General features: G+C 70.8%; 104 protein-coding genes and 1 riboswitch (2 of these 105 running past the window's edge). Of the genes, 64 read left to right on the forward strand and 40 right to left on the reverse strand.

Annotation, left to right across the window (positions count from 1 at the left end):
- Nucleotides 1-209 carry the 5' portion of a fluoride efflux transporter CrcB gene (crcB, locus tag AC4NN1_RS11570; protein WP_491955396.1) on the reverse strand. 175 nt of this gene lie to the left of the window's left edge, so the window shows 209 of its 384 coding nt (coding positions 1-209); its start codon is at nucleotides 207-209; its stop codon lies off the left edge, out of view.
- On the reverse strand, nucleotides 206-616 hold the full coding sequence (locus AC4NN1_RS11575; protein WP_491955528.1) for a fluoride efflux transporter FluC: 411 nt from the start codon (nucleotides 614-616) through the stop codon (nucleotides 206-208). Before AC4NN1_RS11575 ends, crcB begins: the two co-directional genes overlap by 4 nt.
- Before the next feature lie 225 nt (nucleotides 617-841).
- Between AC4NN1_RS11575 and AC4NN1_RS11580 the strand changes: the two genes are divergently transcribed.
- The 6 genes from AC4NN1_RS11580 (at nucleotide 842) to AC4NN1_RS11605 (ending at nucleotide 7,683) form a co-directional block, all read left to right on the forward strand.
- Nucleotides 842-2,617 (forward strand): ABC transporter ATP-binding protein, encoded by a 1,776-nt coding sequence (locus AC4NN1_RS11580; protein WP_018187511.1) that lies wholly within the window; start codon nucleotides 842-844, stop codon nucleotides 2,615-2,617.
- Complete coding sequence (locus AC4NN1_RS11585) at nucleotides 2,614-3,510, forward strand: glycoside hydrolase family protein (RefSeq protein ID WP_491955397.1); 897 nt, start codon at nucleotides 2,614-2,616, stop codon at nucleotides 3,508-3,510. The genes AC4NN1_RS11580 and AC4NN1_RS11585 overlap by 4 nt, the downstream gene beginning before the upstream one ends.
- A gap of 234 nt (nucleotides 3,511-3,744) precedes the next feature.
- Nucleotides 3,745-5,031, forward strand: a complete 1,287-nt coding sequence (locus AC4NN1_RS11590; RefSeq protein WP_491955398.1) for an ABC transporter substrate-binding protein — start codon at nucleotides 3,745-3,747, stop codon at nucleotides 5,029-5,031.
- Nucleotides 5,032-5,099: 68 nt separating this feature from the next.
- A complete protein-coding gene (locus AC4NN1_RS11595) occupies nucleotides 5,100-6,092 on the forward strand; it encodes a carbohydrate ABC transporter permease (protein ID WP_491955399.1) in 993 nt (330 codons plus the stop codon).
- The gene (locus AC4NN1_RS11600; RefSeq protein WP_491955400.1) at nucleotides 6,089-7,024 is read left to right on the forward strand and encodes a carbohydrate ABC transporter permease; all 936 of its coding nucleotides are present in this window, start codon (nucleotides 6,089-6,091) and stop codon (nucleotides 7,022-7,024) included. Before AC4NN1_RS11595 ends, AC4NN1_RS11600 begins: the two co-directional genes overlap by 4 nt.
- Before the next feature lie 2 nt (nucleotides 7,025-7,026).
- Entirely contained in the window at nucleotides 7,027-7,683 is a 657-nt protein-coding gene (locus AC4NN1_RS11605) for a hypothetical protein (protein WP_491955401.1), read from the forward strand.
- A 1-nt stretch (nucleotide 7,684) separates the two neighbouring features.
- Here AC4NN1_RS11605 and AC4NN1_RS11610 read toward each other — a convergent pair whose 3' ends face one another.
- The 5 genes from AC4NN1_RS11610 to AC4NN1_RS11630 are packed head-to-tail and all read right to left on the reverse strand — an operon-like array spanning nucleotide 7,685 to nucleotide 15,556.
- The gene (locus AC4NN1_RS11610) at nucleotides 7,685-9,373 is read right to left on the reverse strand and encodes a hypothetical protein (RefSeq protein ID WP_491955402.1); all 1,689 of its coding nucleotides are present in this window, start codon (nucleotides 9,371-9,373) and stop codon (nucleotides 7,685-7,687) included.
- Nucleotides 9,373-12,432 (reverse strand): alpha-mannosidase, encoded by a 3,060-nt coding sequence (locus AC4NN1_RS11615; protein WP_491955403.1) that lies wholly within the window; start codon nucleotides 12,430-12,432, stop codon nucleotides 9,373-9,375. The genes AC4NN1_RS11610 and AC4NN1_RS11615 overlap by 1 nt, the downstream gene beginning before the upstream one ends.
- Entirely contained in the window at nucleotides 12,432-13,325 is an 894-nt protein-coding gene (locus AC4NN1_RS11620) for a carbohydrate ABC transporter permease (protein WP_018187503.1), read from the reverse strand. Before AC4NN1_RS11620 ends, AC4NN1_RS11615 begins: the two co-directional genes overlap by 1 nt.
- Nucleotides 13,319-14,269 carry a carbohydrate ABC transporter permease gene (locus AC4NN1_RS11625; RefSeq protein WP_020098548.1) on the reverse strand — a complete coding sequence of 317 codons (951 nt, stop codon included), beginning with the start codon at nucleotides 14,267-14,269 and terminating at the stop codon, nucleotides 13,319-13,321. Before AC4NN1_RS11625 ends, AC4NN1_RS11620 begins: the two co-directional genes overlap by 7 nt.
- A 21-nt stretch (nucleotides 14,270-14,290) precedes the next feature.
- On the reverse strand, nucleotides 14,291-15,556 hold the full coding sequence (locus tag AC4NN1_RS11630; RefSeq protein WP_491955404.1) for an ABC transporter substrate-binding protein: 1,266 nt from the start codon (nucleotides 15,554-15,556) through the stop codon (nucleotides 14,291-14,293).
- A gap of 408 nt (nucleotides 15,557-15,964) precedes the next feature.
- Between AC4NN1_RS11630 and AC4NN1_RS11635 the strand changes: the two genes are divergently transcribed.
- The 8 genes from AC4NN1_RS11635 (at nucleotide 15,965) to AC4NN1_RS11670 (ending at nucleotide 24,389) form a co-directional block, all read left to right on the forward strand.
- The gene (locus AC4NN1_RS11635; protein WP_491955529.1) at nucleotides 15,965-17,092 is read left to right on the forward strand and encodes a Gfo/Idh/MocA family protein; all 1,128 of its coding nucleotides are present in this window, start codon (nucleotides 15,965-15,967) and stop codon (nucleotides 17,090-17,092) included.
- A 3-nt stretch (nucleotides 17,093-17,095) separates the two neighbouring features.
- On the forward strand, nucleotides 17,096-18,298 hold the full coding sequence (locus tag AC4NN1_RS11640; protein WP_116227568.1) for a dihydrodipicolinate synthase family protein: 1,203 nt from the start codon (nucleotides 17,096-17,098) through the stop codon (nucleotides 18,296-18,298).
- Nucleotides 18,295-19,167: a sugar phosphate isomerase/epimerase family protein gene (locus tag AC4NN1_RS11645; RefSeq protein ID WP_363455097.1), complete on the forward strand. Its 873-nt coding sequence runs from the start codon at nucleotides 18,295-18,297 to the stop codon at nucleotides 19,165-19,167. Before AC4NN1_RS11640 ends, AC4NN1_RS11645 begins: the two co-directional genes overlap by 4 nt.
- Nucleotides 19,168-19,212: 45 nt before the next feature.
- Nucleotides 19,213-20,256 carry a LacI family DNA-binding transcriptional regulator gene (locus AC4NN1_RS11650; RefSeq protein ID WP_491955405.1) on the forward strand — a complete coding sequence of 348 codons (1,044 nt, stop codon included), beginning with the start codon at nucleotides 19,213-19,215 and terminating at the stop codon, nucleotides 20,254-20,256.
- Nucleotides 20,253-21,359: a glycerate kinase gene (locus AC4NN1_RS11655; RefSeq protein ID WP_491955406.1), complete on the forward strand. Its 1,107-nt coding sequence runs from the start codon at nucleotides 20,253-20,255 to the stop codon at nucleotides 21,357-21,359. The genes AC4NN1_RS11650 and AC4NN1_RS11655 overlap by 4 nt, the downstream gene beginning before the upstream one ends.
- Nucleotides 21,360-21,371: 12 nt before the next feature.
- Nucleotides 21,372-23,261 (forward strand): DUF2264 domain-containing protein, encoded by a 1,890-nt coding sequence (locus tag AC4NN1_RS11660; protein ID WP_491955407.1) that lies wholly within the window; start codon nucleotides 21,372-21,374, stop codon nucleotides 23,259-23,261.
- A gap of 175 nt (nucleotides 23,262-23,436) precedes the next feature.
- The gene (locus AC4NN1_RS11665) at nucleotides 23,437-23,847 is read left to right on the forward strand and encodes a DUF4383 domain-containing protein (protein ID WP_491955408.1); all 411 of its coding nucleotides are present in this window, start codon (nucleotides 23,437-23,439) and stop codon (nucleotides 23,845-23,847) included.
- Nucleotides 23,847-24,389: a hypothetical protein gene (locus AC4NN1_RS11670; RefSeq protein WP_491955409.1), complete on the forward strand. Its 543-nt coding sequence runs from the start codon at nucleotides 23,847-23,849 to the stop codon at nucleotides 24,387-24,389. The genes AC4NN1_RS11665 and AC4NN1_RS11670 overlap by 1 nt, the downstream gene beginning before the upstream one ends.
- 156 nt (nucleotides 24,390-24,545) lie before the next feature.
- Here AC4NN1_RS11670 and araA read toward each other — a convergent pair whose 3' ends face one another.
- Genes araA through AC4NN1_RS11690 form a run of 4 tightly spaced genes read right to left on the reverse strand, consistent with a single transcriptional unit; the run spans nucleotide 24,546 to nucleotide 29,447 of the window.
- Nucleotides 24,546-26,048, reverse strand: a complete 1,503-nt coding sequence (gene araA, locus AC4NN1_RS11675; RefSeq protein WP_491955410.1) for an L-arabinose isomerase — start codon at nucleotides 26,046-26,048, stop codon at nucleotides 24,546-24,548.
- Nucleotides 26,045-27,703 carry a xylulokinase gene (locus tag AC4NN1_RS11680; protein ID WP_491955411.1) on the reverse strand — a complete coding sequence of 553 codons (1,659 nt, stop codon included), beginning with the start codon at nucleotides 27,701-27,703 and terminating at the stop codon, nucleotides 26,045-26,047. The genes araA and AC4NN1_RS11680 overlap by 4 nt, the downstream gene beginning before the upstream one ends.
- Complete coding sequence (locus tag AC4NN1_RS11685) at nucleotides 27,700-28,410, reverse strand: L-ribulose-5-phosphate 4-epimerase (protein WP_018187490.1); 711 nt, start codon at nucleotides 28,408-28,410, stop codon at nucleotides 27,700-27,702. Before AC4NN1_RS11685 ends, AC4NN1_RS11680 begins: the two co-directional genes overlap by 4 nt.
- 44 nt (nucleotides 28,411-28,454) lie before the next feature.
- Nucleotides 28,455-29,447 carry a substrate-binding domain-containing protein gene (locus tag AC4NN1_RS11690; RefSeq protein WP_491955412.1) on the reverse strand — a complete coding sequence of 331 codons (993 nt, stop codon included), beginning with the start codon at nucleotides 29,445-29,447 and terminating at the stop codon, nucleotides 28,455-28,457.
- A gap of 127 nt (nucleotides 29,448-29,574) precedes the next feature.
- Between AC4NN1_RS11690 and AC4NN1_RS11695 the strand changes: the two genes are divergently transcribed.
- From AC4NN1_RS11695 to AC4NN1_RS11705, 3 genes are read left to right on the forward strand one after another with little or no spacing between them, the layout of a single operon-like run.
- The gene (locus tag AC4NN1_RS11695; RefSeq protein ID WP_491955413.1) at nucleotides 29,575-31,365 is read left to right on the forward strand and encodes an alpha/beta fold hydrolase; all 1,791 of its coding nucleotides are present in this window, start codon (nucleotides 29,575-29,577) and stop codon (nucleotides 31,363-31,365) included.
- A gap of 35 nt (nucleotides 31,366-31,400) precedes the next feature.
- Nucleotides 31,401-33,383 carry a M13 family metallopeptidase gene (locus tag AC4NN1_RS11700; protein WP_491955414.1) on the forward strand — a complete coding sequence of 661 codons (1,983 nt, stop codon included), beginning with the start codon at nucleotides 31,401-31,403 and terminating at the stop codon, nucleotides 33,381-33,383.
- On the forward strand, nucleotides 33,380-33,904 hold the full coding sequence (locus AC4NN1_RS11705) for a 2'-5' RNA ligase family protein (RefSeq protein ID WP_491955415.1): 525 nt from the start codon (nucleotides 33,380-33,382) through the stop codon (nucleotides 33,902-33,904). Before AC4NN1_RS11700 ends, AC4NN1_RS11705 begins: the two co-directional genes overlap by 4 nt.
- 321 nt (nucleotides 33,905-34,225) lie before the next feature.
- Here AC4NN1_RS11705 and purU read toward each other — a convergent pair whose 3' ends face one another.
- The 3 genes from purU to AC4NN1_RS11720 all read right to left on the reverse strand — a co-directional run bounded on the left by purU (nucleotide 34,226) and on the right by AC4NN1_RS11720 (nucleotide 38,430).
- A complete protein-coding gene (gene purU / locus AC4NN1_RS11710) occupies nucleotides 34,226-35,104 on the reverse strand; it encodes a formyltetrahydrofolate deformylase (protein WP_491955416.1) in 879 nt (292 codons plus the stop codon).
- A gap of 56 nt (nucleotides 35,105-35,160) precedes the next feature.
- Nucleotides 35,161-36,645 carry a peptide MFS transporter gene (locus AC4NN1_RS11715; protein WP_491955417.1) on the reverse strand — a complete coding sequence of 495 codons (1,485 nt, stop codon included), beginning with the start codon at nucleotides 36,643-36,645 and terminating at the stop codon, nucleotides 35,161-35,163.
- Between the two features lie 66 nt (nucleotides 36,646-36,711).
- Nucleotides 36,712-38,430 carry a long-chain-fatty-acid--CoA ligase gene (locus AC4NN1_RS11720; protein ID WP_491955418.1) on the reverse strand — a complete coding sequence of 573 codons (1,719 nt, stop codon included), beginning with the start codon at nucleotides 38,428-38,430 and terminating at the stop codon, nucleotides 36,712-36,714.
- 107 nt (nucleotides 38,431-38,537) lie between these two features.
- On the opposite strand from AC4NN1_RS11720, the gene AC4NN1_RS11725 reads away from it, so the two are divergent.
- Together AC4NN1_RS11725 and AC4NN1_RS11730 are read left to right on the forward strand one after the other, a co-directional pair.
- Entirely contained in the window at nucleotides 38,538-39,431 is an 894-nt protein-coding gene (locus AC4NN1_RS11725; protein ID WP_491955419.1) for a WcbI family polysaccharide biosynthesis putative acetyltransferase, read from the forward strand.
- An 18-nt stretch (nucleotides 39,432-39,449) separates the two neighbouring features.
- Entirely contained in the window at nucleotides 39,450-40,145 is a 696-nt protein-coding gene (locus AC4NN1_RS11730; RefSeq protein ID WP_491955420.1) for a GNAT family N-acetyltransferase, read from the forward strand.
- Between the two features lie 10 nt (nucleotides 40,146-40,155).
- On the opposite strand, the gene AC4NN1_RS11735 is transcribed toward AC4NN1_RS11730, so the two are convergent.
- On the reverse strand, nucleotides 40,156-41,337 hold the full coding sequence (locus tag AC4NN1_RS11735) for a cobalamin-independent methionine synthase II family protein (protein ID WP_491955421.1): 1,182 nt from the start codon (nucleotides 41,335-41,337) through the stop codon (nucleotides 40,156-40,158).
- Nucleotides 41,338-41,402: 65 nt separating this feature from the next.
- On the opposite strand from AC4NN1_RS11735, the gene menC reads away from it, so the two are divergent.
- Nucleotides 41,403-42,536 (forward strand): o-succinylbenzoate synthase, encoded by a 1,134-nt coding sequence (gene menC / locus AC4NN1_RS11740; RefSeq protein ID WP_491955422.1) that lies wholly within the window; start codon nucleotides 41,403-41,405, stop codon nucleotides 42,534-42,536.
- 3 nt (nucleotides 42,537-42,539) lie between these two features.
- Here menC and AC4NN1_RS11745 read toward each other — a convergent pair whose 3' ends face one another.
- Nucleotides 42,540-43,148: an acyl-CoA-like ligand-binding transcription factor gene (locus AC4NN1_RS11745; RefSeq protein WP_020098570.1), complete on the reverse strand. Its 609-nt coding sequence runs from the start codon at nucleotides 43,146-43,148 to the stop codon at nucleotides 42,540-42,542.
- Nucleotides 43,149-43,216: 68 nt separating this feature from the next.
- Between AC4NN1_RS11745 and AC4NN1_RS11750 the strand changes: the two genes are divergently transcribed.
- Entirely contained in the window at nucleotides 43,217-43,975 is a 759-nt protein-coding gene (locus AC4NN1_RS11750; protein ID WP_018187477.1) for an SDR family NAD(P)-dependent oxidoreductase, read from the forward strand.
- A 19-nt stretch (nucleotides 43,976-43,994) separates the two neighbouring features.
- Here AC4NN1_RS11750 and AC4NN1_RS11755 read toward each other — a convergent pair whose 3' ends face one another.
- The 5 genes from AC4NN1_RS11755 to AC4NN1_RS11775 form a co-directional block, all read right to left on the reverse strand.
- A complete protein-coding gene (locus AC4NN1_RS11755) occupies nucleotides 43,995-44,264 on the reverse strand; it encodes a hypothetical protein (protein ID WP_116227553.1) in 270 nt (89 codons plus the stop codon).
- Between the two features lie 115 nt (nucleotides 44,265-44,379).
- Nucleotides 44,380-45,780 (reverse strand): MFS transporter, encoded by a 1,401-nt coding sequence (locus tag AC4NN1_RS11760; protein WP_491955423.1) that lies wholly within the window; start codon nucleotides 45,778-45,780, stop codon nucleotides 44,380-44,382.
- 91 nt (nucleotides 45,781-45,871) lie between these two features.
- Entirely contained in the window at nucleotides 45,872-46,672 is an 801-nt protein-coding gene (locus AC4NN1_RS11765; RefSeq protein ID WP_018187474.1) for an SDR family oxidoreductase, read from the reverse strand.
- An 82-nt stretch (nucleotides 46,673-46,754) separates the two neighbouring features.
- Nucleotides 46,755-47,246: a hypothetical protein gene (locus tag AC4NN1_RS11770; RefSeq protein WP_311858037.1), complete on the reverse strand. Its 492-nt coding sequence runs from the start codon at nucleotides 47,244-47,246 to the stop codon at nucleotides 46,755-46,757.
- Nucleotides 47,243-48,685 (reverse strand): SPFH domain-containing protein, encoded by a 1,443-nt coding sequence (locus AC4NN1_RS11775; protein WP_491955424.1) that lies wholly within the window; start codon nucleotides 48,683-48,685, stop codon nucleotides 47,243-47,245. The genes AC4NN1_RS11770 and AC4NN1_RS11775 overlap by 4 nt, the downstream gene beginning before the upstream one ends.
- A 117-nt stretch (nucleotides 48,686-48,802) precedes the next feature.
- Here AC4NN1_RS11775 and AC4NN1_RS11780 point away from each other — a divergent pair, with 117 nt between their 5' ends.
- Nucleotides 48,803-49,192, forward strand: a complete 390-nt coding sequence (locus AC4NN1_RS11780; RefSeq protein WP_040570577.1) for a DUF4870 domain-containing protein — start codon at nucleotides 48,803-48,805, stop codon at nucleotides 49,190-49,192.
- A 103-nt stretch (nucleotides 49,193-49,295) separates the two neighbouring features.
- Nucleotides 49,296-50,684: a glycine--tRNA ligase gene (locus AC4NN1_RS11785; protein WP_018187470.1), complete on the forward strand. Its 1,389-nt coding sequence runs from the start codon at nucleotides 49,296-49,298 to the stop codon at nucleotides 50,682-50,684.
- A gap of 36 nt (nucleotides 50,685-50,720) precedes the next feature.
- Here AC4NN1_RS11785 and AC4NN1_RS11790 read toward each other — a convergent pair whose 3' ends face one another.
- The gene (locus AC4NN1_RS11790; RefSeq protein WP_018187469.1) at nucleotides 50,721-51,296 is read right to left on the reverse strand and encodes an HhH-GPD-type base excision DNA repair protein; all 576 of its coding nucleotides are present in this window, start codon (nucleotides 51,294-51,296) and stop codon (nucleotides 50,721-50,723) included.
- Between the two features lie 50 nt (nucleotides 51,297-51,346).
- On the opposite strand from AC4NN1_RS11790, the gene AC4NN1_RS11795 reads away from it, so the two are divergent.
- From AC4NN1_RS11795 to AC4NN1_RS11830, 8 genes are all read left to right on the forward strand, one after another.
- Nucleotides 51,347-52,768, forward strand: a complete 1,422-nt coding sequence (locus AC4NN1_RS11795) for a protoporphyrinogen/coproporphyrinogen oxidase (protein ID WP_491955425.1) — start codon at nucleotides 51,347-51,349, stop codon at nucleotides 52,766-52,768.
- A gap of 88 nt (nucleotides 52,769-52,856) precedes the next feature.
- The gene (locus tag AC4NN1_RS11800; RefSeq protein WP_020098576.1) at nucleotides 52,857-53,270 is read left to right on the forward strand and encodes a hypothetical protein; all 414 of its coding nucleotides are present in this window, start codon (nucleotides 52,857-52,859) and stop codon (nucleotides 53,268-53,270) included.
- Nucleotides 53,267-53,677: a phage holin family protein gene (locus AC4NN1_RS11805; protein ID WP_116227542.1), complete on the forward strand. Its 411-nt coding sequence runs from the start codon at nucleotides 53,267-53,269 to the stop codon at nucleotides 53,675-53,677. Before AC4NN1_RS11800 ends, AC4NN1_RS11805 begins: the two co-directional genes overlap by 4 nt.
- Entirely contained in the window at nucleotides 53,667-53,933 is a 267-nt protein-coding gene (locus AC4NN1_RS11810) for a hypothetical protein (protein ID WP_018187465.1), read from the forward strand. The genes AC4NN1_RS11805 and AC4NN1_RS11810 overlap by 11 nt, the downstream gene beginning before the upstream one ends.
- A 169-nt stretch (nucleotides 53,934-54,102) precedes the next feature.
- Nucleotides 54,103-54,930, forward strand: coding sequence for a uroporphyrinogen-III synthase (locus AC4NN1_RS11815; protein ID WP_018187464.1), 828 nt, complete (start codon nucleotides 54,103-54,105; stop codon nucleotides 54,928-54,930).
- A 71-nt stretch (nucleotides 54,931-55,001) separates the two neighbouring features.
- Nucleotides 55,002-55,478 (forward strand): hypothetical protein, encoded by a 477-nt coding sequence (locus AC4NN1_RS11820; protein WP_491955426.1) that lies wholly within the window; start codon nucleotides 55,002-55,004, stop codon nucleotides 55,476-55,478.
- Nucleotides 55,479-55,559: 81 nt separating this feature from the next.
- The gene (locus tag AC4NN1_RS11825) at nucleotides 55,560-56,621 is read left to right on the forward strand and encodes an enoyl-CoA hydratase/isomerase family protein (protein ID WP_311858021.1); all 1,062 of its coding nucleotides are present in this window, start codon (nucleotides 55,560-55,562) and stop codon (nucleotides 56,619-56,621) included.
- A 1-nt stretch (nucleotide 56,622) separates the two neighbouring features.
- Nucleotides 56,623-57,555, forward strand: a complete 933-nt coding sequence (locus AC4NN1_RS11830) for a J domain-containing protein (RefSeq protein WP_020098580.1) — start codon at nucleotides 56,623-56,625, stop codon at nucleotides 57,553-57,555.
- A gap of 3 nt (nucleotides 57,556-57,558) precedes the next feature.
- On the opposite strand, the gene AC4NN1_RS11835 is transcribed toward AC4NN1_RS11830, so the two are convergent.
- On the reverse strand, nucleotides 57,559-58,953 hold the full coding sequence (locus AC4NN1_RS11835; protein ID WP_491955427.1) for a D-alanyl-D-alanine carboxypeptidase family protein: 1,395 nt from the start codon (nucleotides 58,951-58,953) through the stop codon (nucleotides 57,559-57,561).
- Nucleotides 58,954-58,992: 39 nt separating this feature from the next.
- Nucleotides 58,993-59,102, forward strand: a riboswitch (TPP riboswitch).
- On the opposite strand from AC4NN1_RS11835, the gene AC4NN1_RS11840 reads away from it, so the two are divergent.
- The 3 genes from AC4NN1_RS11840 (at nucleotide 59,097) to AC4NN1_RS11850 (ending at nucleotide 61,986) form a co-directional block, all read left to right on the forward strand.
- Nucleotides 59,097-59,735 (forward strand): ECF transporter S component, encoded by a 639-nt coding sequence (locus AC4NN1_RS11840; protein WP_491955428.1) that lies wholly within the window; start codon nucleotides 59,097-59,099, stop codon nucleotides 59,733-59,735. Its footprint overlaps the riboswitch before it by 6 nt.
- Nucleotides 59,736-59,809: 74 nt before the next feature.
- On the forward strand, nucleotides 59,810-61,195 hold the full coding sequence (locus AC4NN1_RS11845) for an ABC transporter ATP-binding protein (RefSeq protein ID WP_491955429.1): 1,386 nt from the start codon (nucleotides 59,810-59,812) through the stop codon (nucleotides 61,193-61,195).
- On the forward strand, nucleotides 61,192-61,986 hold the full coding sequence (locus AC4NN1_RS11850) for an energy-coupling factor transporter transmembrane component T family protein (protein ID WP_018187457.1): 795 nt from the start codon (nucleotides 61,192-61,194) through the stop codon (nucleotides 61,984-61,986). The genes AC4NN1_RS11845 and AC4NN1_RS11850 overlap by 4 nt, the downstream gene beginning before the upstream one ends.
- 31 nt (nucleotides 61,987-62,017) lie before the next feature.
- Here AC4NN1_RS11850 and AC4NN1_RS11855 read toward each other — a convergent pair whose 3' ends face one another.
- A complete protein-coding gene (locus AC4NN1_RS11855) occupies nucleotides 62,018-62,521 on the reverse strand; it encodes a GNAT family N-acetyltransferase (protein WP_491955430.1) in 504 nt (167 codons plus the stop codon).
- Nucleotides 62,522-62,643: 122 nt separating this feature from the next.
- Between AC4NN1_RS11855 and AC4NN1_RS11860 the strand changes: the two genes are divergently transcribed.
- Entirely contained in the window at nucleotides 62,644-62,985 is a 342-nt protein-coding gene (locus AC4NN1_RS11860; protein ID WP_311868039.1) for a hypothetical protein, read from the forward strand.
- A 4-nt stretch (nucleotides 62,986-62,989) separates the two neighbouring features.
- On the opposite strand, the gene AC4NN1_RS11865 is transcribed toward AC4NN1_RS11860, so the two are convergent.
- Nucleotides 62,990-63,715, reverse strand: coding sequence for a phosphotransferase (locus AC4NN1_RS11865; RefSeq protein ID WP_491955431.1), 726 nt, complete (start codon nucleotides 63,713-63,715; stop codon nucleotides 62,990-62,992).
- Nucleotides 63,716-63,846: 131 nt separating this feature from the next.
- On the opposite strand from AC4NN1_RS11865, the gene AC4NN1_RS11870 reads away from it, so the two are divergent.
- The 3 genes from AC4NN1_RS11870 to AC4NN1_RS11880 are packed head-to-tail and all read left to right on the forward strand — an operon-like array spanning nucleotide 63,847 to nucleotide 66,236.
- Entirely contained in the window at nucleotides 63,847-64,608 is a 762-nt protein-coding gene (locus AC4NN1_RS11870) for an SDR family NAD(P)-dependent oxidoreductase (RefSeq protein WP_491955432.1), read from the forward strand.
- A gap of 11 nt (nucleotides 64,609-64,619) precedes the next feature.
- Nucleotides 64,620-65,390, forward strand: a complete 771-nt coding sequence (locus AC4NN1_RS11875) for an enoyl-CoA hydratase/isomerase family protein (protein ID WP_491955433.1) — start codon at nucleotides 64,620-64,622, stop codon at nucleotides 65,388-65,390.
- Nucleotides 65,391-65,405: 15 nt separating this feature from the next.
- Nucleotides 65,406-66,236 (forward strand): SDR family oxidoreductase, encoded by an 831-nt coding sequence (locus AC4NN1_RS11880; protein WP_491955434.1) that lies wholly within the window; start codon nucleotides 65,406-65,408, stop codon nucleotides 66,234-66,236.
- A 129-nt stretch (nucleotides 66,237-66,365) separates the two neighbouring features.
- On the opposite strand, the gene AC4NN1_RS11885 is transcribed toward AC4NN1_RS11880, so the two are convergent.
- Nucleotides 66,366-67,214 carry a Cof-type HAD-IIB family hydrolase gene (locus AC4NN1_RS11885; RefSeq protein WP_491955435.1) on the reverse strand — a complete coding sequence of 283 codons (849 nt, stop codon included), beginning with the start codon at nucleotides 67,212-67,214 and terminating at the stop codon, nucleotides 66,366-66,368.
- A gap of 46 nt (nucleotides 67,215-67,260) precedes the next feature.
- Nucleotides 67,261-67,728, reverse strand: coding sequence for a GNAT family N-acetyltransferase (locus tag AC4NN1_RS11890; RefSeq protein ID WP_311857999.1), 468 nt, complete (start codon nucleotides 67,726-67,728; stop codon nucleotides 67,261-67,263).
- Nucleotides 67,729-67,784: 56 nt separating this feature from the next.
- Between AC4NN1_RS11890 and mmuM the strand changes: the two genes are divergently transcribed.
- Nucleotides 67,785-68,708 (forward strand): homocysteine S-methyltransferase, encoded by a 924-nt coding sequence (gene mmuM, locus AC4NN1_RS11895; protein ID WP_491955436.1) that lies wholly within the window; start codon nucleotides 67,785-67,787, stop codon nucleotides 68,706-68,708.
- A gap of 1 nt (nucleotide 68,709) precedes the next feature.
- Here the strand turns inward: mmuM and AC4NN1_RS11900 are convergent, their stop codons facing one another.
- The 3 genes from AC4NN1_RS11900 to AC4NN1_RS11910 all read right to left on the reverse strand — a co-directional run bounded on the left by AC4NN1_RS11900 (nucleotide 68,710) and on the right by AC4NN1_RS11910 (nucleotide 73,195).
- Nucleotides 68,710-70,128 (reverse strand): glycoside hydrolase family 1 protein, encoded by a 1,419-nt coding sequence (locus AC4NN1_RS11900; RefSeq protein ID WP_018187447.1) that lies wholly within the window; start codon nucleotides 70,126-70,128, stop codon nucleotides 68,710-68,712.
- A gap of 94 nt (nucleotides 70,129-70,222) precedes the next feature.
- Nucleotides 70,223-72,082 carry a beta-glucoside-specific PTS transporter subunit IIABC gene (locus tag AC4NN1_RS11905; protein WP_491955437.1) on the reverse strand — a complete coding sequence of 620 codons (1,860 nt, stop codon included), beginning with the start codon at nucleotides 72,080-72,082 and terminating at the stop codon, nucleotides 70,223-70,225.
- Nucleotides 72,083-72,301: 219 nt separating this feature from the next.
- On the reverse strand, nucleotides 72,302-73,195 hold the full coding sequence (locus tag AC4NN1_RS11910; protein ID WP_491955438.1) for a PRD domain-containing protein: 894 nt from the start codon (nucleotides 73,193-73,195) through the stop codon (nucleotides 72,302-72,304).
- A 90-nt stretch (nucleotides 73,196-73,285) separates the two neighbouring features.
- On the opposite strand from AC4NN1_RS11910, the gene rlmN reads away from it, so the two are divergent.
- On the forward strand, nucleotides 73,286-74,509 hold the full coding sequence (gene rlmN, locus AC4NN1_RS11915; protein ID WP_491955530.1) for a dual-specificity RNA methyltransferase RlmN: 1,224 nt from the start codon (nucleotides 73,286-73,288) through the stop codon (nucleotides 74,507-74,509).
- 41 nt (nucleotides 74,510-74,550) lie between these two features.
- Here the strand turns inward: rlmN and AC4NN1_RS11920 are convergent, their stop codons facing one another.
- Genes AC4NN1_RS11920 through AC4NN1_RS11930 form a run of 3 tightly spaced genes read right to left on the reverse strand, consistent with a single transcriptional unit; the run spans nucleotide 74,551 to nucleotide 77,401 of the window.
- Nucleotides 74,551-75,312, reverse strand: a complete 762-nt coding sequence (locus AC4NN1_RS11920; protein ID WP_491955439.1) for an ABC transporter ATP-binding protein — start codon at nucleotides 75,310-75,312, stop codon at nucleotides 74,551-74,553.
- Entirely contained in the window at nucleotides 75,309-76,385 is a 1,077-nt protein-coding gene (locus tag AC4NN1_RS11925; RefSeq protein WP_018187442.1) for a FecCD family ABC transporter permease, read from the reverse strand. Before AC4NN1_RS11925 ends, AC4NN1_RS11920 begins: the two co-directional genes overlap by 4 nt.
- Nucleotides 76,358-77,401, reverse strand: coding sequence for an ABC transporter substrate-binding protein (locus AC4NN1_RS11930; protein ID WP_491955440.1), 1,044 nt, complete (start codon nucleotides 77,399-77,401; stop codon nucleotides 76,358-76,360). The genes AC4NN1_RS11925 and AC4NN1_RS11930 overlap by 28 nt, the downstream gene beginning before the upstream one ends.
- A 170-nt stretch (nucleotides 77,402-77,571) precedes the next feature.
- Here AC4NN1_RS11930 and AC4NN1_RS11935 point away from each other — a divergent pair, with 170 nt between their 5' ends.
- Both AC4NN1_RS11935 and AC4NN1_RS11940 read left to right on the forward strand, forming a co-directional pair.
- On the forward strand, nucleotides 77,572-78,585 hold the full coding sequence (locus AC4NN1_RS11935) for an aldo/keto reductase family protein (protein WP_020098599.1): 1,014 nt from the start codon (nucleotides 77,572-77,574) through the stop codon (nucleotides 78,583-78,585).
- A gap of 16 nt (nucleotides 78,586-78,601) precedes the next feature.
- Nucleotides 78,602-79,078, forward strand: a complete 477-nt coding sequence (locus AC4NN1_RS11940) for an NUDIX hydrolase (protein WP_491955441.1) — start codon at nucleotides 78,602-78,604, stop codon at nucleotides 79,076-79,078.
- Between the two features lies 1 nt (nucleotide 79,079).
- Here AC4NN1_RS11940 and AC4NN1_RS11945 read toward each other — a convergent pair whose 3' ends face one another.
- The gene (locus AC4NN1_RS11945; protein WP_491955442.1) at nucleotides 79,080-79,613 is read right to left on the reverse strand and encodes a ribonuclease H family protein; all 534 of its coding nucleotides are present in this window, start codon (nucleotides 79,611-79,613) and stop codon (nucleotides 79,080-79,082) included.
- 49 nt (nucleotides 79,614-79,662) lie between these two features.
- A complete protein-coding gene (locus tag AC4NN1_RS11950; RefSeq protein WP_018187437.1) occupies nucleotides 79,663-80,640 on the reverse strand; it encodes a zinc-binding dehydrogenase in 978 nt (325 codons plus the stop codon).
- Nucleotides 80,641-80,706: 66 nt separating this feature from the next.
- Between AC4NN1_RS11950 and AC4NN1_RS11955 the strand changes: the two genes are divergently transcribed.
- The 13 genes from AC4NN1_RS11955 to AC4NN1_RS12015 all read left to right on the forward strand — a co-directional run bounded on the left by AC4NN1_RS11955 (nucleotide 80,707) and on the right by AC4NN1_RS12015 (nucleotide 95,814).
- Nucleotides 80,707-81,315, forward strand: a complete 609-nt coding sequence (locus AC4NN1_RS11955) for a TetR/AcrR family transcriptional regulator (protein ID WP_018187436.1) — start codon at nucleotides 80,707-80,709, stop codon at nucleotides 81,313-81,315.
- Nucleotides 81,316-81,372: 57 nt separating this feature from the next.
- Complete coding sequence (locus AC4NN1_RS11960) at nucleotides 81,373-82,044, forward strand: GntR family transcriptional regulator (protein WP_491955443.1); 672 nt, start codon at nucleotides 81,373-81,375, stop codon at nucleotides 82,042-82,044.
- The gene (locus AC4NN1_RS11965) at nucleotides 82,041-83,567 is read left to right on the forward strand and encodes an MmgE/PrpD family protein (protein WP_491955444.1); all 1,527 of its coding nucleotides are present in this window, start codon (nucleotides 82,041-82,043) and stop codon (nucleotides 83,565-83,567) included. The genes AC4NN1_RS11960 and AC4NN1_RS11965 overlap by 4 nt, the downstream gene beginning before the upstream one ends.
- Nucleotides 83,568-83,727: 160 nt before the next feature.
- Entirely contained in the window at nucleotides 83,728-84,627 is a 900-nt protein-coding gene (gene prpB, locus AC4NN1_RS11970) for a methylisocitrate lyase (protein WP_116227516.1), read from the forward strand.
- Nucleotides 84,628-84,649: 22 nt separating this feature from the next.
- Nucleotides 84,650-85,840 (forward strand): bifunctional 2-methylcitrate synthase/citrate synthase, encoded by a 1,191-nt coding sequence (locus tag AC4NN1_RS11975; protein WP_491955445.1) that lies wholly within the window; start codon nucleotides 84,650-84,652, stop codon nucleotides 85,838-85,840.
- Nucleotides 85,841-85,939: 99 nt separating this feature from the next.
- A complete protein-coding gene (locus tag AC4NN1_RS11980; RefSeq protein ID WP_491955446.1) occupies nucleotides 85,940-87,772 on the forward strand; it encodes a hypothetical protein in 1,833 nt (610 codons plus the stop codon).
- A gap of 105 nt (nucleotides 87,773-87,877) precedes the next feature.
- Nucleotides 87,878-89,719 (forward strand): hypothetical protein, encoded by a 1,842-nt coding sequence (locus AC4NN1_RS11985; RefSeq protein ID WP_491955447.1) that lies wholly within the window; start codon nucleotides 87,878-87,880, stop codon nucleotides 89,717-89,719.
- 91 nt (nucleotides 89,720-89,810) lie between these two features.
- Nucleotides 89,811-91,007 (forward strand): thiolase family protein, encoded by a 1,197-nt coding sequence (locus AC4NN1_RS11990; protein ID WP_491955448.1) that lies wholly within the window; start codon nucleotides 89,811-89,813, stop codon nucleotides 91,005-91,007.
- 29 nt (nucleotides 91,008-91,036) lie between these two features.
- Entirely contained in the window at nucleotides 91,037-91,813 is a 777-nt protein-coding gene (locus AC4NN1_RS11995; RefSeq protein WP_336124813.1) for an enoyl-CoA hydratase-related protein, read from the forward strand.
- Nucleotides 91,810-92,214, forward strand: coding sequence for a RidA family protein (locus tag AC4NN1_RS12000; protein ID WP_311857955.1), 405 nt, complete (start codon nucleotides 91,810-91,812; stop codon nucleotides 92,212-92,214). Before AC4NN1_RS11995 ends, AC4NN1_RS12000 begins: the two co-directional genes overlap by 4 nt.
- A gap of 78 nt (nucleotides 92,215-92,292) precedes the next feature.
- On the forward strand, nucleotides 92,293-93,069 hold the full coding sequence (locus AC4NN1_RS12005) for an electron transfer flavoprotein subunit beta/FixA family protein (RefSeq protein ID WP_336124810.1): 777 nt from the start codon (nucleotides 92,293-92,295) through the stop codon (nucleotides 93,067-93,069).
- An 18-nt stretch (nucleotides 93,070-93,087) separates the two neighbouring features.
- The gene (locus AC4NN1_RS12010) at nucleotides 93,088-94,077 is read left to right on the forward strand and encodes an electron transfer flavoprotein subunit alpha/FixB family protein (protein ID WP_491955449.1); all 990 of its coding nucleotides are present in this window, start codon (nucleotides 93,088-93,090) and stop codon (nucleotides 94,075-94,077) included.
- A gap of 6 nt (nucleotides 94,078-94,083) precedes the next feature.
- Nucleotides 94,084-95,814 carry a cytochrome b/b6 domain-containing protein gene (locus tag AC4NN1_RS12015; protein WP_491955450.1) on the forward strand — a complete coding sequence of 577 codons (1,731 nt, stop codon included), beginning with the start codon at nucleotides 94,084-94,086 and terminating at the stop codon, nucleotides 95,812-95,814.
- Nucleotides 95,815-96,033: 219 nt separating this feature from the next.
- Here the strand turns inward: AC4NN1_RS12015 and AC4NN1_RS12020 are convergent, their stop codons facing one another.
- The gene (locus tag AC4NN1_RS12020; protein ID WP_018187424.1) at nucleotides 96,034-96,543 is read right to left on the reverse strand and encodes a GNAT family N-acetyltransferase; all 510 of its coding nucleotides are present in this window, start codon (nucleotides 96,541-96,543) and stop codon (nucleotides 96,034-96,036) included.
- Nucleotides 96,544-96,675: 132 nt separating this feature from the next.
- Between AC4NN1_RS12020 and AC4NN1_RS12025 the strand changes: the two genes are divergently transcribed.
- Both AC4NN1_RS12025 and AC4NN1_RS12030 read left to right on the forward strand, forming a co-directional pair.
- Nucleotides 96,676-97,236: an acyl-CoA thioesterase gene (locus AC4NN1_RS12025; RefSeq protein ID WP_028497530.1), complete on the forward strand. Its 561-nt coding sequence runs from the start codon at nucleotides 96,676-96,678 to the stop codon at nucleotides 97,234-97,236.
- 57 nt (nucleotides 97,237-97,293) lie between these two features.
- Nucleotides 97,294-101,016 (forward strand): bifunctional proline dehydrogenase/L-glutamate gamma-semialdehyde dehydrogenase, encoded by a 3,723-nt coding sequence (locus AC4NN1_RS12030; protein WP_491955451.1) that lies wholly within the window; start codon nucleotides 97,294-97,296, stop codon nucleotides 101,014-101,016.
- A 189-nt stretch (nucleotides 101,017-101,205) separates the two neighbouring features.
- Here the strand turns inward: AC4NN1_RS12030 and AC4NN1_RS12035 are convergent, their stop codons facing one another.
- Nucleotides 101,206-101,955, reverse strand: coding sequence for a hypothetical protein (locus tag AC4NN1_RS12035; RefSeq protein WP_491955452.1), 750 nt, complete (start codon nucleotides 101,953-101,955; stop codon nucleotides 101,206-101,208).
- A gap of 166 nt (nucleotides 101,956-102,121) precedes the next feature.
- Between AC4NN1_RS12035 and ddaH the strand changes: the two genes are divergently transcribed.
- The 5 genes from ddaH to AC4NN1_RS12060 are packed head-to-tail and all read left to right on the forward strand — an operon-like array spanning nucleotide 102,122 to nucleotide 107,701.
- Complete coding sequence (gene ddaH / locus AC4NN1_RS12040; RefSeq protein ID WP_491955453.1) at nucleotides 102,122-102,985, forward strand: dimethylargininase; 864 nt, start codon at nucleotides 102,122-102,124, stop codon at nucleotides 102,983-102,985.
- Nucleotides 102,982-104,199, forward strand: a complete 1,218-nt coding sequence (gene rocD, locus AC4NN1_RS12045; protein ID WP_018187419.1) for an ornithine--oxo-acid transaminase — start codon at nucleotides 102,982-102,984, stop codon at nucleotides 104,197-104,199. Before ddaH ends, rocD begins: the two co-directional genes overlap by 4 nt.
- A gap of 48 nt (nucleotides 104,200-104,247) precedes the next feature.
- Complete coding sequence (locus AC4NN1_RS12050) at nucleotides 104,248-105,933, forward strand: circularly permuted type 2 ATP-grasp protein (protein ID WP_018187418.1); 1,686 nt, start codon at nucleotides 104,248-104,250, stop codon at nucleotides 105,931-105,933.
- On the forward strand, nucleotides 105,927-106,859 hold the full coding sequence (locus AC4NN1_RS12055; RefSeq protein WP_018187417.1) for an alpha-E domain-containing protein: 933 nt from the start codon (nucleotides 105,927-105,929) through the stop codon (nucleotides 106,857-106,859). The genes AC4NN1_RS12050 and AC4NN1_RS12055 overlap by 7 nt, the downstream gene beginning before the upstream one ends.
- On the forward strand, nucleotides 106,856-107,701 hold the full coding sequence (locus AC4NN1_RS12060) for a transglutaminase family protein (RefSeq protein ID WP_018187416.1): 846 nt from the start codon (nucleotides 106,856-106,858) through the stop codon (nucleotides 107,699-107,701). The genes AC4NN1_RS12055 and AC4NN1_RS12060 overlap by 4 nt, the downstream gene beginning before the upstream one ends.
- Nucleotides 107,702-107,722: 21 nt before the next feature.
- On the opposite strand, the gene AC4NN1_RS12065 is transcribed toward AC4NN1_RS12060, so the two are convergent.
- Entirely contained in the window at nucleotides 107,723-107,860 is a 138-nt protein-coding gene (locus tag AC4NN1_RS12065; protein ID WP_018187415.1) for a hypothetical protein, read from the reverse strand.
- A 363-nt stretch (nucleotides 107,861-108,223) separates the two neighbouring features.
- Here AC4NN1_RS12065 and AC4NN1_RS12070 point away from each other — a divergent pair, with 363 nt between their 5' ends.
- Entirely contained in the window at nucleotides 108,224-109,504 is a 1,281-nt protein-coding gene (locus tag AC4NN1_RS12070; RefSeq protein WP_020098620.1) for a sensor histidine kinase, read from the forward strand.
- Nucleotides 109,501-110,166, forward strand: a complete 666-nt coding sequence (locus AC4NN1_RS12075) for a response regulator transcription factor (protein WP_020098621.1) — start codon at nucleotides 109,501-109,503, stop codon at nucleotides 110,164-110,166. Before AC4NN1_RS12070 ends, AC4NN1_RS12075 begins: the two co-directional genes overlap by 4 nt.
- Nucleotides 110,167-110,189: 23 nt before the next feature.
- Here the strand turns inward: AC4NN1_RS12075 and AC4NN1_RS12080 are convergent, their stop codons facing one another.
- Both AC4NN1_RS12080 and AC4NN1_RS12085 read right to left on the reverse strand, forming a co-directional pair.
- Nucleotides 110,190-111,557: an MFS transporter gene (locus AC4NN1_RS12080; protein ID WP_311859859.1), complete on the reverse strand. Its 1,368-nt coding sequence runs from the start codon at nucleotides 111,555-111,557 to the stop codon at nucleotides 110,190-110,192.
- Nucleotides 111,554-111,643: the 3' end of a MarR family winged helix-turn-helix transcriptional regulator gene (locus tag AC4NN1_RS12085; RefSeq protein WP_018187384.1), read on the reverse strand. 372 nt of this gene lie beyond the right edge of the window; 90 of the gene's 462 nt are visible here — the last part of the coding sequence; the start codon falls outside the window, past its right edge; it ends in the stop codon at nucleotides 111,554-111,556. The genes AC4NN1_RS12080 and AC4NN1_RS12085 overlap by 4 nt, the downstream gene beginning before the upstream one ends.

Genomic DNA, 111,643 nt, shown 5'->3' on the forward strand with positions numbered 1-111,643 from the left:
ATCACGAGTCGCCACGCGTCGTCGAGGCTGCCGCCGGTGGCGAGCTGCGTGACGAACCCCAGGATGAACGAGCCCGACACGTTGATGAGGAGCGTGCCGAGCGGGAACGCGCCCCTCACACGCGCTTTGATGGCACCGTCGACGATGAGGCGGAGCGCCGCACCCACGCCCCCCGCGAGCGAGAGCGCCACGAAGAGAAGGGGCGTCATCGGGCAGCCTGCTTCCGGCGGCGTGCGGCAGCGAGGGCGATGCCCGCCACCGTCGCCAGCGCCCCGACCGCGACGGTGGTGAGCGCGTATCCGATGCCGGCCGCAGCGTGGCCGTCCGTCAACAGCAGCCCGGTGTCGACGGCGAGGGCGCTGTACGTTGTGAATCCGCCCGCGAAGCCGGTGCCGAGCAGCAACCGCAACGACCGGCGCCGGCCGACGTCGGGTCCTCGGCGGGAGAGGCCCTCGAGCAGCGCACCGAGGAAGAGGGCGCCGACGATGTTGATGGCGAAGATCGCCACCGGGATGCCGCCCATCGCCGGGATCGCGAGCGAGAGCGCTTCGCGGGCTGCCGTTCCCGCCGTCCCGCCGGCGAGCACGAGCAGGATCGACCGCCCCGCGAGATGCACGGGGCGTTGCTCGTGCTCGGGTGCTGGCGTGGTCATCGGGTCCCGGTGTCGAGGGAAGGCGGGCGGTTCCACGATAGACCCGCGGGTTCGGGCGCCCCGGCTGGGCTTGCGGGGACCCGACGTGTCGCGGATGCCGGGGCTCGGCGGCATCCCGCGTCCCCGGAACGCGCGTGGACCGGTCGCAGGGGCTTCCGGCCCGGCATCGGTCGCGCCTACGATGGGACCATGACGCGGAAAACGCTTTCCCATCTGGAAGGTCTCATCGACGGCGACCGCCCCGCGCGGTCGGTGCTGCGTCTGCTCGCCCGGCGGCCGGGACGGATGACCGTCGCCGTCCTTGCGTTCGCGGCGAAGGAGATCCCGCTCTGGTTCCTGCCGGTCGTCACGGCCGCGGTCATCGACGTCGTCGCCGGCCGCGGCGACGTGTCGCAGGTCATGTGGTGGTTCGTGCTGGCCGCCGTCCTCCTGCTGCAGAACTACCCGAACCACATCCTCTACACGCGCAGCTTCATGACGGTCGTCCGCGACACCGGCGCTGACCTGCGCAACGCCCTCGCCGAGCGGCTGCAGAGCCTGTCGATCGGCTACCACACGCGCATCAGCTCGTCGATCGTGCAGACCAAGGTCGTCCGCGACGTCGAGAACGTCGAGCTGATGCTGCAGCAGGTCACGCACCCGCTCCTGTCCGCGACGATGGTCATGATCGGCGCCATCACGATGACCGCGATCGCCGTCCCCGCGTTCCTGCCGGTCTACGCGCTCGCCGTCCCGATCGCGATCGGCATCCGCTACGGCATGCGGCGACGTTCGCACGATCGCAACGCGCACTTCCGCCGCGAGGTCGAGACGCTCTCGGCCCGCGTCGGCGAGATGGCGTCCCTGATCCCCGTCACCCGGGCGCACGGCCTCGAGCAGACCGCCGTGACCCGGGTCGCGACCGGGGCCGACGGCGTCCGACGCGCCGGGCTGCACCTCGACATGCTCAACGGCCACGTCGCGTCCGTGTCGTGGGTCGCGATGCAGCTGCTCGGGGTGGGATGCCTCGTCCTCGCCGCGACCTTCTCGCTCACCGGCATCCTGCCCATCACCCCCGGTGAGGTGGTGCTGCTGTCGACGTACTTCACGCTGCTCACGCAAGGGTTGACGCAGCTGCTCATGCTCATCCCGGTCGGAGCGCGCGGACTCGAGTCGGTGCGCTCCATCGCCGAGGTGCTGCAGGACCCCGACCTCGAGCAGAACGCCGGCAAGCGCACCGTCGACGCCGTCACGGGCGACCTGACCCTCCATCGCGCGTCCCACCGGTACGCCGGCGCCGCCGAGGATGCGCTGCATGCCATCGACCTGCACGTCCCCGCCGGCGCGACCGTCGCCTTCGTCGGGTCGTCGGGGTCGGGCAAGTCCACGATGCTCAACCTCATCCTCGGGTTCCTCCGTCCGACGGGAGGGCGCATCCTCCTCGACGGCGACGACATGCAGGACCTCGACCTGCGCACCGTCCGCCGATTCGTGTCGGTCGTTCCGCAGGAGTCCGTCCTCTTCGAGGGGACCATCCGCGAGAACATCGCCTACGGTCTCGGCGACGTCGACGACGCTCGGATTGAGCGGGCCCTGCGCGATGCGAACGCGTGGGGGTTCGTGCAGGACCAGCCGCAGGGGTGGGACACCGTGGTCGGCGAACGCGGCGCGCGCCTGTCGGGCGGCCAGCGGCAGCGGCTCGCGATCGCCCGCGCTCTCATCCGCGACCCGAGGATCCTCCTGCTGGATGAGGCGACCAGCGCCCTCGACCCCGAGTCCGAGGAGCTCGTGAAGGATGCCCTCGGTCGCCTCATGACGGGGCGCACGACCCTTGTCGTCGCGCACCGGCTCTCGACCGTCCGGCAAGCCGACGTCATCGTCGTCCTCGAGCGCGGCGAGATCGTCGAGCGCGGCTCGCACGACGAACTGCTCGAGCGCGGCGGCCGCTACGCGCAGCTCCATCTCGCGCAGGCGGGTCTCGCATGATCGAGGTCTACCGCGATCCCGTCTACGACGGCGCGACCGATCCGCTCGTCGTGATCGCCGGCCCCGGCGACTGGTGGATGTTCTACACGCAGCGGCGCGCGACCCATCCCGAACCGGGTCCGGGCGTCGCCTGGGTGCACGGGAGTCGCATCGGCGTCGCCCGCTCGACCGACGGCATCCGCTGGTCGTACGCGGGGACGCTCGAGCCGACCGCCGACGGGCTGCAGCTGGATGCCGCCGGCCCGCCCGCGCGCACGGATCGCACCCACTGGGCGCCCGAGGTCGTGTTCGACGGGCAGATCTGGCGGATGTACCTGACCGAGATCGACGGGGTCCCCGACCGGTGGCCGGGGTACGCGCGTCACATCGTGGAGTACCGGTCGGCGGACCTGTCCGAGTGGCATCGGATCGGCGGGCTCGCTCTCGACAGCGACCGCGTGATCGACGCGGGTGTCGCTCGCACCCCCGACGGGCGCTGGCGCCTCTGGTGCAAAGACGAGGCCGCCGAGTCGGTCACCAAGGTGGCCGTCTCGGACGACCTGACCACCTGGAAATCCGAGGGCACCGCGATCGGCGGACGGCCCCACGAGGGTCCGACGGTGTTCGAGCTCGGCGGATCCTGGTGGATGATCGTCGATGAGTGGCGCGGCATGGGCGTGTACCGCTCGGACGATGCGATCTCGTGGCGGCGGCAGGGTGGAGCGGATGCCGTCATCCTCGGCGCCGGCACGGTGCCCAGCCCGGGGTTCGGCCATCACGGGGCGCCCGTGCGCGACGGGGAGCGCGTCTGGTTCTACTTCTTCACGCACACGGGCGTGCCCGATGAGCGGCGCTGCGCCGTGCTCCGCGCGCGCCTCGAGGTGCGCGGCGACGAGCTCGTCGTGGTGCGCTGACTCGCGGCCTGGCCGGTCCGCTCGAGATGCGAGTTTGGGCCATAGGGTGGTTGGGACCGGTCACAGGTGGCGCCGTAAAAACGTTTCAATCTTCTTGAAAAACGTTTCAATTGGCGCTACTCTCGGGGCAAGCGCTTTCCTGTGGGCATCGATCCACGGCACCGAAGGAAGTCGCAATCACGGACCATGACGTCCACCAGCACTCGCAACACGGACGTTCGAGAGAGGACAAAGATGTTCAGCAAACGCGCACTCGCCGCCGTCGCACTCGCGACGGGGTCAGTCATCGCCCTTGCCGGCTGCGCCGGCTCGCCGGAGCCCGCCGGCACCTACGACCCCGACGAGAAGGTCTCGCTCGACCTCGCGTTCTGGGGCAACGACGTGCGCGCCGATCTCTACAACAAGGCGATCGACGCGTTCAACGAGAAGTACCCCAACATCAAGGTGAGCACGAGCTTCCTCGCGTTCCCCGAGTTCTGGGAGAAGCGGCAGACCGAGGCAGCGGGCAAGAACCTCCCCGACGTCATGCAGTTCGACTACTCGTACCTGCGGCAGTACTCCGAGAACGGGCTCCTCCTCGACCTCGACCCGTACCTCGGCGGCATCATCGAGACCGACCCGCTCCCGCAGAACATCCTCGACATCGGTGTCGTCAACGACACCACGTACGGCATCGCGACCTCCACGAACGCCTGGGGCCTGTTCACCAACCCGGTCCTGCTCGAGAAGGCCGGTGTCGACGAGTTCCCCGGCGGGTCATGGGATGACTACACCGCCTGGATGAAGGAGATCACCGACGCCGGCGGCGGCGAGTACTGGGGCGGCGGCGACTACACCGGCCGCATCCAGAACTTCGAACTGGCGCTGCGCGCCGAGGGCGGCAACCTGTTCACCGAGGACGGCAAGCCCGGCTTCGACGAGGCGCGTCTGAAGGCGTTCTGGGAAGAGGGCCAGTCGATCCGCGACGGCATCGGCATCCCGCAGCAGACCGTTGAAGAAGCCGCACCGCTCGGTGGCTTCGACACGGCGAAGACCGCCAGCGAGCTCACGTGGGACAACTTCGGTGCCGGCTACCTCGGCAACCTCGGCGAGGGCTACACCGAGCTGGGCCTCGTCGGCCCGCCGGTGACCAAGGAAGGGGCCAAGGACCTCTACCTGAAGCCCTCCATGCTGCACTCGATCGCGGCGAACACCGACCACCCCGAAGCTGCGGCGACGCTCGTGAACTTCCTCGTCAACTCGCCTGAGGCCGGCGAGATCTTCGGCACCAACCGCGGTCTGCCCGCGTCGGAGACCGCTCTGGCGGCCGCCGACCTCGACCCGCTGAGCCAGCAGGTCAAAGCGTACGAGGAGTCCATCGCCGACCGTCTCGGCGACGCGCCTCCCGTTCCGATCGTCGGCTATGGCACCCTCGAGGAGAAGTTCCGTCAGCTCGGCGTCGAACTGAACTTCGGGACCATGACCGTGGACGAGGCCGTCTCGCAGTTCTTCACCGAGATGGACGTCGCCCTCAACTCGTGACCGATCGCGGGGTCCGGATGCCGCGGCATCCGGACCCCGCACCGTCCCCCCGACATCAGGAGCCACCCGTGAGCACCACCGCGACGAGAGTCATCGTCACCGGCGAGAAGCGGCGTCGCGCACTCGCGAACAAACGCCGGCCCGAGAACCTCAGCCGTCCCACCCAGCGCTCGCGCGCCCGCAAGGAGACGCTCGCCGGCTACGGATTCCTCATCCCATGGCTGGTCGGCTTCTTCGGGCTGACGATCATCCCGATGGGGTACTCGCTGTACCTGTCGTTCACGCGGTACAACATCTTCACGCCGCCGCGCTGGATCGGGTTCGACAACTACGTCCGCCTGTTCACGAACGACCCGCAGTTCATCCAGTCGGCGCAGATCACTCTCGTCTACGTGTTCGTCGGGACGCCGATCACCCTGATCGCCGCCCTCCTCGTCGCGATGCTGCTCAACTACCGCGACAAGGGCGCCGGCTTCTTCCGCTCCGCGTTCTACGCCCCGTCGCTCATCGGCGGCTCGGTGTCGGTCGCGATCGTCTGGCGCGCGATGTTCGGCTCGGAGGGTCCCGTCGACTCGTCCCTGTCGGCCCTCGGCATCGACCTCGGCGGCTGGATCGGAAACCCGAGCCTCGTCCTGCCCGCCATGATCATCCTGTCGATCTGGCAGTTCGGCGCGACGATGGTCATCTTCCTCGCCGGGCTCAAGCAGGTGCCGAAGGAGCTCTACGAAGCGGCCGAGATGGACGGCGCCGGCGCGTGGCACCGATTCCGTGCGGTCACCCTGCCGATGCTCTCGCCGGTCATCTTCTTCAACCTGCTGCTCGGCCTCATCGGAGCGTTCCAGGTGTTCGCCTCGGCCTACATCATCTCGAACGGCTCCGGCGGCCCCGCCGGCATGACCAACTTCGTCACGATCTACCTTTACAAGCGGGGCTTCACGGACGGCCAGATGGGCTACGCCGCCGCCATTGCCTGGATCCTGCTGATCGTCGTCGCGATCATCGCCTTCATCCTCTTCCGCACTCAACGTTCTTGGGTGCACTACGCCGGAGACAACCGATGAGCACCTCCAACGTCGCCACGACCTCGGGCGCGGCATCCACCCCGGTCTTCGCCGCGCAGCAGACGATCGCCGCTCCGCCGCCGCGTCGCCGCGTGAAGCGCAAGACCTGGCAGACGGTCATCTGGCTGGTCGTCCTGATCGCGCTGACCGCCCTCGTCCTGTACCCGCTCGTGTGGCTGGGCATCTCGACGCTGAAGCCGAACTCCGAGTTCGGTCAGAACCCGGGGCTCATCCCGCAGCAGCCCACCTTCGACAACTATCTGAAGGTCTTCGACGGCATCGCCGGCGTCCCGCTGTGGCAGTTCTTCGGCAACTCGCTGATCCTCGCGGTCCTCGCCGTGGTCGGTACGGTGCTCTCGAGCGCCCTGGCCGCCTACGCGTTCGCCCGTATCCAGTTCAAGGGACTCGGCATCCTGTTTGCCGCGATGATCGGCACGCTCCTGCTGCCGTTCCACGTCGTGATCATCCCGCAGTACATCCTGTTCAACAATCTGGGCCTGGTCGACACGTTCTGGCCGCTCGTGCTGCCGAAGTTCCTCGCGACCGAGGCGTTCTTCGTCTTCCTCCTCGTGCAGTTCATGCGTCAGATGCCGCGCGACATGGATGAGGCGGCCCGCATCGACGGCGCCGGACACGTCCGGATCTTCTGGGCGATCATCCTTCCGCTCGTGAAGCCGGCGCTGATCACGTGCGCGATCTTCGCCTTCATCTGGTCGTGGAACGACTTCCTCGGGCCCCTGCTGTACCTGACGAGCCCGGAGAACTACCCTCTCCCGATCGCGCTGCGCCTCTACAACGACCAGTCGTCGACGAGCGACTTCGGCGCGACGGTCACGGCCTCGTTCCTCGCGCTCGTGCCGGTGCTGCTGTTCTTCCTCGTGTTCCAGCGCTTCCTCGTGGACGGCGTCGCGACGCAGGGCCTCAAGGGCTGACGATGGCCACGATGCGAGCGGATCGGCGGGCGGCGCGTGCTGCGGTGCGCGCCGACCGTTCCGGCAGCGGCCCGGTCCTCGACGAGCGTGTCCCAGGCCGCTTCCCCGGTGCCGCCGCGAAGTTCGCGCTCTTCGGCGAGGTCCTCCTGGTGGGCCTCCTCGTCGTGCTCGTCGGCGCGCTGGTCGTGACCCTGCCGATCGCGCTGGCGGCCGGCATCCGTCACCTGGCCCGCTACATCGCGGCGGAGGACTCGCGGCTCGGTCTGTTCTGGCGCGACGTCCGTGCCGGGATCGCCGGCGGCAGCGTCGTCGGGCTCATCGCCGCGGTGATCGCCGTCGTGCTGGCCATCGACATCGACCTCGCACGGTCGGGGTTCCTGCCCGGGGGCGGCGTCATCGAGGCCGTCGGATGGACGGGCCTCGCCGTCCTCACCGTCGGGCTGCTGATCGCAGCCGGCGCGTGGGATCCGCGGACCGGCTGGCGAGCGGCCGTCCGCAGCGTTCCGGCGACCGTCCGCAGCGACCTGCGCGGGCTCGCGTTCTATGTCGCGGCGGTCGCGCTCGTCGTCATCCTGACGTGGATGCTGCCGCCCCTGCTGCCCGCCGCGCTCGGCTGCGCGGTGCTCGCCGTCGTGGCGGTCCCCGAGCGCCGACGCTGAGTCAGCGCACGCGACGGACGGTGAACGTCGCCCGCCCGGGTGTCGTCCCGGTCACGTAGAGCCGCGGACCACCCAGGGCGTCGGTGCCGCCCAGGTAGTCGTAGTCCTCACCGGGAAGGTACGCGGCCGGTGCGGACGAGCCCGTCCCGGGGCCGATCTCGAGGATGTCGTCGCCGACGGCGTACCGCGCGGTCCCGTCGGTGAGCACGGCCGTGCCGTCGGCCCGCACGTCGACACCCTCGAACGCGCCGCCCGCGCGGAAGGCGAACTCGAGGCTCCACGCACAGATCGGCCCCTCGGTCTCGATCGTCAGCTGAACGCCGTCCTCGACGGGCACGACGTCGATGCGGGTGCGGAGCGGGACCTCGTCGCGCGGTCGCTCGTCGAACGACATCGCAGCCGAGAAGCGACCTTCGTCGACGACGCGGTAGTCGCCGCCCGGGCGGCGGAGCGTGGTGTCCAGCGGCCCGAAGTACGCGGCGGAGAGCCGTTCCTCGAGCACGATGCGGTCGTCCTCGGCGGTCATCTCATCGGCGCGGAACGGGCCGAGACCGAAGAAGTGCCGCGAGAGCCGGACCGAGTCGAGAACTGAGTCGCCGGCGAACAGGCGCAGGAACGTCGGGTTGCTCGCGAGGCCCGAGCGGATGCGGCGGGCGACGGTGTAGTCCGACCCGCCGAAGACGACCAGGGAACGGTCGGGCGTGCGGTCGACGACGAGCCCCGAGACCGGCCACACGAGTCGCGCCCGGTCAGCCGGCGCCGTGCCCGCGGGCAGCGGCTCGCGCAGCGCCGGGTGCAGGATCATGTCGGCGAGGGCCGTCTGCGGATCGATGACGGGTGCGGATGCCGCGACCCGCGCCGCCCACGCGAAGTCACCCCGCCCCGTCTCGAGGGCGAGGCGGCGGTAGTGCAGGGCGAACGGCGCGAGGGGGAACCGGGTCTCGCGCTGGTCCTGCCTGCGGGAGTTCACGGTCTCGACGGAGCCGTCGGGGTGGATGAGTCCCAGGGTCGCCTCGAGGTTCCGTGCCACGACGTCGTGGAGCTCGGGCAGGCCGAGGACGTCGCCGATGACCAGGAGCGAGGGGTTCGAGACGTAGACCGCGTAGTTCGCGCTGCGCTCGGAGTACAGGCCGTCGGCGTCGATGTCGATGCCCTCGGCGAGCCATTCGCGCGCCCGCGCCTCGAGCCGCGGGTCGGGGCGGTGTCGATGCAGCCGGGTGAGCGCGGCGCTCAGCTCCCAGCGATGGTTCGGCGTGTGCACGCCACCCGCGAGCAGCGCCGGGGCGGCGCGATCGGCGATGCCTCCCAGCACCTCGGCGACCCGGTCGAGCCGCGCGTCGCCCGAGCGGCGCGCGAGCTCGAGGATGTCGCCGACGTCGTTGATCGTGAATCCGGTGTCGGGCGGCGACTCGACGTTGTCGCCGCCGAGGAAGAGCCCCGTCGGCGACTGCAGGTCGTGCAGGAGCCCCGCGTACCTCTCGGCGAGGGCGACCGCCGCCGGGTCGCCGGCGAATGCGGACCCCGGCTCGAGGAAGACCGCGACCAGCAGCTTCGCGCGTCGCATCGACTCGCGGTGCGGTCCGAGCGGGGCGAGCGACACGTCGGTCGACGCCTGCAGGAGCGCGGTGGCCTCGGCATCCGCCGCGGCGATCACCTCGGCGACGAAGGTGTCGGTATCGGGGTCGATCATCATGACTGCTCCGGTTCGTGCAGCGCGATGCGCAGGGTGACGACCTCGAACGCGCGCAAGTCGAGCGCGACGGTGCGGTCGTCGGTCCGCCGCGCGGCGTCGGCGCGGCCGCGCCCGGCGGTCTCGACGAGGTCGCAGACCTCGAGCGATGAGGAGGGGACGTCGAGGTGCAGCGTGCCGCCGGTGCGGGCGCCGCGCTGCTCGAAGATGCGGACGATGAGGTCGCCGCTGCCGTCCGCCGCCAGCTTGATCGCCGAGACGACGATGCCGTCGGTCGAGCTCGACGCGAGCGGCGCGATCGGCTCCCCGCCGATGACCTCGCGCAGCGGCGAGCCGACGATCGCGCCCCAGCGGGCGGCATCCGTCGTCGTCTCAGCCGGCGCGAAGAGCGACGTGAACTCGTGCACGCCCTGATCCGCGTCGGGGTCGGGGAACGTCGGCGCGCGCAGCAGCGACTGCCGCACGGTCGTGACCGTCCCGTCCTCGTCGCTCGTGCGCGTCGCATCGTGGCCGTACATGCCGTCGTTGACGATCGCCGCACCAGTGCCCGGCTCGCCGACGTGCACCCAGCGGTGCGCGCAGACCTCGTAGCGCGCGGCGTCCCACGACGTGTTCGTGTGCAGCGGGCGACGCACGTGACCGAACTGCGTCTCGTAGGCCGCGTCCTGCGCGTGCACCGCGACGGGGAAGGCGAGCTTGAGCAGACGGTGCCGCTCGTGCCAGTCGACGCGGGTGCGGATGCGGACGCCGCCGCCCTCGGGGTGGATGTCGACCCACTGCTCGGCGGTGCCGTTCGGCAGCGGATGCACGACGTGCACGACGCCGTCGACCAGCTCGGCCGTGCCGCCGTCGACGTCGGTCGTGGCGAGGCGGTACGAGGCGTCGAGCTCCCACGCGTCCCACTTCGACGGCGCGTCGATGTGCAGCTGCAGCAGGCCGCCGCGGTGGCCGGCCGGGATCAGGTCGCGTCCAGTGGCGAGGTCGACGACGCTCCGGAGGGTGCCGTCGGGTCCGACGCGCACGTCGATCAGGTCGGAGTGCAGGCGGAACCCGCCGTCGACGCTCTCGGCCGCGACCGGCACCGGCGCCGGCGCAGGTCCCGCGCCGCCCGCGGCGATCGCGGCGACGGATGCCGTGCCCGGGTTGAGCGCCAGGGGCTGCGAACCCTCGCCGACGAGGGCGGCGACGGCATCCGCGATGATCCGCTCGAGCCGGTCGGTCGTCTCGGCGTGCGAGCGCTCCGCCTCGCGGTGCACCCACGCGATCGCGCTGCCGGGGAGGATGTCGTGGAACTGCAGCAGCAGCACCTCGCGCCAGAGCTCGTCGAGTTCGGCGGCAGGGTACGGGATGCCGCGGCGTACCGTGGCCGCGGCGCTCCAGTGCTCCGCCTCGACGAGCAGGGCCTCGTTGCGACGGTTGCCGCGCTTGGTGCGCATCTGCGACGTGAAGATGCCGCGGTGGAACTGCAGGTACATCTCGCCGGACCAGACCGGCGGGTCCGTCGGTTCGGCGGCCGCCTCGAGGAAGAACTCTCGCGGCGTGCCGAAGGCGACCGTGGGGGAGCCCTCGAGGTCGGCCTGCAGGCGGGCGTCGGCCATCATCTCGCGTGTCGGTCCGCCGCCGCCGTCGCCGAAGCCGAACGGCATGAGCGAGCGCGTGCTGGCCGCGTGGTCGGCGAAGTTGCGGACACTGCGGGCGAGCTCGGTCGGCCGCATGTCGCCGCTGTAGGTGTTGTTCGGCGGGAAGTGCGTGAAGATCCGCGACCCGTCGAGCCCCTCCCAGACGAAGGAGTGGTGCGGCATCGTGTCGACGTCGTTCCAGCACATCTTCTGCGTGAAGAACCACTCCAGTCCCGCGCCGCGCAGCAGCTGGGGGAGTCCGGCGGGGAACCCGAACGAGTCGGGCAGCCACCCGACGTCGCTGCGCGCTCCGAAGTGCTCCTCGAAGAAGCGCGTGCCCGCCAGTAGCTGGCGGGCCAGCGATTCGCCCGAGGGCATGTTGACGTCGGATTCGACCCACATGTTGCCGACGGGGAGGAAACGTCCCTCGGCGACGCGTTCCTTGATCCGCGCGAAGAGCTCGGGATCGCTGCGGCGCACCCACTCGAAGTGCTGCGCCGACGAGCTGACGAAGACGGCATCGGGATCGGCTTCCATGAGATCGAGCACGTTCGCGTACGTGCGCGTGACCTTCCGCACCGTCTCGCGGCTCGGCCACAGCCACGCAGAGTCGATGTGGGCGTGCCCCGTCGCGGTGATGCGGTGAGCGGATGCCGCGGCCGGTGCCGCGAGGAGGGGAGCGAGGATGCCGCGGGCCGCCGCCGCACCCTCGGCGGGCGCGTCGGGGTCGATCGCGTACAGCGCGCGCTCGAGTCCGTCGAGGATGCGCGCGCGACGCGGATCGGAGTCGACCAGCTCGCGGGCGAGGCCGACGAGCACGATGACCTCGCGGCGGAGGCGCTCGACGGTCTCGTCGACGAGGCGCAGCTCCATCCGTCCGAGGCGGTAGAGGGGCTCGGCGCCGGCCGTGGCCGGGTCGCCGAGCGGAGTGGGCGAGAAGGCGAGGGGGCTCTTGAAGTCGTCGCCCCCCGACAGGTCGGGATTCGCGGCGGCCTCGACCGTGAACGACACGCGCTCACCGGGGCCGTTCGACACGGGGACGTGATGGTTCCGCGGCTCGAGGCCCTTCACCACGACGCCCTCCGGCGTCCGCACGAGTCCCTCGCACTGGAAGCCGGGTTTGGCCTGCGAGAAGCCGAGGTCGAGCGACAACTCGATGCGCCCGTCGCGCTGGGCCCAAGACCGCGGCACCTCGCCCTCGACGGTGAACCACGTCGTGCCCCAGGCGCGGCCCCAGCGGTGACCGCCCTCGACGGGGGCGAACGCGGCATCCTGCCGCATCCGCTCCACCGACACCGGTTCGCCCGGCAGGTCGCCCCTGTCGGGGACCTGCCAGGCGGACACGTGGAGCGGAGCTCGGTCGGCGACGACGGCCCGGTCGAGGTACTCCCCGACGAAGCGGTCGACGCGTTCCAGGACGAGGTGGTCCCGTGAATGCATCAGTCCTTGAGTCCTGCGTTGATGTTCGACGAGGTCACGTACTTCTGGAACACGAGGTACAGCGCGACCAGGGGGATCATCGACAGCACGGATGCCGCCAGCAGGATCGTCCACTCGATGTTCTCGGCGCCGACCAGGGCCCGCAGCGCGATCTGCAGGGTGAACTGCTCGGGGTCGCCGAGGATGATGAGCGGGAAGATGTAGTCGTTCCAGCGCCACTGGAAGGACATGATCGCCAGCGTGAGCGCGATGGGCCGGGCCAGCGGCAGCATGATCCGGAAGAAGATGCCGTACTCGCTCGCACCGTCGATGCGCGCGGCCTGCATGAGCTCATCCGGGATCGTGATGAAGAACTGGCGGAACATGAAGACGCCGGTCGGGGTGACGATCGAGGGGATGATCACACCGGCGAGCTGGTTGTAGAGCCCGAGGTCGCGGATGACGACGAACATGGGGTTGAGGATGACCTCGCCCGGCAGCATCGTCATCGAGAGGATGAAGAGCCCCAGGACGCTCAGCCATGGGTTCTTGTACTTCGCGAGCGCATAGCCCGTCGTCGCGCAGAGGAAGACCGTCAGGACGGTCGACACCGTCGCCACGATCGCCGTGTTCAGGAAGTAACGGGCGAAGTCGATGCGCTCGAGCGCCGCCTCGTAGCCGCCGAGCGTCCACTCCTTGGGGAAGAACGACAGCGGGTAGCTGAACAGCTCGCTGCCCGGCTTGAACGACGAGAGCAGGAACCACGCGAGCGGGAACAGCATGAGCAGCGCCAGGACCCACAGCATGGTGGTCGGCACGACGGCGCGGCGACGGAGGTTCTTCGACCGGCGGCGACGCTCGAAGCTCTCGCGCTTCTTCTCGTCGGGGACGGTGATGGCGTAGGTGGTCACCATGAGTTGTTGCTCCTCCGGCTGATGCGCAGCTGGATGATCGCGATGACCATGAGGATCACCAGGAGGACCATCGACGCCGCGCTGGCGTAGCCGATCTCGGACTGCTTGAAGCCGGTCTCGTAGATGTACTGGACGATCAGTCGGTTCTGCGTTCCGGGACCGCCGCCGTTGAGCGACTGGACCAGTGCGAACTCCTTCATGTGCCCGAGCGTGGACAGCAGGATCACCAGGACGGACGTCGGGGCGATGGAGGGCAGCGTGATGCTGCGGAAGCGCTGCCAGCCGTTGGCGCCGTCAAGCTCGGCCGCCTCGTAGTACGACTTCGGGACGTTGTTGAGGGCGGCGACGAACAGCAGCATGTTGAAGGCCGCACCGGCCCACGAGGATGCCAGGATCACGACGAGCAGCGAGAGGTCCGCGTTCGAGGACCACGGCACACGTTCGCCGCCCAGCATGCTGATCACGAAGTTGACGAAGCCGAAGCTCTCGCCGAACATCCAGCGCCAGATGACACCGGTCACGATCGGCGAGACGAGCCACGGGAGGAAGAAGATGATGCGCGCAGCGGTCTTGCCGCGGGCGTGCGCGGCGTTGATCGCGACGGCCATGCCGAGCGAGAGCGCGTAGCTGAGGGGCACCGAGAGCAGTGCGAAGACGAACGTGCGGCCGAGGGCCGAGTAGAAGCTCGGGTCGCTGAGGAGCTTGCTGTAGTTGTCGAGTCCGACGAACTCGGCGTCGCCCCAGCCGCGGAAGTCCGTCAGCGAGTACGACAGTCCGAGGACGCCCGGCCACAGGAAGAACAGGGCGAACAGGGCGGCCGTGACGACGGTGAACAGGAACGGCGCCATCCGGTACCGGCCGAAGGCGCGCTTGCGGCGGGGGGAGGGCGCGCCGGGCGCCCCCGCCGTGGGGGCGGAGGCGTCCGGCGTGATGGTTGCAGTCATGCGTGTGCGGTTCCCTGCGGGTTACTTCATCTGTTCGGTGGAGACCGTGTCGATGTTCTTCACGGTCTGCTCGAGCGACTGCTCGCCGTTGAGGTACTTGATCGTCTCGTCCTTCAGCGGCTCGCTGTCGATGGCGAGGCCGGTGTAGCTGTTCTTCAGGCCGTCGACGGTCTGGCGCGCAGCGATCTCGGGGGACTCGGCGATCTCGCCGTTGTAGAGGTCGAACGCGTACGCGTCGTCCTTGTAGGTGATGTCGACGCCGTCGATCGCGGGCAGGCAGCCCGAGATCTCGCAGTACTCCTTGTAGTTCTCCGGCTGGTACATCCACTTCACGAAGTCGAGGGTCTCCTTCTCGACGCCCGTGCCGTCGTAGGCGACGATCCAGGAAGCGGCACCGTAGTTGGTGGAGCGGACCGGCTGCTGCGGCAGCGGCACCGAGACCCAGTCGAAGTCCTTGATGTTGGCCTGGAAGTCGGCGATCTGCCAGACGCCCGACATGTAGCCGGCCACGCGGCCGCTCTTGAAGGTCGCGCTGGGGTCGTCACCGGCGGCCCACACGGCCTTCGGCATGAACCCGTCGTCGTTCAGCTTCTTGAAGTACTCGAGCGCCTTCTCGCCCTCGGCGTCGAGCGCCCAGGTGCCGTCGGACTGCTCGGTGACACCCTGGCTGCCGAACTCGAACATGAAGGCGCGGAGGCGGTGGGCGGAGCTGTCCATGACGGCGCCGAACTCGGCATCCGTTTTGTCGACGACCTCGGTGGCCTTCTGGACGTACTCGTCCCAGGTCCACTTCTGGTCGAGCGAGGTCGGGTACTCGACGCCCGCTTCGTCCCAGAGCGTCTTGTTGAGGAACATGCCGACACCGGTCAGGGTCGTCGGAAGGGCCTTCACTTTGCCGTCCTCGGGGTCCTCGACGCGAAGAGCCGGGAGCACCTTGGCGTCCTCGGCGATGTCGGTGAGGTCGAGCATGCGGTCGGTCCACGCCGGGTCGGCGTCGGGCGCTGCCGCGAGGGCGGGGAGGTCGTTGGCCTGCGAGGCGGTGCGGAGGCGGGTGCGGAGGTCGTCGCTCGGAACCTCGACGACCTTGACCTTGACGCCGGTCTCCTTCTCGTACTTCTTGGCGAGCGTGGCGTAGCCGCCACCCTGGGCGGCGTCACCGGACTGGACGAACTCGAGGGTGACGTCGTCGCTCCCGCCGCCCCCCGAAGACGAGCAGCCGGCGAGCACGAGGGCGCCCACAGCCGCGGCGATGATGGTGGCGGATCGGATGGTGCGGGAACTCTTCACTGCTTCTCCTTCGCGTGCGCTCTTCGGTGAGCGCGAGGTGAGTCATGAGCGGGTATGTCGGCATTTGTCGGCATGTCATGACAAGGGGTGCTCATAAGGTAACCGGGGACGCTCGGGACGGCAAGCGCTTACCTGTGTCGGATATGTAACGTCTTTGCGACAAGCGCCACTTCCATGATCACCCGGGCTTCGACGTTCGCGCGACCGACGCGGCTGTTGCGCAATCGGATCGCCGATGTCACACTGAGTGGAAAGCGCTTACCCATTCGCCTCCGTGGCGTTCGGGGCAGCCCCGACGCCGCACGCAGAGAAGCAGACAAGGACCTCACCGTGTCAGAGACGACCATCACCGCACCCGCCCCGGCGGCTGCTCCCGCCGCCCCCGCCGTCCGCGAGATCGGCATCATCATGAACGGCGTCTCGGGCCGTATGGGCTACCGCCAGCACCTCGTGCGCTCCATCCTCGCGATCCGCGAGCAGGGCGGCATCGAGCTGCCCGACGGGTCGAAGGTCACCGTCAAGCCGCTCCTCGTCGGCCGCAGCGAGGCGAAGCTCGCCGAGCTCGCCGCGAAGCACGGCATCGAGGACTACACGACCGATCTGGATGCCGCTCTGGCAGACCCGCGCTGGGAGATCTACGCGGACTTCCTCGTCACGAAGGCGCGTGCCACCGCCCTTCGAAAGGCCATCGCCGCCGGCAAGACGATCTACACCGAGAAGCCGACCGCCGAGTCGCTCGAAGAGGCGCTCGAGCTCGCGAAGCTCGCCGCCGAGGCCGGCGTCAAGACCGGTGTCGTCCACGACAAGCTGTACCTCCCCGGCCTCCAGAAGCTCAAGCGCCTCATCGACTCGGGCTTCTTCGGCCGCATCCTGTCGGTGCGCGGCGAGTTCGGTTACTGGGTCTTCGAAGGCGACTGGCAGCCCGCGCAGCGCCCCTCCTGGAACTACCGCGCCGAAGACGGCGGCGGCATCATCGTCGACATGTTCCCGCACTGGAACTACGTGCTCGAGAACCTCTTCGGCGGCGTCAACACGGTCTACGCGCAGGCGGCCGTCCACATCGCCGACCGCTGGGACGAGAAGGGCGAGCACTACACCGCGACCGCCGAGGACGCCGCCTACGGCGTGTTCGAGCTCGAGGGCGGCGTCGTCGCCCAGATCAACTCCTCCTGGACGGTCCGCGTGAACCGCGACGAGCTCGTCGAGTTCCACGTCGACGGCACGCACGGCTCGGCCGTCGTCGGCCTGTTCGGCGCGAAGATCCAGCCGCGCAACGCCACGCCCAAGCCGGTGTGGAACCCCGACCTCGAGGACACCCACGACTACGACGCCGACTGGCAGATCATCCCCGTCAACGACGTCTTCATGAACGGCTTCCGTCAGCAGTGGGAGGAGTTCCTCGTCTCGTACGTCGAGGGAACCGACTACGAGTTCGACCTCCTCGCCGGTGCGCGCGGTGTGCAGCTCGCCGAGGCCGGGCTCCGCTCCAGCCGCGAGGGTCGCAAGATCGAGCTCGACGCGCTCTCGCTGGACTGATCGATGACCGACCTCACCCTGCTCTCGGGGGACGGCGCACTCCGTCGCGTCCCCCTCGTCGACACCTCCGGGTACACGCGCCCCGACGGACCGCTCCGCAGCCGTGTCGCGTACGCGGCGGCGCACGTCGTGCCGAAGACGCACGCCGACAACACCCCGGGCCAGCCGGCCGACATCGACTGGGATGCGACCCTCGACTTCCGTCGCAACGTGTACTCGTGGGGTCTCGGCGTCGCCGACGCCATGGACACCGCGCAGCGGAACATGGGACTGGATGCCGCGGCCACCCGCGAGCTGATCTCGCGCTCCGCCGAGGTCGCCCGTGAAGAGGGTGGTTCCGTCGCCGTCGGCGTGAACACCGATCACATCGATGAGGAGCGGATCACGCTCGACGAGGTCGTCTCGGCCTACCTCGAGCAGCTCCACTTCACCGAGGAGCAGGGTGCGGGTCCGGTCCTCATGGCCTCCCGTCACCTGGCACGGGTCGCCGAGAGCGCGGCGGACTACCGCCGCGTCTACGACGCCGTGCTGTCGCGGGCCACGGCACCGGTCGTGCTGCACTGGCTCGGCACCGCCTTCGACCCGCAGCTCGCGGGGTACTTCGGGGCGACCGACTGGCAGACGGCATCCGCCGTGCTGCTCGAGGTCATCGAGGCGAACGTCGACAAGGTGGCGGGCGTCAAGATGAGCCTGCTCGACGCGGCCTCCGAGGTCTCGGTGCGCGAGCGCCTGCCCGAGTCGGTGCGCATGTTCACGGGCGACGACTTCAACTACGTCGGCCTCATCGGCGGTGCGGACGTGCCCGACGCCCCGCAGCCGACGCGGGACCCGGCATCCGCTCGTCAGCACTCCGACGCGCTGCTCGGTGCCTTCGCCGCCCTGACGCCGGTCGCCTCCGCGGCGATCCAGGCGCTCGACGCGGGCGACCCGGCGCGCTACCTCGAGGTGCTCGCCCCGACCGAGGCGCTGTCGCGCCAGGTGTTCGCCGCGCCGACGTTCTATTACAAGACGGGCGTCGCCTTCCTCGCCTGGCTCAACGGACACCAGCCCGCGTTCCAGATGGTCGGCGGTCTGCACTCCGCGCGCAGCCTTCCGCACCTGTCGCGGATCGTCGAGCTCGCGAACGACGCGAAGGCGTTCGAACGTCCCGAGCTCGCCGCGGAGCGGTGGAACGGGATGCTGCGACTGAACGGCCTCGACGCGTGAGCGCCGTCGACCCGCGCCTGTCGATCAACCAGGGCACCATCAAGTACGCCGACCTCGCCACCGCGCTCCGCGTGACCGTCGAGGCCGGTGTGCAGTCCATCGGGCTCTGGCGCGAACCGGTGCAGGAGGTCGGTCTCGCGACGGCCGCTTCCATGCTGACCGACTCGGGCCTCCGGTTCTCGACGCACTGCCGGTCGGGCTTCTTCACGATGCCCGAAGGCCCCGCGCGACGCGCGTCGATCGACGACAACCTCGTCGCCATCGACGAGGCGGCGACGCTCGCCGCCGCCGGCGCGCCGGGGTCGACCGCCGTGCTCGTGCTGGTCGCCGGCGGGCTGCCCGAAGGGTCCCGCGATCTGATCGGCGCCCGCGAGCGGGTGCGCGATGCGATCGGCGAGCTCGCTCCGCACGCGAAGGCGGCGGGAGTGACACTGGCCATCGAGCCGCTGCATCCGATGTACGCGACCGACCGCTGCGTCGTCTCGACCCTCGGTCAGGCGCTCGACATCGCGGCGGACTTCGATGCGGATGTCGTCGGTGCGGCCGTCGACACCTTCCACATCTTCTGGGACCCCGCGGTGCTCGACTCGATCGCGCGCGCCGGCCGGGAGGGTCGCATCGCGACGTACCAGGTGTGCGATTGGAAGACCCCGCTCCCCGCCGACGTCCTCCTCGGTCGTCACTACCCGGGCGACGGCGTCATCGACCTGGCCGGACTGACGAGCGCGGTCGAGGCGACGGGGTACGACCGCGACATCGAGGTCGAGATCTTCAACGCCGACATCTGGGCGACCGACCCGCTCGAGGTGGTGCGCCGGACCGCGGCGGGGTTCGCGGCATCCGTCTCGCCTTCTCTCGCCGGTCGATGACGCGCGTCCCGTGCTGCCTGAACCGCCGCCCGTAGACTGCGCACCATGACCGACCGCACCCTGCGTCGAGTCGCGCCGTCCGGCGCGGTCACGCTCGACGACGTCGCCCGCGCGGCGGGCGTTTCGCTCGCCACCGCCTCGCGCGCCCTCAACGGCTCGACCCGCAAGGTCGCCGACTCCTACCGGGAGCGGGTCGAAGAGGCCGCCGCGCGGCTCGGATACAGCGCGAACCTGTCGGCCCAGGCGACCGCGCGGGGAACGTCGGCGATCATCGCCTTGCTCGTGGCCGACATCGCCGACCCCTACTTCGGGCTCATCGCCTCAGGCGTCGCCCGCGGTGCCGATGAGGCCGGGCTCGTCGTGACGGTGGCGATCACGGAGCGCGATCCGGAGCGGGAGGTCAGGCTCGTCCGGGCCCTGCGCGGACAACGCCCGCGCGGGCTGATCCTCGCGGCGTCGCGGACCACGGCGGGACCGTCGGCCGAACTGACGCGCGAGCTGGAGCTCCTGAGCGGGATGGGCGGTCAGGTCGTCGCCCTCGGCAAGGGCGCCGGCGATGTGCGCTCCCTCGTCCTCGACAACCGCAGCGGCGCCGAAGCCCTCGGTCGAGCACTCGTCGAGCGGGGATACCGCCAGGCCGTCGTGCTCGCCGCCGAGGAGGGGACCGCCACGAGCGACACCCGACTCGACGGGTTCACCGACGGGTTCACCGCTGCGGGTGGGTCCGCGCCCCGTGTCTACCGCGGCGGGTTCACGCGCGAAGCGGGCTACGAGGCCATGACGCGCGCCCTCGCGGACGGCATCGAGCCCGGGACGGTCGTCTTCGGCATCAGCGACGTCGTCGCCATCGGCGCCCTGACGGCGATGCGCGCCGCCGGGCGCACGGCGGGCGAGGACATCGCCCTCGCCGGCTTCGACGACATCCCCACGGGCCGCGACGTGACCCCGGCCCTCACGACCGTCCGCGTGCCGCTCGAAGAGGTCGGCTACCAGGCGTTCCGCGCGGCGACGGATGCCGAGTGGGAGCCGCACCCGGATGCCCTGCGACTCGAGGTGCTGCTGCGCGAGAGCACCCCTCCGCGCGCATGAGCGTCGTCGTCGCGCTGGACAGCTTCAAGGGCTCCCTCCCGGCTGCCGCCGCCGCGGCCGCCTTCGCCGCCGGGTGGCGCGAGGTGGACCCCGCGGCAGAGCTCGTGCTGCGTCCGATGGCGGACGGGGGAGAAGGAACCCTCGACGCGTTCGCCGCCGCCGTCCCCGGCGCCGAGCGACGCCCGGTACGGGTTCGGGGGCCCCGCGGCACCGCCGTCGACTCCTCATGGCTCCTGCTGCCGGACGGCACAGGCGTCGTCGAACTCGCCTCGACGAGCGGGATCGAACTGCTCGGCGACGACCGGCTGCCGTGGGATGCCGACACCACCGGTTTCGGGCAGGCGATCGCCGCCGCCCTCGACGCCGGGGTCACCCGACTCGTCCTCGGGATCGGGTCGTCGGCGTCGACCGACGGCGGCAGCGGGATGCTGCGTGCCCTGGGCGCGCGCATGGTCGATGCCGACGGGCGGGACGTGCCGGCCGGCGCGCGCGGACTCGCCGCCGTCTCGGCCATCGACCTCACGCACGTGCGTCCGATGCCCGCGGGCGGGGTGACGGTCCTCAGCGACGTCACCAACCCGTTGACGGGGCCGTCGGGTGCTGCGGCCGTGTTCGGGCCGCAGAAGGGGCTCACCCCCGCCGACGTCACGGTCGTCGACGGGGTGCTCGAGCGCTTCGCGGCGTGCATCGCCCGTCACGCTCCGGGCGCCGACCCGTTGCTGCCCGGTGCGGGCGCCGCGGGCGGCACGGGCTTCGCCCTCGCCGCCTGGGGCGCGGATCTCGTCCCCGGCGCGGAGCGGGTCGCCGAGCTCGTCGACCTCGCCGGCGCGGTGGCCGCGGCATCCCTCGTCGTCACGGGTGAAGGCTCGTTCGACGGTCAGTCCGCGGCGGGCAAGGTGCCCGCGTTCGTCCACGGGCTCGCGACGTCGCGAGCGGTGCCGGTCGCGGTCGTCGCCGGGCGGATCGGCGCGGATGCCGACACGTCGGGGTTCGCGCACGCCGTCTCGACCACCGAGCTGGCCGGGAGCGCCGCGGCGTCGATGGCCGATCCGGAACGCTGGCTGCGGGATGCCGGGCGGACGCTCGCGAGCCGACGAGGCTGACCAGGGCATCCGATGCTCGCCGGGGAGTGGTCGCGCGCGGAGTGGGTCGCGCACGCCGACGCCCTCCTCGATGCCGCGCGACGGTACGCGACGCCCGGTGGCGGTCGCATCCTCTTCCCGGGAGCCGAGGGCGGGTACGGCCGTGACGTCGACGGACTCGAGGGCTTCGCGCGCACGCTGCTGCTGGCGGGCTTCCGGATCGCAGGGGAGCGCGGTGTCGGTGTCGACGACCTGATCGCGTTCGTGCGCCGCGGAGTCACGACCGGCGTCGATCCCGGAGCGCCCGACCGGTGGGTACGACCGGACGAGCACGGGCAGGCGAAGGTCGAAGCGGCATCCATCGCCCTCATCCTCGACCTCACGCGGCCCTGGGTGTGGGACGCCCTCGACGCCGTCACCCGGCAGCGCGCGATCGAGTGGTTCGCTCCCGTCGTGGGGGACGACACGTATCCGCGGACGAACTGGGTATGGTTCCGCATCGTCGTCGAGACGTTCCTGCGCTCGGTCGGCGGACCGTGGTCGCCGGACGACATCGCGGCCGACCTCGCCTGCCACGATTCGTTCGTGCGGGAGGACGGTTGGCTGTCGGACGGCGACGAGCGCTCCTACGACCACTACGTGGGCTGGGCGCTGCACGTATACCCCGTCCTCTGGTCCCGGATGACGGGGGCCGCGGAGCTCGCCGGCGGACGGACGGCGGGTGACGTCGCCCGGCTGGATCGCTTCCTCGACGATGCGCTCACGCTCGTGGGCGGCGACGGGTCGCCCCTGATCCAGGGCAGGAGCCTCATCTACCGGTTCGCGGCCGCGGCCGTGTTCTGGGTCGGCGTCATCGCCGAGGTGCCGTCGCACTCGCCCGGTCGACTGCGCCATGCAGCGGAGCTCATCGTCCGCCACTTCGCCGAACGGGGCGCCCCGGACGCCGACGGCATCCTGACGATGGGGTGGCACGGCGAGTGGCGCGCCCTGGCGCAGTCCTACTCCGGACCCGGGTCGCCCTACTGGGCGGTGAAGGGGCTCCTCGGCGTCCTGCTGCCCGCGGATCATCCCGTCTGGACGACGCCCGCCGAGCCGCTCCCCGTCGAGACGGGCGACGCCCTGCGCGCCGTGACCTCGCCGGGGTGGATCGTGTCGGGCACCGCCGCCGACGGCATCGTCCGCGTCGTCAACCACGGCACGGACCACTCCCGCGCGGGCGCGGTGTCGACGGACTCGCCGCTGTACGCCCGCATCGGGTACTCGACCGCCACCGCGCCCCTCCTGGACGCGCAGGCGTGGCGCGATCCGCTCGAACAGTCGGTGACGATGACGGATGCCGACGGTCGCCGCACCCACCGCAGCGGGATGCGGCTGCTCGGGACGCGCGTCGACGACGGGGTCGGGTCCGTCTCGGCGGTGTGGGACGCCCACTGGGTCGAGCCGGCCCCCACGACGCACGCGCACGGGTCGGGGCTCACTGGCGTCGCGCGTCGCGCCGGCCGCATCCGGGTCGATTCGTTCGTCCGCGGCAGCATCGAGGTGCGGGTCGTGCGTGTCGAGATTCGCGCGGAAGGCGCGCTGCGTCTGCGCGTCGGGGGGTGGGCCGTCGCCGGGGACGATCCGACGGGGCACGTGAGCGGCGCGGCGGCTGAAGCGTCGTCGGGCGGGGTGACCAGCGGCATCCGCTCGCTGACCGGCGGGATCGCCGGTGTGGTGCGCCGCGATGACGCCAGCCCTCTCGGCGTCCTTGCCGCGGTTCCGGTGATCGACCTCGGATCGTGCGACCTTGCGGTCGTCGTCGTGGATCTGCGCGGCGCCGGAGCCCCGGTGCGGACCGACGCGGCCGTCGAGGTCGGCGCCGACGGGGTCTCGATCACCTGGCCGGACGGACACCGGTCGCTCACGCGCCCGCCGGCCGCATAGCGACCTCATAGCAGGGGCTTTGAGGGGTCCACAAGCCCTACGTCGGCGTCAACGCCCGTCCCTACAGTCGCGATAGGGGCCCCCGGCGCAATCCGTCTCGGGCTTCGCACCGAATGCTGTGTAGCACCTGAACGCACCACCCGCGGCATCCGTCGCCCAATGGAGGGAAAATCGCATGACCAGCTCACCCAACCGCCTCGTCGCCGTCATCTTCGGCGCCGTCTACATCCTCGTCGGACTTCTCGGTTTCACCGTGACGGCGGGCGTCGGCTTCCTTGCAGACAGGGGCGGCCTGCTGCTCGGCATCTTCATGGTCAACCCGCTGCACAACGTCGCGCACCTCCTGATCGGTGCGGCGCTGCTGATCGGCGGACTGTCGAACGTCCGCGCCGCCAAGGGCGTCAACCTCGTCGTCGGTGCCGCGTACCTGCTGCTCGGCATCGTGGGCTTCTTCCTCGTCGGCAGCGCGGCGAACATCCTCGCGCTGAACACGGCCGACCACTTCCTGCACCTCGCGAGCGCAATCGTCCTGCTCGGCGTCGGCATCGCCGCCGACAAGCAGGTCTCCACCCGCGCGGCCGTCTGATGTCGCCGTCCGCCCTCGTCCGCTCCTGGCCCGCGCTCGCCGCGTGGGGAGCAGGGCTGGTCCAGCTCGGGCTGAGTGCGGGCGCGATCGTGAAGGGTGCCGATGCCGCCGACCGTGGCATCGGCATCCTGCTCGCCACCGTCGGCGCGGCGACCCTCGCGTGGGGGATGGTGACGCTGGCCAAGGGCCGGCTCGCGATGCCCCGCTCCGGGGTGGCCGTCTCGCTGGTCGGGATCGTCCTGCTGTTCGCGCTCATGCTCGTCGGGCCGGCGCAGGTGAGCATCTACCCCGTGATCGTCGCCGCGGTTCTGTCACTCGCCGTCGGCGTCGTGTCGGCGGTCGCGCTGCGTCGCGCCGATCGGGGACGACCGAGTCGACCCACCGCGCGGGCCGCGGCGCGGACGAGCATCGGCGGTCTCATCGCCGGCGCCTTCCTGCTCGCCGGCGTCGTGACACCGGCCCTTGCCGCGACCCCGATCGGGAGCGACGCCCCCGGCGCCTCGGTCAACGAGGTCTTCATGACGGGCCACGGCGGGCACTGAGCCCGGTCGACGTTAGCGGATGCAATAGATCCGCGGCGACACGCCGGTAGCGGGCGAATGCTGCGGCGCGCCGCCCGGCATCTATTGCATCGCGTGACACCGCGCACACACGAATCGCCCCGGCGCCGCATCGGCACCGGGGCGTTCCCGTGCGTCTTACAGGCCGCGCGCGAGGCGGTAGTAGGCCTGGTTCCAGCGGAGTTCCTTCTGGAAGCCGCGCACCGTCGTGTCCTCGTCGATGACGAGCAGCTCGGTGCCGGCGATGTCGGCGAAGTCGCGGAACACCTCGATGCCCACGGCCGTCGTCATGACGGTGTGGTGGGCGGCACCCGCAGCGAGCCAGCAGGATGCCGAGGTCGCGAAGTCCGGCGACGGCTTCCAGACCGCGCGACCCACCGGCAGCTTCGGCAGGTCGGGGGCGTCGACGTTCTCGACGACGTTCGCGACGAGGCGGAACCGGTCGCGCATGTCGCTCATCGCGACGACGAGGGCGGGGCCCGCATCGGCCGTGAAGACCAGGCGCACGGGGTCGGCCTTGCCGCCGATGCCGAGCTCGTGCACCTCGAGGCGCGGCTTCGACGTCGTGAGCGAGGGCGACACCTCGAGCATGTGGGCGCCGAGGATCCGCTCGTTGCCGGGAACCAGGTCGTAGGTGTAGTCCTCCATCAGGCTCGCCCCACCGGGAAGGCCCGAGCCCATGACGTTCGCGACGCGCACGAGGATCGCCGTCTTCCAATCGCCCTCGGCGCCGAAGCCGTAGCCCTCGGCCATGAGGCGCTGCACGGCGAGGCCGGGCAGCTGCGTGAGCGCGCCGAGGTCCTCGAACGACGTCGTGAACGCCCCGAAGCCGCCGGCCTCGAGGAACGACCGCAGCCCGATCTCGATCGCCGCGCCGTCGCGCAGCGACTGGTGCCGCTCGGCGCCCGGCAGCAGCTCGGGCGCCACGTCGTACGAGGCCACGTACTCCTCGACGAGCGCGTCGATCTGCGCCTCGGATGCCTGGGCCACGGCATCCGCCAACTCGTTCACGCCCCACGTGTTGACCTGCACGCCGAACTGCAGCTCGGCTTCGGTCTTGTCGCCCTCGGTGACCGCGACGTAGCGCATGTTGTCGCCGAAGCGGGCGAGCTTGAGGGTCTTGACGGCCTGCCAGCCCGCGGCGGCGCGCTCCCAGTCCTCGATCTGCTGCAGGACGACGGGGTTCGAGACATGTCCGACGACGGTCTTGCGCGCGACGCCCAGGCGCGTCTGGATGTATCCGAACTCGCGGTCGCCGTGGGCGGCCTGGTTGAGGTTCATGAAGTCGAAGTCGATGTCGTTCCAGGGCAGCTCGACGTTCGCCTGCGTGTGCAGGTGCAGGAGGGGCTTGCGGAGCGCATCGAGGCCCGAGATCCACATTTTCGCGGGGCTGAACGTGTGCATCCACGCGATGACGCCGATCACCGAGTCGTCGGCGTTGGCGTCGAGGGCGAGCCGCTTGATCGAGTCCGAGTCCTTCAGGACGGGCTTCCACTCGACCTTCACCGGAAGGCCCGCGAGGCCCTCCGCGACGGCCTGCGACTGCTCGGCGACCTGCCGCAGCGTCTCCTCGCCGTAGAGGTTCTGGCTGCCGGTGACGAACCAGACGGTGTACTGCTCGAGGCTGGTGGAGAGGGTCATGCTGTTCCTTCGTTCGATGAGCGGATGCCGCGCAGCGGCAGAGCGGTGATGGCGGCGCTCTCGACGGCCAGGCCGTCGCGGTAGCGCGCGAGGTAGTCGGCGAACCCGGCGACGTCGGCCGGGTCGGGGTCGGCCGTGACGGAGGCCGCCCCCGCGAAGACCTGGTCGGCGAGGTACGACGACAGATCGACGGCGTGCGCTGGCGCGGCGTCCCGAGTCGGGAGCACCGTTCCTGCCCCGCGCGGCGCGACCGCGAACGCGGCCAGCACCGCCATGCCCCATGCGCCGCCCTCGGCGGCGGTGTCGCCGACCGTGACGGGTGCGTCGAGGGCCCCGGCGAGGAAGCGCTGCGCGACGCCCGCGGTGCGGAACACCCCGCCGTGCGCGAACATCGCGTCGAGCGCGACGCCCTCCTCGGCGAGCGTCTGCATGCCGATCGCGAGCGTCGCGAACACGCCGTACACCTGCGCGCGCATGACATTCGCGAGCGAGAAGTCCGCGTCCGGCGTGCGCACCACGAGCGGGCGGCCCTCGGCGAGGCCCGCGATCGGCTCACCGCTCAGATGGTTGTACGCGAGGACCCCACCGGCATCCGCTGCGCCCTCGAGCGCTTCGCGCAGGAGCGTCTCGTAGACGGCGTCCGTCGTCATCGACTGACCGGATGCCGCGGCGAACCGCGCGAACAGCGACGCGAACGACGCCAGCTCGCTCGCTCCGTTGTTGCAGTGCACCATCGCGACCGGGTCACCGGCGGGCGTCGTGACGAGGTCGATCTCGGTGTGGACGCGCTCCAACGGACGCTCGAGGACCACCATCGCGAAGATGCTCGTGCCGGCGCTGACGTTGCCCGTGCGCGGCGAGACCGCGTTCGTGGCGACCATGCCGGTGCCGGCGTCGCCCTCTGCGGGGGCCGCCACGGCGCCCGGGCGGAGCGTGCCGGTCGGGTCGAGGAGGGCGGCGCCGGCGGCGGTGAGAGTCCCGGCATCCGCCCCCGCGGGAAGGACCTCGGGGAGGAGGTCCGTCAGGCTGCGGCCGGCGAGGAAACTCGCGGCGTGCGCGTCGTACGCCGCGACGCGATCGCGGTCGTAACCGCCGTCGGAGCCGATGGGGAACATGCCCGATGCGTCGCCGACGCCGAGCGCGAAGCGTCCGGTGAGCTTCTCGTGGACCCAGCCGGCGAGGGTGTTGATCTTCGCGAGCGAGGCGAGGTGCGCCTCGTCGTCGAGGACGGCCTGGTGCAGGTGGGCGATCGACCATCGGAGCGGGATGTTGACGCCCAGCAGGTGGGTCAGCTCGGCCGCGGCGGCACCGGTGGATGTGTTGCGCCAGGTGCGGAACGGGACGAGGAGGTTCCCCTGGGCGTCGAAGGCGAGGTAGCCGTGCATCATCGCGGAGACGCCGATGCCGGCGAGCTCCGTGAGTTCGGCGCCCTGCCGGCGGACGTCGGCGACGAGGTCGGCGTAGGCGGCCTGCAGGCCCGACCAGATCGCGTCCTCGGAGTAGGTCCACACGCCGTCCACGAGGGCGTTCTCCCACTCGTGGCTGCCGACGGCCAGCACGGTCGTGGGGTTGCTCGCGTCGACGAGGCAGGCCTTGATACGGGTCGAGCCGAGCTCGATGCCCAACGCTGCGCCGCCGGAGGTGATGACGCTCATCGGCGGGCGTCCGTGCTCTGGCCGTACACGTTCTGGTACCGGTTGTAGAGGGCGTCGATCTTCTCCTGCGGGATCGGGATCAGCTCGCCCCCCTGCCGCGCGAAGTGGACGGTGCGCGCGGCGTCTTCGCACATGACGGCGGCCTTCACGGCATCCTTCGCGCTGACGCCGATCGTGAACGGTCCGTGGTTCTGCATGAGCACGGCGCGTGAGCGGTGGCCGGTCAGCGTCTCGACGATGCCGCGGCCGATCGAGTCGTCGCCGATGATCGCGAACGGCCCGACCGGGATCGGGCCGCCGAACTCGTCGGCCATGCCGGTGATGACGCAGGGGATCTCCTCGCCGCGCGCGGCCCAGGCCACGGCGTACGGGGAGTGCGTGTGGACGACGCCGCCGACGTCCGGCATGTTCCGGTACACGTAGGCGTGCGCGGCGGTGTCGCTCGAGGGCGAGCGGTCGCTGCCCGGGGTGCCGGGCACGACGGTGCCGTCGAGGTCGCAGAGGATCATGTTCTCGGGCGCGAGGTCGTCGTACGAGACGCCGGACGGCTTGATGACGAAGAGGTCGGCACTGCGGTCTTCACCAACGCGCACGCGTCCCGAGACGTTGCCCCCGGTCCAGACGACGAGGCCGTAGCGGACGAGTTCGGCATGCAGGGCGGCGACGTCCGCGCGGACGGCCGCGATCGCCTCATCGAGATCGGTCATGCGGTTGATGTTACCGGTAACATCTCGGTCGCGCCAGAGTTGGCTCAGCCGGGCGGCGCGGCGCTCGATGCGCGTGCGATGAGCACCGGCTCCGCGACGTCGCCGCGCGCGGGCAGGCCGAGGGCCTCGGCGACCACGCGCTGCGCCTCACCGGCCGTGTCGACGCGCACCGTGGTGAGCGCGGGCGTGTAGAAGGCGGCATCCGCGTTGTCGTCGAAACCCGTGACCGAGACGTCGTCGGGAACCCGCAGTCCCTCGGCGACGAGGCCGGCGATGAGGCCGAGCGCCATCTGGTCGTTCGCCGCCGCGATCGCCGTCGGCCCGTCCGCTCCGCGCACCGCGACGGCCACCTCCCGCGCGATCGAGGCTCCCGCCGCCGCGCTCCAGTCGCCGTGCCAGATCGCCGCGGGACGGATGCCGGCGGCACTGAGCGCGCCATCGACGCCCTCGTCGCGGGCCGTGGCCTCGAGCCAGTCGGCGGGTCCCGCGAGTCGCGCGATGCGCCGATGGCCGAGCGTGACGAGGTGGTCGACAGCGAGCGCCGCGCCGGCGCGCTGCCGGGCGGCGCCCTCACCGGTGTGCAGCGCGGCGAGCGGGGTGTCGCCGGCGACCTGTCGCAGGGCGGGGAGCGTCGCGGTGTGCGGGGCGACGACGATCAGCGCATCGACGCCCTGGGCGAGCAGCCGCTGGGCGGCATCGGTGACGGATGCCGGGTCAGCGGCATCCGCGTAGGTCGTCGCCAACCAGCGGTCCGCCGCCCGCGCCGCCGCGTCGAGCGCGGCGATGCCCGCGCCGGGGCCCCAGAGGGTGGCGTCGGAGGCGACGACCCCGACGGTGCGGGTCGTCGAGGTGCCCAGGGATCGTGCGGCGTTGTTGACGCGGTAGCCGAGTTCGGCGATCGCCGCTTCGACGCGGGCACGGGTCTCGGGCCGCAGGTTCGGGCTGTCGTTGATGACGCGCGAGACGGTCTGCGTCGAGACTCCGGCGCGGGCGGCGACGTCGCGGACGCTCGCGCGCATCGTCCCGGCCCGTCCCATGGCGCTCACTGTAGCTCTGCCCGCGGCGGCCCCTTGCACGCCGAGTCGCCCGATGTCGAGGAGCGGGAGCTCATCGGCCAGCAGGATTACGGTGGAGGATTCACGCCGACGACGGAGGAGGGACCGGATGCGGCTGCTGCAGCGACTCGCGCTCGGGCGCTTCTACGCGCGCCTGCCCGAGTGGGTGCGGGTGATCGTCGCGGTGGCGGCGGTCGTGCTCGGCGTGGTCATCGTCATCCGCCCGACCACGGCCCTCGGCGTGCTCGCCTGGCTCATCGGCGGCGGCATGGTCCTCACCGGCGTGCTCGATCTGACGGGCCGCGACGGCGAGGGCCAGCGCCCCCGCTGGCGGACGATCACCGGCGGAGCGTGGGTGGTCGGTGGGCTCATCGTGCTCCTCACCCCCGGCCTGACGGTCCGTGTCGTCGCGACGCTCGTCGGCATCCTCCTGTTCGCCGCGGGCGCGGCGGGACTCGTGGCCGTGTTCGCTAAGGGGCGCACGCTCGATGCCCGCATCGCGGATGCCGCCTTCTCGATCTCGGGCGTGATCTTCGGCGTCCTCGCGCTGTTCTGGCCCGACATCACCCTGCTCGTCGTGGCCGTCGTGTTCGGGGCCCGCCTCATCATGAGCGGGGTCACCGACCTCTGGATGCGGCTGCGCCGTCGCCGCGACACCCGCGCCGAGCGCCGCCACGAGCCCCGCAGGCTGCGCCGGTGGGGGCGCACCGTGACCGCTCTCGTGTCGGTCGCGCTCGCCGTGACGACCGCGCTCGTGACCGTGCCGCTGCGTGAAGGCTCGACCGTCGTCGACGACTTCTACGCCGCGCCCCGTGACATGCCCGGGCAACCGGGCCGGCTGATCCGGGCGGAGCCGTTCACCGCCGGCATCCCGGTCTCGGCGAACGCGTGGCGGATCCTCTACACCACCACGGGTGCGACGGGCGAGGTGCGCGTGGCAAGCGGTGTCGTCGTCGTGCCGAAGGAGGGCGACGGGCAGTGGCCGATCGTCGACTGGAACCACGGGACGACGGGCTTCTCGGAGAGCTGCGCCCCCTCGCTGCAGCCGCGCGGTCTGTGGTCGGGTGCGCTGTACATTTTGCCGACGATCATCCGGCAGGGATGGGCGGTCGTCGCGACGGACTACATCGGCCTGGGCACCGAGGGGCCGCATCCGTACCTCATCGGTCCGCCGAGTGCGACGGCGTCGCTCGACGCGGTGCGCGCCGCGCGGGAGTTGCAGGATGCCGACCTCGGCACCCGCACGGTCATCTGGGGCCACTCGCAGGGCGGCGCGGCCGCGCTCTGGGCCGGCTCGATGGCGCGCGAGTACGCGCCCGAGCTCTACGTGCAGGGCGTCGCGGCGCTCGCGCCGGCGAGTGATCCGTCCGCCCTCGTGCAGAACATCTCGAGCGTGACCGGCGGCAGCATCTTCGCCTCGTACGCGTTCGCGGCGTTCTCGTCGATGTACGACGACGTGTCGTACGACGAGTATGTGAGGCCGGGTGCCGACACCGTCCTCCGGCAGATGTCGGAGCGATGTCTGTCCGATCCCGCGATCGTCGTCTCGGTCGCCGCCTCGCTCGGCATGAGCGGCGATCCGCGGCTGTTCTCGGAGCCCCCGGCATCCGGTCCTCTCGGCGTGCACCTGCGCGAGAACGCGGCGCCCCTCCGGCAGAACGCGCCCGTGCTGCTCGCCCACGGCGGGGCGGACAGCGTCATCCCCGTGGCGACCCAGACCGCATTCGTGCAGCGGATGTGCTCGGCTGGTCAGGTCGTCGACTACCGCGTCTACGACGGCTACGAGCACGCGGCGGTCGTCGAGCGTCCGTCGCCGCTGCTCGACGAGCTCATCGAGTGGACGACCGCCCGGTTCGCGGGCGAGCCGGGCCCGGAGAAGTGCTCGACCACGAGGAAGTGAGCCGGGGGTCTGGGTGCGCCCATAGGGTGGGACGCATGACCGAGAACACCCTTCCCTCCGGCATCCATCTCGACGATTTGAGCTCCGACGTCCGACCGCAGGACGACCTGTTCCGTTACGTCAACGGATCGTGGCTCGACCGCACCGAGATCCCCGAGGACAAGGCGCGGTGGGGGTCGTTCCACCTCGTCGCCGAGCAGGCCGAGCACGACGTCCGGGCGATCATCGAGGAGTCGACGGACGCAGAGCCGGGCACCGAGACCCGCAAGATCGGCGACCTGTACGCGAGCTTCATGGACACCGACACGATCGAGGAGCGCGGCGCCGACGCCGTCGCCCCGCAGCTGGCGCTCGTCGACCGGGTCACCGGCATCCCGAGCTTCCTGAGCACCGCCGGGTCGCTGGAGCGCGAGGGCGTCTCGGGCGTCTTCGGCACCTACATCGAGCCCGACCCGGGCAACCCGCAGCGCTACGTGATGTTCCTCGTGCAGGGCGGGCTGTCGCTCCCCGACGAGAGCTACTACCGCCTCGACAACTTCGAGAAGACCCGCATCGCGTTCCGTGCCTACGTCGCGAAGCTGTTCAGCCTCGCGGGCGTCGACGACGCCGAGGCGCAGGCCGACCGCGTCGTCGCCCTCGAGACCGAGATCGCGTCCCACCACTGGGACAACGTCCGCAGCCGTGACGCCGTCGCGACCTACAACCTGATGTCGTGGGATGCCGCAGTGCAGCTCACCGGCGTCGACCTCGCCCCGTGGCGCGACGCCGTCGCCGCCGGCAAGACGGGCGTCATCGAGGAGGTCGACGTCAACCAGCCGAGCTTCTTCGAGGGCCTCGGCACGCTGCTGGTCGAGGGCCGCCTCGAGGACTGGAAGGCGTGGCTGCGTCTGCAGGTCGTCCGCTCGTCCGCTCCGTTCCTGTCGCAGGCTTTCGTCGACGCGAACTTCGCGTTCTACGGCACCGAGATGACCGGCGTGCCCGTCAACCGCGAGCGCTGGAAGCGCGGTGTCTCGCTCGTCGAGGCCGCGCTCGGCGAGGCGGTCGGCAAGGTGTACGTCGAGCGTCACTTCCCGCCGCGCGCCAAGGAGGAGATGGACGTCCTCGTCGACAACCTCATCGAGGCGTACCGGCAGTCGATCTCGTCGCTCGAGTGGATGACGCCCGCCACGCGCGAGCGCGCGCTCGAGAAGCTCGAGGCCTTCACCCCGAAGGTCGGCTACCCCGTGAAATGGAAGGACTATTCGGCTCTCGAGGTCGACGCATCCGACCTCATCGGCAACGTCCGCCGCTCGAACGCGTGGCAGCACGACCAGCAGGTCGCGAAGCTCGGCTCGCCCATCGACCGCGACGAGTGGTTCATGACCCCGCAGACGGTCAACGCGTACTACAACCCGCTCATGAACGAGATCGTGTTCCCCGCGGCGATCCTGCAGTTCCCGTTCTTCGACATGGAGCGCGATCCGGCCGCGAACTACGGCGGCATCGGTGCGGTCATCGGGCACGAGATCGGCCACGGCTTCGACGACCAGGGGAGCGCGTTCGACGGCACCGGTGCGCTCAACGACTGGTGGACCGACGAGGACCGCACGGCGTTCACCGAGCGCACGAAGACCCTCATCGAGCAGTACAACGCGCTGGTCCCGCAGGGGCTGTCCGAGGGGCACACCGTCAACGGCGCCCTCACGATCGGCGAGAACATCGGCGACCTGGGCGGCCTCGGCATCGCGATCAAGGCGTACCGGCTGCACCTGAAGACGACCGGGTCGACGGATGCCGACGGTCCCGTCATCGACGGACTCACCGGCATCCAGCGTCTGCTGCTCAGCTGGGGTCAGATCTGGCAGCAGAAGGGGCGCGATGCCGAGACGATCCGTCTGCTGACGATCGACCCGCATTCGCCGAACGAGTTCCGCTGCAACCAGATCGTCCGCAACATCGACGAGTTCTACGCCGCCTTCGACGTGACCGAGGCCGACGCGCTCTGGCTCGATCAGGACAAGCGCGTCACCATCTGGTGACCGCGGTGCGCGGCGCGCCGGTCGTCAGCATCGAGCTCGAGTTCGATGCGGCGACCGAGCGCGCCGTGCGCGCGGAGTGGCAGGCGCTCGCCGACGCCGGGCTGTCGAGCCTCGCCGCGCACACGTCGCCCTCGAATGCCCCGCACGTGACGCTGCTCGTGCGTCCCGCGGTGACCCTCGCGCGGGTGCCGCTGCCCGCGGCGTTCCCCGTGACGCTGGGTGCGGTCGTACTCTTCGGGGCGGGGGAGCGGCGGGTGCTGGCCCGTTCGGTCGTCCCGTCGGCCGACCTGCTCGCCCTGCACGCCGCCGTGCACGAGGCCGCCGGCGCCGGCGACGACGCTCCGCACACCGCGCCGGGCGAATGGATGCCACACGTCACCCTCGCGCGCCGGCTCAAGGTGTCCGACCTCGAGCGCGCGCTGCCGCTGCTCGGCGACCCCCTCCTCGGGACGGCGCGCGGGCTGAGGCGGTGGGACGCGGCATCCGCCACCGTCACCTCGCTGGGAGAGTTCGGGGGCTGAGCGCGGGGTCTGTGCGCCGAAGGGCGGGCTGTGCTCGTCGCGCTGTGTGCTTCCCCTGTCGCGACACGCCGTGTGGCGCTGCCGTTTGCGACAGGGGAGTGCGGGGCGTGGTCGCCCCCTGTGCTTCCCCTGTCTCAACACGCGGTGTGGCGCTGCCGTTTGCGACGGGGGAGTGCGACGGGCTGAACGCGCGTTCAGTCGCGCCGAAGGGCGGGCTGCGAGCGTCGCGGGCCGCCGTTCGGCGCCGATGAACGCTTCCGGGGACGCAACGGGCCGCCCCGACGGGCTCGCGGCGGCGAATCGCGTCCCCGGAACCCCGCGTCAGAAGACGATCGTGTGGTTCCCGTGCCGGATGACGCGGTCCTCGGCGTGCCAGCGCACCGCGCGGGACAGCACCTGGCGCTCGACGTCGGCGCCGCGGCGCACGAGCTCGGCGGTGGTGTCGGCGTGGGTCACGCGGATCGTGTCCTGCTCGATGATCGGGCCCTCGTCGAGGTCGCCGGTGACGTAGTGGCTCGTCGCGCCGATGAGCTTCACGCCGCGCTCCTTCGCCTTGCGGTACGGCTCGGCGCCGATGAAGGCGGGCAGGAACGAGTGGTGGATGTTGATGACCGGCACCGCGAGCTCGGCGAGGAACTCCGGCGAGAGGATCTGCATGTAGCGGGCGAGCACGACGAAATCGACGTTGCCCTTCAGCAGCTCGAGGATCTTCGCCTCGGATGCCGACTTGTCGGGACCCGGCGTCGACGGCACGTGGAAGAACGGCACCCCGAACGAGCGCACGTCATCGGCCGACGTCGCGTGGTTCGAGACGACCATCGGCACCGTGATGGGCAGCTCGCCGCGGCGGTTGCGCCACAGCAGGTCGAGCAGGCAGTGGTCCTGTTTCGACGACAGGATCGCCGTGCGCTTGGGCACCGACTGGTCGGTGAGCGACCACTCCAGATCGAACGGAGCGAGTGTGTCGCCGATCTCGGTCTCGATCGCGGGGCGCTGCCCCGCGAAGCCCGGGCGGTGGAACACGACGCGCTGGAAGTACGCGCCGCCGCGGGGGTCGTCCGAGTACTGGTCGAACTGGACGATGTTGCCACCGATCCGCGTGATCATCGCCGAGACCGCGGCGATGATGCCGGGGCTGTCCTTGCCGTGCACGATGAGGCAGGCGTGGTCGGGGTGGAGCTGCGACACGGACGAAGTCATCCCTCGATTCTGCCCTGTGCGGTGACGGATGCCGACCGCGTGACGCGCGGCATCCGTCAGCGCACGCCCTTCATGAGCGACAGCACCGGCTTCACGCAGACCAGCAGCAGCACGCCCATCGCGATCGAGATGATGCCGAGGGTCGAGAAGTAGGGCACTTCGTTCTCGGGGTCGTACAGCGTCGCGAGCTGGCCGGCGATGGCGGTGCCGAGCGACACCGAGAGGAAGAACAGCGCGACCATCTGCGTCTGGAACCGCTCCGGCGCGAGCTTGGTCGCCGCCGACAGGCCGACGGGCGAGAGCATCAGTTCCGCGATCGTGAAGACGAGGAGGATGCCGACGATCGCCAGCAGCGGCGTCGAGTTCGCCCCGCCGCCCGCGAAGGGCAGGAAGAGCAGGAACGCGACGCCCATGACGGCGACGCCGAACGCGAACTTCACCGGCGTCGACGGCTGGCGTGAGCCGAGCTTCGACCACACCGCCGTGAAGACGCCCGCCAGCAGGATGATGAACACCGGGTTGATGGACTGCACCCACGGGATCGGCATCTCCCAGCCGAACAGGTTGCGGTCGAGGCGCTCGGCCGAGTACAGCGTCACGACCGTGAACTGCTGCTGGTAGAGCGACCAGAACACGACAGACGTGAGGAACAGCGGCAGGAAGCCCCACACGCGGCTGCGCTCCTGCGAGGTGATCTGACGGCTGAGCAGGATGACGGCGAAGTACGCGATGGCCGCGAGGATCACCGCACCGATCACGATCAGCGCCAGGTTGTCGGCGCGGATGACGCCGGTCAGGACCAGGACGACGATGACCACCACGGCGGCGACGCCGATCCCGGCGAACAGCGGGTAGCGTCCGCGCGGCAGCGGGTTGGGCACCACGCGCGCCTCGGCGGGCAGGCTCCGGCGACCGAACGAGTACTGGGCGAGGCCCAGTGCCATGCCGAGGGCGGCGAGCCCGAAGCCCCAGTGGAACCCGAGGGTCGACTGCAGCAGTCCGGTCAGCAGGGGGCCGGCGAAGGCGCCGAGGTTGATGCCGAGGTAGAACAGCGAGAAACCGGCATCCCGTCGGGAATCGTCGGCGGCGTAGAGGGTGCCGACGACGCTCGTGGCGGTCGCCTTGAGTCCGCCCGATCCGAAGGCGACCAGGATGAGGCCCACGGTCACGCCCGCGAAGCCGGGGAGGAGGGCGAGGGCGATGTGCCCCGCCATGATGACGATCGCGCTCAGGAAGAGCACGCGTTCGGCGCCGAGGATGCGGTCGGCGACCCACGCCCCGAGGACGGTCGACAGGTAGACCGCGCCGCCGTAGGCGCCGACGATGCTCGCCGCGACCGTCTTGTCGACGCCGAGACCGCCGTCGGTGACCGAGAAGTACAGGTACAGCAGCAGGATTCCCTGCATGCCGTAGAAGCTGAAGCGCTCCCACATCTCGACGCCGAACACGTGCGCGAGCGCGAACGGCTGACCGAAGAATCGGGTGTCGCGCGCTGCGGTGTCGTCGGAGGACGGGAGGTCGACGGGAGGTACGTTCCGCATTCGTCCCAGGTTAGGCACCGGTCCTGGACGGGGCACCCAGGTTGTGCGACACCCCGCGCGGGTGTATCAGTCCTCGCCGACGGCGGCGCGGGTGGCGTGACGATCGGCGAGCAGCGTGTCGCGGACCCGACGGCGGAGCACCTTGCCGATGAGGGACTTCGGCAGCTCCTCCCAGACGACGTAGGTCGTGGGCCGTTTGTACTCCGCGAGGCGCTCGCGGGCGAGCTCGCGCGCGGCGGCCTCGTCGAACGTCGCGCCGTCCTCCAGGACGACGACGGCGGTGACGACCTCGGCTCCGCCGCCGCGGGGGATCCCGACGACCGCGGTCTCGGCGACGCCCGGCGTGGCGGTCACGACCTGCTCGACCTCCGAGGGGGCGACGTTGAAACCGCCCGTGATGATGAGCTCCTTCTTGCGGTCGACGACTGTGACGAAGCCGTCCTCGTCCTGCTGCACGAGGTCGCCGGTACGCACCCAGCCGCCCTCGAGGAGGGTCGCGGCGGTCTCCTCGGGACGGTTCCAGTACCCCGCGAACACCTGCGGTCCGTGGATGAGCAGCTCGCCGGTCTCGCCCTGCGCGACCTCGCGGGTCGGCTCGTCGGGATCGACGACCTTGATGTCGGTCGAGGGGAACGGGATGCCGATGGCCCCGATACGACGCGACTCATCGAACGGGTTGGCCAGGGCGATGGGGCTCGTCTCGGTGAGGCCGTACCCCTCGTTGAGCATGCTGCCCGCGAGCTTCTCCCAGCGGGAGACGACCGCCGGGGTCAGGGTCATCGCTCCCGAGATGGAGTACACGACGCGGCTGAGGTCGAGGGCGCCGTCACGTGCGACCCGGGCGAGCCGGTCGAACATCGGCGGGACGGCGGGGATGAAGGTCGGCGGGAAGGTCTTCGCGGCATCCACCACCAGTTCGGGGTCGAAGGTGGGGAAGAGCACGGCGCGCGACCCGGTCTCGACGGAGTAGATGACCGACAGCAGCAGACCGAAGGAGTGGAACATCGGCAGCAGGCCGTAGATGCTGCCCTCGCCGTGGCGGAACTCCGGCATCCATGCGGCGCCCATGCGGGCGTTCGCCCACAGGTTGCCGTGGGTGATCATGGCGCCCTTCGGGTCACCCGTCGTGCCCGAGGTGTACTGCAGGCAGGCGAGGTCGTCGCGCCCGGGCCGCGGGTGCCCCGCGGCGATGGGTGCGGAGTTCTCGAGCCGTGTGAACGGGATCGTGCCGGGGGCGGCGGCCGTGAGCTTGCCGCGCGACTCCCGGGCCTTCGCGACGGGCAGGCGCAGCAGCATCCGCATCTTCAGCGGCATCGCGGTGGTCACGTCGACCGAGACGACGTCGCGGATGCCGAGCTCGGCCGGCAGCGACTGCACGAGCGGTGCCACCTTGTCCCACGCGATCACCGTGCGGGCGCCGTGGTCGCGGAACTGCACCTCGAGCTCGTCCCGCGTGTAGAGCGGGTTGTGCTCGACGACGACCGCGCCGAGTCGCAGCACCGCGTAGAACGCGATGACGTGCTGCGGGGCGTTCGGCATGATCAGGGCGACGCGGTCGCCCGCGCCGATGCCGAGCTTCCGCAGCCCCTCGGCGACGCGCGCGACCCGCGAGCCGAGCTCGTCGTAGGTCACCGCCCGGCCGAAGAACGCGATCGCGTCGCGCTCGCCGTACCGGCCGACGCGCTCGTCGAGCAGGTCGATGAGCGACCCCGTCACGGGTTCGATGTCGACCGGTGTGCCGGCGGCGTAGAAGCGGTTCCAGGCGCGGGTCTCGTTCAGCTGCACGGCGACGATCCTAGGTCGCGCAGGTGCCCAGCGCGTTCCCCCTTGCTCGGTGCGTGCCCGCGCGCAAGCGGGTGGCCGGAGTGTGAGGCGCCTGCGACGCTCGAGGCATGACCGACGATGCGCTCACCGCCCGCCGCGCCCACTACGCCGGGTTCTTCGGCGACCTTCCCCGCACGGACTACGGCGTCGTCGTCGGCAACTGCCAGGCCGAGTCGGTGCGGATCGTGCTGGACTCCGACGACCTGACGCTCCTGCGCGTCCCGCCGGTGTACGAGATGGATGCCGCCGAGGCGGCGCGCCTGCACGAGGTGCTCGCGGGCGCCTCGGTGCTCATCGCGCAACCCGTGAAGGACGATTACCACGACCTCCCGCTGGGGACGCGGCAGCTCGCGGCATCCCTCCCCGCGTCGGGTCGGACGGTCACCTTCCCGGTCGTCCGCTTCTCGGGCCTCTACCCGTTTCAGGCCGTCCTGCACGTTCCGGGGACGGAGGAGGATCCGCCGATCGTCGCGTACCACGACGTCCGCACCCTCGCCGAGGCGGGCGGCATCCCCGTCCGCGACATGCTGGGCGCAGGCGCCGTCCGGGCCGAGGCGGCCGACTCGATCGCGGAGCTCGAGCGGCGTGAGCAGCAGCTCGACGTCGGGGTCTCGGACCTGTTCGCGGCGCCGGGATTCGACCTCGTCCGCACCGTGAACCATCCGGGCAACCCCGTGATCCTGGCGATCGGCGACCGTGTGCTGCGGGCCCTCGGGCGACCGGGCACGGCGACCGATCCGGGCCGCCGGCTGCTGGGCGCCGTCCACGCGCCGCGCGAGGACTGGGTCATCGACGCGTGGGGACTCGACGCCGTGCCCGAGCCGGTGTGGCGCGTGAACGGCGATCTCATCGATCCCGCCGAGATCCGCGAGGCGCACCTCGAGTGGTACCGCCGTAACCCCGGCTTCGTCCGCGGCGCCCTGGAGCGACTCCAGCCGACCCTCGAGCGCTGGCGGCGCTGACCGGCGTAGCGTGGCGGGATGGCTGACGCGCTCGACATCCGCGAACTGCACACGATCGACGAGATGGTCGCCGCGAGCGGCGTCTTCGAGGCGGTCTGGGGTTCTCCGGACGGCGGGATGCCGCCGAACCTGCTGCGCGCGTTGGAGCACTCCGGCAACTACGTCGTGGGCGTCTTCGACGGCGAGCGGATGGTCGCGGCATCCGCTGCCTTCTTCGGACCGCCGTCATCGCGCAGCATGCACTCGCACGTGACGGGCGTCCTGCCCGACGCGCAGGCGCGGGGCGTCGGCCGCGCGCTCAAGGCGCATCAGCGCGAGTGGGCGTTCGCGCGCGACGTCGGCACCATCACGTGGACGTTCGATCCGCTCATCGCCCGCAACGCCCACTTCAACCTCGAGGTGCTCGGGGCGCGCGTGACGGACTACCTCGTCGACCACTACGGCGACATGGGCGACGCGGTCAACAGCGGCGACGAGAGCGACCGGCTGCACGTCGCCTGGCACCTCGCGTCGCCGGTGCCCACGCCGGACGCCTCCGAGGTGGTGGCGACGGTCGCGATCCCGAGCGACATCGAGGCGATGCGCAGGACCGATCCGGATGCCGCGGCCCGCCTCCGCCGCGAGGTCCGCGACGCGTTCCGGGCGCAGCTCGACGCCGGCCTGGTCGTCGGCGGCTTCCGCACCGGCGAGGGCTACCTGTTCGTCCGGAGCTGAGGCGCGGCGGTCAGCCGGCCCGACGGGCCCCTTCGCCGAGCGACTCGAGCTTCGCCCACGCGATGTCGGGGTGGATGCGGCCGCCCAGGCCGCAGTCTGTCGAGGCGATCACGCGCTCGGCGCCGACGATGTCGGTGTAGCGGCGGATGCGCTGCGCGACGAGATCGGGGTGCTCGACGACGTTCGTCGCGTGGCTGACGACGCCCGGGACGAGGACGAGGTCCTCGGGGATCCGTGCGTCGGCCCAGACGGCGAACTCGTGCTCGTGGCGGACGTTTCCCGCCTCGAACGAGATCGACCCGACGTTCGCCTCGAGGACGACGTCGAGGATGTCCTTCAATTCGACGTCGGTCGTGTGCGGACCGTGCCACGAGCCCCAACACAGGTGCAGGCGCACCTGCTCCTTCGGAAGGCCCTCGATGGCGCGGTTGATCGCCTCGATCCGGATGCGGGTGAACGCCCGGTAGTCCGCGGCCGATGGCTCGGGGTCGATCTGGTCGAAGTTCTCGGCCAGCGACGGGTCGTCGAGCTGCAGGATGAGGCCCGCGTCGGTGATGGCCCGGTACTCCTCACGGAGGGCATCGGCCCACGCGTCGATGTGCTCCTGCTCGGACGCGTAGTAGTCGTTGTGCACGCGTGCGGCGGACCCGGGCGCGATCGCCGTGAGGAAGCCCTGCTCGCCGTCGTGGAGCGCTGCCGTGAGGTTGCGGATGTCCGCCTCCACCGCGTCGTGGCCGCGGTACGAGAGGGGACCCGTCGTGGTCGGGAAGGCCGAGGCGATGCGCCCGGTCTCGACGGCCTCGGCATAGACCGCGGGGAACCGCTGCCGGTCACGACGACCCAGGAAGCTCGTGAGGCGGATGTTCCCCGGGCTCGACAGCACGGGCGGCTCGGTGAAGGCGTTCACCTCGGTGAGCGACAGCCCCGCGACGCGCTGGAAGGAATATCCCCACCACGCGCCGTAGTCGACCGGGTTCGTCATGGCCTTCCCGAACTCGCCGTCGCCGACGAGGGTGATGCCCGCGGCGCGCTGGCGTTCGACGACGTCGGCCACGGCACGCGCCGTCAGCTCCTCGGCCTCGGCGCTCGGCAGCAGGGTGAAGCCGTCGTCGGCGAACGCGCGCGCGGCGTTCGCCTCGATCAGCGCGGTCGAGCGGGGAAGGCTTCCGGAGGTGGTCGTCTCGAGGGGCATGGGCCGAGTCTAGGAATCGACGGATGCCGCTGCACCCGTCGTGCAACGGCCCGTAACCTGACCCCATGCCGCTCGCTCAGCACGCCGCATCCGTCCGCCTCGACGAGATCGAGCTCCGGGTGCTCCGCATCCCGCTCGTCGCTCCGTTCACGACGTCGTTCGGCACCATGACCGACCGCGAGGTCATCGTCGTCCGCGCGAGGACCGATGCGGGCGAGGGGTGGGGCGAGGTCGTCACGCAGAGCGCACCGGTGTACTCCAGCGAGTACACGCAGGGTGCGTGGGACGTCACGACGCGCTGGCTCGGTCCGGCGCTCCTGCAGCGCGGGACCCTCGCGCCCGAGGACGTCGCCGGCGTCCTCGACCCGTTCGTCGGCCACCGGATGGCGAAGGCGGGGCTCGAGCTCGCCCTGCTCGACGCCGCCCTCCGCGGCGAGGGGCGCTCGTTCGCGTCGTACCTGGGCGGGACGGCGGTGACCATCCCGTCGGGGGTGAGCGTCGGCATCCAATCCGATCCGGCGGCCCTCGTCGAGACCGTCCGCGGGTACCTCGACGAGGGGTACGTCCGGATCAAGATCAAGATCAAGCCCGGCCGCGACATCGCCGAGACGGATGCCGTGCGCACCGCGTTCCCCGACATCCCGCTGCAGGTGGACGCGAACTCCGCTTACACGCTCGCCGACGCCGACACGCTGGCGCAGCTCGACCGGTTCGGCCTGCTGCTCATCGAGCAGCCGCTGCAGGAGGACGACCTCGTCGACCACGCCGCCCTCGCGCAGCAGCTGAAGACGCCCGTCTGCCTCGACGAGTCGATCACCTCCGTCAAGGCCGCGCGCGACGCGCTGGCCCTCGGCGCGACGACGGTCATCAACGTCAAGGCGGGTCGCGTCGGCGGCTACCTCGAGGGGCTCCGCATCGCCGACCTCTGCGCGTCGGCCGGGATCCCGGTCTGGTGCGGCGGCATGCTCGAGACCGGGATCGGCCGCGCCGCGAACGCCGCGCTCGCCGCGCACCCCGCGTTCACGCTGCCGGGCGACGTCTCGGCATCCGCTCGGTTCTACGACCGTGACATCGTGGCGGAGCCCGTCGTCCTCGAGCACGGACACGTGCGGGTGCCGACGGGGCCGGGCCTCGGCGTCGAGGTCGACCTCGACGCGGTCGAGGCGTTCACCGTCGCGCGCGCGACGCTCCGCGCCTGACGGTCAGGCGGGCGTCGCCCCCGCATCGTCGAAGGCGATCAGCGAGAACGCGCGCCGTACGACGTCGGCGGGTGGTTCGTCGCCGCCGTGGAACGCCCACCAGACGAGGGCCGCGTTCGACGCGCCGCTGAGCGCCTGCGCGCGGACGACCGTCGTCAGGTCGTCGGCCGACGAGCCGTCGCGCTCGGCGATGAATTCCACGACCGCGTCGGCCAGCGCTCCGATCCTCGCGGAACCCATGGCCCAGAGGGTCGGGTTGTCGCGGATGACGTGGAGTCGATGACGGGTGACCTCGATCATTTCGTCGGGGATGGTCGCAGCGGCGGCGAAGGCTCTCCGGATCGCCTCCCAGGTGTCATCCTCTGCCGCGCTGCTCGCGAGGCAGGCGTGGAAGCGATCGACCGCCTCGTCGAGACCGCCCCAGACCAGCGAGGCCTTGCTGGGGAACAGCCGGAACAGTGACCGGCGGCTCACATCGGCTGCAGCCGCGACATCGTCCATCGACACGACATCGAACCCGCGCTCGTCGAAGAGTCGGAGCGCGAGGAGGGAGACGCGGTCGGGGTCGATGGTGCGGGGCCGGCCCGAGGGGCGTTCGCTGGGGGAGTTCATAGACACCTTTCGGCACTGAGTGCTAAAACTGTACCGGCGCACCGAGCGCCACTCTCGAAGGAGGAGACATGACCGAAGCGACCACCGGCCGATTCGCAGGCAAGACCATCATCGTCACGGGCGCGGGTTCGGGCATCGGACGCGCCACCGCGGTCCGGATCGCGCGCGAGGGCGGACGCGTGATCGCGACCGACGTCGTCGCCGAGCGCCTCGACGACGTGCGTGCGGAACTGTCGGACCTTCCCGTCGAGACGGTCGTCGGCGACGTGTCCCGCGCCGAGACGATCGACCTCATCATGCGCGCCGCCGCGGACCGCGTCGACGGGCTCGCCAACGTCGCCGGCATCATGGATGCCTTCCTCCCGCCGAGCGAGATCGACGACGCCACCTGGGAACGAGTGCTGAGCGTCAACCTCACCGGCCCGATGCGGCTGACGCGAGCCGTACTGCCGCTCATGATCGCCGCGGGATCCGGCGCGATCGTCAACGTCGCATCCGAGGCGGCCCTGCGCGGATCCACGTCCGGCGCCGCCTACACCTCGTCCAAGCATGCGATCGCCGGGTACACGAAGAGCGTCGCGTTCTTCCACGGACCGCAGGGGATCCGCGCGAACGCCGTCGCTCCGGGAGCCGTGGCGACGAACATCGAGGCCCCGATGCGCAGTGAATACGCGGCATCGCGAGTCGGTCCGATCTTGCAGGCGATCGTCCCTCCCGTGGCCCAGCCCGAGCAGCTCGCCGCAGCCATCACGTGGCTGCTCAGCGACGACTCGGCCAACGTGAACGGCGTCCTCCTGCCGAGCGACGGCGGGTGGTCGGCGATCTGAGCCGGCGGTCAGGGGGCCGTCACCAGACGATGCCGCCGCCCACCGAGATGCCGCCCCACGTGAGCAGCACGAAGATCGCGGCGAAGACGACCGGGGCGATGCCCTTGCCCCTGCGGGCGAGGCCCTTGAACAGGGCGATCACGACGAGGATCGCGGCGACGATCGACAGCCCGCCGCCGACGAAGAAACCGATGAACAGCGGGATCGGCATGAGGATGAGGCCGAGCAGGCCGACCCAGAAGGCGGCCCAGGCGGTCGGGTTCGAGCGGCGTTCGGTGGCGTAGGACATCACCCCATCCTGGTGTCCTGCGCCCGATCCCGCGACGGGGCTGTCGTGGATCCCGAGAACTGATAGAGGGCGCGGGAGGGGTCGGACGGCCCCCGCCGCCCGCGGAGCGGCTGCGTCAGTGGGGCATCGAAGGACGCGCCTCGTGCGGGTCGCGGCGCTGCGGGATGAATAGGGCGACGCCGAGGGCGATGACGGCGGCGCCGAGACCGAGGGCGAAGGAGAGGTGGAACGCCTCGGGCGCCGGGACGGGTGTGCCGCCGAGGTCGACCGTCAGGGCGGCGAGCACCGCGCCGACGACGGCCGCGGCGATCGAGGTGCCGAGCGAGCGGAACAGCGCGTTGAGGCCGTTCGAGGCGCCTGTCTCGTGCTGGGGTACCGAGCGCATGATCAGCATCGGCATGCCGGCGTAGCCGAAGCCGATGCCCACGCCGATGAGCAGGTTCGCGACCAGCAGGTGCCAGACCTCCGACGCCCACAGCAGCGAGTAGCCGTACGCGAGGATCAACGCGCTCGCACCCATGATGAGCAGCAGGCGCGGGCCGATCGTGCGGGCGAGGCGTCCCGAGAAGGGCGAGAGCACCATCATCACGAGACCGGCGGGCATGACGATGAAGCTCGCCTGGACGAGGGTGAGTCCGAATCCGCCGACCGATGCCGGCAGCTCCAGCATCTGCGGGTACGACACGTTCGAGGCGAACAGCGAGAAGCCCATCGCGACCGATGCGAGGTTGGTGAGGAGCACGGCCGGACGCGCCGCGACCCGCAGGTCGAGGAGGGGCTCACGGATGCGGAGTTCGAACCAGCCCCACACGAGCAGCACGGCGAGGCCGCCGAGCCCCAGGGCGAGCGTCGCCGGCGACGTCCACCCCCACTCGTTGCCGCGCGAGACGGCGAGCAGGGCGCCCGTCAGACCGATCGCGAGGCCGATGGCCCCGGCGAAGTCGAACCTGCCCGCGGTCCGCAGGACGCTCGCCGGCACGACGAGGGAGACGAGGACGAAGACGACCACGCCGAGTCCGGCAGCCATCCAGAAGAGTACGTGCCAGTCGCTCGTCTCGGTGATGATCGCGCTGACCGGCATGCCGACGGCGCCGCCGACCCCGAGGGTCGCGGACATCAGGGCGATGGCGGCATCCACCCGGTCCTCGTGCAGCACGTCGCGCATGATCGAGATGCCGAGCGGGACGACGCCGGTGACGGCGCCCTGCAGTGCACGTCCGACGATGATGCCGCCGATGCCGGGGGAGAGGGCGGCGATGACCGACCCGACGATGAGGAGCCCCAGCAGGATGAGGACGATGCGGCGCTTGCCGTACATGTCGCCCAGTCGCCCCGCGATCGGCGTCGAGACCGCCGCCGCGAGCAGGGTCGCCGTCACGACCCACGCGGTGTCCTCGCGCGAGGCGTTCAGGAGCTCGGGGAGCTTCGCCTGGATCGGCACGACCAGGGTGAACATGAACGACGACGCGAGTCCCGCGATCGCCAGAACGGCGACGATGGCGCCCTGTCGTGGCATGCGGGTGAGTCTGCGTCTGTCGTCCGAGGGCATCCCTCCAGGTTAAGCCCGGCCGACGACGTCGGAGCCTGCCGGGCTCATCCCCGGCGGATCATCCCGCCGAACGCCAGTCGTCCGACTCCATGTGCGAGCCCGCCTGCGGGCCCATCTGCAGCATCCCGCCGTCGACGACCCAGGTCGCGCCCGTCACATACGACGACGCCGGTGAGGCGAGGAAGGCGATCACGTCGGCGATCTCCTCCGGCTTGCCGGGACGGGGGATCGGGATGCCGGGGCGATGCGTGTTCTCGGCGTCCTCGGCATCCATGTCGTTGATGGGCGTCGCGATCTCGCCCGGGGCGACGGAGTTGACCGTGATGCCCTTCGGGCCGAGCTCCTGGGCCATCGTCTTCACGAGCCCTTCGAGACCGTGCTTCGATGCGACGTAGGCGGCCGAGCCGACGCGCGGCTGCGAGCCGTGGACGCTCGTGACGGCGATGATGCGCCCCTCCTGGCCGGCATCGGCCATGAGCTTCGCGGCCGTGTGCATGCCGACGAAGGCGCCGTCGAGGTTCAGCCCGACGACGGTGCGCCACCCGTCGATGTCCATGTCGAGGAACGGTCCGCCGGTGCCGCCGCCGGCGTTGTTGACGAAGACGTCGAGACCGCCCAGCTGCTCGGCGAGGTGGCGGACGATGCCGGGGACCGACTCGAGGTCGGTGGCATCGAACTGCGCGACGACGGCGTTGCGGCCGCGGCGGCGGACCTCCTCGGCCGTCTCGTTCGCGCCGTCCTCATCGGAGTGCCACGTCACCCCCACGTCCATCCCGGCGTCGGCGAGGGCGAGGGCGGTCGCGCGCCCGATCCCGGAGTCGGAGGCGGTCACGATGGCGCGGCGGGGCGAGAAGGTCATAGTCCGACGCTACGAACCGACGCGACCCCGGCGCACCCGCTTGACAGCACTGCGGCCCCGGACGTACCGGAGCCGCAGTCTGTCAGTGCGAGGTGGTCGAGCGCAGGCGGGTGATGTCGGCGTCGGACAGGAGTGCCCGCGGCATGACCGCGACCGGTCCGAGCGGCGAACCGACCTTCAGCAGGAGCGCGTCGCCGGCGGCATCCACTCGGCGGAAGGCCGTGTAGCGGATGTCACTCGTACCGAGTGCCGAGGTCGCCCGCATGCCCTCGGCGGTGAGCGTCGCCGTCGCGACGAAGCCCACCGGGTAGGCGCGCAGGATCGAGGATCGGACGGCGATCCACGACGCGATCACCGCTCCGCACAGGATGACCACCATGGCGATGCCCACCCACGCAGCGCCCTCACTCCCCGTGGCGGTGAGGAACACACTCAGGATCACGATCAGGGCCGTGGCGGTCATCAGCACGATCCAGGACGGCCGCGTCAGCTGCCAGCGCAGGAAGCCGCGCGCGAGGCGGGAGGCCAGCTGCTCGTCCACGACGAGCGACCGGCCTCCCTCGGGCGTGCTCACACCGCGTCCGGCGAGGGGGTGTCGACGGGCGCTGCCGGCTCAGCGGCGGGCTCCGCCGCCCCGCGACGCAGCGGCGCGGCGTCCTGCGCCGCCTGCTCGTTCTGCAAGCCCTGGGCGATCCCGCGACCCGTGGCCTGGCCCTGGATGATGCCGCGCAGGTCGATGCCCGTCGCCGCCTGGACGGCGTCGAACGTCGCGCGCATGCTCGAGGCGCTCTCGCCGGCGATGTGGCTCGATGCCCCCTCGCCGCCGAGCACCGTGATCGAGCCGACCTTGTCGAAGCCGCGTGCGAACTCGGTCATGAGCGGCACGAGCGACTCGATGGCGCGCTGCGCGAGCAGGGCCTGCTGGTTCTCGGCGAGGGCGCGTGCCTCTGCCGTGAGGGCCGCAGCGCGTGCTTCACCCTCCAGCCGCACGGCGGCGGCGTCGGCCTCGGCGCGCAGGCGCGTGGCCTCGGCTTCCTGGGCGGCGATCTGCGCACGCGCCTCAGCGGCCTTGACCTGCGTGTAGGCGTCGGCGTCGGCGGAGCGCTCGCGCTCGTAGAGCGAGGCGTCGGCGACCTTCTTGACGTCGGCGTCGAGCTGCGCCTGACGGTTCTCGGCCTGCTGCAAGAGGACGGCCTGCTCGCGCTCGGCACGGGCGAGGGCCTCGGCCTGCTCCGCCTCGGCGCGGGCACGACCGACCTCGGCCGCGGCTGCGGCGGAGTTCTTGTCGTACGCGGTCTGCTCGATGAGGTTCGCCTCGTCGGTCGCGATCTGGCGCGCCTTGACCTCGCGGGCGGCGTTGATGCGCGCGACCTCGGCCTCGCGGCGGACGCGCTCGACCTCGGTCGCGCCGAGGGCGTCGATGTAGCCGTTCTTGTCGGTGACGCCCTGGATCTGGAACGAGTCGAGGATGAGGCCCTGCGACAGCAGGTCGCTCTTGATGCCGTCGGCGATCTGGTCCGACAGCTTCTGCCGGTCGTTCATGAGCTGCTCGACGGTCAGGGTCGCCACGACTCCGCGGAGCGCACCCTCGAGCTGCTCGGTCGTGAACTGCTCGATCGCACCGTCCTGCGAGAGGAAGCGCTCGGCCGCACGACGGACGAGTTCGGGGTCCGAGCCGATCTTGACGAGGGCGACACCGCTGACGTTGACCGTGACACCGGTGGATGACTGGGCCGTCGGCTCCATCTTGATCTGACGCGCGCGCAGCGAGATCATCTCGGCCCGCTGCGTCAGTGGGTTGACGAGCGCGCCGCCGCCGGTGATGACCGAGATGCGCGATGAATCCCCCGACGCGTTCTTCTGGTTGCGTCCGACGATGACGAGCGCCTGGTCGGCCTTGGCGACCTTGTACCACGCCCGCAGCACCACCATGAAGATGATGATGAAGACGATGACGGCGACGACGGCGATGGCGCCGATGACGAAAGCCCCGCCTGTGACGAGTGCGTCCATGTGTGATTTCCCCCGAGTCTCGATGTCTCTGCGCGGCACGGTGCACGTGCCCACTACGAACGTATCGGTTACTCCAGCCGCGTGACGAGGGTGCGGCTCCCGCCCTACGCTGGCCTCATGACCACCCCTCCTCCTCCGCAGCCGCCCCAGCCCCCGTTCGGGGCGTACACGCCTGTGCCGCCGATGCGTCCCGAGGACGAGAAGTTGTGGGCGACCCTCACGCATCTCAGCGGCATCTTCACGGGATGGGTCGGGCCACTCGTCGCCTACCTCGTGCTGCGCGACCGCGGTCCGTTCGTGCGCGCGCACACGGCCGCCGCGCTGAACTTCCAGCTCACGATGCTCATCGCCAGCATTGTCGGTGCCATCCTCATCCTCATTGGCATCGGTCTGCTGATCCTGTTGGCCGTCTACGTGCTGCTGATCGTGATCGCGATCATCGGCGCCGTGAAGGCGAACCAGGGGCAGTGGTACAACCCGCCGGTGACGATCCGCTTCGTCTCCTGAGCCGCGTCGCCCCGGCGAAGAGGCCCGGATAGACTGACGGATGCCGCGTTCTGCGGCATCCGCGCTGTCGCGCACCCTCTTCACAACGACCATTGGAGCCACCGTGGCCGAGCAGTCCCGTCTCGACAAAGTCATCGCCCTCGCCCGCCACCGCGGGTTCGTCTTCCAGGCGGGCGAGATCTACGGCGGGTCGCGGTCGGCGTGGGACTACGGCCCCCTCGGGACCGAGCTCAAGGAGAACATCCGCCGCCAGTGGTGGCAGACGTTCGTCCGCGGACGCGGCGACATGGTCGGCCTCGATTCGTCGATCATCCTCCCCAAGCGCGTGTGGGAGGCATCGGGGCACGTCGCGACCTTCACCGACCCGCTCGTCGAGTGCCTGCAGTGCCACAAGCGTTTCCGCGAGGACACGCTGATCGAGGACTTCGAAGCCCGCAAGGGCCGCAAGGCCGAGAACGGTCTCGGCGATGTGCCCTGCCCGAACTGCGGCACCAAGGGTCAGTACACCGAGCCGAAGTCGTTCTCGGGTCTCGTGAAGACCTACCTCGGCGTCGTCGACGACGAGAGCGGGCTCTACTTCCTGCGCCCCGAGACCGCTCAGGGCATCTTCGTGAACTTCTCGAACGTGCTGACCGCGTCGCGCAAGAAGCCGCCGTTCGGCATCGGCCAGGTCGGCAAGGCCTTCCGCAACGAGATCACGCCCGGAAACTTCATCTTCCGCACGCGCGAGTTCGAGCAGATGGAGATCGAGTTCTTCACGCCGCCCGCCGAAGCCGGTGAGTGGTTCGACCACTGGGTCGAGGCGTGCTGGAACTGGTTCCTCGACCTCGGCATCGATCCCGAGAACATGCGGCAGTTCGACGTGCCCGAAGAGGACCGCGCCCACTACTCGACCGCGACGATCGACGTCGAGTACCGGTTCGGCTTCGCGGGCAAGGAGTGGGGCGAGCTCATGGGCGTCGCCAACCGCACCGACTATGACCTTTCGAGTCACATCGAGGCGTCCGGGCAGAAGCTCGCGTACTTCGATCAGGCATCCGGCGAGACCTACGTCCCTTACGTCATCGAGCCGTCCTTCGGTCTCACCCGCGCCATGATGGCGTTCCTCGTGGACTCCTACCGCGAGGAGGAGGTGCCGAACGCGAAGGGCGGCACCGACACCCGCACGGTCCTGGGCCTCGACCCGCGCCTGGCGCCGGTAAAGGTCGCCGTCCTGCCGCTGAGCCGCAACGAGCGCCTGTCGCCCCTCGCCCGCAAGGTCGCCGACGATCTGCGCGCCAACGGCTGGAACGTGGACTTCGACGACGCGGGTGCGATCGGACGCCGGTACCGGCGCCAGGACGAGATCGGTACGCCGTTCTGCGTCACGGTCGACTTCGATTCGCTCGACGACGACGCCGTGACGATCCGCGATCGCGACTCGATGGCGCAGGAGCGAGTTTCGCTCTCCGAGCTGCACACCTACCTCGCCCCGCGCCTGCGCGGCGCCTGACCCCGCGACGCCTCGCGCCCGCTGCGGCGCGAGGCGTCAGCCCTTGGCGGCCTTGGCTTCCGCCTTCGCGGCGCGCTTGTGCTCCCGCACCTTCGTGAGCGATTCCGGCGAGACGATGTCGGCGACCGAGCGGAAGGAGCCCTCCTCGCCGTAGGCGCCGGCGGCCTCGCGCCACCCGTCGCCCGTGTACCCGTACTGCTTGCCGAGCAGGGCGAGGAAGATGCGCGCCTTCTGGTCGCCGAACCCCGGAAGCGCCTTCAGCCGCTTCAGCACCGTCCGCCCGTCGGGCTCGCCCTGCCTCCACAGCGCCGCGGCGTCGCCGGCCCACTCGTCGACCAGCGTCTGGCAGAGCGCCTGCACGCGAGCGGCCATCGAACCGGGGAAGCGGTGGACGGCCGGGGTCTGGCTGAAGGCGGCCGCGAACTCCTCGGGATCGGCCGCGGCGATCTGCGCGGCATCCAGCCCACCCGTGCGGTCGCGGATCTTCAGCGGGCCGGCGAACGCGGTCTCCATCGCGATCTGCTGGTCGAGCAGCATCCCGATCAGGAGGGCGAGCGGTTCGTCGGTGAGGAGTGCGTCGGCGGCACCGTCGCCGGTGATGTGCAGGGCCATGCCTCCATGTTCCCACCGTCGGCAAGGTGCGGGTGGGGGAGGATGGGAGGATGACCGCCGACGCCGCCACCGACCTCATCTCGCAGGCCCGACGGGCGCGGGTCGCCGTCGTCGGGGGCGGGATCGCCGGGCTCGTCGCGGCACTCCACTGCGCGAAGGTCGGGATCGGTGTGACGCTGTTCGAGGCGGGCGATCGCCTCGGGGGGATCGTCGCCTCCGCCGAGCTCGATGGGACGATGACGGATGTCGCGGCCGACGGCTTCCGCGTCGCCCCCGGCGCCCTGGCCGAGCTGATCGACGAACTGGGCCTGCGCGACGCCGTGGTCCCAACGCAGGACGCCGACACCTGGGTCGCCGGTCCGCACGGAGTCGCGCCGCTGCCGGCGGCGTCGATCCTCGGCATCCCGGCCAACCCGTTCGACCCCCGCGCGCGCCGGATCATCGGTGCACGCGGCGCGTGGCGGGCGTACGTCGACCGCCTGCGCCCACCGCTGACGATCGGTGCCGAGCGGAACCTCGGCACCCTCGTGCGCCAGCGCGTGGGGGAGCGGATCCTCGACCGCATGGTCGCTCCCCTGACCTACGGCATCCATGGCGTGCCGCCCGAGCAGGTGGACGTCGATCGCGCTGCTCGCGGTCTGAACTCCGCGCTCACCCGCACCGGTTCGCTCTCGGGCGCGGTCGCGCAGCAGCTGGCCGGGAAGGATGACGCCGCCCCTTCTCGCGCGAGCATCGCGGGTGGGATGTCGGTGTTCGTCGATGCTCTCGCGGAGCGCCTGACGGACCTCGACGTCGAGGTCCGCGCGGCGGCGGAGGTCACCGCGATCGAGCGTGCGGGTGCCGGGTGGTCGCTGTCGTGGGCGGCGGCGGACGGCGAGAGCGGCGTCCACGAGGTCGATGCGATCATCGTCGCGACACCCGAGCGCACCGCTCGACGGCTGCTCGCCCCGCACCTGGACGGCCTCGACGGCCCGACCCTTTCTCCGGAAGACGTCGACGTCGTGACGCTCGTCCTCGACGCCCCGGGCCTCGACGCGCGTCCGCGGGGACACGCGGTCTACGCCGTCCCGGGCGAGGCGGCGGCGCTCGCGGTCGTCCACGCGACGGCGACGTGGCCGCATGAACACGGCGAACCGCACATCGTCCGTGTGACCCTGCCCGCCGGCGAAGGGACGGATGCCGAGGCGATCGCCGCAGCTACGGCGGCGGCCGCCGAGCTCCTCGGCGCCGACGTGGGCACCGTCCGCGCCGCGTACCGGGCGCGCTGGCCGCGCGCGCTGCCGTCATCGGCCCTGTCGCCCGCGCGCGACGAGCTGCGCCGTGCGGCCCGCACGAACGAGCGCCTCGGCGTCGTGGGTGCCTGGATCGACGGCACCGGGCTCGCCCGGGTCGCCACCGATGCCGAGACCGAAGCGGAACGCATCCGATCGGGCCTTCTGTGGCACTCCGACGGTGAGGGTGCAACGACCTGAGCCGCCTGTCAAGGGTGGATACCGCGAACGGCATGCGCCGATACGCTGGGTGCTCGGCACCACATCGCTTCGAACGTGAGGAATCGCCATGAAGGGCAAGATCGGAATCGTCGTCGGACTCACCGCCGGCTACGTCCTCGGGGCCCGCGCGGGCCGCCAGCGCTACGAGCAGATCAAGGACGCCTACCTGCGGGTGTACAACACGCCCGCCGTGCAGAAGCAGGTGGACAAGGTCGCCGAGTTCGGCAAGTCCGCCGCGTTCGCCCTGCCAAGCGTCCTCTGGAACGGTGCCGTCAAGGTCACCCGCGCCGCGACCACCTCGGGCACCCCGGGCCAGAAGCTCGACGCCGCGCTCGACGCATCCGAGGATGCGGCCGACGACGTGAAGGACGCCGCCAAGACCACCGCTGACGCCGTGTCCGGGTCCGCGAAGAAGCCGGCGAGCCGGGCCTCGTCCGGTTCGACGGGCGGCTCGCGCAAGAAGCCGTCGTCCGCGTCATGAGCACCCCCCGCGGATTCCGGGACCGCCGCGACGAGAGTCTCCTCGGTCTCGTCGGAGAGCTGCCCGAGCTCGTCAAGAACCTGATCGTCGCCGAGATCACCGCGGCGAAGACGTGGGCGGCGCGGACCGGGAAGGATGCCGGCATCGTCGGCCTCTGGTTCGTCCTCGCCCTCTTCTTCCTGTTCTGGACGCTGCCGGCCATCGGCGCGTTCACCGTCATCGGGCTGTCGTCGTGGATGGCGCCCTGGCTTGCGGCTCTCATCCTCGTCGTGCTCGGACTGCTGCTGGTGGTCATCACCGCGTTCCTCGGGTTCCTGAGGGTCCGGCGTATGAAGAATCGTGAGAATCCCGCGAAGGCACTGTCTACCGACGCCCGAATCGTGAAGGAAGTGGCCGATGAGTTCTGACCTCCCCCGCACCGCCGTCCCGCTCGGGATCACCGACCCGGTCGAGCGTGCGCGCGCTGAGCTGAAGGCGGCCCTCGCCGCCATCGAAGAGAAGGCGAACGTCCCCAAACGGGCGGCTCGCGCCACGCGGCGCGCGCAGGTCTCGGCGCGTGGATTCGCGGACCGCAACCCGTCCGGTGCCGCGGTCGCCGTGGTCGGCGCTGCGTTGGCCGTCGGCGTGGTCGTCTGGGGCGTCGTCCGCCTGTACACGCGCTGACGCCTCCCCGCGTCGTCGCTTCCGACGCCGGGGGTATGCTCGGAACAGGCAGCGGCGACGGCGCGAGTGCTGCCGACGACACGGTCCCGAACGTGCGCATCCGCGCTCATGTCGATGAGCGTCGGCCGTCTCGCTGCGGGGCGGCCACCGCCTATACGAGAGTCGAACCATGAACACATCCGCTGCGACAGCACCGAAGCCCCTCAAGGGCTGGCGTGTGCTCGTCCCGCGCGGAGGTCCCTGGGGTGACAGCGTCGCCGCCGCTCTGCGTGCCCAGGGAGCGACGCCGGTCATCGCCCCGCTCATCAACTTCGCACCCTCCGAAGACCCGACCGACCTCGAATCCGCACTCCGCGACCTCGCCTCAGGCGCGTTCGACTGGGTGACCCTCACGAGCTCGACCACGGTCGACGTCCTGCATGCGTACCGAGCGGTCATCCCGCACACGACGCGCGTGGCCGCCGTCGGCGAGACGACCGCCGCCGCTCTCGGCGCCGTCGGCTACCGCGTGGATCTCGTCCCCGAGGAGGACAACTCCGCCGCCGGCATGGCCGCTCAGCTCATCGCGCTCGAGCCCGACCCGATGCGCGTGCTCACGCTTCGCAGCGAACTCGCCAAACCCGTCCTGACCCGACTGCTCGAAGAGGCGGGGCACGACGTCCGGAGCGTCATCGCGTACCGCACCGTCGGCGTGCCCGTGACCGACAAGGTCGCCACCGATGTCCGTTCCGGACGCATCAACGCGATCCTCGTCACGAGCGGATCGGTCGCCGAGCAGGTGTACGAGCAGTTCCCCGAGATCCCCGAGGCGACCGTCATCGCCGCCATCGGCCCCCGTACCGCGAAGGATGCTCGCCGTGCGGGCCTCGGCGTCAGCGTCACGGCGAAGGAGCAGACGGTCGCCGGTCTCATCGCCGCCGTCGGTCAGTTCCCGCTCCCGCACGCGATCGACGAACTCGCCCCTCCCACCGGTTCGTTCCCCCGAATCCAGGGCTGAGGCCGTGGTCGAGACCGTATCGTTGCGGCTCGGGCATCCGTCGCGGTGGATGCGTTTGGCAGACTGATCCCATGGTGACGCTGCTGCTCGATTCGTCGCGACTGGAGGTCGCGCTCTCCGCCACCGAGCGTGTGCTGGCGTTCCGCAAGGATGCCGTCCGCGTCGAGCGCGCGCACATCGTCAAGGTGCAGCTCGTCGACGATCCGTGGACGTGGCTGCGCGGCGTCCCCGCTCCCGGCACCGTCGTCCCCCGGACGGTTGCCATGGGGGTCTGGCGTTCCGCCGGCGGCGACGATTTCGTCCTCGTCCGGCGTCGGAGGCCGTCGGTCGTGATCGACCTCGAGGGCGACGCGGAGTTCCAGCGGCTCGTGATCACGACCCGCCACGGTCTGGCGCTCGTGCAGGCGCTCCGCCTCGACGTCGAGGATGAGCCGACCGACGTCGTCCAGCTCGTCACGACCGAGATCCCGGTGCAGAGCGGCGATGCCTCGGCGGGCCCGACGGGCCGTCCGTCCCGGCGCCGCGCGCCGCGCCTGGCCCAAGCCTGACCGGTACAGGCCCGACCGGTACAGTCCTGGCCGACGCCGCTCTCGGCCGGTGCGGGGGAGCGGCCCGGTAACGTTGCCCGGGTGAGTGAACCCGCGGCATCCCGTCTGCTCGTCCGTGCGGAGGGCAGTGTCGGGCGCATCACCCTCGACCGGCCCGAAGCGATCAACGCCGTCGACCACGGCATGATCCGCGGCATCGCCGACGCGCTCGACCGCTGGGAGCACCACCCCGACATCCGCCTCGTCCTGCTCGACGGCGCGGGTGACCGCGGCTTCTGCGCCGGCGGCGACGTCCGGACCCTCCGCGAGCAGATCCTGGCGGGGGACGCCGAGGCCGCGATGGGCTTCTTCCGAGACGAGTACGCGCTCAATGCGCGCATCGCCGCGTACCCCAAGCAGATCGTGGTCTTCGCCGACGGCGTCACGATGGGCGGGGGGATCGGCCTCGCCGGTCACGCCTCGGTGCGCGTCGTGACCGAGCGTTCGCGCCTGGCGATGCCCGAGACGCGCATCGGTTTCACCCCCGATGTCGGCGGCTCGTGGCTGCTCGCGCACGCTCCCGGCCGCATCGGCGAGTACCTCGCGCTGACGGGCAGGACGATGGATGCCGCCGACGCGATCTACGCCGGATTCGCCGACCACCTCGTGCCCGCCGATCGGCTGGACGACGTCCGCCACGCGCTCGTCACGCGCGCCGACCCGGACACCCCGACCGAGATCACGATGCTGTTCGATGAGACGCCCGAACCGTCGCGCCTGGCGTCGGCGCGCGGCTGGATCGACGACGCCTTCGCGGCCGAGACGGTCGCCGACGTCATCGTGCGCCTGCGGGCGCGGCCCGAAGCGGATGCCCGCGCCACCGCGGACGAGCTCGAGACCCAGGCGCCGACGGCACTCATCGTGACCCTGGCCGCCGTGCGGTCCGCCCGAGGGGTGCCCGGGCTGCGGGCGGCGCTCGCGCAGGAGTACGCCCTGGTCGAGTGGTTCGGGCGGACGCAGCCCGACCTCGTCGAGGGCATCCGCGCGCAGCTCGTCGACAAGGATCGCTCGCCCCGGTGGCGGCCGGCGACCCTGGCCGAGGTCCCTGCGGGCACGGCGGCGCAGGCGCTGTCGTTCGCCCCCACCGTCCCCCTCTGGAGCTGACGTGTTCGACAGTCCTCTCTCCGCCTCGGCCTACGAGGTGCTCGGCGTCGCGGTCGATGCGACCGACGACGATCTCCGCAAGGCCTATCGCCTGCGTCTGAGGCAGACCCACCCCGACACCGGCGGCGACGCCGCGCAGTTCGTCCAGGTGCAGCGTGCGTGGGAACTCGTCGGCACCGCCGAGGCGCGCGCCTCGTACGACCGGGGGCAGGGGTTCGGAGACACCGTGTCGTACGCGCCCGACGCGTCCGCTCCGATGTGGCGTCCGGCCGCGCGCCAGACCGACACCCGGCCGCGCGCCCGGTCGTTCGGACAGCCCGGCGGCTGGCGCCGCGAACGCTACCTCGACCTGATCCGCGAGTGGGCCGGCCGCGGCGTCGACCTGCCCGATCCGTACGACCCGGCCCTGGTGCGGAGCGCCCCTCACGAGGTGCGGCGGCTCTTGGCGGACGCGCTCGCCGAGGAGGCTACGGCGCGCATCGTCGCCGAGCTCGGGATGGGGTACACGGTCTGGCACGACGTCGCCGCCGACCGCCGCGATCCCGACGTGAAGCTCGATCACATCGTGCTGGGCCCGAGCGGCCTGTACGCCGTTCTCTCGGAGGACTTCGGAGCGCCCGTCCGCACCCGCCGGGGCGAGATCGAGGGCGACGCGGTCGTGGGCTCGCCGGTCGCGCAGCTCGTGCTCGCGGCGCGCGGGCTCGGCCGCGCGGCGAAGGTGAAGTTCAGTGCGGCGCTCGTCGTCCTGCCCGACGACGACGTCGTCTCGGCGGTCGAGGAGCTCGGCAAGGTGAAGGGTCTCCCCGTGGCCGTCGTCGCCCGCAGCGCCCTCGCGACGGTGCTCCGCCGTGGCGTCAGCGGAGCGCGCGAGATCGGCGGCAACGAGCTGTTCGACGTGCGGACCCGACTGCAGCAGACGGTCCGGTTCGCCTGAGCGTCAGCCGCCGATGCCCGTGAGCTCGAGCGGGTGCGTCAGCCGCCACCAGGCGTCGGGGCCGGGGAGGGCTTTCTCGACGCTGAGCGGCACCTCGACCTCGGCTGCCGGACCCGTCAGCGTGAGGTCTCCGGCGTCCGCGCCTGCCGTCGCATCGCCCTCGACGTCGAAGGATGCCGCGCTCTTCGCGGTCGCGCCGTTCCACAGCAGCAGCGACGCATCCTTCTCCGTGACGATGCGGCTCTTCGCGCCCCACGCCGTCCTGGCCTCACCGACGACGGTCCCCGCCGGAAGGACCGTCGGAGCAGCGGCCTCGTCGGCGAGGTCGCCGAGCAGGCGCTCGGCCTCGCCGGCACGCGCATCGTTCGTGGGCTGCCCGGCGACCGAGGCGAAAATGGTCGTGGGGATGCCGCCGACGTCGATCTTCTGCGCGGCGACGAGGTTGTAGTACCCCGCGTAGCTACCGGTCTTCAGCCCCACGACGCCGTCCGTGCCGAGGAGGGCGTTGGTGTTCTCGAACGTCCCCGCGCCGGGGAGCTCCGCGGTCTTGGTCCCGACGATCTCGGCGATCACCGGGTTCTCGAGGGCCTTCTCGGCCAGCGCGATCATCGCCGCCGGGGTCGCCACGTTGCCGCGGTCGTAGCCGGAGGCATCCGTCACCGTGATGCCGTCGAGGCCGTTCTTCTCGAGCCACGCATCGGCAGCCGTCGCGTAGTCGGCGACGGAGCCGAACGCGTCGGTCGCGAGACGGTTCGCGTAGTTGCTGGCCGACGCCATCAGCATGCCCTGGAGCATCTGGTACTCGGAGAGGGAGCCGTCGTCGGGCACGTTCAACGCCGACTGGTTCTGCGCAACGTAGCGCCAGTACTCCTGCCGGTCCGCGAAGCCGAAGTCGTAGGCGGGCCCCTGCTCGCCGGACGCGAGCGGCTTCTGATCGAGGATGACGAGGGCGGTGACGAGCTTCGTGGTGCTCGCCATCTGTGCGGGATCGTTCGACGAGACCGCCGCGGGGAAGCCGTCGATGCCGACCGCGGCCTCGCCGTCGGTGGGCCACGAGATGGCGCTTGGAGCACCGGCCAGCGGCGCCGTCTCGGTCGCCGTCGCCGTCGCGGAGGTGGACGAAAGAGGCCAGAGCAGCATGGCCGTCGTGTAGGTCGTCGCAAGAGCGACGATCGCGAGCGCGGGGATCCCGATCACGCGTCCGCGGGTCCGCCGCCGACGTCGCATCGGCGGCAGCAGGTCGTACGCCGCCCCGCTTGTCGCCGGTGCGACGCGCGTCGTCGGATGCCCGTCGTCGTCGACCCAGGCGAGAGCGAGCCTCGTCGCCGGCGCGGGGTCGTCGGAGGGCCGGGTGCGCCGGGGCCGGCGCGTGCGGGTAGCGGCGTCGTCCACGGTCACGGGACCACGGTATCGCGCCCGGGGCTGCGGCTATACTCGACGCACAACCACGGGAGTCCGGTGAGCCGGGCTGAGAGGAAGCGACCCACGCTTCGACCGTCGAACCTGATCCGGATCATGCCGGCGCAGGGAGGAGAACACACATGCACGCTGTCGCGTCCGAAACCGACACGCTCACCGCTTCGTCACCGAACCGCTCCCGCTGGCGCGTCGTCGACATCGTCGTCGCCGCCGTCCTCGGCGTCGCCGTCGGCCTTCTGTTCTGGTTCTGGAACGGGGTCGGCTACGGCTGGTTCGAGGTGATGGATGCCGCGACCCCCGGCCTCGGCGGCTTCGCCGTCGGCATCTGGCTGATCGGCGGTGTCATCGGCGGTCTCGTCATCCGCAAGCCCGGTGCCGCGCTGCTGGTCGAGGTCGTCGCCGCCGCGGTGTCGGCCACGATCGGCAACATCTGGGGCCCGTCGACCCTGCTGTCGGGTCTCGTGCAGGGTCTCGGCGCCGAGCTCATCTTCGCCGTGTTCCTCTACCGCCGCTTCGGAATCGGGGTGGCCGCACTCGCGGGCGTCGGCGCGGGCGTCGCGGCCTGGATCTTCGAGTTCTTCTTCGGCTCGTCGCCCAACATCGCCAAGACGCTCGAGTTCAACCTCATCTACCTCGGCACGATCATCGTCTCGGGCATCGCGCTCGCCGGTGTCGTGGGGTGGCTGCTCGTCCGCGCCCTCGCCAAGACCGGCGCACTCAGTCGGTTCGCGGCCGGTCGAGAACAGGCGGACGAGGTCTGACCGGCGGGTCCCGGCCCGCGGGACTGCGCGCCCGCGGGTGGGGCTGGCGCTACGCCGGCCGGCGCCTCCCCGCCGTGCGCGACGTCGATCTCGACATCGCGCCCGGGGAGCGCGTGCTGCTCCTCGGTGCGTCGGGTGCAGGCAAGTCGACGCTCCTCGCCGGGATGGCCGGTCTGCTCGGCGGCGACGAGGACGGGACGACGTCGGGGCGGATGACCGTCGACGGTGCCGACCCGACCACCCAGCGCGGCCGGGTCGGGCTCGTGTTGCAGGACCCCGACGCCGGTGTCGTCCTGTCCCGTGTCGGCGACGACGTCGCCTTCGGGTGCGAGAACCTCGGCGTCCCGCCCGAGCGCATCCCCGAGCGGGTGCGCGCGTCGCTCGACGCCGTCGGTCTCGACGTGCCCCTGGACCGCGAGACGGCGAAGCTCTCGGGCGGACAGAAGCAGCGGCTCGCGATCGCGGGCGTGCTGGCGATGGATCCCGGCCTGCTCCTGCTCGACGAGCCGACCGCCAACCTCGACCCCGTGGGGGTGCGAGAGGTCCGGGCCGCGGTGGGGCGGGCGGTGGATGCCACCGGCGCCACGCTCGTCGTCATCGAGCACCGCACGGACGTCTGGGTCGACCTGATGACGCGCGTCGTCGTGCTCGACGCGGACGGGGGTCTTCTCGCTGACGGCACGCCCGCCGAGGTGTTCACGCGTCACGCCGACGCGCTCCTCGCCGCGGGGGTCTGGCTGCCCGGGCATCCCGTCGACCTCCCCGCGCTGCCGTCGGCCGCGGCGGGCGGTCCGGTCGCCCTCCGCGCTCGCGGGCTCGCTGTCTCGCGCGACGGGCGGACCCCGGTGCGCGAGGGACTCGACATCGACGTGTCGGCAGGCGCGGCATCCGTCGTCACCGGTCCGAACGGCGTCGGCAAGTCGACCCTCGCCCTCACCCTGGCGGGCCTGCTGCCGGAGTTCGCCGGGACGGTCGAGGCGGGCGTCGTGCCGGCGGGACGAAAAGGTGTGCGGCCGTCGCGGTGGACCTCGCGCGAGCTGCTCACCCGCATCGGCACCGTCTTCCAGGACCCCGAGCATCAGTTCCTCGCCTCGACCGTCCGTGCCGAGCTCGAGGTGGGTCCGCGCGCGCTGAAGCTGCCGGCCGCCGAGATCGACGCGGTCGTCGACGACCTGCTCGACCGTCTCGGACTCGTGGCGCTCGCGCGGGCGAACCCGTTCACCCTCTCGGGCGGGCAGAAGCGGCGGCTGTCGGTCGCCACCGTGCTGGCCACGTCGCCGGAGGTCATCGTCCTCGACGAGCCGACGTTCGGGCAGGATCGCCGCGGGTGGGCGGGCATCGTCGCGCTCCTGCAGGAACAGATCGCCGGCGGCCGTGCGGTCGTCGCGGTCACGCACGACGACGACGTCGTCCGGCTGCTCGGCGGGCGGCGCATCGACCTCGGGGCGGTGGCGCCATGACCCTCGCGCGCTCCGGCATCGAGACGGCGAGGCGGGACGCCTGGCTCGACGGCGTGAACCCGGCCGTCCGCATCCTGATCGCCTTCGTCCTGTCGATCCCGCTGCTGACGACGATCGACGCGGTCAGCGCAGCGGTCGCGGTCGTGCTCCTGACACTCTGCATCCCCCTGACCGGCATCGGCATCGGGACGGTCCTTCGCCGTATGGCGCCGATCCTCGTCCTCATGCCGGTCGCGGGGCTCAGCATGCTGCTCTACGCGGAACCGGGCGGACGGGTCTACGCGTCGTTCTGGTACGCCACGATCAGCGACGACTCCATCGCCTTCGCGGTGGCCGTCGGCATCCGCGTCATCGCGTTGGCCCTGCCGACGATCCTGCTGTTCAGCCGCGTCGACCCGATCGAGCTCGCGGCCGCCCTCGCCCAGATCGTGCGGCTGCCCGCGCGGCTCGTGCTCGGCGTCCTGGCCGGCACGCGGACGCTCGGCCTGTTCGTCGACGATTGGCGCGCGATGCGGCTCGCACGGCGTGCCCGCGGCGTGGGGGACCGGAACGCGGTGCGCCGGTTCTTCTCGATGGCGTTCGTGCTGCTCGTGTTCGCGGTGCGACGCGGGACGAGACTCGCGACGGCGATGGAGGCCCGCGGGTTCGGCTCGGCGATCCAGCGCACGTGGGCGCGCACGTCACGGCTCTCGCGGCGGGACGCTATCGCCGTGGTCGGCGCCCTCGCGATCATGGCGGCGGCGATCGGCGTCGCGGTGGCCGTCGGCTCGTTCCGGTTCGTCTGGATGTGACGCGCCTGGCGCATCTGTCGCGCGGGCGCCCTCAGCACACGTACGCGAAGCAGATCGAGCGGGGCATCGTCTCGGCGTACGGCTCGTAGACCGGGATGCGGGTGAACCCTAGCGACTCGTAGAGGGCGACCGATTCGGGCTGCGGGATGCCGGTCTGCAGGATGACGCGCTCCGCGCCGCCCGTGCGGGCCCGGTCGAGGGCAGCATGCATGAGGGTGCGCGCGATGCCGCGACCCCGAGCCGCCGCGGTGACGACGAGCCGCTTGATCTCCCATTCGTCGCCGAGGCGGCGGAGGATGACGTGGCCCGTGGGGGTGCCGTCGGCATCCACCGCGATCAGCGTCGCGACGATGTCATCCGGGTGCATCGCGAGCGCGCGGGAGCGGGCGGCGCGGCGTTCGGCCGGCTCGTCGCCGTGGAACCCGTCGTAGCGGGCGCCGAGGTCGGCATCCAACTCGTCTCGGAGTGCCGTCGCACGCGGGTCGTCCCACGCGACCTCGAGGAGGCGGGGTCCGGTGCTCGTCCGTTCGCTCACCGGACGAGCCTATGCGCCCGGCCGCGGGTCGGTCTTCGCTCGCGCCATGTGGCGGGTGTTCCGCGCCGCGCGTCGCCCTTCGGCGCGAGCGAACGACCCCGGCGGCTGGTAGCGTCCGCGGTATGACCGCCGGCACCGCAGCGTCGCGCCCCACCGGGGTGGCCGCGGTCCTCGCGGTCGCCGTCATCCAGGTGCTCGCGATCGTCGTCACCGCGGTGCTCTGGTTCTTCCACACCGTCTTCGCCGGCGGTGCCTGCGGGGCGTCGTGCGACGGGGCTGCAGCGGATGCCGCGGGCATGCTGTTCATCGCGGCGGCGGCAGCGAGCATCCTCGTCACCGTGTCCGCGGCGGTCGTCGCCGGCCGGACCGGCCGGGACCTCGCCTGGGTGCCGCTCGTCTCGACGGCCCTCGTCGTCGCCGGCTACCTCGCCGCGGTGGCGGTGTTCGACGCCGCCATACGGTGACGCCTCACGTCGCGTTCCACAGGTCGCGGTAGTACGCGAGGCGTTCCTCGTCGGGGCCGACGCCGTACGCCTCGAGCAGCAGGCCGTCCCAGCCGGGGCCGTAGTTCCAGCCGGTGCTCATCGCCGCAACGGCGATGTCGCCCCAGCGGTCACCGAGTCCGAGCTGCCCCAGGTCCACGTGACCGCTCCACCGGCCGTCGTCGCCGATCAGCGTGTTCGGCGCGCACGCGTCGCCGTGGCACACGACGAGCAGCTCGATCGGCGGCCCCTCCCGAAGGTCGGCCGGCACGACGACACCCCGCTCCGCCGCGTTGGCGATCCGTGACGGCACGGTCCAGTCGAAGGGGCAGGATGCCACGGGCAGGCTCTCGTGCAGGGCGCGAAGGCCCTCGCCGATCGCTCGGACCGCCGTCTCGGGACGCGCCACCCAGTCGGGGTGCACCGCCGAGAGCCCGGCGATCGATCTGGTGACGAGCCACTCGGTCTCCCCGTCGTCGCCCTGCTCGACGACGGTCGGTACGCGGACGTACGGCGCAGCCCAGGCCAGCCGTTCGGCCTCGTCGGACATCGAGGTCTCGAGGTGGACCGGTCCGATCTTGATGTAACGCTCGTCGTCGGTGCGCAGCGTCATCCCGCCAAGCTTGTTGGTCCAGACCGGCGCGAGGGCAGCGCCGCGCGCGAGCCGGCGCGCGATCGGCGGCACCGGAGCGTCGTGCTGCGGGATCGACATCCCTCCATCCTGCCGTCGCGGGGACGGGTTTGTCGTGCCCGCAGCGTGGGACGGCTAGCCTGGAGGCATTCCGTCGCCGTGGCACCCAGTCGCGCGTCGGGTGGAACCCGATACCGTTCGAAGGAGAGCGCATGGACATCGCCGGATCGTCCGCCGTCGTCACCGGGGGAGCCAGCGGGCTCGGGCTCGCCACCGCCCGCCGCCTCGCCGCGCAGGGCGCGCACGTCGTCATCGTCGACCTGCCGTCCTCTGCCGGGGCCGACATCGCGGCCGAGCTCGGTGGGACCTTCGCCGCCGCCGATGTGACAGATGCCGCCCAGGTCGAGGCCGCGGTGGCCGCGGCATCCGCCGTCGCCCCGCTTCGCGTAGCCGTCAACTGCGCCGGGATCGCGCCGCCCGCGAAGGTCCTGGCACGGGACGGGTCGCCCAACCCGGTCGCGGACTTCGAGCGCATCGTCCGCATCAACCTCATCGGCACGTACACCGTCATCGCGCACGCGGCGGCGGCGATGGCGGCGACCGAACCCACGGTATCCGGGGACCGCGGCGTCATCGTGGGCACCGCGTCCGTCGCCGCCTTCGACGGGCAGATCGGGCAGCCGGCGTACTCCGCGAGCAAGGGCGGCGTGCACGCCATGACCCTGCCGATCGCGCGCGAGCTGGCGCGCTCCGGCATCCGCGTCTGCACGATCGCGCCCGGGATCATGGAGACCCCGATGCTCGCGGGGCTCCCCGAGGCGGCCCAGGAGTCCCTCGGTCAGCAGGTGCCGTATCCCGCCCGGCTCGGCAAGCCCGACGAGTACGCGGCGCTCGTGCAGCACATCGTCGAGAACGGGTACCTCAACGGTGAGACGATCCGCCTCGACGGCTCGATCCGCATGGCCCCCAGATGAGTGGAGAACCGATGAGCGACACGATCCTGCTGCAGCGCGACGGCGCTCTCGCGCGGCTGACCTTCCACCGCCCCGCGTCGCTGAACGCGATGGACTTCGAGATGGGCACGCGCTGGCGCGACCTCGCGCACGAGCTGACGAGCGACGACACGGTCGGGGCGATCATGCTGGATGCCGCGGGCCCGGCCTTCTGCGCCGGCGGCGACGTCGTGCAGATGGCGACATCGGGCGGCAGCGGCGGCACGATCACCGAGATGGCCGGGGTGATCCACGACGGCATCCGCACCTTCGTCGAGTCGCCGATCCCGATGGTCGCCTCGGTGCAGGGCGCGGTCGCCGGCGGTGGACTCGGCCTGATGCTGACGGCCGACTACGTCGTCGCCGCGCCGCGCGCCGTGTTCGTCAGCAAGTACGCGAACATCGGCCTCACGCCCGACCTCGGCGTCTCGACCCTCCTGCCCGCCGCGATCGGGCAGCGCCGCGCGCTGCAGCTGCTCCTCACCGACACGACGATCGATGCGCCCACGGCGCTCGAGTGGGGACTCGTCGCCGAGATCGCCGAGCAGCCCGGCGAGCGTGCCGAGCAGATCGCGCGCACCTGGCTCGACGGCGCCACCGGCGCGTTCGGCCAGGCGAAGCGCCTCGTCCGCTCGGGTGCCCACCGGTCCTTCGCCGACAACCTCGACGACGAGGCCCGCACGATCGGCGCCGCGTTCGACACCGACGACTCGAAAGCCCGCGTCGCCGCGTTCGCCGCGGCATCCCGTTCGCGTCGATCCTGATCCCCTGGAGAACCCATGACCCTCGCCGGAAAGACCATCCTCATGTCGGGCGGCAGCCGAGGCATCGGCCTCGCGATCGCCCTCCGCGCCGCGCGTGACGGCGCGAACATCGCCCTGCTCGCCAAGACCGACACCCCGCATCCGAAGCTCGAGGGCACCGTGCACTCCGCCGCGGAGCAGATCCGTGCGGCCGGCGGCAACGCGCTGCCCATCGTCGGCGACGTCCGCGACGACGGCGACATCACCGAGGCCGTCATGAAGACGCAGGGCGAGTTCGGCGGCATCGACATCGTCGTCAACAACGCGTCGGTCATCGACCTGTCGGGCTCGCTCGAGCTGGCCGCGAAGAAGTACGACCTCATGCAGGACGTCAACGTGCGCGGCACCTTCATGCTGTCGCGCGCGGCGCTGCCGATCCTGAAGGATGCCGCGAACCCCCACATCCTCTCGCTGTCGCCGCCCCTCAACCTGTCGCCGAAATGGCTCGGCGCGCACACCGGCTACACGCTCGCGAAGTACGGCATGACGATGGCGACGCTCGGCATGGCCGCCGAGTTCGCGAAGGACGGCGTCGCCGCCAACACCCTCTGGCCGCAGACGACGATCGCCACGGCCGCGGTGCAGTTCGCCCTCGGCGGCGACCGGATGATGAAGGTCAGCCGCACGCCCGAGGTCTACGCCGACGCCGCGTACGAGGTGCTCTGTAAGCCGGCCCGAGAGTACACGGGCCAGACGCTCATCGTCGAGGACGTGCTGCGCGAGGCCGGCGTCACGGACTTCTCGGGCTACGCCGCGACGCCGGGCACGCCCGACACCGAGCTGTTCCCCGACATCTTCCTCGACTGACCCGTTCGCGGAAGCAGGAGTCTCGGCGCGACACGCCGAGGGTCACGAGCGGATGCCGGGGCGTCGCGCCCGATCCATTGCATCCGCGCACGCGCCGCGGCACACGCGCATCGACCGCCGCGCGCAGCCTCAGACGAGGCCGAGCTTGACGAACGCGTTCCAGACGCCGTCGTCGAGCACGTCGGTCGTGACGTTCCCGGCGCGCTCCTTGAGGGCGGGGTCGGCGTTGCCCATCGCGACAGGGGAGCCGACGACGTCGAACATCTCCGCGTCGTTCCAGCTGTCGCCGATGCCGATCGCGTCGGCGACGTCGAGGCCGAGCGTGTCGAGGACCCGGAGGATCGCCGACCCCTTGTTCACGCCGCGCAGGCCGATCTCGCCGTTTGATCCGCCGGGGAGCGGGATGCTGCCGGGGACGACGTGGAACCGGTCGCCGAGGTCGGCCTGGGCCCGGTCGACGCTGTCGGAGCGCTTGCTGATGAACGTGGTCTTCGCGATCGCGTCGAGGTTCGCTTCGCTGATGGGTCGATACGTGACGATCGGCTTCGGCTCGATCGTGTCGGTCTGGCCGAGCCGGCGCGCCTCTTCGAGGTGGCGCTTGCGGCGCTCGGCGAAGTACTCGTCCAGCATCCCGCCGACGCCCTCGCTCGCGAAGACGGCTTCATCGGACTGCAGGAAGAAGTCGATGTCCTCGGACTCGAAGTACGAGATCAGCCGGTCGGTGTCCTCGCGGGGCATCGGGTCGGCGAACAGCAGCTCCTCGCCGCGGACGGCGTACGCGCCGCCGTTCGTGATGGCGCCGTCGTATCCGATCTCACGGACCTTGGGGTGGATGTCGCCCGCCGCGCGTCCCGTGCAGAGGTAGACCAGGTGCCCGTTCTCACGCGCCGTCCGGATGGCGGTGATCGTCGAGTCGGCGATCGCCGTCCCGTGCTCGAGGATGGTTCCGTCCACGTCAAGGAAAGCGATGCGCGTCATCCCTCCATTCTCCCGGATGGAGATGGACGGCCGGTGCGCGCCGGGGTCAGAGCTTCTTGCGCAGGAAGACCTGCTCGGTGCCGTCGTCCCCGGGCACCCGCTCGCTCTCCTCGTACCCCTCGCGCTCGTACAGGCGGATGTTCGCCTCGCTGAGCGACCCGGTGAACAGCTCGGCCGTCGTCGCGCCGGCCTCACGGCCCCGCTCCTCGACCGCGGTGAGCAGGCTCGTGCCGAGCCCGGAACCCTGCTGGTCGGGGGCGATCGCGATGCGGCCGATGAGCAGCAGATCCCCGTCGACGCGGGCACGCACGCAGCCGACGATGCGCTCGCCCTCGAGAGCGACGCAGCCGAGGTTCTCCTCGAGCTCGGCCCGCACCTCGTCGAGGGTCTGCGTGAGCGGCGGCATGTCGACCGCGTTGTAGATGAGCGCCTCCTGCACGAAGGCGGCCCGTTGCAGGGTGAGGACCTCGCCCGCGTCGTCGACGGAGATCGGGCGGATGCGGGGAGTCGTCACATCATTCAGCGTAATGCGGGACCGGGGCCGAAGCCCCGCGAGCCTAAAGTGACCGCATGCCCGATGTCCGCACCGCGATCGCCGACCGCCCCCTGATCCTGGACGGGGGACTCGGGACGATGCTCGAGGCTCGGGGGCACGATCTCACCGGCGCGCTCTGGTCGGCCGGCGTCCTCATCGACGCGCCCGGAGACGTCCGCGACGTGCACGCCGAGTTCGTCGCTGCGGGCGCCGAGGTGATCACCACCGCCTCGTACCAACTCGGGTACGACAACCTCGGCGCGGCCGGGTACGACGGGGCGGCCGTCGACGGGCTGCTCGCGGCGTCGGTCCGGCTCGCCCGCGAGGCGGCGGAAGGACGGGCGTGGGTCGCGGCATCCGTCGGTCCCTTCGGAGCCGTGCGCGCCGACGGCAGCGAGTACACGGGCGACTACGGGATGACGGTCGCCGACCTCGCCCGCTGGCATCGCCGTCGGATCGAGGTGCTCGCCGGTGCGGGACCCGACCTGCTCGCTATCGAGACCATCGCCTCTCCCGCCGAGGTCGAGGCGATCGCCCTCGCGCACGAGGGGATCGACGTCCCGGCATGGATCTCGCTCTCGGCAGCGAGTACGGCGTTCGAGGGTGACGGCCTCGCAGGCGCGCTCGCCGCGGCGGCCTCCGCCCCGGGCGTCGTCGCGGTCGGCGCCAACTGCTGCGCGCCGCCGCTGATCACCACCGTGCTCGACCGTGTGCCGACGGGGACGGCCGCCGTCGTCTACCCGAACAGCGGCGAGACGTGGGACGCGGCATCCCGGTCCTGGCGGGGCGAGGCGGGAGCGGCGTTCACCGAGGCGGAGGCATGGGTGGATGCCGGTGCCCGCCTCATCGGCGGATGCTGCCGGACGACCCCCGCCGACATCGCGGCGCTCGCCGCACGGCTCGGCGGCCCGGGACACAGCGATGCGGCCGTGGCGAACCACGACCGCATCGGGGGGTGAGTCAGCGCGAGAGCGATGCGCCGTTGGTGCGGATCACCTCGGCGTACCAGTCGAAGGACGCCTTCTTGTAGCGATCGAGCGAGCCCGATCCGTCGTCGTTGCGGTCGACGTAGATGAAGCCGTAGCGCTTGCTGAGCTGCGCGGTCGACGCCGAGACGAGGTCGATGCAGCCCCACGTCGTGTAGCCCATGAGATCCACGCCGTCGGCGATCGCCTCGCCGACGGCTTCGAGGTGCGCCTGCAGGTACGCGATGCGGTAGTCGTCCTGGACCGTTTTGACGCCGTCGACCTCGACGAGCTGGTCCTTCGCACCGAGGCCGTTCTCGACGATGAACAGCGGCTTCTGCCAGCGGTCCCAGAACTGGTTGAGCACGAGGCGAAGGCCCACGGGGTCGATCTGCCAGCCCCATTCCGACTCCTTGAGCGTCGGGTTCTTGACGCCGCCGAAGAGGTTGCCTTCGCCCATGACGCGCTTCGACTCGTCGGTGGTCTCGCAGATCGAGGAGTAGTAGCTGAACGACACGAAGTCGACGGTGTTCTCCTTGAGGAGCGTCCGGTCCTCGTCGGTGATGTTCAGCTCGACGCCCTGTTCGCGCAGGCTCCGCAGGTAGTAGCCGGGGTACTCGCCGCGCACGTGGATGTCGCCGAAGGCGAGGTTCACGCGCTCGGTCGTGAGGGCGGCGAACACGTCGTCGGGGTTCGGCGTCAGCGGGTAGACCGGCATCGACAGCACCATGCACCCGACCTGCGCGTTCGGCGCCAGCTCTCGGGCGGCCTTCGTCGCCAGGGCGGATGCCACGAGTTCGTGGTGGATCGCCTGGTACAGGTCCGAGGGGGACAGCTGGTCCTTCGGAGTGTTGATGCCGCCCGACATGAACGGGGCGTGGACGATCGAGTTGATCTCGTTGAAGGTCAGCCAGTACTTCACGCGCGCGCCGTATCGCGTGAACAGCGTCCGCACGTAGCGCTCGTAGAACCCGATCATGTCGCGGTTCACCCAGCCGTCGTAGGTCTCGGCGAGGTGCAGCGGCGTCTCGTAGTGAGAGATGGTCACGAGCGGCTCGATGCCGTGGCGCTCGAGCTCGTCGAGGACGCGGTCGTAGAAGGCGAGGCCGGCTTCGTTGGGCTCCGTCTCGTCACCCTTCGGGAAGATGCGGCTCCAGGCGATCGAGAACCGGAAGGTCTTGAACCCCATCTCGGCGAAGAGCGCGATGTCCTCGGCGTAGCGGTGGTAGAAGTCGATGCCGACCTGCTTGAGGTTGTCGTCCGTCGGGCCGTCGGTCCGGGGGGTCATGATGCCCTGCGGCATCACGTCCTGGATCGAGAGTCCCTTGCCGTCTTCGAGGTACGCGCCCTCGAGTTGGTTCGCGGCGGTCGCGCCGCCCCAGAGGAAGCCGTCGGGGAACGAGATGGTGCTCATGAGTCGCTTTCGTGTCGTGTCGTGTGTCTTCGAGGGGGAGGATGGATGCCGGGTGCCCCGCTTCGGGTGCGGGACACCCGGCATCCGGATCGGGTCAGGCCGTGACGGCAGCGGACTCGACCGAGACCGCCGTGAACAGCGGCTCGCCGTGCGCGACGGGGCCCGAGGCGCGGTCCGTGATCGCCGGGTAGAGCTCGCCGTTGGTGACGACGATCGGGGTGGTCAGGTCGTACCCGGCCTTCTCGATGGCGTCGCCGTCGAACTCGAGGAGCAGATCGCCGGCCTTCACCTGCTGGCCGGTGGTGACCTTCACATCGAAGTGCTGTCCGGCGAGCTTGACGGTGTCGATGCCGATGTGGATCAGCACCTCTGCGCCGTCGGCGTGACGCAGACCGATCGCGTGACCGGTCGGGAAGGCCGCGGCGACCGTCGCATCGAACGGCGCGTACAGTGCGCCGCTGCGGGGGAGGATCGCGACGCCGTCGCCGAGCGCACCCTCCGCGAACGCGGCATCCGGCGTCTCGGACAGGTCGACGACCGTCCCGTCGAGCGGGCTGAGGACGACAAGGTCGTTCTCCGCCGAGGCCGGCGCGGGGGCGGCATCCTCGGCCGGCTCGACGAAGCCGACGATCACGGTGAGCAGGAACGGGACGACGATCGCGACGGCGAGGCCGATGATGAGCATGATCATGTTGCCGTTGCCGAAAAGCGCCGGGAGGGCGAGACCGGAGGGGACGACGAACGCCTTCGCGAAGACGCCGCCGATGCCGATGATCGCGCCACCGATCGCGCCGCCGACGATACCGAAGGCGAACGGGCGCTTGAGCGGCAGGTTGATGCCGTAGATCGCGGGCTCGGTGATGCCGGCGAGGAAGCCCGACAGTGTCGCGGGCGCGGCCAGCGACTTGAGGTTCTTGTTGCGGGCGCGCACCCAGACGCCGGCGACGGCGGCTGCTTGCGCGAGGACGGCGGCGAACACGGGCCCGACGAGCAGGATCTGCCCCGTCGTCTGGAACTCGAGGGTGAACAGCGGGACGAGGCCCCAGTGCAGCCCGAAGATCACGAAGACCTGCCAGAGGCCGCCCATGATGGCGCCGCCCGCCCACGGAGCGTTGTCGAAGACCCAGCCGATGCCCTTGCCGAGGCCGCCGCCGAGGAGGTCCGAGATCGGGCCGATGACGACGAACACGAGAGGCACGGCGATCAGCACCACGATCATCGGGGTCATGAAGCGCTTCACCGCGCCCGGCAGGACGCGGTAGAGGAACTTCTCGGCGTGGCTCTGGAGCCAGACGACCACGATGATCGGGATGACGCTCGAGACGTAGCTGACCATCGTGAACGGGATGCCGAAGAAGGTGAGACCCGGCTGGCCCACGAGGCCCGCCATCGTCGGGTAGACGAGGGCTCCGGCGATGGCCAGCGAGGTCCACTCGTTCGCCTTGAAGTACCGCGCGGCGGTGATAGACAGCGCGATCGGCAGGAAGTTGATGAACGCGTCCGACAGGGCGTTGAGGACGGCGTAGGTGGTCGTGTCCGTCGTGATCCAGTTGAAGGTCACCGCCGCGGCCAGGAACGCCTTCAGCAGACCGGTTCCGGCGAGCGCCCAGAGGACGGGGGTGAAGATCGACGAGATCATCGAGATGAAGCGGTTGAACAGATTGCCCTTCGGGGCATCGTTCGCGGCGCCGTCGGAAGAGGCCGCACCGAGCTTCGAGATCTTGCCGATCTCGGCGAAGACGTCGGGAACGTCGTTGCCGATGACGACCTGGTACTGGCCACCGGCCTGAGCCACCGTCACGACACCGGGCGTCGCCTTCACGGCGGCGGTGTCGGCCTTCGACTCGTCTTTCAGCACGAAACGCAGCCGGGTCGCGCAGTGCACGAGCGAACTGACGTTCTCTTCTCCGCCGACGCCCTGGAGGACTCCGGCCGCGGTCTTCGAGTAGTCCATGGGGACACGCTCTTCCTTGCCGCATCGGCGCGGCAGTCTCGGGTGGGGCACGCGTCGGGTCCGTTTCCGGGCAACAAAAAAACCTGAACTCGTTCATCGCTCGAAAGCGATGTGAGTTCAGGTTTTGCCTGCTGCCGCAGTAACAATCCGTCGCGTGCAGGGCTGCATCGCCCTGCGGAACGTCACGTTAGCATGCGCCCGCATGAAAGCGCCAGGGGTTCAGTCCTCGGCGGTCCCCGTGGCTGCGGCGCCGACCTGGGAGGCCAGGCGCTCGACGTGGACGATCACGTAGAGCAGTTCCTCATCCGTCAGCTCTGACTCGGTCGCCGCCATGACGTAGGCCTTGACCTCCTGGGCGATGGCGAACGAGCGCGGGTAGCTGTGCTTCGCGAACTCGAAGAACGAGCTGTCGCCGCTGCGGAGCATCGTGCGCGACACGAGACGCTGCAGCAGGAACTGGATGTGCAGGACGAACCGCGCGTAGTCGGGGCTGTCGACGTCCAGCGAGACGCCGAGGCCGTTCTCGACCGTCATCACGACGTGCTGCACACGCCGGAACAGCAGTGCCGCCGTGCCGTTGGGTTCGTCGCGGGTCGCGTTGAGGACGTGCATGGTGAGGAAGACGGCTTCCTCCGCGGGCAGCTCCGTGTCGAGGGCAGCCGAGATCGACTCGGCCATGGCCTTGGCGGCCGAGAACTCCGCGGGGTGCAGGACCCGCAGCTCCGGCATGTTCGCCACCGGGATGCGGATCCCCTTCGCGAGCCGCTCGAGCACGAATTGCACGTGATCGATGACGGCGATCGTCAGCGGGCGGCCGAGCTGGTGACCGAGCGATCGTTCGGCCTGGTCGACGGCCCGGGAGACCGCTTCGATGATCGCGTATGGGGTGTCGGTGAGCATGCGGCGCTCGCGCTCGCCGTCCTCCCCGGTGTCGAGGATGAAGGTCTTCTCGACCTTGGCGGGGTCGAGGGTGTCGGACGGCTTCAGCTGGAACCCCAGGCCGCGGCCCATGAGCACCCGCTCCCGACCCTGCTCGTCGAGGGAGATCACGACGTTGTTGTTGAGCACCTTGTGCGCAACCGTTCCGCGACGCTGCGGAGCCCCATCCGTCATGGCGACGAGTCTAGGGCCGCCCGGCATCCGCCCAGCCCGTCCCGGTAGCCTGGGACCATGACCGAGTCCACTTCCGCGCGCCCTGAGGGCATGTCCGCCGTGCGCACGACATCCCCCAAGCAGGTGCGGCCCGCGACCGAGGGGTGGACGCAGGCGAAGGATGCCGAGGGTCGCCCGCTCCTGCAGTTCGCGAGCCCGAAGCGCGGCAAGCCGCCGGTGCACCTCGCCGACCTCGATCACGCCGCGCGCGTCGAGAAGCTGACCGAGCTCGGGATGCCGGGCTTCCGCGCCGGTCAGCTCGAGAAGCACTACTTCCAGCACTACACGTCGGATCCCGCCCACATGACGGACCTTCCGGCGGGCAACCGCGAGGAGCTCGTCGGTGGGCTCCTGCCGAACCTCATGACCGAGGTGCGCCGCCTCGAGACCGACGGCGGCGACACGATCAAGTTCCTGTGGCGCCTGCACGACGGCGCCCTCGTCGAGTCGGTGCTCATGCGCTACACCGGCCGCATCACGCTGTGCGTGTCGAGCCAGGCCGGCTGCGGCATGAACTGCCCGTTCTGCGCCACCGGCCAGGCGGGGCTCACGCGCAACATGTCGGCGGCCGAGATCGTCGACCAGGTCGTCCGTGCCAACCGGCTCATCGCCGACGGCGGCCTCGGCGACCCCCGCAAGGTGGGACACAAGGACGAGCGCGTCACGAACATCGTCTTCATGGGGATGGGTGAACCCCTCGCCAACTACGCCCGCGTCATGCAGGCCGTCCGCACGATGGTCGACAAGAAGCACGGCCTCGGCATGAGCGCCCGAGGCATCACGATCTCGACCGTCGGCCTCGTCCCCGCGATCCGCAAGCTGAGCGCCGAGGAGATCCCGGTCACCTTCGCGCTGTCGCTGCACGCGCCCGACGATCTGCTGCGCGACGAGCTCATCCCGGTGAACTCGCGGTGGAAGGTCGACGAGGCCCTCGACGCTGCGCGCGAGTACTTCGAGAAGACCGGCCGGCGCGTCTCGATCGAGTACGCGCTCATCAAGGACATGAACGATCACGCCTGGCGCGCCGACCTCCTCGCCGAGAAGCTCAACCAGCGCGGCCGCGGCTGGGTGCACGTGAACCCCATCCCGCTCAACCCGACGCCCGGATCGATCTGGACCTCGTCGGACGTCGACGTGCAGAACGAGTTCGTCCGGCGCCTCAACGAGGCCGGCATCCCGACGACCCTCCGCGACACCCGCGGCAAGGAGATCGACGGCGCGTGCGGCCAGCTCGTGGCGACCGAGGACGACCAGGTAGCCGCGGCATCCGTCTGAGCCCGGTCACGCCGTCACTCCGGTGGCGACGGTACCTTCCGTCACGCCGGCGGCGTGAAGGCGATGGTCGGGCGACCGCCGTTGACCGTCACACGGCACCGGACGCCGTAGACCTCCTCGATGAGCCCGTCCGTGAGGACCTCGGCTGGAGGGCCGGCCGTGACGGCGCGGCCGGCGGCCAGGACGAGCACCTCGTCGCAGAACATCGCCGCGAGGTTGAGGTCGTGAAGGGCCACGACGACGGTGACGGGGAGGCTCCGCACGAGGCTCAGCAGCTCGAGCTGATGGCGGATGTCGAGGTGGTTGGTCGGCTCGTCGAGCAGGAGCTCGCGGGGTTCCTGCGCGAGGGCGCGGGCGATCTGCGTGCGCTGCTGCTCGCCGCCCGAGAGGGTGTGCCAGCGGGCGTCGGCCTTCGCCGTCAGGCCCGCTTGCGCGAGGGCGGCGTCGACGACCTCGTCGTCGCGGGCGCGATCCGGCCCCCAGAGCGAGGCGTGCGGTGTGCGGCCGAGGCGGACGACGTCGCGGACCGTGAGGTCGACCTCGGTCGTCGCGTGCTGCGTGACCGCCGCGACGGTCCGCGCCACCTCGCGGCGTCCGCGGTGGCGGATGTCGGAACCGTCGAGCAGGACCCGGCCCGCGTCGGGTCTCGCGATGCCCTGCAACAGGCGCAGGAGCGACGACTTGCCCGACCCGTTGGGGCCGAGGAGGCCGACGACGGATCCGGGCTTCGGTATGAGCGAGACGTCGTCGACGACGAGGGCGCCACCGCGGCGCCACGACACGTGCTCGGCGACGAGACTCATGCGCGCCTCCGACGTCGGACGAGGAGGGCGACGAAGACCGGCACACCGATCAGCGCGGTGCCGACACCTACGGGGAGCGGTGTCGGCGCGAACGCGACGCGGGACACGGCATCCACCCCGATCATGAACACCATGCCGAGACCGATCGTCACGGGGATCACGCGGGCGTGACGGGAGCCCACGATCAGGCGTGCGGCGTGGGGCAGGACCAGCCCGACGAACCCGATCGCGCCGGCGACGCTGACGAGGGTTGCGGCGATCAGCGCCGTCAGGACGAGGAGCAGCATCCGGGTGCGCGCGACATGGATGCCGAGGGATGCCGCGACGTCGTCGCCGAACGCGAAGGCGTCGAGTGGGCGCACCGAGGCGACCGCGACGACCGAGCCGATGAGGACGACGACGGCGCAGAGGACGACGTCGTCCCAGCGGACGCCCTCGAGCGAGCCGAGGAGCCAGAACATCACGCCGCGCGTCTCGTCGGAGTCGGCGAAGGCGAACACGGCGAGTGAGGTGAGCGCGGAGAAGAACTGCGTCGCCGCGATGCCCGCCAGGATGAACGATGCGGTGCCCCCGCCCGTGAAGCGCGACACGACGAGGACGAGCCCGAACGCCACGAGTGCGCCGAGGAACGCGCCGCCCGAGAGGGTGAGGATGCCGCCGCCGATCCCGAACACGCCGAACAGGACCGCGCCGGTCGAGGCGCCGGAGGAGACGCCGAGGACGAACGGGTCGGCGAGGGGGTTTCGCAGCAACGACTGCAGGATGACGCCGCAGAGCCCGAGACCGGCACCGCACGCCGCGGCGACGAGCGCCCGGGGGAGGCGCTCCTGCCAGACGATCGCGTCGGCCGCGACGCGCACGGGGATGTCGGTGAGGCCGAGGTGGTTCGTGATCACGTCGCGGACGTTCACGAGCGACACGTTCGCGGGGCCGAGCGTCAGTGCGACGGCGATCGTCAGGACGACGAGGCCGACCGACAGCGCCGTGGCGACGATCGCGAGCGGGATGCGGCGGGCCCGGCGATGAGGCAGCGCCGCGGTGGCGGTCAGCGCCCCGCCTCGTTCTCGTCCCACCAGGCGCGGATCTTCTCGAGTCCGTCGACGAAGCGGATCGACGGGTTCATCTCGGCGCCGTGCAGCGCGATGAAGCGGGTGTTCTTCACGGCGTCGAGCGAACGCGTCACGGGGTCGCTCTCGAGGAACGCGATCTTGTCGTCGAGTCGGTCGCCGGGGAAGCGGTCGCGCTGCAGGTCGCCGAGGACGATCACGTCGGGCGCGGCGTCGACGACGGCCTCCCAGGAGGTGGCCGGCCAGTCGTCGGTCTCGGCGGGGAACGCAGGAGTCATCCCGGTCTCGCGCGCGAGGATCGCCGGGGCGCCGCTGCCGCCCGCGACGTAGGGCGTGCGGGTGTCGGCGAACCAGAACAGAACCTTCTCGCCGCCGAAGTCGACGCCCTCGACGGCTGCCGCGGCGCGCTTCTTCAGCGAGGCGATGAGCGCGTCGCCGCGGGACGGGACGTCGAAGATCTCGGCGAGCTCACTGATCTCGCGGTAGAGGTCGTCGACGGTCAGCGGGGCGGTGCGCGTCCCGCCGCCGTTGACGCTCCGGTCGTCGGAGCAGTCGGTGGGCGAGAGGTACGAGCCGATGCCGGTTTCATCCAACCGATCGCGCGTGACGACGCCGCCCTCGGCGTAGTGGCGCCCGAACGACGCCGTCACGAAGTCCGGATCGGTGCCGAGGACGACCTCGTAGGTCGGGGCGTTGTCCGCGAGGCGCGGGACGTCCTCGTTCGCCTCGGCGAGCGACGGGAGCACGGGGTCCGTCCACGACGCGGTGCCGACGATGCGGTCGGCGAGGCCGAGCGACAGGAGGATCTCGGTCGAGTTCTGATCGAGCGACACGACGCGCTGCGGCGCCGCATCCACCTCGACCGTCCGCCCGCAGTTCTCGATCGTGAGCGGGTAGTCGGTCGATTCCTCGCCGGAGGAGGCGGCCTTCTGCGTCACGACCTCGGAGGCCCCGCAGCCCGAGAGGGCGAGGGCGGCGACGGCCAAGGTGGCGAGCAGGGCGGAACGGCGGGGGAAGGGCATCGATGGTCTCTCGTCGGGGGCCGGGGACGTCGATGGTCGATCGTAGCAAGGTAAGGCTAACCTTCCAGAATCGCCCGCTCGGCACCGGGTGCCTCGACGCCGTCCGCCGCGTCCGGCGAGACTCTGTCAAGGGGCGAATCCGGACGAGGCCCGGGAGTAGCGTCGGTGACATGGTCAACTATCGATTCCTGGGCAACAGCGGCCTCAAGATCACCGAACTCACCTACGGCAACTGGCTCACCCATGGGTCCCAGGTCGAGAACGACGCGGCGATCGCGACGGTCCACAAGGCCCTCGACCTCGGCATCAGCTCGTTCGACACCGCCGACGCATACGCCAACACGGCGGCCGAGTCCGTCCTCGCCGAGGCACTCAAGGGTCAGCGCCGCGAGTCCCTCGAGATCTTCACGAAGGTCTACTGGCCGACCGGCCCCAAGGGGCCGAACGACCATGGACTGTCGCGCAAGCACCTGCTCGAGGGCATCAACGGCTCGCTGAAGCGGCTGAACACCGACTACGTCGACCTCTACCAGGCGCACCGCTACGACTACGAGACCCCGCTCGAGGAGACGATGCAGGCCTTCGCCGACATCGTCCGCCAGGGCAAGGCGCTCTACATCGGCGTCAGCGAGTGGACCGCTGAGCAGCTCCGCGCCGGACACGCTCTGTCGAAGGAACTGGGCTTCCAGCTCGTCTCGAACCAGCCGCAGTACTCCGCACTGTGGCGCGTCATCGAGGGCAAGGTCGTCCCGACCTCCGAGGAGCTCGGCATCTCGCAGATCGTCTGGTCACCGCTGGCGCAGGGCGTCCTCACCGGCAAGTACAAGCCGGGTCAGCCGCTCCCCGAGGGGTCGCGCGCGACCGACGAGAAGGGCGGATCCGACATGATCAAGCGCTTCATGAAGGACGAGACCCTCTCCGCCGTGCAGAAGCTGCAGCCGATCGCCGAGGGTGCGGGCGTCACGATGCCGCAGCTCGCCCTCGCTTGGGTGCTGCACAACCCGAACATCGCCGCGGCGATCATCGGGGCGTCGCGTCCCGAGCAGCTCGAGGACACCGTGAAGGCCTCGGGCATCGAGCTCGACGACGACACGTACGCCGCCATCAACGATGCGCTCGCGCCGGCAGCGGTCACCGACCCGGAGGAGACGTACTCGGTCTCACCGAAGTCCCGCCTGATCTGACGCGCGTCGCCCGTCCGTGGCCACGCACAGCGCCGGCATCCTGCTCTACCGTCTCGACGGTGAGGGCGGGGTGTCGGCGTTCGTCGCTCACATGGGCGGGCCGTACTGGGCGAACAAGGACGAGGGCGCCTGGTCGATTCCGAAGGGCGAGCTCGAGGACGGCGAGGATGCGCTGGATGCCGCGAAGCGGGAGTTCCGCGAGGAGCTCGGGGTTGTGCCGCCCGAGGTCGACTACGCCGAGCTCGGCACGTTCGCGTACTCGTCGGGCAAGCGGGTGACGGTCTTCGTCGCCGACGGTGCGGGCTTCGAGGCGGACGCGTTCGTCTTCGGCGAGTTCGAGATGGAGTGGCCGCCACGGTCGGGCAAAACGGCATCGTTCCCCGAGGTCGATCGCGCCGAGTGGATGCCGCTGGCCAGAGCCCGTGAACGCGTCGTGAAGGGGCAGCGGCCCGCACTCGATCGGCTGGTGGAGCTGCTGGCTCAGGCCCGCTGAGTCAGCGCTTCTTCTTGGGCGCCTCGGAGACGTCGAGCTTCTCGTGCTTGCCGCCGAGCGACGACCACGCGGATTCCTTGCCGGATGCCGCGTGTTCCGCCCCGCGCACGGCGCGCTCGTCGGCCCACTCGTTAAGGACGTGACCCCGGTGGCCGCGGACATGCTCGAGTACGACGTCGGGAAGGCCTGCCGCGCGGCGGGCGTCACGAGCCACGATCAGCTGCTCGAGAAGGTCGACGTTCTTGGTCGGCGCGCCGGTGGAGGTTTTCCAGCCGCGGCGCCGGTGACCGTCCATCCACCTCTCGTAGGTGTCGATCGCGTACTTCGAGTCCGCCTGGACCACGAGCTCGCTGACATGCGCGTGATCCTCGATCGCCTTCAGGAGACCGAGCAATTCGCCGACGTTGTTGGTGCCCTGGATGACCGAGCCCGCGGCCCAGTGGCCGTCCTCGCCGACCCAGGCCCACCCCGTCGGTCCGGGGTTGCCCTTGCATGCGCCGTCGGTGGCCACGACATAGCGGGAGGTTTCGGTCACCGGTCCACGGTACCCGTGCGCGGCACGGAGGCCGCGCACAGGCGCCGGGTCACGGGCGCAGCAGGACCTTGCCGACGCGGCCGGCGGTCAGGCTCGCACGGGCGGCGTCGCGCGCCTGCTCGAGCGGGAAGGTCGCCGAGACCGGGAGGGTCAGGACGCCGGACGAGAGGTGCTGGGCGAGCTCGCCGAAGAGCTGGCCGCGCTTGGCGGCATCCATCTCGGTGCTGACCTTGCTGCCCCAGAAGCCCTTGATCGTGATGTGGCGGAAGATGACCGGACCCGAGGCGAGCTCCATGACCGGGGCGTCCATCGCGCCGAAGACGACGAGGGTGGCGTTCTCGCCGAGGAGCGAGAGGACGTGGCCGCTCGACTCGCCGCCGACGGAGTCGACGCCGGCGATGATCGAGGCGCCGCCGGTGATCTCGGCGACCTTGTCGCGCCAGTCGTCGGTGTCGACGGCGACGATGCGGTCGATACCCTGATCGGCGAGCTCGGCGACGGCGGCGCTGCGGCGGACGAGACCGACGACGTTCAGGCCGCGGGCGCGACCCATCTGAGCGACCATGCGGCCGACGGCGCCGTTGGCGGCGTTCTGGACGATCCAGTCGCCGGGCTTGAGGTCGAGGAAGTCGATGAGGCTGATCGCGCTGAACGGCATGGAGACCAGCTGCGCGGCCTGCTCGTCGGGAAGGCCCTCGGGCACGGGGATGAGGCCTGCGGCGCGGGCGACGAACTGCTCGGCCCAGACGCCGAAGGTGCCGCCGGTGGCGACACGCTGACCGACCTGCAGGTTCTCGACGCCCTCGCCGAGCTCTTCGACGACACCGACGGCCTCGGTGCCGGAGCGGGCCGGGAGTTCCGGCTTGAAGCCGTAGGTGCCGCGGATGGTCCACAGGTCGTGGTTGTGGATGGGGGAGGCGAGGAGGCGGACGCGGACCTCACCGGCGCCGGGCGTCGGGTCGGGGGTCTCCGTCGTCTCCAGGACGTCGGCCGGTTCGCCGAAAACGGGGTGGGTGACTGCGCGCATGTTTTCTCCAAGCGTCATTGTGTAACGATCGGTACAATATACTACGAGTGACCGAGAGGATCCACCATGGGCCGCACCAGCGCATTCGACCGCGACGACGTCATCCGCGCCGCGCGCGACGTCTTCTGGGCGCGCGGCTACGCCGAGACCGGCATCGGGGAGCTCGAGCAAGCGACCGGTCTGAAGCGCTCGAGCCTCTACCACGCCTTCGGCAGCAAGAAGGGGCTCTTCGAAGCCGTCGTCGCGCGGTACCTTGATGAGGTCGTGCGCTCGCGCATCGGTCGCCTGCATCAGGCGGATGCCGGTCCCGAGGCGCTCGAGCGGTACATCGCCGAGATGCGCGCTGCGATCGCCAGCGGCACCCCCCGGGCGCAGGCGGGATGCCTGCTGCTCAACGCCGCGTGCGCACCCGTCGTCGACGACGATCCGGACGTGCGTGCGCTCGTCACGGGTTACACGGATGAGCTCCGATCCGCGATCGCTGCGGGCGTCGACTCCGCGCGACCCGAGATCTCCGCAGGGTCGCGAGCGGCGCTGGCGGAGGTCTGCGCATCGCTCGTCATCGCGGCGCTTGCCGTCGCGAGGGTGGATCCGGATGCCGCGGACCGCAGCCTCGAGGCCGTGCTGACGGCCGTCGCCTCATGGGATGCCGGTGCCGTGTCCGTGTATACATAAATTCCCGATTCAGGCTCGCCCGCCCCCGGAGGGTCGCCTTGTGCATACACTGAGGCCATGACCGATGCCCCCGCGCGTTTCGCCGGCGTGCGCGCGTACGAGACGCTGCTGGGTGAGATCCAGGACGGCACGCTGCGCCCCGGCGCCGTGCTGGGCGAGGTCGAGCAGGCTGCGCGGCTCGGGGTGAGCCGGACTCCGCTGCGTGAGGCGCTCCGCCGTCTGGCCGCCGATGGGCTCGTCGAGCAGGCATCGCCGCGGGTCACCGTCGTCACCGGCATCGACGTCGACGACATCCGCGCGCTCTTCGACGTCCGCCGCGCGCTGGAGGAGACGGCGGCGCGGTTGGCCTCGCGTGCGTCGGATCGCTCGGTCTTCGCTGCGCTCGCCGCGGACTTCGCCGCCGTCGACGCCGGCGATGGGCCCGTCTCCGATGCCGACGCGTACTACGCGCTCATCGCGCGATTCGATGCGGAGCTCGACGCGGCCGTCGGCAACGACTACCTGACGTCCGCGTTGCGCACCGTCCGCACGCATCTCGTACGCGTCCGGCGTCTCGCCCGCGACAAGCCCGAACGACTAGGGGCATCCGTCTCGGAGCACCGTCTCATCGCGAGCGCGATCGCGTCAGGCGATGCCGACCTCGCCGCGCACGCGACGCACGTGCACCTGCACAACGCCCTGACCTCGATACTCGACTCCCTGTCCGACACCCCGGAGGAAACGACATGACCGTCACCCACCACGTCCGCGTCTACCGCAGCGACGAGCCGCTTCCCCGCGAGGAGCAGCTCGCCTACAAGATCGCCCAGGTCGCCGTCGACCCGGTCGCGGTCGAGTCCGACGTCATCGACATGATCGTGAACCGGATCATCGACAACGCGGCGGTGGCCGCGGCATCCCTCACCCGTCGACCCGTCAGCGCGGCCCGTTCGCAGGCGCTGTCGCACCCGGTGTCGACCGGCGGCCACGGCGGAACGGTCTTCGGCGTCGACAACGAGACCCGCACGAGCCCCGAGTGGGCGGCGTGGGCGAACGGCGTCGCCGTGCGTGAACTCGACTACCACGACACCTTCCTCGCGGCGGAGTACTCGCACCCGGGCGACAACATCCCCGCGATCTTGGCCGTCGCGCAGCACGTCGGCGCCGACGGCGCCGCGCTCGTCCGCGGCCTCGCCACCGGATACGAGATCCAGGTCGACCTCGTCCGAGCGATCAGCCTGCACAAGCACAAGATCGACCACGTCGCACACCTCGGCCCCTCGGCGGCCGCGGGCATCGGCACGCTCCTCGGCCTCGACGTCGACACGATCTACCAGGCCGTCGGCCAGGCTCTCCACACCACGACCGCGACGCGTCAGTCGCGCAAGGGCGAGATCTCCACGTGGAAGGCGCACGCCCCCGCCTTCGCCGGCAAGATGGCGGTCGAGGCCGTCGACCGTGCGATGCGCGGCGAGACCTCGCCGTCCCCCATCTACGAGGGGGAGGACGGCGTCATCGCGTGGCTCCTCGACGGCAAGGACGCCGCGTACGACGTGCCGCTCCCGGCAGCAGGGGAGCCGAAGCGCGGCATCCTCGACACGTACACGAAGGAGCACTCGGCCGAGTACCAGGCGCAGGCCTGGATCGACCTCGCCCGCAAGCTCGGCACCGAGCGGCCCGAACTCCGCGACCCGGCCAACATCGCCTCGATCGTGCTGCACACGAGCCACCACACGCACTACGTGATCGGCTCGGGCGCCGGCGACCCGCAGAAGTACGACCCCACGGCATCCCGCGAGACGCTCGACCACTCGATCCCGTACATCTTCGCGGTCGCGCTGCAGGACGGCGGCTGGCACCACGTCGACTCGTACGCGCCCGAGCGCGCCGGCCGCCCCGACACGGTCGAGCTGTGGCACAAGGTCACGACCGCCGAGGATGCCGAGTGGACGCGGCGCTACCACTCGGAGGACCCGGACGAGAAGGCGTTCGGCGGCCGCGTGGAGATCACGCTGACCGACGGCAGGGCCGTCGTGGACGAGATCGCCGTCGCGGATGCACATCCCCTCGGAGCCCGCCCGTTCGCCCGCGCGGACTACGTGCGCAAGTTCCGCCTGCTGGCGGAGCCCGTGCTCGAGCCCGCCGAGATCGACCGGTTCCTCGCGCTGGTGGAGCGCCTGCCCGAGCTGACGGCCGATGAGGTGCGGCAGCTCGACATCGTTGCGGCGCCGGGCGTGCTCGAAGCGGCGCCGGCCCCGAAGGGGCTGTTCTGATGACCGGGCTGATGGGTCGAGCGTTCGGTATTCAGTCTCTGCGCTCGGGCGTCCACCCTGGCGGGTGTCTCGAACCGCGCGGTTCAGGGGCGCGTGTCGACGGCGACGATACGTCGGGACTGAATACGGAACGCCCCGTGGGCGGAAGGGAGGCGCGCTGATGCTGTACGCACAGACACCCGCGCACGAGAAGCGCCGCCTGTTCCGCGAGCGGCTCGCGACGGGGGAGCTGCTGCGCTTCCCCGGCGCGTTCAACCCGCTGTCGGCTCGCCTCATCGAGCGGAAGGGCTTCGAGGGCGTCTACATCTCGGGCGCCGTCCTCTCCGCCGATCTCGGGCTCCCCGACATCGGACTGACGACCCTGACCGAGGTCGCCGCCCGCGGCCAGCAGATCGCCCGTCAGACGGAGCTCCCCGCGATCATCGATGCCGACACGGGGTTCGGCGAGCCCATGAACGTGGCGCGGACGATCCAGACCCTCGAGGACGCCGGCATCGCCGGTGCGCACATCGAGGACCAGGTGAACCCGAAGCGCTGCGGCCATCTGGACGGCAAAGCGGTCGTCGACGAGGACACGGCGCTCAAGCGCATCCGCGCCGCCGTCGATGCGCGTCGCGACCCGAACTTCCTCGTGATGGCGCGCACCGACATCCGGGCCGTCGACGGGCTGGATGCCGCGACCGACCGCGCGCGCAAACTGGTGGATGCCGGCGCCGATGCGATCTTCCCCGAGGCGATGCGGACCCTCGAGGAGTTCGCCGCCGTGCGCGAGGCGGTCGACGTGCCGATCCTCGCGAACATGACCGAGTTCGGCAAGAGCGACCTGTTCACGGTCGACCAGCTGCGGGACGTCGGGGTGAACATCGTGATCTGGCCGGTGTCGCTCCTGCGCATCGCGATGGGCGCGGCCGAGCGTGCGCTCGATACGCTGATCGACGAGGGGCACCTGACGTCCCGCCTCGGCGAGATGCAGCACCGCGCCGACCTGTACGACCTCATCGACTACGAGTCGTACAACCACTTCGACACGAACGTCTTCACCTTCCGCATCGACCGCTGACGGTCGACGAACAGGAGCGAACATGAGCGACCCCGACATCAAGAAGGGCCTCGCCGGCGTCTACGCCGACACGACGGCGATCAGCAAGGTCAACCCCGAGACGAACTCCCTGCTGTACCGCGGGTACCCGGTCCAGGAGCTGGCGGCGACCCAGCCGTTCGAGGCGGTCGCCTACCTGCTGTGGCACGGCGAATTGCCGACGGCCGATCAGCTCGCCGAGCTGCAGGCGCTCGAGCGCGCGAACCGCGCGCTGCCCGCCGACATCGGCTCCTTCATCGACGCGATGCCGACCTCGGCGCACCCGATGGACGAGGCGCGAACGGTCGTCAGCCTGCTCGGCGCGTTCGAGACGGCAGGCATCGCGAACGTGCTGGATGCCGCGGGGACGCCGGCGGAGAACCTGGACCGCAGCATCCGCCTGTTCGCCATCCTCCCCGCCGTCGTCGCGTACGGTCAGCGCCGCCGCCGGGGGCAGGAGATCGTCGAGCCGCGTGAGGACCTCGGCTACGCCGCGAACTTCCTCTGGATGACGTTCGGCGAGGAGCCCGACGAGGCCGTCGTCGACGCGTTCAACCGTTCGATGGTCCTGTACGCCGAGCACTCCTTCAACGCGTCGACGTTCACCGCCCGCGTCATCGCGTCGACGCTCAGCGACCTCTACTCGTCCGTCGTCGGGGCGATCGGCGCGCTGAAAGGACCGCTCCACGGCGGCGCGAACGAGGCCGTCATGCACATCTTCGACGAGATCGGCTCGGCCGACGCCGTCGTGCCGTGGCTCGACGAGGCCCTCGCCGCCAAGCGCAAGATCATGGGCTTCGGCCACCGGGTCTACAAGCGCGGCGACTCGCGCGTGCCGACGATGAAGGCCGCGCTCGACACACTCGTCGAGCACTACGACCGGCCCGACGTCGCCGAGTTGTACGAGACGCTCGAGTCCGAGTTCGTCTCGCGCAAGGGCATCTACCCCAACCTCGACTACCCGTCGGGCCCGGCGTACAGCCTCATGGGCTTCGACACGCTGACGTTCACGCCGCTGTTCATCGCCGCCCGCATCACCGGGTGGACGGCGCACATCATGGAACAGCAGGCATCCAACGCCCTCATCCGCCCCCTGGCGGCGTACAGCGGTTCGGTCGAGCGGCACATCGAGGGTTACGTTCCGGATGCCGCCGAGGTCGAGGCGCTGGAGCGGCCGGAGGAGGCCGCGGGCTGATATTTTCCCCACGCGGACGCGTGGGCGTGGTATCCAGGAGGTCCTGGCGATGGAGCAGGGCTCATCTGTGACGCGCCGGGAGATCCTGGGGTGGTTCTCATGTCATATCGTCCTGTGCGGAGGTGGGCGAGAGTCCACGCCGTTGTCGCCATGCTGGCCGGGGCCGTCGTCCTCGGCGCGCTGACCGCGGCGCCGTCGAGTGCCGTCTCGGAGAATCCGCGCCTGTTCTGCGATCTGCCCGGGCAGAAACTCGCGATCTCGCCGATGAATCTCCTCAAGGCGGGCCAGCGGATCTGGTGGAAGACGAGCCTGACGGGCGAGTACGCCAGCACCCTCTCGGGTGAATACGTCGGCAAGCTGTACAACGCGCTGGGGGCGGACACCGCGGGCCAGCCGCGGGACCTGCTGCTGGTGAGGCTCGATGGCATCAACGGCGAGCCGGGCGAACTCGACACAGGAGTATGGGCCGGGATGTCCGGCTCACCCGTCTACGACGACCGGCAGAGACTCATCGGAGCGATCTCCTACGGATTCAGTTCGCTGCCGAACAACGTGGTCGGCGTCACTCCCGCCGCGTACATCAAGTCGCTCGGCGTCCTGCCGGCGTCCAAGACCCTCGGCCGCTCGCAGACCGAGAGCGTTGAGGACATGGTGAACGAGCCGTCGACCGCGCGCAGTGCCACCCTCAAGCGCATCGACCCGGTCCGAGTGACGATCGGCTCCTCGGCGTCCGACATCGATGAGACGACAACCCGGCTGAGCGATCGCATCGACGGATTCCGGGGCGTTGCCGCGACCGGGCGCGCTGTCCCCGGCGGGGAGTATCGTGCACGCGATTATCCGATCCTCGCGGGCGGCAACATCGCGGTGTCGTATGGGTACGGCGCGGTCACCGAGGCCAGCGTCGGCACCGTGACCGCTGTCTGCGGCACGGAGGTCTTCGCTTTCGGTCATCCGAGCAGCGGCAACTCGAAGCTGTCCGCCAACATCCACGGCGCACTGACCGCGCGGATTGTTCCGGATCCGGAGGGCTCCTACAAGCTGATCAGTGCGATCGGCAAACCGAAGGGCAAGCTCGTCGAGGATCGGACCGTCGGCGTCCGCGCGAAGTTGGGGATCATCCGCCCGACGATCGAAGTTCGCACGACCAGCGCGTATGGGGATGTGAAGAACGCCATGACCACGAATGTCTCGGAGCAGCAATTCGTCGCGAGCGCGGCGTACACGCAGCTCGGGAACGAGGTCGTCCGCATGCTCGACAACGTGCAAGAGGGTTCTGCCCGGGTGGAATGGAGAATCACCTACCAGCGTGCCGACGGAAGTACAGCGATCCTGAAGAACGCCAATCGGTATACGAGCAAGACGGATCTGCCGTACGTCGTCGGTGAGGGCGTCGCCAACGATGTGGCTGCCTTGCAGAGCAACTCTTTCGAGGAGGTCCGGATTCAGTCAGTCCATGTCTTGACGCGTTTCGAGTCGGACCACCGGATCGCGAAGGTGGGCGGTGTGCAGATGCTCAAGGGCGGTAAATGGGTGACGGTGGACTCGGGCAGTGTCACCAAAGTCGCTCGCGGCGGGTCGTATTCGTTCCGCGCGGTGCTCAGCCCTGCCCCGGGAGCGGAGAAGGTGACGGAGTACGCGCCGTTTACGCTGACGGTGCCGAGGGATGTGCGCAGCACGTACCAGGTCGAGCTGTTCGCTCCGGATGCCGATGACGAGTTCGGGGGAGAAGGGCCCGCGCCGCGGACCTTCGCGCAGTTCGTCGCGGGGCTCGACGACAACCATCGTTCCGATGCCATCACGCGGGAGGTGTCCTACACGTCGACGGCGGGCCCGCGGAAGGCGAGCGAGGCCACGATCGTGACACCCACGGTGCTGGTCGCGAACGGGGCATCCGTGTCCGTGCGGTTCGAGGTCCCCGCGGCACGCTGATTTTCCCCACCGGGACGCCCCACGTGGTATTCAGGACATCTGCATGACCAGTGGCCGAGCACCTTCGGCCTCGGCGCGCACACGTCACCCTGGGGGGAACGCACCATGTCCTATCGTCCTGCGCGGAAATCGGGGGTCGCGCGCGTCGCCGTGGCGACCGCTGCCGCCACCGTCCTCATCGCGTCACTCACGGCGGCGCCGGCGAACGCCGTCTCGTCGGACCCGAACCTCTTCTGCGATCTGCCGGGCCAGCGCCTGGCGATCTCGCCCATCAGCGGCCTGAAGGAGGGTGAGCCCGTCACCTGGCGCTCCACCGTCAAGGGCACCAAGCCCACGACCTTCACCGGTGAGTACATCGGCAAGCTCGACAACGCGTTGGGGACGGATGCCGCGGGCAAGCCGCGCGATCTGCTCCTCGTGAAGCTCGACGGCGACATCGTCAACGGCACGGCGGGTTCACTCGCCGCGGGCGTGTGGGCCGGCGCATCCGGCTCGCCCGTCTACGACGCGGACGGCGCCCTGCTCGGCGCGGTGTCGTACGGTTTCAGCTCGCTCCCCGACAACGTCGCGGGGGTGACGCCGGCCGCGTACATGAAGGCGATCGGCGCACTGCCGGCATCCAAGACGCTCAGCCCGTCGCAGACGCAGACCGTCGAGCGGATGGCCGACGAGAAGTCGACGGCTCGTCGCAGCAGCACGCTTCGCCGCATCGAGCCGGTGCGAGTGACGATCGGGACGTCGGCGAGTGACCTGGACGACGCCACCGACAGACTCAGTGAACGCATCCCCGGCTTCCGCGGCGCGGCGGCGAGCGGCCTCGCCGTGCCCGGTGGCGAGAATCGCGCGGCCGACTATCCGATCGTCGTCGGCGGCAACATCGCGATGTCGTACGGCTACGGCGCCGTCACCGAGGCCAGCGTCGGCACCGTGACCGCTATCTGCGGCACGGAGGTCTTCGCCTACGGCCACCCCGGCAGCGGCAACTCGGCTCTCTCCGCCAGCATCCACGGCGCATCGGCGGCGCGCATCGTCCCCGACTCCGCCGGCTCGTACAAGATGGTCAGCGCGATCGGCCGGGTCAAGGGCAAGCTCCTCGACGATCGGACCGCCGGCATCCGCGGCAAGCTCGGCGTGCCCGCTCCGACGATCGAGATCCGGACCACCAGCGCCTACGGCACCCTGAAGAACACGACGGTCACGAAGGTGTCCGAGCCGGGGTTCATCCCCGGCGCCGCGTACGCGCAGATGGGCAACGAGGCGGTCCGGATGCTCGACAACGTGCAGAAGGGCTCTGCGCGGGTCGAGTGGACGATCACGTATCAGCGGGCCAACGGTGCGACGGCGACCCTGAAGAACGTGAACCGCTACGCGAGCCCCTCCGAACTGCCCTACTACGTGGGTGATGGTGTCGCGAATGATGTGGCGGCGCTGCAGAGCAACCCGTTCGAGGATGTGCGGATCCTGTCGGTGAACGTCCTGACGCGTTTCGAGGCGGATTACCGGGCGGCGGCGTTCAGCGGTGTGCAGATGTTGAAGAGCGGCAGGTGGGTGACGGTGGATTCGGGCAGCGTCCTGAAGGCCGCTCGTGGCGGGTCGTATTCGTTCCGCACGGTGCTCGCGCCGGCTCCCGGTGCGAAGAAGGTGACCGAGTACGCGCCGTTCACGGTCACCGTGCCGAAGGATGTGCGCAGCACGTACCAGGTCGAGTTGTTCGCCCCGGACGCCGACGACGAGTTCGGTGGAGAAGGGCCGGACCCGCGGTCCTTCGCGCAGTTCGTCGCGGGGCTCGACGACAACTACCGTTCCGATGTCATCACGCGGGAGACGTGGTACACGTCGACGGCGGGGCCGAGGAAGGCCGGCGAGGCCACGATCGTCGCACCCACGGTGCTGATCGGCAACGGGGCATCCGCGTTCCTCCGGTTCGAGGTCCCGGCCACGCGCTGACGTCATCGATCCCGGCGACCGCGCCGCAGCTCATCACGGGCTGCGGCGCGGTCGTATGTACGGCGTCGGCGCGGTCTGCGAGCATGAGGCCATGGTGGACACCACGAGCACGGAGCGCATCGTCATCGTCGCCGGGGCGCGCACTCCCGTCGGCCGCTTCGACGGCGCCTTCCGAGGGACACCCGCACACGAGTTGGGCGCGCAGGCGGTGTCCGCCGCTCTCGACCGCTCGAGGGTCGACCCGTCCCGCGTCGGCGAGGTGGTGATCGGCGCGATCGGTCAGGTCGCCGGCGACGCCTACATCGCTCGACGCATCGCGCTCGCGGCGGGCCTCGCCGACGACACCCCCGCCTTCACGGTGAACCGGCTGTGCGGGTCGGGGCTGCAGTCGATCTGGTCGGCGGCGCAGGAGCTGCGCTGGGGTGGCATCGATGTCGCCGTCGCCGGCGGCGCCGAGAACATGACGCGGATGCCTTTCTACGACATGGACGCCCGCGCGGGCGCGACGCTCGGACACCGCCGGCTGCTCGACGGCACCCTCGCGATGCTCACCGATCCGTTCAGCGGGCGGCACATGGGTACGACCGCCGAGACCGTGGCCGAGCGCTTCGGGGTGACGCGCGCCGAGCAGGACGCGTACGCCCTCGAGTCCCAGCGCCGCGCATCGACGGATGCCGCCCGCGCCGCCTTCGCCGAAGAGATCGTCGCCACGACGACCACCGATCGACGGCCCGTCGAGGTGACACGGGATGAGCACCCGCGTCCCGACACGACGCTCGAGGCGCTCGCCCGGCTGCGTCCGGCGTTCACCCCGGACGGCACCGTCACCGCGGGGAACGCCTCGGGGATCAACGACGGCGCCGCCGCGACGGTGCTGATGCGGGAGTCGGACGTGCGCGCCGAGGGACTCCCCGCGCTCGCGACCATCGAGGCCGTCACGACCGCGGCGCTCGACCCGGCGATCATGGGGTACGCGCCGACGATCGCGCTGCGGAAGCTCTTCGCCCAGACGGGGCTGAGCCCTGCAGACGTCGCGACCGTGGAACTCAACGAGGCGTTCGCGTCGCAGGTGATCGCGGTCATGCGCGACACGGGGCTCGACCCGGAGCGGACGAACCCCTACGGCGGGGCGATCGCGCTGGGCCACCCCGTCGGTGCGACCGGCACCATCCTGACCGTCCGTGCGGCGCTGACCCTGCAGCGCATGGGCGGAGAGTTCGCCATCGTCACGATGTGCATCGGGGGCGGCCAGGCGCTCGCTGCGCTGTTGCGACGCTGGGACGCCTGACCGAGGCATCCGTCTGCGAGCATGAAGGGATGACGGATTACGCGACCATCCTCACCGAGACGCGCGGACGCGTCGGGTGGATCACCCTCAACCGACCCGAGGCGCTGAACGCCCTCAATGCGCAGGTCATGCACGATGTCGTGGATGCCGCGGAGGCCTTCGACGCCGACGCCGCGATCGGCGCCATCGTCGTCACCGGCAGCGAGCGGGCGTTCGCAGCCGGCGCGGACATCAAGGAGATGGAGGCGCTCAGCGGCAGCGAGATGCTGCTCGCGAACCACTTCGGCCAGTGGTCGCGGTTCGCCGCGGTGCGGACGCCGACCATCGCCGCGGTGGCGGGCTATGCGCTCGGCGGCGGGTGCGAGCTCGCGATGATGTGCGACATCATCCTCGCGGCCGACTCGGCGCGGTTCGGGCAGCCGGAGATCAGTCTCGGGGTCATCCCGGGGCTCGGCGGGACCCAGCGGCTCGTGCGGGCGATCGGGTCGTTCAAGGCAGCGGAACTTGTGCTGACGGGGCGGCAGCTGACGGCGGACGAGGCGGAGCGGTCGGGCCTCGTCTCGCGCGTCGTGCCGGCGGCGGAGCTTCGGGACGATGCGCAGCGCACGGCGGAGACCATCGCGTCGAAGCCGCTGCCCGCGCTGTACGCGGCGACGGCGGCGCTCGACGTCGCCGTGGAATCGACACTGGCGGAGGGGCTGCGGTTCGAGCGGCAGGCGTTCGCCGGGCTGTTCGACACCGCGGACCAGAAGGAAGGCATGGCCGCCTTCCGCGAGAAGCGCGCACCGGAGTTCCGGCACCGATGAGCGCCGTCCGCCTTGTGCGCTCCGAGGGTCTTGCGGCAGCGCCGTATGCGTATGCGGCGCACGTCGAAGCAGGGGCCGAGCTGATTTTCCTCGCGGGTGCGTGCCCGCTTGCCGACGACGGCTCGACGGTCGCTGTCGGTGATGTGGCGGGTCAGGCTCAGCGCTGCGTCGAGACGATGCTCGTCGCGCTGGATGCCGCTGGTGCGACCCTCTCCGATGTCGCGTCGACGCGGGTTCTGGTGGCTTCATCGGACCGGCACGACCTGGTGGCGGCGTGGAACGTCGTGCGGGAGGCCTTCGGGAAGCATGACGTGCCCAGCACTCTGATCGGCGTGGCAGCGCTGGGGTACGAGGATCAGCTGGTCGAGATCGAGGCCGTCGCGGCGGTCCGTGGGGGTTGAGCGGCCCGCCGCCGTCGCGGCCCGACCGGGAGCCTCGCGCCCGACCGTAGACTCTGAGGCGATACCGAGGAGGAGTCAATGAAGATCGTCGTCCTGCTGAAGGAAGTGCCGGACACCTGGGGTGACCGCACGCTCGATCTCGAGACGGGGCTCGCCGCGCGTGACGCATCCGAGCGTGTCCTCGATGAGATCGGTGAGCGCGCTCTCGAAGCCGCCCTCACATACTCCGAGGCGAACGAGGGCACCGAGGTCGTCGTCATGACGATGGCATCGGATGCCGCGACCGCCTCCCTCCGCAAGGGGCTCGCGATGGGGGCTCACTCCGCCGTCCAGGTCACCGACGATGCGCTGCGCGGCGCCGACCTCGGCGTCACGGCCCGCGTCCTCGCCGCAGCTCTCCGCCGCACCGGCTTCGACCTCGTCATCACCGGCAACCTCTCCACCGACGGCGCCGGCGGCGTGCTCCCCGCGATGCTCGCCGAGCACCTCGGCGTCCCGCAGGCCACCGCTCTGTCCGCCGTCGAGATCACGACGGATGCCGTCAGCGGCACGCGCGCGACGGACTTCGGCACCGCGTCGGTCACCGCGACGCTGCCCGCCGTCATCTCGATCACCGAGGCGCTGCCCGACGCCCGCTTCGCCAACTTCAAGGGCATCATGGCGGCGAAGAAGAAGCCGTTCGAGGTGCTGTCGATCGCCGATCTCGACGTCGACGTCGACCCGGCATCCGCCCCGCAGTCGATCATGACCGCGGTCGCGCAGAAGCCGCCGCGGCAGGCGGGGACGAAGATCGTCGACGAGGGAGATGCCGGCGAGAAGCTCGCGGCCTTCCTGCTCGAGAACCGGCTGGCGTGAGAAACCGAGGAGAACATCGTGACCGACTTCGCCCCTGACGCCGTCCTCGTCTGGCTCGACGTGACCCCCGGCGGAGAGCTGGCCGCTTCCGCCGCCGGTCTCATCGGCGCCGCCGCCTCGATCGGCACCCCCGTCGTCCTCCTCGTGGCCGACGAGTCCCGGCACGCCGACCTCGCCGCCGCGGCCGGATCCCTCGGCGCGTCGACCGTCCTGACCGCCGGGCTCGGCGGCGCCGACTCCGCGCTCACGGTGCCGATCGTCGACGCGGTGGTCGCGGCATCCGCTCTCGTCAAGCCGGACGCCGTCCTCATCTCCAACTCCATCGAAGGCCGGGACGTCGCCGGACGGTTCGCTGCCCGGACCTCTGCGGCGCTCTGCGTCGACGCCGTGGGCGTCTTGCGCGACGATGACGGCGTGCTCGCGCAGCACTCCGTCTACGGCGGCGCCTACAACGTCACCGCGGGGGCGACGTACGGACCGCTCGTGGTCACCGTCCGGCAGGGGTCGATCGATGCGCGGTCCGAGGCCGTCGACGCGCCGACGATCGTCGGGCTGCAGGTCGAGGCATCCGGAGCGCCCGCCGCCGCCATCACGGGCTTCGACGAGGCGGTCGCCGTCTCGAGCCGCCCGGAACTCCGCGGCGCGGCGAAGGTCGTGTCGGGCGGGCGCGGGCTCGGCTCGGCCGACCAGTTCGCCCTCGTCGAGCAGCTCGCCGACGCTCTGGGCGCGGCCGTCGGAGCCTCCCGCGCTGCAGTGGATGCCGGTTACGTCCCCTACTCGTACCAGGTCGGCCAGACCGGTGTCTCGGTGTCACCGCAGTTGTATGTCGCACTCGGCATCTCGGGCGCCATCCAGCACAAGGCGGGCATGCAGACGGCGAAAACCATCGTCGCCGTGAACAAAGATGGAGAGGCACCGATCTTCGACATCGCCGATTTCGGTGTCGTCGGAGACCTGTTCACCGTCGTGCCGCAGCTGATCGCGGCGCTCGAGGCGGGAAAGAAGTAGGAGCGGATGGCGACATACGCGCGTTCCGTGCGCCGCGGACTCCCGCGCGCCTCCGGCGGCGACCCCTGGCCGCCCGCCGAGGAGGCCCCTGCGCCGGTGGCCGGCGCACCGACGCCGGTCGACCCGCCCGCGCCCGTCGACCCGCCCGTCGACCCGCCCGCGCCCGGCGCGCCAGCCGTTGCCGTCGAGCCGACGGAAACTGCGCCGACCGGCACCGCACCGATGCAGAACGCGTCGGCTCGAGGTGATGCGACGCGCCGGGGACTCCCGCGCACGCCGGGTGGCGAGGCCTGGCCGCCCGCGGCGTCGACGGCCGCGGATGCCGCGACCCCGGCCGTCCCCGCCGTCGAGAACGCGCCTCGCGAGGCTCATGGCCACGGAGCGGACCCGGTCCTCGTCGACGCGGCTGAGCCCGCGGCATCCACCCCCGCGGCCTCCACAGTCGCAGCCTCCACCGTTGCGGCCTCCGCAGCCGCGGCCTCGGCGGACGACGCAGGCTCCGGCGCGGTCCGCCGCGGCCTCCCGCGCGCCGCCGGCGGAGACGCCTGGCCCCCCGCCGAGACCACGCCCGCCCCGCGCGCCGCGCCCCCGTCTCGCGAGACTGCACGTGGGGGCCCAGACAGCGGTCTCGCGCCGCAGTCTCGGAGCGCGGATGCAGTCTCGGCGTCCTCGGAGCCCAAGCCCGCCGCGCCCGCCGCCCCGGCCGCCACCCCGGCGCCCGCCGCGCCGGCCACGCCGCGCGCACCGCTCGCCGAACGGCCGCTCGCGCACGCCGGCGTCGCCCGGCGGCCGGCCGCGAAGCCGAACCCCGCGCGCATCGGCCCGTTCACGAAGGTGCAGTGGGCCGGCGTGGTCGTCCTCGGCGGCGCGGCGGTCCTCTACGTCGCGGCGATGGCGGTCCTCGCCGTCCGGTGGATCCTCAGTCTCGAACCGCTGCAGGACTTCCTCACGACCTACCCGGGCGAGTACCACCTGCCCGAGGGGGCGCCCGTCGGGTTCCCCGTGTGGCTCAACTGGTCGCACTTCCTCAACGCGTTCTTCATCGTGCTGATCATCCGCACCGGACTGCAGGTCAGGTCCGAGAAGCGCCCCGCGGCCTTCTGGATCTCGAAGAAGGACCGCAAGCGTCGCATGAGCCTGACGCTCTGGCTGCACCAGGCCCTCGACGTCCTGTGGCTCGCCAACGGTGTGATCTTCGTCGTGCTGCTGTTCGTGACCGGCCAATGGATGCGGGTGATCCCGACCTCGTGGGAGGTGTTCCCCAACGCGGTGTCGGCGGCTCTTCAGTACGTCTCACTGGACTGGCCGACCGAGAACGGCTGGGTGAATTACAACGCGCTCCAGCAGCTCGCCTACTTCGCCACCATCTTCATCGCCGCCCCCCTCGCCGCGATCACCGGCTATCGCATGAGTGCGGTGTGGCCGAAGCAGGCGACGACGCTGAACCGGATCTACCCCGTCGAATGGGCGCGCAAGATCCACTTCCCGACGATGCTCTACTTCGTCCTGTTCATCGTCGTCCACGTCGCTCTCGTGCTGTCGACCGGGGCCCTCCGGAACCTCGGCCACATGTACGCGGCGACCGGTTCGACTGACCCCGAGGCGTACGCCGACAATTGGACCGGCTTCTGGCTCTTCGCGCTCTCGATCGCGGTCACCGTTGCGGCCTACGTCGCGATGCGTCCGCTCGTCGTCGCCCCGGTCGCCCGCCTGTTCGGCGAGGTCAAGAGCCGCTGACGCAGCCCGGCGCGCGCGTCGGGGGACACATGCACGACCGGCGGTGCGGGTGTCACCGCCGCGCGCCGCGCAGGCGGCACCCGCCCCACCGGTCGTGCATCCGTCACCTCACGGAGCGGCCGGTCGTGCATCCCTCGCCTCACCGGCGCAGCCGGTGCAAAGTCCGACGGCGCGGCATCCGAAACGGGATGCCGCGCCGTCGAGTCTCGCGCTCGTGCGTCAGCGCACGAAGCGGACTTCCGTCAGCGTCTCGCCGAGGAAGGGTTCGGTGTGGTTCGCCCCGTCGAGCGTGAACCCGTTGCGCGTGTAGAACCGGTGCGCGCGGGGGTTGTCCTCGGCGACCCAGAGGTACAGGTCGGTGTCGTCCTCGGGCACTACGGCGTCGAACAGGCGCTGGCCGATGCCGGTGCCGTGCCACGCGTCGAGGAGGTAGATGAAGTACAGCTCGCGGTTGCGCGGTGCGTCGCGGTCGCGGGCGGGGCCGGACCCGGCGAAGCCCACGATCTCGCCGTTCACGAGGGCGGCGACCATGCGGAAATCGGGGCCCTGCTGAGCCCAGTGGGTCCACAGCTCGGCGAGTCGGCGGGCCGACACGTTCTCGAGGGCGGCCTTGCTGATGAGGTGGTCGTAGGTCTCGTGCCAGCACGTCGCGTGCACACGGCCGAGGGCTTCCGCATCCACGTCGCGAACGGGACGGACGACGGTGTCGGTCTGCAGTTCGGGCTCCATGGCCAGACTCTACGCACGGCCCGTCGGATCGTGAAATCGACAGTGGCGGGCCTGCACGGGCCGCGCCGGCACTGTCGACAAGCGACAACGGATGCCGCACTGTGCGCGTGTACATGGCTAGGCTCACCGCTCGTGAACGTATGGTGGCGGACCCTGTTGACCCTGATGCGCGCGCGGGTGATGTACCGCCGCCGCGGACCGATCCCGCCCGATGCCGTCGGTCGCATCCGGCTCCGGACCCTGCCGACCGACATCGACCTGCTCGGCCACATGAACAACGGCCGGTACGCGTCGCTGTTCGATCTCGGCCGGTTCGACCTGCTGACCCGCACCGGCATCTGGCAGACGATGAATGAGCGCGGCTGGTACGGCGTGGTCGCGAGCGAGACCGTCACCTTCCGGAAGTCCCTCCAGCTGTGGCAGCGGTTCACCGTCGAGAGCCGCATCATCGGCCACGACGACAAGGCCGTCTTCCAGATGCACCGTGCCGTGGTGAAGGGAGAGGTCTACGCCGAGATGATCCTGCGGGTCCGGTTCCTCCGCCGCACGGGCGGGATCGTGCCCCTCGAGGAGCTCTTCGACGCCCTGCACCGCCCCGACACCCTGGCTCCGATCCCGCAGTGGATCCAGGACTGGGCCGCGGCATCCGCTCTGCCCTCGACCCGTGCGGAAGCGCCGAGCATCTGGCCCTAGCGCCCGGCCCTCGCGTGTCCCGCCGCGCGCGCCCGAGGCGCCCTTAGGCTGAGCCTCATGTCGGACACGTCTGTCGCGCCACAAGCGCCCACCGCCGACCTCGCCGAGCGGGCCATCGCCCTCGCAGAGCGCTGGGTCGCCGAATCCGCCGAGGTCGCTGTCGACCCCGCCGCCGAGCGTCTCGCGGGGGTGCTGAAGGACCCCAACGGCCTGCCGTTCACGCTCGGTTTCGTCGACGGTGTCATGCGGCCGGAGTCGTTGACTGCCGCGGCGACGAATCTGCAGCGGGTCGCCCCGCTCGCGCCGGCCTTCCTGCCCTGGTACCTGCGGGCCGCTGTCCGTGCGGGGGGTGTCGTCGCGCCCCTGCTTCCGACCCCGGTCGTCCCGATCGCCCGACGCGTGCTGCGCGAGATGGTCGGCCACCTCATCGTCGACGCCCGCCCCGACAAGCTCGGCCCGGCGCTCCAGACGCTGCGCGAGTCCGGCGCGCGCCTGAACCTCAACCTCCTCGGCGAAGCCGTCCTGGGCGAGTCGGAGGCGCTCCGTCGCCTCGAAGGCATCCACGAGCTCGTCCGCCGAGACGACGTCGACTACGTCTCGGTCAAGGTGTCGGCCATCGCCAGTCACCTCTCGATGTGGGCCTTCGACGAGATCGTCGAGCGCGTCGTCGAGCGGCTGCGTCCCCTCTACCTGTCGGCGGCGGAGGACGGCACGTTCCTCAACCTGGACATGGAGGAGTACCGCGACCTCGACCTGACGATGGCCGTGTTCATGCGCGTCCTCGACGATCCGCGCCTGCGCGACCTCGAGGCCGGCATCGTGCTGCAGGCTTACCTGCCCGACGCCCTCCCCGCCCTCCGCACGTTGACCGCGTGGGCGCGCGAGCGCGTCGCCGCGGGTGGCGCACGAATCAAGATCCGTCTCGTCAAGGGCGCGAACCTCGCGATGGAGCACGTCGACGCCGTCATGCACGACTGGCCGGCCGCTCCGTACGACACCAAGCTCGACACGGACGCGAACTACGTCCGCTGCCTCGACGAAGCGCTCCGCCCCGAGAACACCGAGGCCGTGCGCATCGGCGTCGCCGGCCACAACCTCTTCCACATCGCGTACGCCTGGCTGCTCGCCGGTCAGCGCGGCGTGCAGCGCGACCTCGAGGTGGAGATGCTCCTCGGCATGGCGCAGGGCCAGGTGCAGGCCGTCGCGCGCGAGATCGGGCACGTCCTGCTGTACGTCCCGGTGGTGCGCCCCGACGAGTTCGACGTCGCCATCAGCTACCTCGTCCGCCGTCTCGAGGAGAACGCGTCGAGCGAGAACTTCCTCTCCGCCGCGTTCGACCTCGCCTTCGACCGCGCCATGTTCGTCCGCGAGCGCGACCGCTTCACGGCGTCGCTCGAGCGTGCCGCCGACCGCGCGCTGATCACGGGCCCGCGGCGCCGCCAGGATCGCGCCGCGAACCCCGACGCCGGTGAGAACGCGGTGACGACGGATGCCGCCCCCGCGACCGACGCCGACGACGCCGCTCTCACGCAGGTCGTCCTCGGGATCGCGGCCAGGGACTCCCGCCCGACCGACCTCGGCGAGACTCAGCCCGCCGATGCCACCGGACGTCCCGCCCTCTTCGGCGGCGACGCGTTCGTCGAGACCGCCGTGTTCTCCTCGCGCGAGACCGCGGTCTCCGCGGGTGCCCCCGGCTTCCGCAATACGGCCGACACCGATCCGGCGCTCCCCGCGAACCGTGAGTGGGCGCGATCGATCCTCGGCCGGGTCGCGACCTCGACGGCGGGGGATGCCGCGATCACCGCCGCCCGCATCGGCACCGAGTCGGAGCTCGAGGCGACCCTCGCCCGGGTGACGGCGGCGTCCGACGCGTGGGGTTCGCTGCCGGCTGCGGAACGAGCCGAGGTGCTGCTGCGCGCGGCGCGTGCGCTCGAAGGCCGCCGGGGCGAGCTCATCGAGGTCGCGGCATCCGAGACGGGGAAGACCCTCGCCGAAGCGGACGTGGAGGTCAGCGAGGCGGTCGACTTCGCCCGCTACTACGCCGCGACCGCGCGCGAGCTCGACAGCGTCAGCGGCGCGGTCTTCGTGCCGGCCCGTGTGACCGTGGTCACCCCGCCCTGGAACTTCCCCGTCGCGATCCCGGCCGGGGGAGCGCTCGCCGCGCTCGCGGCCGGATCGGGTGTGGTCTTCAAGCCCGCGCCCCAGGCGCGACGCTGCGCCGCCGTCGTCGCCGAGGCGATCTGGGAGGCGCTCGACGAGGCCGGTGTCGGTCGCGACGTCCTCGCCCTGGTCGACCTCGACGAGGGTGGGCTCGGAAAGCAGCTGATCACGCATCCGGTGGTCGACCGGGTGATCCTCACCGGGTCGTTCGAGACGGCGTCGCTGTTCCGCTCGTGGCGGCCCGACCTTCCGCTGCAGGCCGAGACGAGCGGCAAGAACGCCATGATCGTGATGCCGTCGGCCGACCTCGACCTCGCGGCATCCGATCTCGTCCGTTCGGCGTTCGGTCACGCGGGTCAGAAGTGCTCGGCTGCGTCGATCGCGATCCTCGTCGGCCCGGTCGCCCGGTCGCAGCGTTTCTCTCGTCAGCTGGTGGATGCCGCGACCTCTCTCCGCGTCGGTTCGCCCGAGGACCCGCTGACCGAGGTCGGACCTCTCGTCGAGAAGCCCTCCGGCAAGCTCGCGTGGGCGCTCACGACCCTCGACGAGGACGAGCAGTGGCTCGTCGAGCCGCGCGAACTGCCGAGCGAGCGGTACGACGGTCGGCTGTGGAGCCCCGGCATCCGCACCGGGGTGAAGCCGGGGTCGCGCGTGCATCTCGAGGAGTTCTTCGGTCCGGTCCTCGGTGTCATGCACGCGCGTTCGCTCGAGCACGCGATCGAGCTGCAGAACGCGGTCGACTACGGGCTGACCGCGGGGCTCTACACGCAGAACCCCGACGACCTCGCGCTCTGGCTCGACCGCGTCGAAGCCGGCAACCTCTACGTCAACCGCGGCACGACGGGCGCGGTCGTCCAGCGTCAGCCGTTCGGCGGCTGGAAGCGCTCATCGGTCGGCGGGGGGGCGAAGGCAGGCGGCCCGAACCACCTCATCGGGCTCGGATCGTGGCGGCCGACGTCGGGCGCCGGAACGTCGTCGACGCTGCACCTGAAGGGTCTCGACTCGTCGATCACCGACGTCATCGAGGCCGCGCAGCCTGCCCTCGGCTACGAAGCGTTCGAGTGGCTCCGCCGGGCCGCGCTCTCGGATGCCATCGCGTGGAACCGCACCTTCGGCAAGGTCGTCGACGTGTCGCACCTGGGTGTCGAGCGCAACCTGTTCCGGTACCGGCCCGCGAGCGTCGAGATCCGTTCGACGACGGATGCCGCGCCCCAGGCGTTCGTGCGGGCGATCATCGCGGCGGTGCGCGCCGGGTCGGCGTTCACCGTCAGCACCCCGACGGGTCTTCCCGCCACGGTCCGCTCGGCGCTCACGGCGCTGGAGGTTCCGGTGTTCGTCGAATCGAACGAGCAGTGGATCGCGCGGATGGCGGGGCCCGCCGCGGAGGACGGCCCGTCGCGGGCAGATCGCGTGCGGCTGGTCGGGTCCCGCGCCGAGATGGACGAGGTCGCGGGGGCGCTCGCCGTGGCGATCGCGGGCGACCCCGACCTCGCCGTCTACGCCGACGAGATGACCCAGGCGGGGCGCATCGAGTTGCTCCCGTTCCTCCGGGAGCAGGCCATCTCCATCACCGCTCACCGGTTCGGGAACCCCGATCACTGGAGCGAAACGGTCATCTGACGGACGCCGGCGGTCCGATGTGCCTGGATTTATCGATCCGCAGAAGAAAACAACTTATCTTTCTGGATCGACGGCGCTCGTGTTGTTTGAATAGACGAGCGCTTCTGGGGAGCGCGCATGGAACACTTCGGGGGGAGTGTGGCCCCGGGTCCGAGATCCTCTGGTCTCGGGCTCGGGGCATCCGTTCGTTCAGGCGTAACGCGGCAGGCGGACGGAGGCCTCGGGGTCCGCGTCTTCGCGTGGAGTCATGAACGAATCGACGAGCGCCCGCACCGTGAGGCCGAGCAGCGTCCACTCGCCCGCCGGGGTGCCGTCGGCTCCCGAGAGCTGATACGTCGGGTGGCCGAGTCGCTCGAGTGACCGGATCGCGAATCCCTCCGCCAGAGCGGCCATCGCCTCGGCGAAGTCCTCGATCGTCAGGCCCTCCCGGAGGCGCATACCGTAGGCATCGATGACGTACTGGTACACCTCGATGAAGGCTTCGATCGACTCCCGGTGGCGCGCGTAGCTGGCCTCGGTCAGCTCGGGCCACGTGTCCGCGGTCGTCCGGAGGGCGAGGGCGACGCGGAACGACTGCGCGTCCAGGAGGTCGGTGGGATCCTCGGTCGTGAGCTCAGAGGCCTGCACGTGCGCGAGCGCTGCCCCGCGGATGATCTCCTCGCCCGAGGCGCCTGCGGCGATCAGCTCATCGACGCGGGCGCGGATCGCATCGGCCGGGCCGGCCACCCGCATCCGCACCATCGCCACGGCGAGGTCGCGGTGGTAGTCGGCCTGGTCGTTCCACAAGCGGTACGCCGCTCCGGTCGTCAGGCCTGCGCGGCGGAGGACGTCCTGAAGTCGGATGTGCTGCACGCCCGCGCTGACCCCGCGTTCGAGGAGCATCTGCATCCCGGCGCGCAGCAGGAGGGCTCTGGTCTGTTCACCCGTGCGTCTGGCCATGATCTGCATCCTGTCAGTTACCGGCCACCCCGCGCGGCATGCATCCACCGGCTACCGCGTCGGTGCGACCTGCCATGATGGAATCCGGCGTGCCCGATCCGTCGGCTTCTGCAAGCTCCGTCGGGCCTCTGGACAGCGTCCGCCGCCCCGGAGACGAGGAGCGAGAATGACGACGCAGTCCGACACGGTCACCCGCCTCGCCCAGCACCGTCGATACCTGATGTGCCGGCCCGAGCACTTCACGGTGTCGTACAGCATCAATCCGTGGATGGAGCCCTCGCGGCCCACCGACACCGCGAAAGCCGTACGCCAGTGGCAGGCGCTCCACGACGCGTACGTCGCGCTGGGCCACGAGGTCGAGCTCATCGACCCGGTGCCGGGTCTGCCCGACATGGTCTACACCGCGAACGGCGGTTTCATCGTGGACGGTCGGGCGTTGGGTGTCCGCTTCCGCGTCGACGAAAGGCGCGGCGAGGAGCGTCCGTTCATGGACTGGTTCGCCGCGCACGGCTTCGAGGTCGTCGAACCCGTCGAGGTTCAGGAGGGCGAGGGCGATTTCCTGCTCGTCGGCGACACGATCCTCGCCGGGACCGGGTTCCGCTCCGTCGGCGACAGCCACCGCGAGCTGGGGCGGGTCTTCGAGCGCGAGGTCGTCTCGCTGCGCCTCGTCGACCCGCGGTTCTACCACCTCGACACCGCGATCACCGTGCTCGATCCCGTCGAGGGACCGGGCGGCGTCGAGCGGGCCAACATCGCCTACCTCCCCTCCGCCTTCGACGACGGGTCGCGTCGGATCCTCGCCGAGCGCTATCCCGACGCGATCCAGGTGTCGGATGCCGACGGTGCCGTCTTCGGGCTGAACGCGGCCAGCGACGGACTCCACGTCTTCGTCTCGCCCCGCGCGAGCGCCTTCGCCGCGCAGCTCGAGGAGCGCGGCTACGTCCCCGTCCCCATCGACCTGTCCGAGCTGCTGCTCGGCGGCGGCGGCATCAAGTGCTGCACGCTCGAACTGCGCGGAGGTGCGCGATGACCGATCTCGATCTGCCCACGTCGGACGCCGTGATCTCGGCCGAAGAGGCCCACGTCGCCCACAACTACCACCCGCTCCCGGTCGTCGTCGCCGAGGGCGAGGGTTCGTGGGTGACCGACGTCGAGGGCAAGCGGTACCTCGACCTGCTGTCGGCCTACTCGGCGCTCAACTTCGGGCACCGGCATCCGGCCCTCGTCGCCGCGGCGACCGAGCAGCTCGGCCGGCTCACGCTCACGAGCCGCGCGTTCCACAACGACCGGCTCGGCGCCTTCGCCGCGGCGCTCGCCGAGCTGTCGGGCAAGGACATGGTCCTGCCGATGAACACCGGCGCCGAAGCGGTCGAGACCGGCATCAAAGTCGCCCGCGCGTGGGCGTACCGGGTGAAGGGCGTCCCCGAGGGGCGTGCCAAGATCCTCGTCGCGTCGGGCAACTTCCACGGTCGGACGACCACGATCGTCGGCTTCAGCGACGACCCGCAGGCGCGGGACGGCTTCGGCCCGTTCGCGCCCGGATTCGAGATCATGCCCTACGGGGATGCCGCGGCGCTCACCGCGGCAATCGACGACGACACCGCCGCGGTGCTGATCGAGCCCATCCAGGGCGAGGCCGGCGTCGTCATCCCGCCGGACGGGTACCTGCGCGCCGTCCGCGAGGCGTGCACGGCGGCGAATGTCCTCTTCGTCGCCGATGAGATCCAGTCGGGGCTCGGCCGGGTCGGCACGACGTTCGCGTGCGAGCGCGAGGGTGTGGTGCCCGACCTGTACCTGCTCGGCAAGGCGCTGGGCGGCGGCATCCTGCCGGTGTCGGCCGTCGTCGGCGACCGCGACGTCCTCGGGGTGATCCACCCCGGCGAGCACGGGTCGACCTTCGGTGGCAATCCGCTCGCCGCAGCCGTCGGGCTCGCCGTCGTCGAGATGCTCGCGACCGGAGACCTGCAGCGTCGCGCGCTCGCGCTCGGCGACCACCTGCGCGCGCGCCTCGAGCCGCTGATCGGCGCGGGTGTCACGGGGATCCGCGTCGCGGGCCTCTGGGCGGGCGTCGACATCGACCCGGCGAAGGGGGCCGGGCGCGAGGTCGCGGAGCGGCTCCTCGCACGCGGCGTCCTGGTCAAGGACACGCACGGTCAGACGATCCGCATGGCGCCGCCGCTGATCATCCGCGCCACCGAGATCGACTGGGCCGTCGAGCAGCTGCGCCTCGCGCTCGCGGACTGACCGCACGGCGAAACACTCCGGCAACACCGCCCGGATTAGGCTCGTCGCATGGGTGACCTCTTCGACGGATACGGCTCCACGCTGGCGCCTCGCAAGACCCCGTCCGGTATTCCGGCGTTCGACGAGATGTTCGCCGAGATCGCGCACCCGGGCGAGGCGGCCCGGTCCCGATCGTCGTATCGCGAGCTCTATCAGGCGCTCGCGCAGATGACCCAGGAGGAGCTGCGCGGGCGCACCGAATCGCTCGCCAGTTCGTACCTCGCGCAGGGCGTCACGTTCGACTTCGCGGGCGAGGAGCGACCCTTCCCGTTGGATGCCGTGCCCCGCGTCATCGCCTACGACGAGTGGTCGCGCATCGAGAAGGGCGTGCAGCAGCGCGTCCGCGCGCTCGAGGCCTTCCTCGACGACGCCTACGGGCACCAGCACGTCGTCCGCGACGGCGTGCTGCCGGCGAAGCTGATCGCGTCGTCGCAGTACTTCTACCGTCAGGCCGCCGGCATCCGTCCCGCCAACGGCGTCCGCATCCAGGTCTCCGGCATCGACCTCATCCGCGACGAGCACGGCGAGATGCGCGTTCTCGAGGACAACGTCCGCGTGCCGTCGGGGGTGAGCTACGTCATCTCGAACCGCCGGGTCATGGCGCAGACGTTGCCCGAGCTCTTCGTCTCGATGCGCGTGCGGCCGGTCGGCGACTACCCGAACAAGCTGCTGCAGGCGCTCCGCAACTCCGCCCCTCCCGGGGTCGACGACCCGAACGTCGTCGTCCTCACGCCGGGCGTCTACAACTCCGCGTACTTCGAGCACACGCTCCTCGCGCGGCTCATGGGCGTCGAACTCGTCGAGGGGCGCGACCTGGTCTGCCAGGGCGGCCGGGTGTTCATGCGCACGACGCGCGGACCGCGCCGCGTCGACGTCATCTACCGCCGCGTCGACGACGACTTCCTCGACCCGCTGCAGTTCCGGGCCGACTCGATGCTCGGCGCCCCCGGGCTCATGCTCGCCGCACGGCTCGGGAACGTCACGATCGCGAACGCGGTGGGCAACGGCGTCGCCGACGACAAGCTGCTCTACACGTACGTTCCCGATCTCATCCGGTACTACCTCGCCGAGGAACCGATCCTCAAGAACGTCGACACCTGGCGCCTCGAGGATCCGGGCGCCCTCGAAGAGGTGCTCGACCGGCTCGACGAGCTCGTCGTGAAGCCCGTGGACGGCTCCGGCGGCAAGGGGCTCGTCGTGGGCCCCGACGCGAGTCCCGCCGAACTCGACGCGCTCCGCACGAAGCTCCGCGCCGATCCGCGCGGCTGGATCGCACAGCCCGTCGTGATGCTCTCCACGATCCCGACCCTGGTCGACGACGGGATGCGTCCGCGCCACGCCGATCTGCGCCCCTTCGCCGTCAACACCGGCGACGAGGTGTGGGTGCTCCCCGGCGGGCTGACGCGCGTCGCCCTCCCCGAGGGGCAGCTCGTGGTCAACTCGAGCCAGGGAGGCGGCTCGAAGGACACCTGGATCGTCGGCGGCGACGCGCCGAATCGCGGCGAGTACGGGCAGTCGCAGTCCCTCGCCGGTCTCGTCGCCGAGCAGGCCACCGCGACCTCGGCCATCCCGATCATCTACGACGCACAGGACGAGCCGGATCACTCCCCGCAGGATCGGCCGCGCACGCTGTCCGAACAGCAGGAACAGCAGCAGCAGGGCAGTGACGCCGAGGGAGGGGATGAGGGATGCTGAGCCGCATCGCCGAGAGCCTGTTCTGGATCGGCCGCTACATCGAACGCTCCGACGGCACCGCCCGCATCCTCGACGTGCACCTGCAGCTCCTCCTCGAGGACCCGTGGATCGACGAGGACATCGCGTGCCGGTCGCTCATGGGCGTCATGGGTGCGACGCCCCCGAAGGGCGGCGGGGAGGTCACCCGCACCCACGTGCTCACACTCCTGGCCGTTGACCGGGTCAACCCGTCGTCGATCGCGTACTGCCTGCAGGCGGCCCGCGAGAATGCCCGTCGGGCGCGGGAGATCGTGTCGACCGAGCTCTGGGAGACGCTCAACACGACGTACTCCCGGATGCCGCGCCGCCTCAATGACGAGAAGACCCACGAGTTCTTCCAGTGGGTCCGCGAACGGGCCGCGCTCGCCGTCGGCGTCACCGACAACTCGTCGAGCCACGACGAGGCGTGGCAGTTCTTCACGCTCGGTCGGGCCATCGAGCGCACCGACATGACCGCGCGGATGCTGGCGACGAGGTCGCTGACCGAGGCATCCGGTCCGTCCTGGACGACCATCCTGCGCTCGTGCGGCGCGTACGAGGCGTACCTCCGGACCTACCGCGGGATGCCGAGCTCGCAGAACGCGGCGGAGTTCCTGCTGCTCGACCGGCTCTTCCCGCGGTCGATCATCCACTCGATCCGCACGGCCGAGCAGTGCATGAGCGCGATCGACCCCGTAGCCGATCGCGTCGGGCACTCCAACTCGGTGCTGCGGGCTCTCGGGCGTATGCGCAACGAACTCGAGTACCGCCCGATCGACGAGGTGCTCGCCGAGCTCCCCGCCCACATGCAGAGCGTGCAGTCGGTGACGCGCGAGGCGTCCGAGGCCATCCGGGCGCGGTTCTTCCCGACCCAGGCCGAACCCAGTTGGATCGGAGAGACCTCATGAAGCGCCTGCGCATCGAGCACACGACCGGTTTCGACTACCCGGGCGAGGTGGGGGCGTCGTACAACGAGGCGCGGATGCTGCCGACGACGAGCGACAGTCAGTTCGTCCTGAGCTCCCAGCTCGACATCGACCCGTCGACGAACGTGAACTACTTCGTCGACTACTTCGGCACGCGGGTGGCGGCCTTCGACGTGCTCGCCAAGCATTCGGCCCTGCAGATCACGGCGCGCTCGCTCGTCGAGGTGCGCGCACGGCCGCTGACCCACCCCGACATGTCGTGGGACGCTCTGGCGCGCGACGCTCAGCGGTCGATCGGCACGGTCGAGATGCTGTCGCAGACGCGGCGCACCGAGCCGCATCCCGAGGTAGCCGACCTCGCCGCGGGCATCGCCGCCCAGCACGAGAACCCCTCGCACGCGGCCCTGGCGATCGCGACGGCGATCGGTCAGGCCGTCGAGTACGTGCCGGGTGCGACCGAGGTGCAGTCGACCGGCGCCGAGGCATGGGCCGAGCGGAAGGGCGTGTGCCAGGACATGGCGCACATCGCCCTCGGCGCGCTGCGCTCGGTCGGCATCCCGGCGCGCTACGTGTCGGGATACCTGCACCCGAACCCCACCGCCGAGGTCGGCGTCCCCGTCATCGGGGAGTCGCACGCATGGATCGAGTGGTACGCGGGGTCCTGGCACGGCTTCGACCCGACGAACGACGCCGAGATCGGCGATCGTCACGTGACGGTCGGTCGCGGGCGCGACTACAACGACGTGCCGCCGCTGCGCGGCGTCTACGCGGGCCCGTTCAAGAGCCGTCTCGAGGTGAAGGTCCTCATCACCCGCGAGGCCTGATCGCGCGGACGAGGCTCCCCGTCAAGCGGGGGAGTCGTTCGGGTCGAGGGCTTTGAGGGTGTCCTCCTCGACGGCGTTGTCGGCATCGAGCTGATTCTCGGTGCCCTCGTCGCCGCCGGTCGGGTCGTCCTGTTCGGGGGTCGTGGATGCGTCGCTCATGGCGGTGACGCTACGCACCGCGGGCCGCGGCATCCGCCCCCTTGACAGTCGGCCGCCGAGGGGAGGGGCTCGGGGCCGGGACTTCCCCCGAAGTCGACCGGTCCCCGATCCGCCGAATCGAAGCCTGATCCGACGGTTCCCCCGTGGCATACGATACGGGCGGGAAGGCGCTCGAGCGCCGCGATCCGGCGCGGATACGGTCGTCGCCCCGGTCGGGCCTTCCGATCGGCCGCCGAGTTTCATCCGATTGAGTGAACCATTCCTCCACCGGCTCGACGTAACCGCTGAGAGGCGTCAGTCGTGGCATGCTCCTAGGCGACCCGCACCGAACCGGACCTCGCCGCATCACGGAAACACGCCCCGATGACTTCACCCCCGCTCGTCACGACCGACACCGCGAACTCGCACATCGCCCTGCAGGGATCCGCCCGCGCCTCGTGGTTCTTCGTCGTCGCTGTCTTCCTCACGACGGTCGTCCAGGCCCTCGTCTCACCGACCGTCGCGTTGCTCGAGGGAGGCCAGCCGTGGCCGCTCCCCGTGCCGGTCGGGGCCGTGTACGTCCTCCTGACCCTCGGCTGCGCCGTGCAGGCCGGCGTCCTCTTCCTGTCCCAGCGGCTGCCGCGCTCCACGATCGTCGTCGTCGTCGGCATCCACCTCGCCCTGGCGACGGGACTCTCGGTGCCGACGTGGCTCATGGGGATGTCCCTGCCGATCTCGGTGGCGATCTTCCTCGCGGCGACGCGGTTGGCCGCCGCCCGGGCCATCGCCTGGTGCGTCGTGGTGATCCTGGCCGAGTCCGTCGTCCTGCTCTGGTGGGTCATGACGACGGGTGCGAGCCTCACCGCAGCGGTCGGGTGGATGGCGGCCCAGGTCGTGTCGATGGCGGCCCCGGCGGTCGGCGGGACGGCGCTCGGCCTCTGGTGGTCGGTGAAGGCGAGACGGATGCGGGTGGCCCGGCAGCAGGCTGAACTCGCCGCGCGTGAGCACGATGACCGCGTCGCCGATGCGCAGCGCCGCGAGCGGGCCCGGATCGCGCAGGAGCTCCACGACATCGCCGGGCAGCACCTCGCAGGACTCATCACGCTCGCCGACGCCGCCCTGAAGGTCGCGCCGACGCACGCCGGCCAGGCGTTGGCGTTGATGCAGGACGTCCGCGACGAGGGTCGGTTCGCGGCGGCGGGACTCGCCGGAGCCCTCGCGGATCTGCGCGCAGGCGACGTCGGCCCGTCCGACGCCACGCAGGACCTGCGGCATCTCGAGGAGCTGGTCGGCTTCTGGCGTGCGCGTGGTGTCGCCGTCGCGCTCACGGCGACCGGCGATCTCGACTCCCTTCCCGCCGTGGTCTCGGCGACGGCGTTCCGCTGCACGCAGGAGGCGCTGACGAACGCCGCGAAGCATGCGCCCGGGGCGCCGGTCGACGTCCGGATCTCGCGGAACGCCGACAGCATCGCCGTCACGGTCTCGAACGGACCCGCCGTCCCGGTCGGCGACCTGTCCGGCATCGGGCTCGGGTGGGGCCTCGGCGGCATCCGTGAGCGGGTCGAGATCCTGGGCGGCTCGTTCTCGGCAGGAGCGGATGCCGGTGGCGGCTGGACCCTGGCCGTCGGCATCCCGGTCGCCTCGGACGAGGGGACGGCGCCGTGACCGCCCCGCGTGCGCCGATCCGGGTCCTCATCGCGGACGACAACAGGTCGGTCCGGAAGGGCCTCCGCCTCCAGCTCGAAGCCGCCGGCGGCATCTGCATCGTCGGCGAGGTCGGCAACGGTCTCGATGCGGTGCGCGTCGCGCAGGCCGAGACGGTGGACGTCGTGCTCATGGACATGCAGATGCCGGGCATGAACGGCGCGGATGCCACGCGGCGGCTGCTCGCTGCCGAGGGCGACGTGCCCGCGGTCATCGTGATGACGAGCTTCGCGGTCGACGGCTACATCACCGACGCGATCGACGCGGGCGCGGTCGGATACCTCCTGAAGAGCTACGACTCCGACCAGGTGGTCGCCGCCGTCGAGGCCGCGGCACGCGGCGAGTCGATCGTGTCGCCGCGTGCCATCGCACCGGTTCTCCGGGAGTTCGTCCGACGGCGCGGCCCCGATCCGGACGTCGAGCGGCTCGCCTCGCTGAGCCCCGCGGAGCGGCGCGTGGTCGCCCTGCTCGCCTCGGGGATCACCGCGAACGAGGCGATCGCGGCATCGCTGCACGTCTCCGTCCACACGGTGCGGACGCAGTTGCAGTCGGCGCTGCGCAAGGTCGGCGTCGCGGACCGGACGCAGCTCGCGCTGTGGGGTGTCCGCAACCGGCTCGACTGACCTCGGGCTGCGCGGGAGTCGATTCAGGGACGCGGGCGGGCCGCGGCATCCTTCCGCGTCGCGATGTCCGTATCGGGGAGCCGGATCGGGGTGGTCCCCGCGACCTCGTCGCTGAACTCCTCGGGAGCGACGACGCTGATGGGCCGCGTCTCGTCGATCGTCACCGCGAACCGGCGCGACTCGTGGCGGTGCAGGCGGCCCGAGAAGAGCAGCCAGCCGCCGCCGACGGCGAAAGCGATGAGGGCCGCGGCCGCGCCGAGCAGGATGGCGGCGCGCGGGCCGAAGGCATCCGCCACCCAGCCCACGATGGGTGCGCCGAACGGCGTGCCGCCCATGAGGATCGCCATGTAGAGCGCGAGCACGCGTCCGCGGAGCGCCGGCTCGGTCGTCGTCTGCACGTACCCGTTCGCGGTCGTCAACGTCGTGACGGTCGAGAAGCCGATGAGCATGAGCGTCGCGGCGTAGGCGATGTAGACCGGCATGGCCGCCGACAGCGCCGATGCGACCGCGAAGAGTCCGAGCCCACCGATCACCAGGCGCAGTCGCGCCCGGTCGCGGCGGGCCGCCAGGAGGGCGCCGGCGAGCGATCCGATCGCGAGGATCGAGCTCAGCACTCCGTAGCCGTCGGCGTTCTGCCCGAACTCGAGGGCCATCGTGGAAGCCAGGATCGGGAAGTTCATGCCGAATGCGCCCAGGAGGAACACCATGATGAACGTCACGACGAGGTCGGGCCTGCCGCCCACGTAACGCAGGCCGTCAGCCATCCGTGACGCGGTCCGGAGCTTCGGGCGCGGTACGAGTTCGGCGGGGCGGATGAGGATCAGCGCCACGAGCATCGCGAGGAATGTGAGGGCGTTCACCATGAACACCCATCCGGTGCCGACCGCGACGATCACGATGCCGGCGACGGCGGGCCCGATCATGCGGGCCGTGTTGAAGGATGCCGCATTCAGTGCGACGGCGTTCGAGGCGTTCTCACGTGCGACGAGGTCGGAGACGAAGGCCTGTCGGGTCGGGTTGTCGAAGGCGGCCACGATCCCGAGGGCGAACGCGAAGGCGTACATCGTCCACAGGTTCATGCTGCCCGTGAGCAGGAGGACGCCGATGATGAGGCCGAGCAGCATGAGCGAGCCCTGCGTGAAGAACAGGAGCTTGCGGCGGTCGAACCGGTCGGCGACGAGACCGGTGACGCCGACGAGCAGCAGTGGGGGAGCGAACTGCAGCGCCATCGTGACGCCCATGGCCGTCGCGTCGTTGTCGGTCAGCTGCGTCAGCACCACCCAGCTGAGGGCGGTCGACTGCATCCACGCGCCCACGTTCGAGACGAGGGCGCCGATGAACCAGACGCGGTAGTTGAACACCGAGAACGAGCGGAACATGGCGGAGCTCATCGGCCGGCCACCTCCTGCATGATCGCAGCGGCCTTCGCGAGCGTCGCGCGCTGCGCGGCGCTCAGTTCCTCGAACGCGTGCTCGAG

The organism is Microbacterium sp. MDV22-iso44 (assembly GCF_058629135.1).

Excerpts from the sequence above, each read along its gene's own strand:
- AC4NN1_RS11580 (WP_018187511.1), top strand. The coding sequence starts at position 842 with ATGACGCGGAAAACGCTTTCCCATCTGGAAGGTCTCATCGACGGCGAC.
- AC4NN1_RS11585 (WP_491955397.1), top strand. The coding sequence starts at position 2,614 with ATGATCGAGGTCTACCGCGATCCCGTCTACGACGGCGCGACCGATCCG.
- AC4NN1_RS11590 (WP_491955398.1), top strand. The coding sequence starts at position 3,745 with ATGTTCAGCAAACGCGCACTCGCCGCCGTCGCACTCGCGACGGGGTCA.
- AC4NN1_RS11600 (WP_491955400.1), top strand. The coding sequence starts at position 6,089 with ATGAGCACCTCCAACGTCGCCACGACCTCGGGCGCGGCATCCACCCCG.
- AC4NN1_RS11605 (WP_491955401.1), top strand. The coding sequence starts at position 7,027 with ATGGCCACGATGCGAGCGGATCGGCGGGCGGCGCGTGCTGCGGTGCGC.
- AC4NN1_RS11610 (WP_491955402.1), bottom strand. The coding sequence starts at position 9,373 with ATGATCGACCCCGATACCGACACCTTCGTCGCCGAGGTGATCGCCGCG.
- AC4NN1_RS11615 (WP_491955403.1), bottom strand. The coding sequence starts at position 12,432 with ATGCATTCACGGGACCACCTCGTCCTGGAACGCGTCGACCGCTTCGTC.
- AC4NN1_RS11620 (WP_018187503.1), bottom strand. The coding sequence starts at position 13,325 with ATGGTGACCACCTACGCCATCACCGTCCCCGACGAGAAGAAGCGCGAG.
- AC4NN1_RS11625 (WP_020098548.1), bottom strand. The coding sequence starts at position 14,269 with ATGACTGCAACCATCACGCCGGACGCCTCCGCCCCCACGGCGGGGGCG.
- AC4NN1_RS11635 (WP_491955529.1), top strand. The coding sequence starts at position 15,965 with ATGAACGGCGTCTCGGGCCGTATGGGCTACCGCCAGCACCTCGTGCGC.
- AC4NN1_RS11640 (WP_116227568.1), top strand. The coding sequence starts at position 17,096 with ATGACCGACCTCACCCTGCTCTCGGGGGACGGCGCACTCCGTCGCGTC.
- AC4NN1_RS11650 (WP_491955405.1), top strand. The coding sequence starts at position 19,213 with ATGACCGACCGCACCCTGCGTCGAGTCGCGCCGTCCGGCGCGGTCACG.
- AC4NN1_RS11655 (WP_491955406.1), top strand. The coding sequence starts at position 20,253 with ATGAGCGTCGTCGTCGCGCTGGACAGCTTCAAGGGCTCCCTCCCGGCT.
- AC4NN1_RS11660 (WP_491955407.1), top strand. The coding sequence starts at position 21,372 with ATGCTCGCCGGGGAGTGGTCGCGCGCGGAGTGGGTCGCGCACGCCGAC.
- AC4NN1_RS11665 (WP_491955408.1), top strand. The coding sequence starts at position 23,437 with ATGACCAGCTCACCCAACCGCCTCGTCGCCGTCATCTTCGGCGCCGTC.
- AC4NN1_RS11670 (WP_491955409.1), top strand. The coding sequence starts at position 23,847 with ATGTCGCCGTCCGCCCTCGTCCGCTCCTGGCCCGCGCTCGCCGCGTGG.
- araA (WP_491955410.1), bottom strand. The coding sequence starts at position 26,048 with ATGACCCTCTCCACCAGCCTCGAGCAGTACACCGTCTGGTTCGTCACC.
- AC4NN1_RS11680 (WP_491955411.1), bottom strand. The coding sequence starts at position 27,703 with ATGAGCGTCATCACCTCCGGCGGCGCAGCGTTGGGCATCGAGCTCGGC.
- AC4NN1_RS11685 (WP_018187490.1), bottom strand. The coding sequence starts at position 28,410 with ATGACCGATCTCGATGAGGCGATCGCGGCCGTCCGCGCGGACGTCGCC.
- AC4NN1_RS11690 (WP_491955412.1), bottom strand. The coding sequence starts at position 29,447 with ATGGGACGGGCCGGGACGATGCGCGCGAGCGTCCGCGACGTCGCCGCC.
- AC4NN1_RS11695 (WP_491955413.1), top strand. The coding sequence starts at position 29,575 with ATGCGGCTGCTGCAGCGACTCGCGCTCGGGCGCTTCTACGCGCGCCTG.
- AC4NN1_RS11700 (WP_491955414.1), top strand. The coding sequence starts at position 31,401 with ATGACCGAGAACACCCTTCCCTCCGGCATCCATCTCGACGATTTGAGC.
- purU (WP_491955416.1), bottom strand. The coding sequence starts at position 35,104 with ATGACTTCGTCCGTGTCGCAGCTCCACCCCGACCACGCCTGCCTCATC.
- AC4NN1_RS11715 (WP_491955417.1), bottom strand. The coding sequence starts at position 36,645 with ATGCGGAACGTACCTCCCGTCGACCTCCCGTCCTCCGACGACACCGCA.
- AC4NN1_RS11725 (WP_491955419.1), top strand. The coding sequence starts at position 38,538 with ATGACCGACGATGCGCTCACCGCCCGCCGCGCCCACTACGCCGGGTTC.
- AC4NN1_RS11730 (WP_491955420.1), top strand. The coding sequence starts at position 39,450 with ATGGCTGACGCGCTCGACATCCGCGAACTGCACACGATCGACGAGATG.
- AC4NN1_RS11735 (WP_491955421.1), bottom strand. The coding sequence starts at position 41,337 with ATGCCCCTCGAGACGACCACCTCCGGAAGCCTTCCCCGCTCGACCGCG.
- menC (WP_491955422.1), top strand. The coding sequence starts at position 41,403 with ATGCCGCTCGCTCAGCACGCCGCATCCGTCCGCCTCGACGAGATCGAG.
- AC4NN1_RS11745 (WP_020098570.1), bottom strand. The coding sequence starts at position 43,148 with ATGAACTCCCCCAGCGAACGCCCCTCGGGCCGGCCCCGCACCATCGAC.
- AC4NN1_RS11750 (WP_018187477.1), top strand. The coding sequence starts at position 43,217 with ATGACCGAAGCGACCACCGGCCGATTCGCAGGCAAGACCATCATCGTC.
- AC4NN1_RS11755 (WP_116227553.1), bottom strand. The coding sequence starts at position 44,264 with ATGTCCTACGCCACCGAACGCCGCTCGAACCCGACCGCCTGGGCCGCC.
- AC4NN1_RS11760 (WP_491955423.1), bottom strand. The coding sequence starts at position 45,780 with ATGCCACGACAGGGCGCCATCGTCGCCGTTCTGGCGATCGCGGGACTC.
- AC4NN1_RS11765 (WP_018187474.1), bottom strand. The coding sequence starts at position 46,672 with ATGACCTTCTCGCCCCGCCGCGCCATCGTGACCGCCTCCGACTCCGGG.
- AC4NN1_RS11775 (WP_491955424.1), bottom strand. The coding sequence starts at position 48,685 with ATGGACGCACTCGTCACAGGCGGGGCTTTCGTCATCGGCGCCATCGCC.
- AC4NN1_RS11780 (WP_040570577.1), top strand. The coding sequence starts at position 48,803 with ATGACCACCCCTCCTCCTCCGCAGCCGCCCCAGCCCCCGTTCGGGGCG.
- AC4NN1_RS11790 (WP_018187469.1), bottom strand. The coding sequence starts at position 51,296 with ATGGCCCTGCACATCACCGGCGACGGTGCCGCCGACGCACTCCTCACC.
- AC4NN1_RS11795 (WP_491955425.1), top strand. The coding sequence starts at position 51,347 with ATGACCGCCGACGCCGCCACCGACCTCATCTCGCAGGCCCGACGGGCG.
- AC4NN1_RS11800 (WP_020098576.1), top strand. The coding sequence starts at position 52,857 with ATGAAGGGCAAGATCGGAATCGTCGTCGGACTCACCGCCGGCTACGTC.
- AC4NN1_RS11805 (WP_116227542.1), top strand. The coding sequence starts at position 53,267 with ATGAGCACCCCCCGCGGATTCCGGGACCGCCGCGACGAGAGTCTCCTC.
- AC4NN1_RS11810 (WP_018187465.1), top strand. The coding sequence starts at position 53,667 with ATGAGTTCTGACCTCCCCCGCACCGCCGTCCCGCTCGGGATCACCGAC.
- AC4NN1_RS11815 (WP_018187464.1), top strand. The coding sequence starts at position 54,103 with ATGAACACATCCGCTGCGACAGCACCGAAGCCCCTCAAGGGCTGGCGT.
- AC4NN1_RS11820 (WP_491955426.1), top strand. The coding sequence starts at position 55,002 with ATGGTGACGCTGCTGCTCGATTCGTCGCGACTGGAGGTCGCGCTCTCC.
- AC4NN1_RS11840 (WP_491955428.1), top strand. The coding sequence starts at position 59,097 with ATGCACGCTGTCGCGTCCGAAACCGACACGCTCACCGCTTCGTCACCG.
- AC4NN1_RS11850 (WP_018187457.1), top strand. The coding sequence starts at position 61,192 with ATGACCCTCGCGCGCTCCGGCATCGAGACGGCGAGGCGGGACGCCTGG.
- AC4NN1_RS11860 (WP_311868039.1), top strand. The coding sequence starts at position 62,644 with ATGACCGCCGGCACCGCAGCGTCGCGCCCCACCGGGGTGGCCGCGGTC.
- AC4NN1_RS11865 (WP_491955431.1), bottom strand. The coding sequence starts at position 63,715 with ATGTCGATCCCGCAGCACGACGCTCCGGTGCCGCCGATCGCGCGCCGG.
- AC4NN1_RS11870 (WP_491955432.1), top strand. The coding sequence starts at position 63,847 with ATGGACATCGCCGGATCGTCCGCCGTCGTCACCGGGGGAGCCAGCGGG.
- AC4NN1_RS11875 (WP_491955433.1), top strand. The coding sequence starts at position 64,620 with ATGAGCGACACGATCCTGCTGCAGCGCGACGGCGCTCTCGCGCGGCTG.
- AC4NN1_RS11880 (WP_491955434.1), top strand. The coding sequence starts at position 65,406 with ATGACCCTCGCCGGAAAGACCATCCTCATGTCGGGCGGCAGCCGAGGC.
- AC4NN1_RS11885 (WP_491955435.1), bottom strand. The coding sequence starts at position 67,214 with ATGACGCGCATCGCTTTCCTTGACGTGGACGGAACCATCCTCGAGCAC.
- mmuM (WP_491955436.1), top strand. The coding sequence starts at position 67,785 with ATGCCCGATGTCCGCACCGCGATCGCCGACCGCCCCCTGATCCTGGAC.
- AC4NN1_RS11900 (WP_018187447.1), bottom strand. The coding sequence starts at position 70,128 with ATGAGCACCATCTCGTTCCCCGACGGCTTCCTCTGGGGCGGCGCGACC.
- AC4NN1_RS11905 (WP_491955437.1), bottom strand. The coding sequence starts at position 72,082 with ATGGACTACTCGAAGACCGCGGCCGGAGTCCTCCAGGGCGTCGGCGGA.
- AC4NN1_RS11910 (WP_491955438.1), bottom strand. The coding sequence starts at position 73,195 with ATGACGGATGGGGCTCCGCAGCGTCGCGGAACGGTTGCGCACAAGGTG.
- rlmN (WP_491955530.1), top strand. The coding sequence starts at position 73,286 with ATGTCCGCCGTGCGCACGACATCCCCCAAGCAGGTGCGGCCCGCGACC.
- AC4NN1_RS11920 (WP_491955439.1), bottom strand. The coding sequence starts at position 75,312 with ATGAGTCTCGTCGCCGAGCACGTGTCGTGGCGCCGCGGTGGCGCCCTC.
- AC4NN1_RS11930 (WP_491955440.1), bottom strand. The coding sequence starts at position 77,401 with ATGCCCTTCCCCCGCCGTTCCGCCCTGCTCGCCACCTTGGCCGTCGCC.
- AC4NN1_RS11935 (WP_020098599.1), top strand. The coding sequence starts at position 77,572 with ATGGTCAACTATCGATTCCTGGGCAACAGCGGCCTCAAGATCACCGAA.
- AC4NN1_RS11950 (WP_018187437.1), bottom strand. The coding sequence starts at position 80,640 with ATGCGCGCAGTCACCCACCCCGTTTTCGGCGAACCGGCCGACGTCCTG.
- AC4NN1_RS11955 (WP_018187436.1), top strand. The coding sequence starts at position 80,707 with ATGGGCCGCACCAGCGCATTCGACCGCGACGACGTCATCCGCGCCGCG.
- AC4NN1_RS11960 (WP_491955443.1), top strand. The coding sequence starts at position 81,373 with ATGACCGATGCCCCCGCGCGTTTCGCCGGCGTGCGCGCGTACGAGACG.
- AC4NN1_RS11965 (WP_491955444.1), top strand. The coding sequence starts at position 82,041 with ATGACCGTCACCCACCACGTCCGCGTCTACCGCAGCGACGAGCCGCTT.
- prpB (WP_116227516.1), top strand. The coding sequence starts at position 83,728 with ATGCTGTACGCACAGACACCCGCGCACGAGAAGCGCCGCCTGTTCCGC.
- AC4NN1_RS11975 (WP_491955445.1), top strand. The coding sequence starts at position 84,650 with ATGAGCGACCCCGACATCAAGAAGGGCCTCGCCGGCGTCTACGCCGAC.
- AC4NN1_RS11980 (WP_491955446.1), top strand. The coding sequence starts at position 85,940 with ATGTCATATCGTCCTGTGCGGAGGTGGGCGAGAGTCCACGCCGTTGTC.
- AC4NN1_RS11985 (WP_491955447.1), top strand. The coding sequence starts at position 87,878 with ATGTCCTATCGTCCTGCGCGGAAATCGGGGGTCGCGCGCGTCGCCGTG.
- AC4NN1_RS11990 (WP_491955448.1), top strand. The coding sequence starts at position 89,811 with ATGGTGGACACCACGAGCACGGAGCGCATCGTCATCGTCGCCGGGGCG.
- AC4NN1_RS11995 (WP_336124813.1), top strand. The coding sequence starts at position 91,037 with ATGACGGATTACGCGACCATCCTCACCGAGACGCGCGGACGCGTCGGG.
- AC4NN1_RS12000 (WP_311857955.1), top strand. The coding sequence starts at position 91,810 with ATGAGCGCCGTCCGCCTTGTGCGCTCCGAGGGTCTTGCGGCAGCGCCG.
- AC4NN1_RS12005 (WP_336124810.1), top strand. The coding sequence starts at position 92,293 with ATGAAGATCGTCGTCCTGCTGAAGGAAGTGCCGGACACCTGGGGTGAC.
- AC4NN1_RS12015 (WP_491955450.1), top strand. The coding sequence starts at position 94,084 with ATGGCGACATACGCGCGTTCCGTGCGCCGCGGACTCCCGCGCGCCTCC.
- AC4NN1_RS12020 (WP_018187424.1), bottom strand. The coding sequence starts at position 96,543 with ATGGAGCCCGAACTGCAGACCGACACCGTCGTCCGTCCCGTTCGCGAC.
- AC4NN1_RS12030 (WP_491955451.1), top strand. The coding sequence starts at position 97,294 with ATGTCGGACACGTCTGTCGCGCCACAAGCGCCCACCGCCGACCTCGCC.
- AC4NN1_RS12035 (WP_491955452.1), bottom strand. The coding sequence starts at position 101,955 with ATGGCCAGACGCACGGGTGAACAGACCAGAGCCCTCCTGCTGCGCGCC.
- ddaH (WP_491955453.1), top strand. The coding sequence starts at position 102,122 with ATGACGACGCAGTCCGACACGGTCACCCGCCTCGCCCAGCACCGTCGA.
- rocD (WP_018187419.1), top strand. The coding sequence starts at position 102,982 with ATGACCGATCTCGATCTGCCCACGTCGGACGCCGTGATCTCGGCCGAA.
- AC4NN1_RS12050 (WP_018187418.1), top strand. The coding sequence starts at position 104,248 with ATGGGTGACCTCTTCGACGGATACGGCTCCACGCTGGCGCCTCGCAAG.
- AC4NN1_RS12055 (WP_018187417.1), top strand. The coding sequence starts at position 105,927 with ATGCTGAGCCGCATCGCCGAGAGCCTGTTCTGGATCGGCCGCTACATC.
- AC4NN1_RS12060 (WP_018187416.1), top strand. The coding sequence starts at position 106,856 with ATGAAGCGCCTGCGCATCGAGCACACGACCGGTTTCGACTACCCGGGC.
- AC4NN1_RS12065 (WP_018187415.1), bottom strand. The coding sequence starts at position 107,860 with ATGAGCGACGCATCCACGACCCCCGAACAGGACGACCCGACCGGCGGC.
- AC4NN1_RS12070 (WP_020098620.1), top strand. The coding sequence starts at position 108,224 with ATGACTTCACCCCCGCTCGTCACGACCGACACCGCGAACTCGCACATC.
- AC4NN1_RS12080 (WP_311859859.1), bottom strand. The coding sequence starts at position 111,557 with ATGAGCTCCGCCATGTTCCGCTCGTTCTCGGTGTTCAACTACCGCGTC.